The organism is Paenibacillus sp. GCM10023250 (genome assembly GCF_042653205.1).
Classification (GTDB): Bacteria; Bacillota; Bacilli; order Paenibacillales; family Paenibacillaceae; genus Paenibacillus_Z.
Map to the genome: position 1 here is coordinate 1 of NZ_JBHSHY010000021.1, position 103,884 is coordinate 103,884.

Below are 103,884 nucleotides of genomic sequence, written 5' to 3' on the forward strand. Positions count from 1 at the left end.
TGGGTAGCCAAGTGTGGACGGGATAAGCGCTGAAAGCATCTAAGCGTGAAGCCCCCCTCAAGATGAGATTTCCCAATTAGTAAGACCCCTTGAAGACGACGAGGTTGATAGGTTCGAGGTGGAAGCGCGGCAACGCGTGGAGCTGACGAATACTAATCGGTCGAGGGCTTATCCAATCTACATCGCATCAGCTAAGCAAGACCTTCGCAAGGGTTCGTATCCAGTTTTCAGGGTGGCAAGAAAAGAGGGCCGTTGAATAATCAACGGCCCTCTTTTTCTATATACGATCAAATGTATGCGGATCATGGACATGCCTGTCAGCATTTCTCGGCTATTGCGTCAGCATGCGGGAAGGAAAGGGATAACGCGTAATGCAGATTAATGAGTTCGTCGAGCTTTTGACTGATCTTCAATAAATCGGCATAGGCCATCGCGTGCGACGCGCTGGAATTGAGCAAACCGCGATAAAGTTCGATCCGTTCGTTGACGCTCGCAAGGTCCATTTGGATTACTTCCTTCTTGATGTATTTGATAAAATTTTACACCAACAAATAGCCAGTGTCCATGAAAGAAAAGTCCGAAACTTCGACAGCTTTCGCTGCAACGAAGGACGACTGGTCGATTGTGTTCATGGTATGATGGATGAAGTGCTATCCGAGGTTTTTTCGCATGGGGTCGATCAGGGTAAGCAGGATACGGGAGGGGATACGGATGACGCCAATTAAAGAACTTAGCGATGGCAGCGAGTTTATCGGGTTTTATCTGATCAAGGAAAGCGAGATCAAGCAGACGAATACGACGCCGCCGAAAGATTTTATGAATCTGACGCTGGCCGACGCCAGCGGGCAAGTGCCTGCCAAGCTCTGGGACGCCTCCGAAAGCGACAAGGAGCAGTTCAAGGCGCTGACGCTTGTGAAGGTGCAGGGACATGCGCATTTGTACCGCGAGAAATTGCAGGTGAAAATCAACCGGATTCGCAAGGCGACGGATGCGGACGGCGTGTCGCTGACGGACTTCGTGCGGGCGGCGCCGGCCGAGCCCGCCGCGCTCGTGGCGCGCATTCAGGAGACGAAGGACGGCATCGCGGACGCCGATATCCGCACGATCGTGGCGTACTGCCTCGACAAAGCGGGAGACCGGCTGCTGCATGCGCCGGCGGCGAAGTCGCATCATCACGCGTATTATGCCGGATTGGCCTACCATATCGTACGCATGCTGGAATTGGGCGAGTTTATTTGCCGGCAGCGGCCGTTTCTGAACGCGGATCTCGTAAAAGCGGGCATCATCCTTCACGACATCGCCAAACCGGAGGAAATGGTCTCGGAGCTCGGCATCGTGTCGGATTACAGTCAATCCGGCAAGCTGATCGGGCATATCTCGCTCGCATCGCTATGGATCGCGGAAGCCGCGTTCATGTCCGGCATTCCCGCGGATTCGGAGCGCGTCCTGGCCCTGCAGCATTTGGTCTTATCCCATCATAATCTCGGCGAGTGGGGAAGCCCCGTCCAACCGCAAATCGCGGAGGCGGTCGCGCTGCACTATATCGATTCGCTGGACGCTAAGCTGCAAATGATCGAGGACGCGCTCGACACGACCGCGAGCCACGAAGCGTGGACGCCGCAGGTGAGAGGCTTGGAAAACAAGGCATTTTACCGGATGAAGCTGTAGCCGCGGCCGTTAGGATTGATCGCAAGCCTTACATAGAGTACGGCTAAATCACGAGGCGTTGCATGCGAACGCCATGATACAGAACACAACGAAAGGGGATATTATCGACATGATGCGTTTTGGCATTATCGGCACGAACTGGATCACGGATCAATTCATCGAGGCGGCGCGGGTAACGGAAGGCTTTGCACTGACGGCGGTTTATTCGCGGACCGCGGACCGGGCGGCCGAGTTTGCCGCCAAGCACGCCATTCCTCATACCTTCACGGATATCGGGGAGATGGCGGCGAGTCCCGAAGTCGATGCGGTCTATATCGCCTCGCCGACGTCGTTCCATGCGGAGCAGGCAATGACCTGCGTGCGCGCGGGCAAGCATGTCCTGTGCGAGAAGCCGGCCGCCTCGAACGCGCGCGAGCTGGAGGCCGTCATCCGGACAGCCCGAGAGCAGAACGTGGTGTTCATGGAAGCGATGAAGAGCTCGTTCATGCCGGCCTTCCAAGCGATTCGTGAGCTGCTGCCGACGCTGGGGCCGATCCGCCGCTACACGGCGAGTTACTGCCAATATTCCTCGCGGTATAATGCGTACAAAGCGGGAGAGGTGCTGAACGCGTTCAAGCCGGAATTTTCGAACGGCGCGCTGATGGATCTCGGCGTGTACTGCATTTATCCGCTCGTGCTGCTGTTCGGCGAGCCGGAGCGCATCGCCGCCAGCGGCACACTGCTGGCTTCCGGCGTGGACGGGCAGGGGAGCCTGATCGCGAGCTACAAGGAGATGGAGGCGGTGATATCATACTCCAAGATATCCAATTCGGCGCTGCCGGCGGAAATTCAGGGCGAGGACGGCACGCTGACGATCGATGCCATCAATTTACCGCGCAAGCTGACGGTTCGCTACCGGGATGGCCGCACGCAGGAGATCGACGCGACGGAAGAAGGGCTCGTCATGAGCTACGAGACACGCGCGTTCCTGGAAGCCGTTCGCGAAGGCAGGACGGAATCGTCCGTCAATACGCACGCGCTGTCGCTTGCCGTCATGAACGTGCTGGACGAGGCTAGAAAGCAGCAAGGACTCGTATTCCCGGCGGATCTGAAGTAAAGGAGCCACTGCCTGGCGCGCTGAGCTAGTCGCGCGTACGGTACGGTACCTATCCGAATGTACATCGCAAGGGAAGTAGCGCCAGCCTAACTAACAAAAGCTGCCGTTCGCGGAACAGGATTCCGCAAGCGGCAGCTTTTTTGCGTTTGGTCGGGGCGGTGGGAGATAGCGGGAACAGGCGGCTCGGCCGCCGTTTGTCCGGCGGAGCTGGATGTACGGAAGTTCACGGGTGCCGGTCATGCGGCTATTGCTTCCGCTTGTAATGCGCCGGCGTATCGCCGGCGATTTTTTTGAACATGCGGTAAAAGTGCGGGAGGCTGTCGAAGCCGCAGGCCGCGGCGATTTCCGCGACGGTGCGGTCCGTGTCCGCGAGCAGCTCTTTCGCGCGCATGATGCGCTTGGCAATGACGTATTCGGTTACGTTCAGCCCGGTATGCTGCTTGAACAGGCGAGAAAAGTAGGAAGGGCTCATGGAAGCTTGGGACGCCAACGCAGGCAAGCTCATGTCCTCGCCTAGCCGGACGTCGATCTCGATCAAGGCGTTTTGCAGCCAGCTCGGCCTAGAGAAGTTCGCGGGCACGTTCGCGGCACCGGGGCTGATCTTGCGGTTCAGGTGCAGCAGGAGCGTTTGCAGCTGCAGCAGAACCGCTTGTCTGTAACCGGGCTCGCGGGCTGCGAGCTCCTGATGCATCTCGTCGAACATCCCTTCGAGCCGGGCCCGATCCTCCGGGAGCAGCGCGAGCCGGTAACTGCGCGTCGTTCTTGCGGAATCGAAGCATTGCAGGAAGGAATAAGCATCCAGGCCGATGGACGAAGCCTGGACATACTGCCCGCTGAAGAACACGACCGAAGACGTGAGGGGCTCGTCGGGATGCGGCAGCGTCTTATGGATCGTGTTGCCGGGAATGAGATACAAGTCGCCGGCTTGCATTTCGTAGAACGTGTGATGGATGAAGAACGAGCCGGTCCCGCCGTGCACGTAGATGATCTCGAGCCAGTCGTGCAAATGATCCGGCAATTCGGCCTGCAGGTGCTTCGTACGGCGCAGCGCGAGCTCGACCGGCAGCGCGTCATTCGCGGCGAACTGCTTGCGCATCGGATGCATGCCCGCCACTCTCCTCTCTATCGCAAGCGCTTTATTTTGTACAAGAAAAGGTATATATTCAGCGAATTTCGCAATTTTACTGCTGTTTCTTACGCTCTATAATGAGACTATACCGGACTGAACATCGGGAGTCCAGACGAGGATACGAAGGAAAGGTGAGCCAGGTGGAGCACGCAATTAGTGTCGGCGCGGACGCGCTGTACATGGACGAGCGCGATCACGTCGCGACGGCGCTTCGGGAGATTCAAACAGGAGAAACGATCAGCTACCGCAGCGCGGCGGGGCTACTAGAGGTGACGGCGGCAAGCGGCATCCCGTTCGGGCATAAAATCGCGGTGACGAGCATCGAAGCCGGCGCCGACGTGCGCAAATACGGGGAAGTCATCGGCCGCGCGGTCTTGCCGATCGCCATCGGACAGCACGTGCACGTACACAATATCGAGGGAATCCGCGGACGCGGCGACCTCGGCGCGAAGGGGACGAACTGACATGGCAAGCACGATCCTGGGTTACGAACGGCCGAACGGCGAGATCGGCATCCGCAATCATCTGCTGATCATCCCGACGGTCATCTGCTCCAACCAAGTGTGCAGCCGCATCATGGCCATGGTGCCGGGTTCGGTCGCCATCCCGCATCAGCACGGCTGCAGCCAGATCGGCGCGGACAAGACGCGAACGTTCGACGTGCTGGCCGGCACGGGCAAAAATCCGAACGTCGGCGCGGTGATCATCATCAGCCTCGGCTGCGAGGTCGTCGATCCGATCGCGCTCGCGGAGGAAATCCGCACGACCGGCAAGCCGGTCGAAGTGTTCGACATCCAGTCGGTCGGCGGCTCGGTGAAAGCGATCGCGCACGGCACGCAGCTCGCGAAACGAATGATGGCGGAGCTGGACAAGCAGGAAAAGGTACCGGTGCCGCTGAATAAATTGAAGGTCGGCGTTAAATGCGGCGGTTCCGACGCCACGTCCGGACTCGCGTCGAACCCGGCGCTCGGCGCGGCGGCGGATACGCTGATCGCGGAAGGCGGCTCTATCGTCATCGGGGAGACGACGGAAATCATCGGCGCGGAGCATCTGCTCGCGGAACGCTGCGTGACGCCGGAGGTATCCGGCAAGCTGTACCGTATCGTCGAACGCTTCGAGCAAGAAGTAGAACGGATGGGCGCGGACATGCGCGGCGGCAACCCGAGCCCGGGCAACATCGCCGGCGGTTTGTCCACCATCGAAGAGAAGTCGCTCGGCTGCATCAGCAAATGCGGCAAAGCACCGATCCGGGACGTCATCGAGTATGCGGAACGCATTCCGGAGCACGGGCTGTACTTCATGGACTCGCCGGGCAACGACATCGAATGCGTGTCCGGCATGGCGGCCGGCGGCGCGCATATCGTCTGCTTCACGACGGGCCGGGGCACGCCGACGGGCGCCGCGGTCGTACCGGTCATCAAAATCACGGGCAACAAAATGATGTTCCAGCGCATGGAAGACAACATGGACGTCGACGTCAGCGACATGCTGGACGGCAGCGCCGGCCTCGAGCAGGCGGGCGAGCGGATATGGCGGGAAATCGTGGAAGTGGCGGAAGGAAAACGGACGAAGGCGGAAGTGCTGGGCCATACGGAATTCAGCATTAACCGCATCGGGCCGAGCTTGTAATCACAGTCGGAGGGGCTGACCAACATGGGCGCGGAGAATTACAATTGGCTGGATTTAGACTATCGTCCGGCATTGCCGCAGCAAAAAGACATGGGCATCGCCATCGTCGGGGCCGGCGAAATCGTGGAAGCGTGCCATTTGCCGGCATATGCAATGGGCGGTCTGCGCGTCGCCGGGATCTATGACCTGAACCGGGAACGTGCGGAGAAGCTGGCCGCGAAATTCGGGATCGGCAAGGTGTACCGGGAAATGGACGAGCTGCTGGCGGATCCCGAGGCGCGCATCGTCGACCTGGCGGTACCCGCGAAGGTGCAGCCGGGCATCGCGGAACGCGCGGCGGCGGCGGGCAAGCACATGCTGTGCCAAAAGCCGCTGGCGGAATCGTATGCCGAAGCGGTACGCATCGCCGAAGCGTGCGAGAAGCATGGCGTCAAAGGGGCGGTAAACCAGCAGATGCGCTGGTCGCCGAGCATCCGGGCGAGCCATACGATCATCCGGCGCGGCTGGCTCGGCGAGCTGCTGCAGGCGACGATCCAGGTGAACGTCAAGCAGGACTTCGCCAATTGGGGCTGGCTGCGGGAGATGCCGACGCTGGAGTTCATGTACCACAGCATTCATTACATGGATGCGATCCGGTTCCTGTTCGGCACGCCGGAATATGTCTATGCGGACGGGGCGCGGTTCCCGGGCCAGCGCACGATCGGCGAGACGCGGACGCTGCTGCATGTCAAGTTCCCGGGTGAGGCGCGCGGCTTGATTCACGACAATCACAATCACATCGCAGGCGAAGACGATTGGTTCGCCACCTACCGGTTCGAAGGCACGGAAGGCATTATCAAGGGCACGAATGGCTCGCTGTACAACTACCCGGTCGGCCGGGAGGATACGCTGAGCTTCCACACCCGCGCGATCCACGAGGATTATTGGTTCAACCCGCGGCTGCACGGCAAATGGTTCCCGCATGCCTTCATGGGCACGATGGGCGAGCTGATGCGCGCTATCGAGGAAGAGCGCGAACCGGAGAACAGCGTGGCGGATAACCTGAAAACGATGCAAATGGTGTTCGGCGCGTACTTGTCGATGCAGGAAAATCGGCCCGTGACGCTCGCGGAAATCGCCGGCCAACGCTAAAACGCCGCCTGGACGGAAGGCGGGACATGGAAGGGAAGCGCAGATGCGCTTCCTTTTTTTTGGTATGGCATGGAGGTGTGCGCAGCCGGTCGCTGCCAAGCATTGAACGGTCATTCGGCCTCCGGTTCGTGCCGTGACACCTGAGTCGCGATTTCGGACATTTTTCCGAAATAACGTTAATAAATAACAAATAATTTAAATAAAATTAGGTCTAAATACCCTGTAATATCACGAAATACTAGGCCTAAAGCAATTAATTAATATTTATTAGCAAAGTTATTATTGATTTTATAATAACGATCACGTATTATCGATCTGAATTAATGTCGGAAAATTGTACATACGATAAATATTTAAATCTAACATGACGTGATAGAAGAAGTCAACTGGACACAAGAAGCGAAACGGACTATGAACCATTTTTAATGGAATGACCTTCTATGAAAATGGTTTCATATAAACAAACAAAAATTAGGAGGAACGTTATGCATCATCGCAAGGTTGTGACAAAAGTTTTATCCTTCATGCTCGCATTCGCTTTGCTCGCCGGTTCGTTATTCGGCAGCATGGCGAATGCGTCGCCGGGTACGGGTATCGGCATCGAGCCGGAACCAGGTGCCGGTCAACCGGCCGTTCAAGATGCCGCGTCTGCGCAGTTCGATGCGTTGACGCCAAGCGAATCGAACGTGACGATCGCCTTGCCGGATGCCAGCCATGCGATCACGGTCAAAGCAACTTACAAGGACGGATCATCGAAAGACGTGACGACGCAGGGCGTGTGGACGTCGACGAATCCCGCGATCGCTGTCGTCGACCGCGGCGTCATTACGGCGAAAGCCACCGGCACGGCGGAAGTGCGCCTGAATCTCGGCGACGCCGTCGTGAACGTGCCGGTCACCGTCACGCCGGACGCCTCGGCTGGTACGCCGGAACCTGCGGAGCCGACGCTCGTCACGTTCCTGTTGTCGACGCTGAACGTGTTCGTCGAAGCGGATACGAACTATCCGGTTCATCTGAGCGGAACGTTCTCGGACGGCGCCACGCGAGACATTACGGCCGATGCCGTCTGGAGCACGGACGACGCTGCGATCGCCACCGTGTCGCACGGCGTGATTAAAGGCGTCAAGGCCGGCGCATCGACGTTCATCCGCGTCAAATACGGCACGATGCCGACGCTATCGATCGCCGTCACCGTGCAGAAGGATCCAATCCCGCTGCCAATGTTCGGCCTCCTGCTCTCGGAGGACGTCCTGAAGCTGATGGAAACCGACGAGCCGCATAAGATACACGCGGATCTGGAATACCCCGATCAGGACCGGTACGAAGTGACGGATCTCGGCAAATGGTACTCGGAAAACGAGTCCGTGGCCACCGTCGACGCGAACGGCGTCATTACGCCGGTTGGCAAAGGGATGACTTACGTCTACTTCGAGTATAAATACACGGCGCCGACCGGCAATGAAGGCGAAGAAGGCTACGATGACGGCTTGCTCGTCACGTCCATTCAAGTATTCGTCGGCGGCCCGTTCAAGCTGGAACGCTTCACGCCGCAGCAGGAGCAGATTGACCTCAACACCCCTGTAACGCTCCCGCCGCGGAGCTATCAGGAAATCTCGATCATGGGCGTATACTCCGAGGACCCGCGGAGCGGCCAGAACTATAACGAGGACGACGTCACGGGCGATATCGAATGGACCGTCGGCGACAAATCGATCGCGACGATCAACGACACCGGACTCATTTTCGCGGGCGCGAAAGAAGGCACGACGACAATCACCGGCCGTTATTTAGCGTTCGAGCCGATTACGATCCAAGTGACGGTGACGAAGGAAGCGGCCACAACCCAGGTGCTGCATCTGGTAGCCGAGCCGGCCTATGTGGAGATTCAGGACGGCAAGCCCGTTCAAGCGCCGAGCATTAAGGCGATCAACAATGACGGCACGGTCGATGACGTCACGTCCCAAATCGCCGACGACGCTTGGCTCGCGTCCGACCCGTCGGTCGCTTACCGGGACAACGATGGCACCATCGTCGCGGAATCCGCGGGATCGGCCGTTATCGGGGCAGTTTATAACGAACAGGTTGTCATCATCCCGGTCATCGTAAAGCAGGCGGAACCGAAGACGGCGACTTCGTTAACCGTTACCCCGGGTTCCCTGAACCTGCAAATCGGAAAGCAGGCCGCCTTGTCGGTCGAAGCGGTCATGTCGGACGGCAAACAGGCGGACAAGACGCTCGTGGCTGCCTATCGCTCGGCTAACCCGCGGGTCGTCTCCGTCAACCGGAAGGGCGAGCTTTCGGCGGTCGGCAAAGGTACGGCAACTATTGAGGTCGTATACGGCGGCCAGGTGCAAAAGGTCGATATCGAGGTAGGCGCATCCGAAGGCATGCCATCCGAACCGGAAGCGGCACCGAAGCGCATCACGGGCGTCACGGTAAGCGAGCCGCAAGTGACGCTGGACGCGACGGGCGGTGCTCGCGCGGTCACCGTGCAAGCCGCTTATGAAGACGGCACGAACGCCGATGTCACCGCGAAAGGCAAGTGGACGACGCAGGATGCCGGCGTCGTGACGGTCAAGAACGGCGTCCTGACGCCGGTCGCGCCGGGCTCGACCCGCGTGCATTTGGCATTGGACGGCGCGGTCGTCGCGGTACGGGTTACGGTCAAGGACGGCGACTTCTCCTCCGACGTCCGGATGGCGGACCCAGGCGCCGCGGCGGAGCCGACGATCGACGCGCTGCTGCTGTCGACGACGAAGGTCTTGGTTGAGAAAGGCGCCGAATATCCCGTCCAACTGATCGCCATCAAGAGCGACGGCACGACGGAGGACGTGAGCAGCCAAGCGGACTGGTCGGTCTATGACACGGAAATTGCCGATGTGGTGAAGAAGGACAGCGCCGTCAGCATCCTTGGCAAATCGACGGGGAACGTTAACCCGGATGAAGCCTACCAGAAGTTCGGCCGCACGACGCTGACCGTCGGCTACGGCGATTTTACGCCGACCATTATTAACGTATCCGTATCCGAAAAGCCAGGTGAGCCCGACGTGCTCGACTTCGGTTTCCGGACGTCCGATTTCAATTGGTACTTCGACGGCGCTACGTTCAGGCTGTACAAGGGCCAATCTCCGTACGAGTTAATTCCGTTCGCTCTCGATACGACGGGCAATACCTACCCGGCGGAAGGCGGCCAATGGACCTTCTCGCAGCCGGGCATCGTGTCGGTTAACGACGACAGCGGCTTCGAGGCCTTGGCAACGGGCGAGACCGATGCCGTCTTCACGTACGAGCAATACGGCGTGACTTACACACGTACGCTTCACTTTGAGGTTGTTGATTTGCAAGGGCTCGAAGCCGACACGGATCAAGAAGACGGCGTCTATCGCGTCGAGGTACACCCGCAAGGATCGACGCTTGTCGGCTTGAACGAATCGGTTACGGATCAAGCCGGCCAGCCGCAAGTAGGACCGCTGCCCGGGTTCGTCGACTGGCAGATCGAGGATCCAGAGCTTGTCTTGGTAAATGACGAACAGCCGTACGTCCGCTTCGTAGCCGGCTCGAAAGAAGGCACGACGCGGGTCACCGGCACCTACTTCGGCCATACGATCGAATTTGACGTAACGGTTACGAAAAACCCGATCAAGCCGAAAATCATGACCCTTGTCGCGGACCCGACGTATTACATGTTCGATGACGCCGAGGACCAGCCGGTCGTGCCGGTCGTCAAAGCCATCTACAGCGACGCGACCGTGCAGACGCTGGACAATGCCGATCTGACGTGGTTCAGCGACGATTCGACGGTCGCCGACTTGACGGAAGACGGCAAGATTACGCGGACGAACCGTAAAGGCGGCACGAACGTCTACGGTGTGTACAAGGGCATCCCGGTAACCATTCCGGTGATCGCCAAGTATTCGGACTCGGCGCTCTTCGCAACGGGCTTGACCATCACGCCGGATCTGAAATCGATGACGGTCGGCGATACGCAGGCATTGAAAGCGACCGCGACGATGAGCGATATGAGCGAAGTCGACGCAACGGGCCTCGCGATGTTCGAATCGAAAAATCCGGACGTGGCTACGGTTAGCAAGGACGGCGTCGTCACTGCCGTCAAAGCGGGTACCGCGAAATTGCACGTATATTACTGGGGCTTCAACGAGTACTTGACGATTACGGTTTCTCCGGCAAGCTCGGGCGGCGGTCCCGGCACGATCATTACGCCGCCGGCGCCACCGGCAACGGACGATCCGGATCAGAATGTGAAGCCGACGCCGGAAACGCCGGTGCTGAATGACGCTGTTGACGGAGCATCCGTGAAGGAGCGCATCGGCAAAGCATTGGCCGACACGACGGCGGTCGCCTTCGGCGACGTGCCTGCTGCTTCTTGGAGCGCGCCGATGATCGCCTTGGCGGCGAAAGCCGGATTCGTGGAAGGCTTCAAGGACGGTTCGTTCCAGCCGAAGAAGAACGTAACGCGCGCGGAATTCGCCGCGATGCTGGCGAAAGCGCTGGGCCTCAGCGAAGCGGCGCCAGTCGCGTTCACCGACGTGAGCGGCGATCATTGGGCGCATGGCGCCATCAGCGCGCTGGAAGCGCTGGGCTTCATTAACGGGTACAGCGATGGCAGCTTCCGGCCGAACCAGCCGATCACGCGCGCCGAGATGATTACGATTCTGGCGCGGGTCATCGATTTCGGCAAGGCTGCCGGAGACAGCCCGTTCACGGACGTGAACGGCCACTGGGCGGCACCGGCGATCGCGGCCTTGACGGAAGCGGGCGTCGTTAAGGGCAAGGCTGAGCATACCTTCGCGCCGAACGCGAACGCGACGCGCGAAGAGTCGGTCGCGCTCATTCTGCGGGCGCTGGATGCTTGCTTGGACCTTGGGCTTGAAATGAAGTAAATCGAAGATTCGGCTTGGTGAACCACAGAAGCGGGAGGCGCAAATTGCGCTTCCCGTTTTTGCTTGCGCAAGGACCGGGCGCAGTCTTGGAATAGCCCGACATTTTCCGGCGCAAGTTAACGGTTGAAACAATTTCATGAACGAGCTCGTTTAGAGGGTGTAGTCCCTAATTCACGATTTACTGGAGATGAGCTGAATGAAGAAGAAACCAATCGTCAAGCGGCTGGCCGTCGCGATTCTGCTGACCGGCGCCATGCTGCTGTCCGCTTGTTCCCATGGCGGCAATGCGGCGAACGAGTCGAACAACGCCTCGCAAAACGACGTCACGCCTCCGGCGGATTCGCCGAATACGGATACGGGCACGGATACGGGCACGAATACGAACCAAGGGGATGCCGACAATACGGGCGATGTTTCGAATACCGGCGGCGACGCGGCCGGCAGCGGCTCGAATGCGCCGTCAGGCAATACGGGCGGCGGTACCTCGGGCAGCGAGCCGGAGCCGCCGAGCGCCGACAGCCAAACGAGCGCGACGATCAAAGCCATGCTGGAGCTGGCGAAGGCCGGTAAAGTGAAGGGCATCCCGTTCGCGGCGGACACGGGCTTGATCGACGACGTCGAGAAGGACTGGGGCAAGTCCGACAAGACCGATTTTGCCGGCAAAGGCTTCTACGCCACCTATGCGAAGAAGCATGCGGTCATCGGCTTCAACAAGGGCAGCCAAATTTTCGACGTCCGTTCCGACGCGCCGGAGCTGCGGACCATCACGCTGAAGCAGATCGAAGCCGCCCTCGGCAAGGCCGATGGGGTCACGAAGAACGGCACCGACACGATCTACACGTACGACGCGAATAAGACGTTCGAGCTGCGCTTCATCATCCCGGCCGGCACGGGCAAGGTGGACCATATCTCGGTGTACGCGCCGGCGGATACCATTAATAATATGGCAGGGTAAAACAGCAGGAGATTTCTTCGGGCATGGCGCGAGAAATCTCCTTTTTTGTCGGTTTTCGACGGCCGATCTTCCGGCAGCGATTTTCGTTTCCAGTCATTAGTCGGTCTGCTATAATGGTCGTACTTATTCAAGCGACAGACGACACGCGTGGACGAAGACGTTCCACGCCATGCCAGAGGAGGCACGCCATGGAGCCATTCGAAGGTTATCTCGCGGGCATTCAGTACCCGCAGCATCAGGCCCGGACGAGAGACGTGCTGGACTTCGCGGCGAAGAAATTTCCGCGGCTAGTCCCCCTCGTCAAGTGGAATCAGCCCATGTTCGCCGATCACGGCACTTTCATCATCGGGTTTAGCACCGCCAAGACCCATCTCGCGGTCGCGCCCGAGAATGCCGCAATGCTGGCGTTTGCCGATGAGATCGCGCAGGCCGGCTATGAAACGACCAAGGGGCTGATCCGAATCCGGTGGGACCAGCCGGTCGATTTCGCCTTGTTGGAGCAGATCATGGCCTTTAATATCCGCGATAAGGAAGACTGTTCGACGTTTTGGAGGAAATAAAGCGAGGACGGGGCGCCTTCGCCCGGTAACCGTACTGCGAGAAAGGAGGTTCGACCATGCCTTGGCCCATGGTTCACATGGCGATATCGAACGAACTCGCCGGCGGCGATCCGAGCCCGGAGCTCTTGCTGGGGTGCATCGCGCCCGATGCGATTCATGCGAGAGGGCAAGTTTCCCGGGAAGAGAAGGGCGTAACGCACCTCGTCCGGAACGGAAGCTTGCCGTCGCAGGAAAGGATTATGGAGGCGTACCTGGCCTATCTGCCGCTGCGTCCGGAGCCGTCGTGGAAGGATTTCGTGCTGGGCTATTTCTCGCATATTTATACGGATGTGCGTTGGACGGAGACGATGTACGCGGAGTTCGAGCGGCAATTCGCTGGCGGCCGGGACGAGATTCGCCGGCGCTATAACGAGGAAGTCAGCCAGACGGAATTCGGGCTGCTCCGGTCGCTGCCCGGCGCCGAGGCGCACTTGGCGAAACTCGCAGCCGCCCGGGGCTATGCCATCGCACCGTTTCTGACGCGGCAAGAAGTGACGCAATACCGCGAGATGAAGCTCGGCTGGCTCCGAAACGGCGATCATGAACCCCGCGTGCAGCCGGTCTACTTTCGGTTGGAGGCGGTGATGGCTTTTATCCGCGAGACGTCCCTGGCGTTCAGAGACCTCATGAGGGAGCGGGAGCATCATGCTTCCCATTCATAACCGGCGCTGCGATCAAGCGGCTTCAAGGAGGCTCCGATGAAATTTGCATTAAGGCGGTTAATCGCGTATTGGCTGGATTTTGTCGTGCTCGCCGGTGTGCTCGTCGGTTTGCAGGCGGTCATCTATCGGGCGACGGGCGGGTTCCCGTTCGATCGTCTGGACCGCGGCTATGAGATCGAAGCGTGGGTACTCGGGTCCATGTCGCTCCCGGTATGGGCGTATTTTATCGTATGCGAGACCTGGCAGCGGCGGACGCTGGGCAAACGGCTGCTTCGCCTGGAAGTCGTGACCGCCGAGCGCGGGGCGGCCGTCGGCTTCCTGCGGGCGCTCGGCAGGACGTGCATCCGGCTGCTGCCGTGGGAAGCGACGCATCTGATCATACTCGTGCCCGAGCCGTGGTGGGACGTGGAGCAGCCGGCTCACCCTTCCCTCATCTACATTCCGAATGCGGTGATGGTCATCTACGCCGCCGTCCTGTTCGCGACGAAGGGCCGGATGGCGATTCACGACTATGCGATGCGCACGAGAGTGAAGGAGCGGGCATGAACGGGGGGCGTGGTGCGTCATGTCGCGAAGCTGGATACCTGATGCAGCCGCGGCTAAGCGCGGGGGCAGCGCTTGCGCTGCCTCCGGCGCGGTTAACGTTTGCGCTGCAGCAGGATGTACCCGCTGATGCTGGACGTTCGCTTCCAGACAACGAGATTGAACCCGCTGTCGACGGCCAGCAGACAGATCAGCGCCGTACGCAGCGGCGTTCCGACGGTCAACCGATCGGAACACGGGAACGAGCTGCCGATGACGCGCAGCGCGGTAATCCGGCGCGGGGCACGCGAGACCAGCGGATTTTGGGACCAGCTGATGAGGACGAGATCCGTTTGGCGAACTGCTTTGGCACGGGCCATTTCGATCACCTCGTTTCGAACAAGCTTCCCTATTAGTAGATGATCGAACGAGAGATTTGGTGAAGCGGTGACGGAAAAGGAGGATAACGATGACGAGCGATATTCGCGTGAACCAAGCCGCGATCGGCGAGCTGGAGGAGCTGGCAGCCGTCTTCGATCAATACCGGGCGTTTTACGGGCAGCCCTCGGACGCCGGCGCGGCGCGCGCCTTTCTATTCGAACGGTTCGAGCACCGGGATTCGATCCTCTTCGCCGCCCGGGACGTCCGGACGGAGGAGCTCGTCGGCTTTGCCCAGCTCTACCCGGTATATTCGTCGATCTCGATGGCGAGATCCTTGATCTTGAACGACCTGTTCGTGGTGCCGGATGCCCGGAAACGGGGCATCGGCCAGCTGCTGCTAGACGCAGCGCTCCGGTACGCCAAGCAGACGAACGCGAAGGGGCTGGAGCTGTCGACCGCGGTCGATAACGCCGCGGCGCAGCGGCTGTACGAACGGAACGGGTACGTGCGGGACGAGGGCTTTTATCATTATTATTTGAACGCCCGGAAGTAACCGGCGGCAGCACGGCGTCCGAGTGATCCATGCGTGGTGCATGCCTTAGCGGAGGCAAACGGGGCGCTTTGCTTTGAATCGCAACGCGGGAGGTTAGGAATGGAAGAGATGTGGCATCGACATTTTGGCGTATACGGGGTCTGCGTACGGGATCAAAGGCTTTTGGTTATCCGGAAGACAAAAGGGCCGTACGCCGGACGTTTCGATCTCCCCGGCGGGACCGTAGAACCGAGCGAATCGCTGCTCGTTGCGCTAGTTCGGGAGTTCTCGGAAGAAACAGGCTCGGTCATTGAGCCCATTCGGACGATCGGCGCGAAAGATTTCGTCCTCCCTTGGAGAAGGGAGGGCTTCGACCATACACACTGCCATCATATCGCCGTGTTTTATGAAACGGCATGGGTCGGCGGCGAGCCGGAAGCGGCTGCGGGATTCGACGATTCGGGGGGTGCGGCTTGGGTGGAGCTTGCACGTTTGCACGACGATGAAGTATCGCCGCTTGTCATGACGGCGATCGATTGGCTCCGCGGCGGCGTGTGGGATATGCGAACCCGCATGTACGATACCTGGACGGTCGCGGGGACGTTATCTCAAGCGAACTGGAGATCAACCAACCAAAACGAGCCGAAATCGGTATGAACTCGCCCAGCGTATTGGCGGCAAGGCATGATGACCGAGGCGCTGGAACGCATGATTCCATACGGGTTCGGAGCGCTCGGGCTGAACCAGATCGAGGCGTTCATCGACCCTGATCACGACCGCTCCAGACGGATGCTGGAAAAAACGGGTTTGCGCATAGAGAGCAGATGCGCGATTATTAGTACGAGAAGGACGGTTCGTGGACGCCGTGCTCTTCGCCTGTCTTAAACGGTCGTATGCCGGCCGGGCAGGAATGGAACACCGTCGGAAGCCGGGTTGTGGATCGGATCCCATTCGATTAGCCGGAGGAGTGAGCCATCGTGATCATTCGCGAAACGGAACAAACTTTCGTCATGACGCACCAGCACGAGCATGCCAAACTGTCGGGCGATATTGCCAAACGGTTCCATGCCCGCCTGTTCCTGAATGAGGAGCGGCGGGACGACGCGCTGCATGCGGTCTATGAGCACGACCGCGCCTGGATTAGCATGGACGATACGCCGATCTGGAACGACGGTGCCGGCGCCCCGTATTCCTTCATCGATTACCCGCTGCTGCCGAAGCTGCTCTGCTACCGCAACGGCATCGACGAGACGGAACGCGGCAACGCCTACGCGGCGCTGCTGTGCAGCCTGCATTACGCGAACTTCGAGGCGATCCGGACGTCCGATCAACCGGAGATGGCGGCGTTCCGCCGGCATGAGCTCGAGCGGCAGGCGCGGATCCGCGCCGCGCTCGCCCCGCTGGACGAGGCGGCGGTACGGCGGCAGCAGCAGATCCTGAAGCTGTGCGACGGCTTGTCGCTGTATGTGTGCTTGAATGAGCCCGGAGCCGACAAGGCGCGCGAGCATCCGTGGTACCGGGCGGGATTCGATGCGCCGCTCGCCGCCGGCGAGCAATACGTCGCGCATTGGGCGAACCCGCGGGAGATCCGCGTCGCGCCATCGCCGTTCGCGGAGACGTTCACGGTCTCCGTGAGGCAGAAGCACGTGCCCAAGACGCTCATCGCGGAGGCCGGCCTGCATGCGGCCTTCGACCGGACGGCATGGACGGAGCAGCAGGCGACGTTTCTCGCGGAATCGAACTGAAGCGCCGAAGCGGCAGGCGCTCGTCCTGCCGAATGGAAATGGACTCCGCTTGCCAGCGGCTGCGATCGGATGCACAATGGCAGTAGCAGGAAGGCTAACCATGACAACAATGAATCTAGAGGTGACGTACATGAATGCAAAACAGTTGGCAGCCGTGGAAGCGGTCACGCATATCGAAGACGGCATGACGGTAGGGCTCGGAACGGGATCGACGTCGTTCTTCGCCATCCATCGCATCGCGGAGCGGGTCAAGGAAGGACTGCGCATCCGAGCGGTCTCGAGCTCGAAGGGCTCCGAGTCGCTGGCAAGGGAACTGGGGATTCCGATCGTCCCGTTCGCGGATATCGACGCGATCGACGTGACGATCGACGGCGCGGACGAGGTGGACGACGCGTTCAATCTGATCAAAGGCGGCGGCGGCGCGCTGCTGCGGGAGAAGATTTTGGCCGCGAACAGCCGGAGGTTCATCGTGATCGTCGACGAATCGAAGCTCGTGCGCACGCTGGGCACGTTTCCGCTGCCGGTCGAGGTCGTGCCGTTCGCGCATGAACTGACGGTGCGGAAGCTGGAAGCGCTGGGCTGCAAGCCGGCGATCCGCCAGGCCGACGGCCGGCCGTTCGTCTCGGACAACGGCAACTATATCGTCGATTGCCGATTCGACGCCATTCCGGATCCCGCGGCGCTGAGCGGGCGGCTGCACGCCATTCCCGGCGTCGTGGAGCACGGCCTGTTCGTGCGCATGACCGAAACCGTCGTGGTCGGCAGCAGCGAGGGAACGACGCGATATCTGTAAATAAGGCCGAAGGCGCGGGCAGGGACGATCGTTCCGGCGCCGGCGTCTATGCCAGGCGTGAGAGAGAGTGAGCCGCCGCCGATCATCGGCGAGCGGCTTTCGTCATTTCGACAACCGCCGCCAGCGCTAACATCCTTTCGCGTACAGGCACTTCTAGGCCCGCGCCCACATAGAATGTAGAACAGTCCGGAATCGTCGGGGAAGGGCTCAGAATCTTGCCCGCCCATTACATCACGGGGGTGGCCGTAGTATGCCTGGATTTTTTGCCGCTATCGCGCTGTTCATCAAGCAGCTGACGCTTCTAGTCTCCTATGTCAAAAACAATGCGTTTCCCCAGCCGCTGACCGAAGAAGAGGAACTGCGGCATCTGCAATTAATGGCGGAGGGGGACCAGCGTTCCCGCAACTTGCTGATCGAGCATAACTTAAGGTTAGTCGCGCACATCGTGAAAAAATTCGATAACACAGGCGAAGGTCTCGAAGATCTAATCTCCATCGGTACGATCGGATTGATAAAAGCCATCGAGAGCTTCCAGACGGGAAAAGGCACGAAGCTTGCGACGTTCGCGGCGCGCTGCATCGAGAACGAGATCCTGATGCATCTCCGGTCGCTCAAGAAAACGCGCAAGGACGTGTCCCTGCACGATCCGATCGGCACGGATAAGGAAGGCAATGAAATCACGCTCATCGATATTCTCGGCACCGAGGCCGACGACGTGGCGGATCGCGTGCAGCTGAAGATCGAGAAGAGCAAAATATACAAAAACCTCGACATCTTGGACGAACGGGAGAAGGAAGTCGTCGTCGGCCGGTTCGGCCTCATTACCGGCGGGGAAGAGCGGACGCAGCGGGAAATCGCCAAGGAGCTCGGCATCTCGCGCTCGTACGTGTCGCGCATCGAGAAGCGGGCGCTCATGAAGCTGTATCACGAGTTTTATAAGGCGAAGAAGTGATACGGATTGTTTAACCCATCGCTGGCATCGATGGGTTTTTTGTTGTTCAAATCATAAAACGGGTTGTCCCACAGGGTCATTCAATGACCCGAGAGACAACCTTTTTAGTTGCTCGGAAAACAAATAGAACGGGTTGGAATGGTTAAAAAAGAGCTTGTTAATCATATCCAGGTCTGATAATATGACTTTGTGTTTAAGTGAAAATTCACTTAAATTATTAAAAATATTAAGGAGGTATTCGATTGAGCAGAAGATTCATCTGTTGTGCTGTAACGATCGTTTTGGCGATGGCGAGCGTCTTGTTTCAAGCTCAAGCATTTGCGAAAGCGCCTACATTGACGCCGTCTGCGGAAACGGTCGAGGCGGGCGAGAGTTACATGTATGAAGCAGAGTCGCCTGATAATACGCTAACGGGCAATTCTGCCGTTCGCGATTGTAAGCCCGAAACGGGGTGCTCGGGCGGGAAGAAGATAGGTGATTTCGGAAAAAACGGATCATCCGTGCAATTTAACCAAGTAAACGTACCGGCATCTGGGATTTATAAGATGAAGCTGTCCTATATTACACAAAATCATGACCCGATCAGGCTGACGGTCAATGGTGGAGAACCAGAGATCTTTACCCTCCCGACCACGGCGAATTGGGATACGCTCGGCACTTACGAGATGGAAGTTTTGCTGACGGCAGGGAGCAACACGATTAAATTCGATGATAACGGGGGATGGGGCCCCGACCTCGATAAGATCGAGTTTGTTCTCTCGGATAATCAGGGTGATATTCCCGACAATCCGGGCGAGAGTTACATGTATGAAGCAGAGTCGCCTGATAATACGCTAACGGGCAATTCTGCCGTTCGCGATTGTAAGCCCGAAACGGGATGCTCGGGCGGGAAGAAGATAGGCGATTTCGGAAAAAACGGATCATCCGTGCAATTCAACCAAGTAAACGTGCCGGCATCTGGGATTTATAAGATGAAGCTGTCCTATATTACACAAAATAATGACCCGATCAGGCTGACGGTCAATGGTGGAGAACCGGAGATCTTTACCCTCCCGACCACGGCGAATTGGGATACGCTCGGCACCTACGAGATGGAAGTTTCGCTGACGGCAGGGAGCAACACGATTAAATTCGATGATAACGGGGGATGGGGCCCCGACCTCGACAAGATCGAGCTTGTTTTCTCGGATAATCAGGGTGAAATCCCCGACAATGGGGGCGAGATAGGCGATATTGGCGCTCCTGTCAGCTCCAAAAAATTCGGACCCATCCTTGTTACGCAGCATAAGAACGGGGTAACGATCACCAATGCTGCATACAAAGTGATTTACAATACGAACACCGGCCTAGCGGCCTACGAGTGGAACGGCAAGGTGGTTGCAACCGGCATTTACAGCAGCGCGGAGCTGGATCAGTCCGTATCCAGCACGGATTACTCCGAGCATAGCTTCTCCATGAGCTGCATTGAGAAGATCAAAGACAACCATGGCAAGGGGATAAAGGTTGTATTTGATAACAAGCAGGCCGGTTTGCCGTCGATGAAGCAAATCTATCATATTTATGAGCGTCAGCCGTATTTCGTCACCAGCCAGGAAATACAAAGCGAGACCCCAATAAGCACGAATAATATGGCTCCGATTGTCATCCATGCGAAGGGCGGCGTCGACATCGGCAGCTATGCGGATAACCGAGTGCTGGTCGTTCCTTATGATAACGATATGTGGTCCAGATATCAGTCGCGGACGATTAACACGTTTTTAAACACGAGCAGTTATATCAGTTCTGAACTAACGGCCATTTATGATAATGAGAGCAGGAATGGACTCCTTATCGGATCGATTACGCATGATACATGGAAAACCGGCATCTCCTGGAGCGGATCCGATGATCGGCTCAATCAGCTGAAGGTATTCGGAGGGTTTACGTCGACGAAAGTAACCCATGATACACTGCCGCATGGGACAATAACAGGAGCGAAGCTTACCTCTCCGCAAATCTTCGTCGGTTATTATGACGATTACCGGGACGGCCTGGAAGGCTTCGGTCAGGCTAATGCGGCAGTGGCGCCTCCGCTTGACTTTGGCCGCAACATCCCGAAAGGCGTGCCTGTCGGTTGGAACAGCTGGGGGGCGTACGGCGGTACCCTGAGCTACGACAAGGTGGTCGATGTGTCGAATTTCTTCAAGGCTAATTTGCAAAACAACAGCTTTACCAACAAGGGCAATATCTATATCAATCTCGATTCCTATTGGGATTGGCTGACGCCGCAACAGCTGCAGGATGTCGTGTCGATCATCCGCAAGAACGGGCAGAAGCCTGGTATTTATGATGGACCGTTCGTCTATTGGGGGGACAATATGAATCAAGTTGTTCCTGGCACCGATGGCCAATATACGTATGGCGACATTGTGCTCAGAGACGATGATGGACATATTCTTCCTAAAGTAGATGGCGGTTACGCAATCGATCCTACCCACCCAGGCACCAAGCAATACATTAGGCAGCATTATAAATATTTTCTTGATCTGGGGTTCGAATATATTAAGATCGATTTTCTGACCCACGCTTCGTTAGAAGGAAAACATTATGATCCGAATGTGAAGACGGGGATTCAAGCCTACAATCAAGGGTTGGCGCTGATCAATGAAGTGCTGGATGGCAAAATGTTTATCAGCGAATCCATCTCTCCCCTCTTCCCGAGCCAATATGCTCATTCGAGGCGGATCTCGTGCGACATCGACGGTTCGCTTGGCTCAACGGAATTCCAGCTCAATAATTTAACGTACGGCTGGTGGCAAAACGGCACGATTTACCCTTATACGGATCCCGATTACATGACGCTGGCCAAGGGCGGTTCCATGGCTGCCGCGCAGACACGCGTGAATGCTGCGGCTATTTCAGGGACGGTGTTCTTGAACTCCGACGATGTCAATGATCCGACTGCCCAGCAATATATGAAGACGCTGCTAACCAATCCGCAAGTGAATGCGGTAGCCCTGAAAGGGAAGGCTTTCCGGCCGGTAGAAGGCAATACGGGAACGGCTGCGGCGGATCTATTCATTCTTCAGGATAAACATGATTATTATTTAGCCGTATTTAATTACAGTACGAATCCTGCGACCAAAACAATCGATCTGTCGCGAGCCGGCATTACGGGCGCCGCGGCTTATACCGTAACCGATCTATGGACCAATACCTCGTATAAGAATGAAGGGCTGTTAGCGGTAAATTTGGACGGTGCGCAATCCAAGTTATTGAAAATTACCGTTAAGCCGCATGGCGGAAAAGGGTAAACCCAAAGCGAAAGCCTCCGTATTGCCGGAGGCTTCCTTTATTGCAATCACGCCCATGCACTGCTACTATAGTTCATAAGTATGATTTTAGTAAATAATTGAATGGGGAATGAAAGTGGCGACCATACGTGATATAGCGACTAAAGCGAAAGTGTCCAGTGTTACCGTTTCCCGCGTGTTAAACCGTGATCAAAGCTTCTCCGTATCCGAGGAGACGCGTCAGCGTGTATTGGCGATTGCCGAGGAGCTTAATTATAAAACGCCGCGAGAGCGCAAAGGGAAAAATACGATCGCGGTTAGCAACGATGCCAGTATTGGGACGATCATCTTTCTTACGGAGCAGCAAGAAGAAGGCGATGTTTACTTCAGCTCGATAAGGGAAGGCATTGAAAAAGAGTGCATCGCGGCCGGGATCACGACAACGAAGGTGCTGCGCTTATCGCAATACGGCAATCCCGATCTCGTCATTAACGATGTTGACGGGGCCATCGTCATTGGCGGCAACCTCGATAATATTACGCCTATCATTCATCAGGTCGATCATCTTGTATTCGTCGATTACTCTCCGGATTATGAAACCTACGATTCGGTGGTCGTCGATTTCGAAAGAGCGACGAAGCTCGCCTTGGATCACCTGATCAAACTGGGCCATAAAGAAATCGGCTACATGGGCGGCAGGCAGTCCTACGGCAAGGATGAGCGTCATCATTATTATGAGCGCATCATGAAGGAGCACGGACTCTTCGATCCAAAGCATATCTACATCGGAGACTGGTATACGACGGCGGGCTACAATACGATGCAGCAAATGATCGCCAAGGGGAGTCTTCCGACCGCTTTTTTCTTTGGCAGTGACTCGTTAGCCATCGGAGCGCTCCGGGCTTTGCAGGAAGAGGGAATCCGCGTGCCTGAGAATATGGCGGTGGTGAGCTTCAATGATATTCCGATGTCCGCCTACGTGAATCCGCCTCTTACTACGGTAAAGGTACAGTCGGAAATGATGGGCAAAATGGCCGTCAAGTTATTATTGGATCAAATTAATGGCAGAGAAATCCCCGTGCAAGTGACGATTCCGGAGAAGCTGATCATCCGTGAGAGCTGCGGATTTCATTTATCCTAAATGGATGACGATCGACTTTAAAAGCAGGGTGCAGATGGTTCTGTACCCTGCTTTTTTGTGCGTCCGAAAGGCGGAATAGCCCAAGCCAAAAAAGTAAAAAAGTGGTTGATATTATTTGGGCTGTCTGATATTATGAAGCAGTAGTAAAAATACAGTAAATATTAACCTAATAAAATTCACTGAAAGCAAGATGTTCGAAATGATTCGGTATTTTGTTTTAGTGAAATTAATTTATCAAAATGAAAATCCAATCATCTTGATCTACATCAGTCGTTTTCTCTGAACGTGTTTCCGGTAACCAAAGAGGAGGTGAGTTCCATGTAGTCGAGTTTGATTTTTTTAAAGAAATGAAATGTAAGCGCTATACTCATCTCAATTTTGATAAAACAGGGGTGTATATCCATGAAGAGGACGAAACATTTAGCCATCATTTCTACCTTATTCGTACTTATTTTTGCTTTGGCGGCATGCTCGAGCGGTAATGGAAATTCTCAGCCTTCACCAAGCCCGGCTGCCAGTAACGAAAGCACTGAACCGGCAACTGCCGAAACGGAACAGCCAAGTGAAGAACCCGCGCCTGTCGAAGAGGAGAAATACGATTTGGGCGGTAGAGAGATTTTATTCTCGGCCTGGTGGGATGGTACCCCGAATGCCGATACGCCTGAAGGCGAACGGGCTCTGGAGCGGCAGAAGGAAGTGGAAGCAAAGTACAACGTCAAAATCAAATATGTCAATCAGGACTATCACCAGACGGCGGAAAAGCTTTCTTCTACCGTCATGGCCGGCAAGCCTTTTGCGGATGTCGTGTTAGTGCCTGATTATCTGATAGCAGGATTATTGCAAGGCGGTTATTTTACGGCTTTGGATGATTTCATGGACGTTCGAACGGAAAGCAAGATGCCGGACGAGGTTATTGATGCGGGCAGCTATCAAACCTCGAAGGCCTACGGGTTTAATAAATCTTTAGCGTTATTTGATAATACAGGAATGTACTATAATAAACGTATTTTCGAGGAAGCGGGCGTGCCGACTCCTGCGGAAGCGCAAGATCAAGGCACTTGGAACTGGGATACCTTTATTGATTACGCCAAGAAGTTAACGGTGGATACGAACGGCGACGGGAAACCCGATCAGTGGGGAATCGCAGCAGCACCGAATGTTTTAGGACTTTCCTTGATTTATTCGAACGATACGATGGCCTTTGACGAAAAAACGAAAAAATTTCTTCTGGATTCGCCTAATGCGATTGAAGGTCTAGATATGATGAGCAAGCTTTATAACGAGTATAAAGTGGTTAAACGCAATGAGGGCAATGACTGGGAAGACCCAGCCAAATATTTCAAGGAAGGTCAAGCCGCGATGTATCCTGGCGGAATATGGGAAGCGGGTTCGCGCCTCCAGAATCAAATGAAAGATGAATACGTTTTCGTACATTTCCCTCAAGGACCTAAAGCGAAAGGATTTAAGGTGGGCATGTCGCAATTCCATATGAACTTTATTCCGAAGGGTGTAGAGAATCCGAAGGCGGTCTATAAGATTTGGGAGGATCTGCAGGATTGGAACATTGAACAAAGCGACCGGGAATGGGCCGAAACGTATTTCCTGAACGAGGAATCCATTAACAATGCTTTGGCTACGTTATCCATCATGGAGTTTGGACGTTACAATGCCTATAACTTCGAAGAGAACTATAACCCGCTTGCTAACGATATTGCCGCAGGCAAAATAACCGCTGCAACAGGCGTTGCGCAAATCATGCCGGTGCTGCAGGCGAAAGTGGATAAATTCGGGCAGGATTCCAAGTAGGGGCACGATCAGCTTCATATCACAAACTGGGGTCCCTATTCTTCGTGATGAGGATAGGGATCTCTTCATATGCCGAACACTCTAAGGATCAGGGCAGGGGATGTTATTGATGTCAACTAAGGTATTCCGCAGCTTGTTCGTATTGGGGTTGCTGTGCACGATTACCTTAACTTCGGTGAGCGGGACGAATATCATACACGGGACAGAGGCTGTCAAGCCTACGGATGACGATAACCCTCCCATCGAAAGCGCTGCTGACGGAAGCTACGACCGTTATTTGCAGCCATATCGGAATGCGAATCGACCGGAAGCTCAGCTGGTGGTGAATGGGAGCGACTATACCCGTGCCGAGGGGATGAGTCCGAGGCTTCTGTCGGAGGCCGGCGGAGAACAGGGCCGTTTCGTGTACACAGAAGAGACGGGAACCCTAACATGGGAAGTTACGATACCCGAGGACGGTTTATATCAGATGTCCCTGCGTTATTTTACACCAGAAGGCAAAGGGGCTTCCGTCGAAAGGCAATTGCTTGTTGATGGCGACACTCCTTTTACAGGGGCCGGCAGTCTGCTGTTTCCGCGAACCTGGATCAATGAGAAGGAACATATCGAGCAGGATAACCGCGGCAATGATATTCGGCCCCGCCAAATCGAATCGGCGAGATGGCAGGAGATGGCCTTCAAGGATGCGGACGGATATTATACAGAGCCATACTCCTTTTATTTCTCGGCAGGTCATCACCAAATCTCTCTCGTATCGCGCAGAGAGCCGATGGTGATCGATTCGATTCGAATCTCTCAAATTGAGCCATCCCCATCTTACAAAGAGCTGCTTCAGAGCTACCGGGAGAAGGGTTATCAGGAGACAAGCGGCCTCATGGTCAAGGTGCAGGGGGAGGCAGCAGCCTATAAATCTTCGCCGACCTTGTATCCGATCACGGATCGGACCAGCCCGACAACGGAGCCGCAATCCATATCGGAAGTCAAAATGAATTCGATTGGCGGCTTCAATTGGAGAATGCCAGGGGAATCGATCACCTGGCAATTCGAGGTGCCGCAGGACGGACTGTACAAAATCGGCCTGAAAAGCAGACAAGAATATTTGCGTGGACTCTATTCCACAAGGATGCTGACGATTGATGGCAAGATTCCTTTTCAAGAGATGAACGCGGTTCCTTTCTATTATTCGAGTGATTGGAAGATGACGGTTCTTGGGGATGGGAAGGAGCCGTATCTCTATTACTTAACGAAAGGCAAACACGAGCTTAAGCTGGAAGCCGGACTTGGTCCGCTGGCGGAATCCATCCGCGAGGTACAGTCGAGTATATTGGAGATCAATGCGATGTACCGGAAAATCCTGATGATCACAAGCGCGGTTCCCGATCCATTCCGGGATTACAATTTGGAGCAGCGATTGCCGGACATGGTGAATGTGTTTCAGGAACAAAGCGCTAAATTATATGCGCTATCGGATCAATTGGTTGAGCTCACGGGGGAAAACAGCGATCAGATTTCCATTTTAAGCAAGGTTGCCTATCAACTGAAAAATTTGGCGGAACGGCCGGAAACGGTACAGAAGCGGATGGATTCGTTGAAAATTAATGTGGGCAGCTTAGGGGCATGGATACTGAAGGTTAGGGAGCAGCCGCTCGAAATCGACTATTTCATTGTCGCTTCGCCTGAACAGCATATGCCGAAAGCGAAGGGGTCCTTCCTCGCGAAGGCCAACTACGAGCTGAAGTCCTTATATCATTCGTTCTTCGAGGATTATTCAAGTATAGGGAATACGAGCGAGAAGCAGCGTTCGGTTACCGTATGGATCGGTACGGGGCGTGACCAGGCACAAGTTCTAAAGGCGCTGGCCGATGAATCGTTCACGAAGGAAACGGGAATCAACGTCGACCTCAAGCTAGTCAACAACAATATTCTCTTGCAGGCCACGTTGGCTGGGCAGGGGCCGGATGTCGCGATGCAAATCGCAAATGACATTCCGGTCAATTACGGGATGCGCAATGCGATTGTGGATTTAACCCAATTCAGCGACTTCAACGAAGTGAGCAAGCGATTCCGTGACAGCGCGACGGTTCCCTATCAATTTAATGATGCCGTCTATGCGCTGCCGGAGCAGCAAGTGTTCGAGATGCTGTTCTATCGCAAGGACATCATGAAGCAGCTCGGGGTTCAAGTGCCGCAGACCTGGGATGAAGTATACAAGTTGATTCCGGTCCTGCAAAAAAATCATATGGAATTTACGCTGCCCATCGCGCAAACAACAGGCGTATCCGGCATGGAGCCAAGCAAAGCCTTCGCCATGCTGCTCTACCAGATGGGAGGACAGTTCTATACGGACAACGGGGCGGCAAGCAGCCTGGATTCGGAAATCGCCATGAACGCCTTCGACCAATGGACGGACTTCTATACCAATTATAAACTTCCGCTGCAATTCGATTTGCCAAGCCGCTTCCGTACCGGGGAAACCCCGATGGGGATTGCGGATTATACCCTATACAATACGTTAAGCGTCTCCGCCCCGGAAATTAGGGGACTGTGGGACTTTGCCCCGATTCCCGGCATTAGGCAGGAGGACGGGACGATCTCGCGCGAGGTGGCTAGCGGCGGCACAGCCGTCATGATGCTGAAGCAAGCGAGGGACCAGGATGCGGCATGGGAATTCATGAAGTGGTGGACAAGCAAGGAAACGCAGGTGCGGTTCGGACGAGAGATGGAAGGATTAATGGGGGCTGCCGCAAGGTATCCGACTGCGAATATCGAGGCGTTGAAGGAGCTTCCTTGGCCTATGCAGGACTATCTGAACCTGGAGAAGCAATGGCAATGGGTGAGAGGCGTTCCGGAGGTGGCGGGCGGCTATTATACCGGCCGGAACCTGGATAATGCCTTCCGGGAGGTCATCAACAACGGGACTAACACACGGGATGCTCTATATGACTACGTGCAGGAGATTAATCGTGAAATCCTGCTCAAAAGAAATGAAATGAAATTGAACTAAAGAGGTGGCCACATTGCAGCAATCGGAGTTTATTCCCGGACAAGTAGAGGTTCAACCTTTCCGCCACACGTCCAAGCCGTCTAAGCCGTCCAAGCTTCTGCAGCTGCGACTGGATCTGAAGCGCGATAAACATCTATATGTGCTGATTGCTCCCTATATAGTGCTGTTCATGATCTTTACCGTGTTGCCGGTAGCGATGTCCCTGCTGATCAGCCTGACGAGCTTTAACATGCTGGAGTTCCCAACCTGGGTCGGCTGGGCGAACTATGAACGATTGCTCCTTGAGGATGATATCTTCCTTATTGCGTTGAAAAATACATTCGTATTTGCCGTTATTACGGGACCGGTCAGCTATATCGCCTGTTTTTTGTTTGCTTGGCTGATCAATGAGCTGCGTCCGAAGGCGAGGGCGCTCATGACGCTTGTCTTTTATGCGCCATCGATCTCCGGCAATGTGTATTTCATTTGGCAAATTATGTTTTCTGGCGACTCTTACGGCATCGTCAACGGGTTTCTGCTTAAAGTCGGCATCATTAATGAAGCGGTGCTGTGGTTCCAGAATCCGAAATACGCGCTTACCATCATTATGATTGTGCAATTATGGTTAAGTCTCGGAACAAGCTTTCTTGCTTTTATCGCCGGATTGCAATCGACGGATAAATCGCTATTCGAAGCCGGTGCCGTAGATGGCGTCCGCAACCGTTGGCAGGAGCTATGGTATATTACGTTGCCCTCGATGCGTCCGCAATTAATGTTCGGGGCGGTCATCCAGATTACGTCTTCATTAGCGGTGGCTGACGTGGCGATGAACTTAGCCGGCTTTCCAAGTGTTCAATATTCGGCACACACGATCGTGACGCACTTGATCGATTACGGCACGATCCGCTTCGAGATGGGGTATGCGTCTGCGATTGCGACGGTCCTGTTCGCGATTATGCTAGGGTCCAACCTCATTATCCAGAAGCTGCTCAAGAGAGTAGGTGAATAATCGGATGAAAATCTCGATGCGGCTGCTTGGCCCCAAACGAATAAACCGTTCTTGGTTTGTCGACCTGTTATTGTTTCTCCTGCTGGCGGTAGCCGGGGCCTTTATGGCGATTCCGCTGGTGTACCTGGTCAACAATGCATTCAAGCCGTTGGATGAGCTGTTTCTGTTTCCGCCGAAAATATTTGTCCGCAACCCAACGCTGTCTAATTTTCCGGATTTATTCCATTTGATGGCGAAATCGTGGGTTCCTTTCTCGCGGTATATCCTCAATACCGTGTTTATTACGCTGATTGGGACGATTGGTCACGTCATTCTAGCTTCGGCTGCGGCTTATCCGCTGGCGAAGTACAAATTTCGCGGCTCGAAAACCTTGTTTTCGATGATTGTCTTATCTCTGATGTTCTCCGGGCAGGTGACCGCCATCCCGAACTATATGACGATGTCTTGGTTAGGGTGGATCGACACCTACTGGGCGGTTATCGTACCTGCTTTCGCATTTCCGCTAGGACTTTATCTCATGAAACAATTTATCGAGCAAATTCCGATGCCGTTAATCGAAGCGGCCAAAATAGACGGAGCAAGCGAGTACCGTATATTCTGGACGATCGTGATGCCTTTAGTGAAGCCGGCATGGTATACGCTCATCATTCTGGTGTTTCAAATATTGTGGGGGACGGACGGGAACGGCTTCATTTATAGCGAAGAGCTCAAGACGATGCACTACGCGATGGGGCAAATCATACAAGGAGGAATCGCTCGCGCCGGGGTTGCAGCGGCCGTAGCCTTTATTCTGATGATCGTACCGCTTGTTATTTTCGTCATTACCCAAAGTCAAATTATCCAAACGATGGCCACTTCCGGGATCAAGGAATAGGGTAGGGGGTATAACGGTTGAAGTCTAAATTGGCCATTCTTCTGGTTGCATTATTTGTCGTTGCAGGCAGTGCCGGATCTGCCGTCAAGGCTGCTCCCTACGAGAGTTATATGTGGACGTATTGGGGAGAGACCAGACCCTCTCCAATCCCTTACCTGCCTGGCGATACGATCGATGGCCGACAACAAGGCATCGGAAGCTTTCAAGCGCCGTCCGATTTATTTGTCACGAACGACGGCGATATCTATGTGTTGGATTCGGGAAACGGAAGGATCGTTGTATTTAATCGGCAATGGGACGTGATTCGGCAAATACAGGCATTCGACCATGAGGGAAAGCAGGATCAGTTGTCCAACCCTCAAGGTATATTCGTAACGGACGGCGGCCGAATTTATATTGCGGATACGGGTAACAAAAGAGTCGTTGAATTAACGGAAGAAGGACAATTTGTCAGAGAGATCGGCGCGCCTCAATCGGACATTATCCGTACAGGCTTTGAATATTTGCCGATCAAGCTTGCCGTCGACCAGGCGGACCGGATCTACGTGGTTGGCAAAGGCGTGTTCGATGGCTTGATGGAATTCGATGCGGATGGCGATTTTTCCGGATTTATGGGGACGAATCGGGTGAAATTCAACGCATGGGATTATTTCTGGAAAAGCATTTCCACCCGCGAGCAGCGGAGCAAACTGGCACAGTTCGTGCCGCTGGAGTTCAATAACCTGGACATGGACAAGGAAGGGTTTCTCTATACGACAAACACCGAGATCAACTCCGGGGATCCGATTAAGAAGCTGAACTCCACCGGGATCGACGTCCTGCGCCGCGAAGGGTATTTTCCGCCTCGAGGGGATCTGTTCTCCGAGCAAGGATCGCTGCTAACGGATATTACGGTCCGGGAACATGGCGTGTATAGCGTGCTCGACGCGAAGCGCGGCCGCATATTTACGTATAACGAAGACGGCGTACTGATGTACATCTTTGGTCAAATCGGCCAACAAGTCGGCACGTTTGCCAATCCGGTGGCGATCGAAAGCATAGGCGACGAAATCCTTGTGCTGGATCAGAATATGAACCGGATTACCCGATTCCAGCCCACCCGATTCGGCAGCCTCACCAACGCCGCGAACGCTTTTTATACAGCTGGCAAAAGCGACGAGGCCGTAGCGGCTTGGCAGGAACTGCTTAAGCTGGACGCCAACAATGACGCCGCCTACGTGGGAATCGGCAAAGCGCTGTTAAGGCAGGGCAACAATAAAGAAGCGATGGAGTACCTCGAATTAGGCTATAACAGAGCGTACTATTCGAAAGCTTTTGGCAAATACCGGAAAGACCTGCTGCGCGGAAACTTCGGGGCCATCATGACGAGCGTTGTTGTTCTTCTCGTGGCGTGCTTCGTAGGGCGTAAGGTGAAAAGGCGCTTAAAGAAAAGGGTGGAAATCCATGTATCTTGAACAAATTCGATACTCCTTTTACGTGTTGCTTCATCCTTTCGACGGCTTTTGGGACATCAAATACGATAACAAAGGCAAGGTTCGCCTGGCATTGGCGATTCTCGTTCTGCTGACGGTCTCTACGATTCTGCAGCGTCAATGGTCCGGGTTCGTCGTGAACTTTAATAATCCGAGCGAATTAAATAGCGTCAATGAATTGAAGTATATCGTGCTCCCCTTCCTATTATGGTGCGTATCGAATTGGTCCTTGACGACGCTGATGGATGGCGAAGGCAAGTTTCGGGAAATTGTGATGGTTACCGGATATGCCCTTCTGCCTCTGGCGATGACTCATTTCCTGAGCACCATTCTGAGCAATCTAATCACGCTTCAAGAGGCCGCCTTTTATTACTTTTTGGAATCGTTCGCTTTTTTCTGGTTTGTATGGCTGTTATTCATCGGCACGATGACCGTTCATCAATATACCGTGTTGAAGACGATTGTAACGATGGCGCTTACGCTGCTTGTGATGGGCATCATCATGTTTCTTGGGCTATTGTTCTTTAGTCTCATCCAGCAAGTGCTCGGGTTCGTACTCACGGTATACAATGAGCTTTCATTACGCATGTAGAGAAGGAGGTCATCCCGTTGAAGGGGATCGCGAATCGGACCGTAATTACATTACTATTGATAAGCCTGATGGTCATGACTTCCGGAACTGCAGCCGTTGAATCGGCAGGGCAGCAAGCCGAGCAAGCGAGTCTGTCCGAGCATGATTCGGCCCAGGTTCAACCGGCGGCGGAGCATGCAGCCATGAAGCTGGCAGCGGAAAATGAAGAGTTAGCCCTATACGTCGACGAGGAGACGACGGAGATCGCCGTCAAACACAAAAAACAGGGCACCATGTGGTATTCGAATCCCATTCATCGCGAGCAAGATAACCGGGCCTCCGGATATAACAAGTCGATTCTGGGCAGCCAGCTGCTGCTCCAATATTCGGATTCGACCGGAAAGCCGCAGCAATACGATAATTTCAATCACAGCATACAGAACAAACAGTACGAGATTCAAAGACTAGATGACGGGATTCAAATTACATATACGGTCGGCATGAAAACAAAAGGGCTAGATGAGATCCCGCCATTTATTAGCGAAGAGCGGTTTCAAACGCTGATTCTCGATCATATCGAGGACGAAGGGAAACGCAGGGATCTGGAAAAACGATTTAAGTACAACGAGGAGAAGAAGGGGTACGAGCGTAGAGATGCCGCGTTTCAAGGGATCGGCTTGTCACGGGTCTTGGACTTGTTCGCCGAGATCGGGTATGACGAGCAGGAGCGGGATATCGACCGGGCGGCCTCTGGAGACGGCATGTTAAATCAACAAGCGGAATTCGTGCTTCCCGTAACCTACCGCTTGGACAAGGATCAATTGGTGGTGAACGTGTCGACGGAGCAGATTGACTCGAACTCGTTCCATCTGCAAAAGCTTTCGGTCCTTCCTTTCTTCGGTGCGGCCGATGAAGAGCAGGACGGATACATGGTCGTTCCGGACGGCTCCGGTTCGCTTATTCATTTGAACAGCGGAAAGCTGGATGCGGCTCCATATTTGACCCCCTTGTATGGGAGGGATGCAGCTCGCATCACGCCGCTGAATCTGCTCCGGAGCAGTGAAGCCAGACTGCCCGTATTCGGCATGAAGCAGGAGGACAAAGGCTTCGTGGCGATGATTGAGAATGGGGACGCCATAGCGAATGTCGAAGCGGATATCAGCGGACGGACCAACGCTTACAATTACGTATATAGCAGCTACGGGATCAGCGCCAGCGAGCAGCTTACGCTGTCAGGCAACTGGAGCTCCCAGACGGTGCCTAGATTTCAGCAGCAATCGTATCAGGGAGATATTACGATCCGTTACGGCTTTTTGCAGGGGGATGATGCGTCCTACTCCGGCATGGCAGCCTATTACCGGAATTATTTAATCGGCAAATACGGCTTGACCAAGCTGGAGGAGACAGCGGATACCCCGTTTTATCTCGAGCTGATCGGCGGCATGACGAAGAAGAAGTTTTTCCTTGGCATTCCCTACGAATCGTATGAAGCGTTAACGACCTTTGAGGAGGCGCAGCAGATTCTTCGGCAATTAGCGGAGAAAGGCATTCATTCGATTAGGCTGCGGTATACCGGTTGGTTTAACGGAGGTATCGCTCATCGTATTCCGAGCTCGGTGTCTGCGGACAAGAAGCTTGGCGGCCGGGAGGACCTGGCGGACCTGATCCAGTATGCATCCAGTCAGGGGATCGAGGTGTACCCGGATGCCGGGTTCATGGAAGTGTATCGGGATAGCTGGGGATTCCGGCCGAAGAAGGACGGGGCGCGATATATGACCGGCAAAGTAGCCAAAGTGTATCCCTATTACGCTGCCAATTATAAGGAAGATACAGATGAATCGCCTGCGTATGTATTATCGCCTTCAAGGCTATCCGGTGTCGTTGGAGGCTTTCTGAACGATTACAAGAAGCTGAATGTGGCTCAGTTATCCTTAAGGGATTTAGGGGATGAGCTGAATTCCGACTTTAATGAGAAACGGCTCATGACGAGAGAGGAAGCAAAGCGGGCTGCACAAGAGCAGCTGTCGAAGATCAACGATGCTGTGGGCAGCCTTATGATTCATGGCGGCAATGCCTATTCGCTGCCGTATGCCGAGAGCGTCGTGAACGCACCGCTGTCGAATAGCGGCTTTAATCTGACGGATGAAGCGATTCCGTTCTATGAAATCGTGCTTCACGGTTATATCGATTATGCGGGCTCCGCGCTCAATATGGCCGATGATCAAGCGATACAAGGCCATATTTTGAAGGCGCTGGAGACCGGTTCGAACCTGAATTATTCGTGGTTCTACGCGAAGTCTTCGGCCGTGAAGGATACGGCATATAACGACTTGTATGCGGCGAACTATGCGAACTGGATTGACGAGGCCGCGGCTGCTTATAAGGAAGTGAATGCCGTGCTTCGCCAAGTAAGAACCAGGACCATTGCGGATCATACCAAGCTGGACAATGGCGTGTATGCAACCACTTATGAAGGCGGAACACAAGTCATCGTCAATTACAACGACCACCGTGTGAAGATGGAGGGAGAATGGATTGACGCGATGGGATACCGATTGAGAGGTGAACGGTCTTGAGAGTGCCAAAGCTGCGGATGACCCTCTATCAGAAGCAGAAGTATGGCGGATTATGGTTCATTCTGCCCTGGATGATCGGATTTCTGTTTCTATTTCTCCTCCCGCTGATTTCTTCGTTGCGTTACAGCTTCAGCAAGCTGGATATCGACGATACCGGTTTCTCGATCACGTATATCGCTTGGAATAATTATAAAAATACGCTATTGGAGCATGAGTCGTACGTCAGAACATTAACCGAATCGATGCTCAACATGTTTATTAATGTGCCTCTGATCGTCATTTTCAGTTTATTCGCGGCTGTTCTGCTGAATCAGAGGTTTAAAGGAAGAACAATCGCCCGGGCTATCTTTTTCTTGCCCGTTATTCTGGCCTCGGGTGTACTGGCCTCGATCGAAGGCGGGGACTACATGCAGGCGGTGATGCGTGGTGCAAGCCAGCAGACGAGCGGTGAATTTACCTTGTTCAAAAATCTGGACCTGGCTAAAATGCTCGTGGAATCGGGCGTGAATCGAAGCATTGTGAGTTACTTGGTGAGTGCCGTGAATCGAATCTACCAAATCATTACGTCTTCCGGCGTGCAAATCTTAATTTTCTTGGCGGGCTTGCAGTCGATTTCCGGCTCTTTGTATGAGGCGGCCAAAATCGAAGGCGCAACGCCGTATGAATCGTTCTGGAAAATTACATTTCCGATGATCAGCCCGTTAATTCTGACGAACGTCATTTATTCCATCGTCGACAACCTGACAACGAGCCAGACGAGCAGACAAATTCACGAGACGGCCTTTCGGGCCTTTGATTTTGGACTAAGCTCCGCGATGGCCTGGATTTACTTTGTCATGATCTCGCTTGTGCTCTGGATTGTGACCCTGCTGATGAATCGCAAAGTATTCTATTACGATTAAATGAGGAGGCGGCTGGGGATGAAGTCGTTAGCAGGAAGAATGGCTACCTGGCATTTTTGGGAGCAGAAATTGAAAGTATGGGTCTGGACTTTGATTCGAACCGTACTGATCGGCGGGATCTCATTCGTCATTTTATACCCCATCATGACCAAGATTTCCATCGCGTTCAAGGACCCGGTGGATATGTACGACTCTACGGTAGTGTGGGTGCCGAAGCATTTTACCTTCGATAACTTCAAGCTAGTCTTAAGCGCGTTGAACTATTCCGAGGTTCTGATCAACACCATCGTGCTGTCGGCAGGCGTGATGCTCCTTCAGACCTTTTCCTGCATGCTGGCCGGTTATGGCTTCTCCCGAATCAAATTCCGCGGCAGCGGGTTGTTATTTTCATTTGTTATTTTTACGATTCTCGTACCGCCGCAGACGATCATGATTCCGACGTATTTGCAGTATAAGAGCTTCGACGTATTGGGCATCATTACCCTGCTAAGCGGCGACTCCTGGAATTTGATCAATACGTATTGGCCGTTTCTGCTCTCTTCGGCTCTTGGCATGGGACTCAAAACGGGCTTGTTCGTTTTTATGTTCCGGCAGTTTTTTCGCGGGCTGCCAAGAGAGATGGAAGAGGCGGCTTTTGTGGACGGGGCGGGCTCGTTGATGACCTTTATGCGAATCATTGTCCCTAATGCGGTTCCCGCGCTTGTATCCGTCATGCTGTTTTCGTTTGTCTGGCAATGGAACGATTCCTTTTTTACGAGCTTGTTCTTGACGGGTCCTAAAGTGATGTCGTCGATGATGGCATCGGCAGCGGCTCAGATTTTGAATTATGTCGGCCTACAGAACGGCGGGGCGCAAGCGGATCCGCTCTATCTGTCGATGATTCAAAATACGAGCGTGCTCCTGGCGATCCTTCCGCTCATCCTCATGTACTTGTTTGTCCAACGGCATTTCGTAGAAAGCATGGAGCGAAGCGGTATCGTAGGTTAACGGGAAAGAAAAAAGAGCCTTTAGAAGCTTGAAGTGCACCCCTTATCGTGGACATTGGAAAACACCCTCGTGTTTATGCCGATGAAAACGATAGGGGGTGCTTTTTATGCCGACAAAGGGTCGGGGCCGCATGAAGTATAGCCTGGAAACGAAGAAGAAAGCGAATGTTAAGCAAATAAACAGGGGATGATCTCGTCGAGGATCTGATCTCGATCGGAACGATTGGATTGATCAAAGCGATTGAAAGCTCCCAGACCGGTAAGGGAACGAAGCTCGCTACTTTTGCCGCCCGTTGTATTGAGAATGAAATACTTCTGCATCTCCGGTCGCTGAAGAAGATTCGCAAGGACGTGTCGCTTCACGATCCGATCGGCATGGAGTGATTTAGGCTGCAGTTGATTATACTGCTTATAGGAGAAGACCCAAAAATTGCATACGGAGCGATTAATCGGCTACGCTGCCGTCAAACGCAACCCTTCCGCGGATGGAGGCCCCAGGTGTTTGTAGTCATCGTGTATCTCGGCGTGCTAGCCCCGATCCTAAGCGTGGCCATCCTGTTGATGCTCCGTTTGCTGGATCACGAGCTGGATATCTTGGAGCTGGAGAACGTAAGGATCCGACTTGAAAAAGAGCTGCATGTCAGCAAATACAATCAATTAAACGAACAAATTCAACCGCATTTCCTATTCAATACGCTGAATGCGCTGCTGTCGCTCAGCCGTTTGAACCGGCACCGGGATTTGACCGCCGGCTTGGAGCGGTTCTCGCTATTTCTGCGCTACCGTTACCGGGACAGCGAACAGAAGCAGCTCGTCTCCTTCCGGTCGGAGCTGGAGCATACCAATAACTACTTAATGATCCAGCAGCTTCGCTTCGGACCCCGATTGAAGATCGACTATGAGATTGACAGCGAGCTGCTGCACTGCCAGGTGCCGCCGTACACCTTGCAAACGCTCGTGGAAAATGCCTTCAAGCATGGATTGGAACAACGAGTCGGCGAGAAATATTGCTTTATCGGCTTCAAGCGGGAGGGGAATTGGGTGGAATTATCCGTTGTCGATAACGGAACCGGCGATATTGGCGAGGCACCGGGCGACGGTATCGGACTATCCAACGTCCGGCAGCGGCTCGAGCTCATCTTCGACCTGCCAACCTCGCTGACCTTGCGGAAGAATAAATGGAATCAAACAGCAGCAATGGCCAGATGGCCCTATGTTCCGGGAGATGAAGGCAATGAATATTCTAATCGTTGACGATGAGTACTTGGAGCTGGAGCAGGTCGAATATTTAATTCGGCGCAAATACCCGCATTTTCAATGCTTTTGCCGGGAAGATTCGGTCACGGCGATGCGGGTGCTGGATTCGCATGCGATCCAGTTGGCGTTCGTTGACATTCTCCTGCCGAACGAAGACGGACTTAAGCTGTCCGCGCGATTGGTTGAACGGCAGCCCGATATGGACATCGTGATCGTGTCGGCCCATCAAGACTTCCACTATGCGAAGAAGGCCGTTCAACTGGAGGTGCTCGATTATCTGGTGAAGCCGTTCATGGAGAGCGAGCTGTACGACACGATCGACAAGTGGCTACGAAAGCATCATTACAAGGTGGGCAGGTCGCCTCACGTCCAGCACGTATTAAAGCGGATCCAGGAAAGCTACTCCCAAAAGCTGAGCTTAAATGACATTGCCAAGGAAATTCCGGTGAATCCCTCGTACCTGAGCCATTGCTTCTCGGACGAGATCGGGGAGACCTTCCAGGAGTATCTGCTCGCCTATCGCATTAACCAGTCCAAGCTGCTGCTGGAACGGCACCCGGAGTGGACCATGACGGTCGTGGCGGACCGGACGGGCTTCTCCAGCCAGCATCACTTTAGCGCCGCCTTTAAAAAAATTACGGGCGTGACGCCGACCAAATTCAAGGGGCGGGGTCAGTGATGGACTGGTACGTCGTTTTATTTTTGGCCATCGTCCTGCTCATCGTACATATGAAGGAGTTTGCCGAGCATCGGCATGTTTTCCGCTATTTTCTCCCCCATCGGGAGCTTCGCTTGTCTCATGGCATCTTCCTGCTTCTCGTTCACTTCGTCAGCGGACTGTCGCTGTTCGTCCCGATGGCCGTTACCTACCGGTATCACTATGCGGGCGGGGCGGTTCTGGCACTGGCCGGCGCGATCGTGACGGTGGCGGTTGCCGGCAAGCTGGAGCCAAGACGCAGCGGGATCGCAAGCAGCGATAATCTTGCGGCATACGTAAGACGGCTATTTCGCGGGAACAGCCATGTTCCGATGCTCGTCGTTCTCATCGCCGCGGCCAGCGAAGGACTGGTGCTCAATACATGGTTCGCCGGTTATTTGCTGAACAGCATGTTCGGCATTCCGCCGTTGCTTACGGCGGCGCTGCTTCTCGCCTTCACCGCGGTCTATGCGGGCTTGGGAGGCATTGGCGGCTTCCACCGGGTCGGGCTGTGGCTGTTCGGGATATTCTTTGCGGCGTTGACGTTTATCCCCGTCTCCGTATACCTGTTCAAGGGCATTGACCCGATTTGGCTGCAGCTTCAAGAGCGGCATCTATTGCAAGCGGATCCCAAGTACCTGCTTGCCGGAACGCTGGCCTACTCGGTGTTGTTCGCAGGACGGCTGATGCTGCATATGCTGGTCTACCCCGAGTACTCCCTGATCAAAAAAGAACGGAGCCGCCTGACCTTCCGGCTCACGACGATTTGCGGCGGCGCGCTGCCCTTATCGGGCTCTATCATCCTGCTGTATCTATTGTCCTTGTCGCAGCCTGCCGGTACGTACCCGATGCCGCTGCCAGACGTGCTGGCCGTCATTCCAAGCGGGCTTTCTCTGCCGGTCTTGTATCTGCTCATGCTGCTGGCGTTATCGTCGTTCGCGATTGGAGCCGGCGTATCCTTGCTCGGGATGCTCCATGCGCTGCACGGCGCATGCGCCGCCTTATCGAGCACCCGGCGGGTCTACGCCGCAGGCATGCTTCTGTGCGCCGTGCCGCTGGCCGCCATCCCGTTTGCGGAGCAGGCCGTACGCGCGGGCGTCGTCTTTTACGCGCATTTGTTCCTATCCGCCGCCTATCCGCTATTCAAGCTGCGAAGCCGTGAAAGTCTAAACGGGTATGCGGTCGCCGGGGCTATCCTGCTGTCGACCTGTGCCGGCTGCGCCGTGACAGGGTACGTGCAATGGATATGGGGATCCGCCGTCAGTGTCACAATAGCTTACATAAGCATCCGTGTTTATGGCCGAAAACCAATAAAAATATAATATACGTGCAAAACTATCTAAAATGGATGCAAATCATGCCCGTTTTTTTTAATATACTTAATCCAAGACATTTTACAGGAGGTCGTCCGATGCTAAACGTCTCTAGAGAGCAATTCTTTTACTCGTTCAGTAAGGATAATTCACATGCGCTCAAGGTTCCGTCCGGTTCAACAATCGTCTTGGATACCTGGGACTGTTTTCAGGATCAGATTCAGTCGGAACAGACGACCGTATCCTCCATCGATTGGAACCGGATCAATCCGGCAACCGGACCGATCTACGTTGAAGGCGCTAAGCCCGGCGACGTGCTGAAGGTCCGTATCGATGCCATTGAGCTGGGCGCGCAAGGCCTTATGGCCGCCGGCCCGGGGCTCGGCGTCATGGGTCACCGGCTCGATGCGATGCGGTTCAAGGTGATTCCGGTCCAGGACGGCCATGCGGTGTTCGACGATAAGCTGCGCCTGCCTCTGAACCCGATGATTGGCGTCATCGGCGTTGCTCCCGAAGGCGAGGCGGTTTCGTGCGGAACTCCGGGTCCGCACGGCGGCAATATGGATACCAAGCTCATTACGACCGGTGCAACGCTGTATTTGCCCGTTTTCCAGGAAGGCGCATTGTTCGGGTTAGGCGACGTGCATGCCGCCATGGGGGATGGGGAGGTCGGTGTAACCGGCATTGAAATTCCGGCGAAAGTGACCGTGACGCTGGAGGTTCTAAGCGGACGGGCCATTCCTTATCCATTCGTGGAAAACGAGGAGGGCATCGCGGCCATCGTCTCCAAAGAAACGCTCGACGAAGCGGCGAAAAGCGCCGTGGAAGTCATGATCGACGCCCTGCTGCCTCACATGGAGATGTCGTTGCCGGAGCTCATCATGCTGTGCAGCGCGGCCGGTCAATCGCAAATATCGCAAATCGTAGACCCGCTGATGACCGCCCGGTTCTTCATGCCGAAGAGCGTGCTGGACGCGTACGGCGTACATCTGTTTTAACCTGTCCGTATCTAATTACAGAAGTGAGGGATCATCATGAGTTCCACGAATAGGACAAGCGCTCCGTCGGTCGGCGCGGAGGGCTCCGCGAACATCGAGCAATTTGGTTATAAGCAGGAGCTCAAGCGTTCGTTGTCGTTTTGGGATTTGCTGATTTACGGATTGATATTCATGGTTCCGATTGCGCCGTTCGGCATCTACGGCTATGTGGCGCAGGGCTCGTACGGGATGGTGGCGCTGGCTTATCTGATCGGGATGGTCGGGATGATTTTTACGGCGCTTAGCTACGCAAGAATGTCGGAGGCGTTCCCGATCGCGGGCTCGGTGTATTCGTACGCTCAGCGGGGGATTAACGAGCATGTCGGATTCTTCTCCGGCTGGGTGATCCTGCTGGATTACATCATGATCCCGTCGTTGCTGTACTTGATCAGCTCGTCGGCGCTGCATGATGTGCTGCCGGGTGTCCCGGTCTATGTGTGGCTGGTTGTTTTCATCGCGATTAATACGATCATTAATATTTTCGGGATTGAAATTACCGCGAAGGCCAATAAGATCATTCTCGTGCTGGAGCTCCTCGTCCTGGTCGTCTTCGTGGTCGCGGCCGTCATCACGGTGGCCAAAGGCGTGAACGGCGCTTCGTTTACGCTCAAACCGTTGTACGACAAAGCCCACTTTAATCTAACCACGGTCATGGGGGCCGTGTCGGTGGCCGTGCTGAGCTTCCTGGGCTTTGACGCGATCTCCACGCTCGCGGAAGAGACCAAGGGCGGCAAAAAAGTAGTTGGACGAGCGGTGATTTTCTCGTTGCTGATCGTCGGCATCATCTTTATTATTCAGACTTGGGTGGCCGCGCTGGTCTGGCCGGATTATACGACTTTCGAGAATGCCGACGTCGCGTTTTATCAAATCGCGGAAGTCGCCGGCGGCCCATGGCTGAAATGGACGACGATCATCGCCACGGCATTCGCCTGGGGGATTGCCAACGCGCTCGTCGCGCAGGCGGCGATATCACGGATCTTGTACAGCATGGCGCGCGATAAGAAGCTGCCCGGCGTATTGGGCAAAATCCATCCGACCTTCAAAACGCCTTACATCAGCATTTTGCTCGTCGGCGCGATTTCGCTGGTCGTGACGGTCATCTTCACCAAGCAAATCGCGACGCTGACCTCGCTGGTCAATTTCGGAGCCTTGACGGCGTTCTTGTTCCTGCATCTGTCGGTCATCAATTATTTCATCCGGAAGCAGAAGAGCAAGAACTACCTCAAGCATCTGATCTTCCCGTTAATCGGCTTTGTCATTATCGGGTATGTGTGGTACAGCCTGGACGCCGCGTCCAAGAAATTCGGCTTCGTCTGGATGGGCATCGGGATTGCGTACATGATCTATCTGAAGCTGACGAAAAAGGATTCCTCGCTTGCCGGCGAGATCTAAACCGGCGAGATCTACGCTGCAAAACCAAAACAATCCTCCTTCCCGGTTAGGGTAGAGGATTGTTTTTTTGTCGTCTCGCCGAAACGATCGTTCCGGCATGGTTCGGAGCGTAAGTTTAACGGACAACCGGTGAAAATGGCGGAATCTCGCGCATTCGGGCGGCGGACGAATCGCGCGGGCGGCCGAGAAGTGGGACAATCCGCCTATTTTCGCGCCCAAAAGCCGTGACAAGCGGTCCGCAGCCGTTTTCGCGCCTGGCGATTTGGAACGATTTTAATGGTTTTGTCACACAATGAGGTAAATAAAGGCAAATTTTGAGAGGGGAGGGGTCGATATAGGAAGAGAGGAGGTTTGATCGGATGGAAAAACAGGCAATGGTTGTCAAAATGGTGTTGGCGTTTTTAGTGGCTTTGGCATCGACGGCGGTATTCAGTCCGACCGATAAAGTCCGAGGTGAGGGGAAAGTGCTGAGAACGGGCAATTATGCGCTCAGCCCCGCTACGAACGGAGGCAATTCTCCGGATCTGGGAGCGACCGGGCTGATCGCCGCATCAAGAGGCGTGCTGTACGACGGGACCGCGGCTTACGCCGGCTGGATGGGCGACGCGGGGTCCGCGGGGACCGTTCATGTCATGATCGATCTGTTAAAGGATTATTCGCTCGATCAAATTCGCATCGTCTTGAACGCCCCCAACAAGTATTGGGGCTTCAAGGACATTACCGTCAAATACCGGCCGGAGGCCGCGACGGGGTATTACATCGCAACACGTCACGTCAAGCAGGGGACCGACCTGAACTACGCGGTCACCGTGCCGATGGCGAATCAGACGGCGCGCTTCATCGTGCTCGACATCCGCCGCACCCAGGCGTATCAGCACATTCCGCTGACGGAGCTGGAAATTACGGAAGGCACGGGCGCGCCCGGGCAAAATCCGGCTCCGCCATACACGTTCGCGCAATTGAAGGCCGAATTGAACAAAGACGCGCTGATCGCGGATCGCTACGGGCAGTGGATCAACGATCCATGGCCGGGCAAGGTCACGTCCGACGCCCAGCTTCAGCAGGAATACGCGGCCGAAGCCGCCGCATTGGCGAACGTCAGGCTCGACCCGGCCAAATACGACGCTTACGGCGGCATCAAGAGCATGGGGCAATTCGACGCGACGGGCTATTTCCGGCTGCAGCAGATCAGCGGGAAATGGTGGTTCATTACGCCCGACGGGTATCCGTTCATCATGAAAGGCGTCGACGCGACCAGCCTGTGGGATCCCGGCTACAAGACGCCGACGCTGAGGGCGGACGGCACGCCGCGGCAAATTTTCGAATCGCTGCCGGACCGGACCGCTTTCGCGCCCGCGTATTCGAAGGACGCGAGCGGAGAGTACGTCAACTTCATCGTGGCGAACGTGATGAAGAAGTACGGCGATAATTTCGAGGCGAAGTGGGAGGACATCACGAAGAAACGCTTGATCCAATGGGGCTTCAACGCGTTCAGCAAGTGGACCAAGCCGAAGAACGTGACGTTCCCGTACGTGCAGGTGCTGCAGGATCCCCCTACGCTGCGAAGGATTCAGTGGACGTACGACGTGTTCGATCCGCAGGCCGCCCCGACCATCGAGAACGCGCTGAAGGCGCAGCTGACGACCGGGAAGGCGAGCAAGTGGCTGATCGGGTACACGTACGACAACGAAGCGGGATGGACCGCGGACATCGTGAAGCAGGTGCTCCTGTACAAGTCGGATTCGCCGGCGAAAAGCGCGTTCGTGGACTTCCTGGCGCCAAGGCACAACAACGACCTGGCAGCCGTCAACCACTTGCTCGGCACGAACGCTTCGTCGTTCGGCGCGCTCAAGGATACGGCGATCGACCTCGCCAAGGTGCCCGCCGCGGACGTGTCGGCCTATCTCAAGCTGGCGTCGGCGACGTATTTCTCGACGGTCCGGAACATCATTCAGAAGTACGACCCCTATCATCTGTTCATGGGCGCCAACATCGTACCGACCTGGCGGAATAGCCTGGAGTGGGACCAAGGCGCTATGCCGTACGTCGACGCCTTCTCCGTGGACAGCTATACGCGGGACGCCGCCTGGATGGACCGGTACGAGCCGTACGGCAAGCCGCTGCTGAACCTGGAGCATTCCTTCGGCTCCTCCGACCGCGGGCTGTCCTACATCAGCGCGCCGACGAAGACGACCAGCATCGCGGAGCGGGGCGAAGCGTATCAGGCGTTCGCGGAGAGCCAGGCCGTGAATCCGCTGTTCGTCGGCTCCGGCTGGTACGCCTACTACGACCAGCCCGTAACGGGGCGCGCGGATGCCGAGAATTACAACATCGGGCTCGTCAACCAGCAGGACCAGCCGTACACCGAGATGGTCGAACGGATGAAGTCCGCGCACGTCGTGCTGGAAGCGCTCCATCAATACGGCCCGAACCTCGCGTCGGGCGCCGCCGCGACGGCCAGCTCGTCCTTCGCCGCCACGCTCGCGGCCGCGCACGCGACCGACGGCAGCGGCTCGACCCGATGGGGCTCGAAGTACAACGACAACGAGTGGATCCGGGCGGATCTCGGCGAGATCAAGACGGTGAACCGGGTCCGGCTGAGCTGGGAGAACGCGTACGGGAAGGCGTACAAAATTCAGGTCTCGACCGACGGCACGACCTGGCGGGACGTCTATGCGACCAGCACGGGGAACGGGGGCGTGGACGACATTGCGTTCGCGGCGACGAGCGCCAGGTACGTCCGCATGCTCGGCGTCCAGCGCGGCTCCGCGTACGGCTACTCGCTCTGGCGCTTCGAAGTGTACGCCCCGTAACGACGCCGCGAGCGGTGCGGGTGTTGACCTCGAACGCGGACCGCGAAAAAAATTTACGCGTGCCCTGTATACTTTGGTTTGATTTGGTGACATTAACATCAATCCCAAATCAAAGGAGGCTTTACTAATGGCAAAGAACACATTGGTGGTACCGCAAGCATCGCACGCGCTCGACATGCTCAAATTCGAGGTGGCTCAAGAACTCGGCATTCAGCTTTCTCCGGATGGGTACAACGGAAACCTGTCGACGTACAACGCTGGCAAAATCGGCGGCTCGATCACGCGCAGACTGGTTCAAATCGCCGAACAAAGCCTTGGCGGCACGCAATTCCGTTAAGCTCGGCAAACGCAAACAAGCAGGCCCTTCCTTTGGGAAGCGCCTGCTTGTTTGCGTTTGCCGCTCCAAGCTCGCGGGGGAGGGCTGACGGAGGCGGCTCCGTCCGTTATAATGAGGTCCGTAACGGTCGGCGGCAGGCAAGCGGCCGGCCGAAGGACATCGACGCGGGAGGATGACGGGCATGGACAAGACGGTAGAGGAGAGCAAGGGCGAGGGCACCGCCGTAAATACGGCGGTCGTGCCGGTGCCGAAGCTGGAGGAAGACAGCTACGACTGGTGGGCGCGCCATGAACGGGTGCTGCGGACGAAGGACGAGGTCCGTCCGGATATCGTGCTGATCGGGGATTCGCTGACGCATTTCTGGGGCGGTCCGGCGGAGCCGGAATCGCGGCACGGCAGCGGGGAGGCATGGGCGGCGCTGTTCGGCGGCCGCCGGGTGCTTAATTTGGGCTTCGGCTGGGACCGCACGCAGAATGTGCTGTGGCGCTTGGACCAGGGCCAGCTGGACGGGCTGTCGCCCGAATGGGTCGTGCTCAACATCGGCACGAACAATACGAGCGAGACGGTCAATGCCCGCGCCAATACGGCGGACGAGATCGCTGACGGCGTACGGGCGATCATCGCGCGCGTCCGGGCGAAGGCGCCGGCGGCGCGCATCGTCCTGATGGCCGTGTTCCCGCGCGAGGAAGCGCCGGACCATCCGCGGCGCGCGCTCATCCGCGAGATCAACGCGCGGTACGCCGGGCTGGCCAGGGAGCTCGGCGCCGTCTTCGTCGACATCGGGCCGGAGCTGCTGGCCGCGGACGGCACGCTGCCGCAGGAGATCGCGTTCGACGGCTGCCACTTGACGGAGCGGGGCTATGAGCGCTGGGCCGCCGCACTGGGCCGGACGTTCGGGTTCGAAGAAGCCTAAGTAAGCGCCGCGGGCATGAAATCCGCTTTCCGACGCCCCATGCGGCGGAAGGCGGGTTTCTTTGCGCTTTGCGGCTGTTCCGTCCCGTGCTCGACCGCCGGGCCGAGCCGTTTCCGGTCGCGAAGCGCGACGTGCAGCCGGGAACGAGGCGGCGCGCCATTCCAATTTTCGCCATTCACCGCGGCCGGGACGGGTGGTACAATGAATCGGTATTGAAGGGCAGGGAAGGATGGAAACGCCATGATGCGGCTCGCGCGGTTCGTTCAAAATTGGAGCGTCGTTTCGAAATTCGTCGCCATTTACGTGTCGATCTTGTTGGTATCGCTTTCCGTAACCGGATACATGCTGTACAGGCAGGCGTCGGAGTCAGCGATTGCCCAGGCGCAGACGGTCATGGAGCAGAACCTGCTGCAGACCAAGGCGAGCATCGAGGAGAAGGTGAAGCTGACCGAGAACCTCGCGCAGCTCATCGCGTTCGACTCCCGCATCCAGACGTTTCTGGACAGCGATTTCATCAATGAGAGCTTCCAGCTGCAGGATTATCGCGACAACATCGCGCCGATCATCGACAACATCATGCGGCAGAACCCGAATATTCATTCGATCCACGTGTATATGCGCAATCCGACCATTCCGGAGCTGTACGGCGGTTACGACGGCTTCTACGCCATGGACCGGATCCGCGGGGACGCCGCCTACCAATCGCTGCTGACGAACGCCGCGCCGCAGTCGGAATGGCAGGGCACGCACAAGGAGATGCTGCTGCTCGTACGGCCGGGGCTGACCCCGAAGGCGGACGTGTTCTCGTATAACCGGAAAATCTTCTCCGTCCGCGATTACGGGATATCCGGCCTGGTGGAGATCGAGATGACGCAGGCGGAGCTGTTCAAGTCGCTCAAGGTCTCCATCTCGGGCCACTTGGGAAGCGTCTTCATCGTGGACGCCGGGGACCGGATCGTGTCGGACAACATCGCCGGGACGTACGGGCAGCGGATCGGGACCGTTGGTCTATCGGGCCTGCCGGATGACGCGAGGTCGAACGAGATCGTCTCCGTGCGCGGGGAACGGTCGATCGTCATCTCGATTCCGGTCGGCGGCCCGGACCTGCGGGTCGTCGGGATCTTCCCCGTGAAGGGCGTCGTCGAGAAGGTGACGCATTCGATCCGCACGATGCTGGTCGTCCTCTCCGCGGCGCTGCTGCTGCTCAGCCTGCTCGTTTATTTCGTGACCGTGAAGCTGCTCTCCCGCATGAAGCCGCTCCTGAAGGCCATGAAGCAGGTGCGGGAAGGCTCGCTCGACGTCTCCGTGCCGGTCGTCTGGAACGACGAGTTTTCGCAGATGGCGCTGACGTTCAACCATATGACCGGGCGCATCCACGATCTCGTGGAGAAGGTGTACAAGTCCGAGCTGCTGGAGAAGGAAGCGGAGCTGAAGGCGCTGGAAGCGCAGATTAACCCGCACTTCCTGTACAACACGCTGGCGACGATCTCCTGGGTGTCGCGCAAGGCGAAGGCGCCGGAGGTCGCCCGCATCTCGGATTCGCTCGCGAAGTTTTACCGGCTCGTGCTGAACAAGGGCAGCTCGGAGACGACGATCGCGAGCGAGCTCGACATGGTGAAGGCGTACCTGGCCATCCAGAAGTTCCGTTTCGAGGACCGCTTCGACGCCGTGTTCGAGGTCGACGACCGGGTGCGGGAGTTCGCGACGGTCAAAAACATTTTGCAGCCGCTCGTCGAGAACGCGCTCGTCCACGGCATCGAGCCGAAGCGGGCGCACGGCACGATTATTATTAGGGCTTATCTGGAAGGCGACAGGGTCGCGCTGCAGGTCGTCGACGACGGCGTCGGGATGGCCGCGCCCCGGATCCGCGACGTTATGGAAGGCCGGCGCCTCGACTCGCGCGGCAGCGGATATGCCGTCGCCAACATCACGAAACGGCTGCAGGCGTATTACGGGGCAGACCATGCGCTGGCGCTGTTCAGCCGGCCGGGCATCGGCACGGTGGTGACCATTACGTTTGCGGCAAGGAGGAGAACGGATCATGTTTAAACTGCTCATCGTCGAGGACGAACGGTGGGAACGCGAAGGCCTGGTCGAATTCGTGGACTGGGCTGCGATGGGCATCGGCGCCGTGGACACCGCCTGCGACGGCATCGAAGGGCTGGAGAGGGCGATCGAGCTGGAGCCGGACATCGTCATCACCGATATCCAGATGCCGGGCCGGAACGGCATCGAGATGGCGCGGCTGATCAAGGATCGGCAGCCGGACGCGAGCATCGTCGTACTGACGGGCTACGACGATTTTCAATTCGCCCGCGACGCGCTGCGGTTCCGCGCGGTCGATTATCTGCTGAAGCCGATCGAGGAAGAGGAGCTGCTCGCGACGATGAAGCGGGTGATCCGGTACTGCGAGGAGACGCGCCGGGTACGGCTCGAGGAGGCGCGGAAGGCGCGGACGTACGAGACGGGCCGCCGGGCCGCCCTGCAGCAGACGTTCGCGGCGCTGCTCGCGGGCCGGGAGGCCGGACCCGAGGCGGAAGCGGATGTCTGCGCGGCGCTGGCGGCGGGCGCGGGGCTTCCCGGCGCGGCGGATGGGCCGTACGTCGTCTGGTCGTTTCGGGCGCCGGCCGCGGCAGGCGCGCCGGACCCGGACGCGCTGGAGGATTGGGCGGAGGAGGCGCTCGGACGCCCGGTGCTGGTCCGCGCCGCTGGCGAGGCGGGCAGCGCCGAGTACGCGCTGCTGTTCGCACTCGCCGCGGGCGAAGCGGACCGGCAGCGCGAGCTGGCGGAGCCGCTGCTGCGCAAGCTGGCCGCCGCGGCGCCGGCCGGTTCCGACGTGGACGGCCCCGACGAGGACGGCGGCGCATGGGCGGTCGGGCAAGGCCCGGCGGCGGAGACGCTGGCCGCGGCAGGCGCGTCCTTCGGCAGCGCGGTTCTGGCGCTGAAGCACGCGCTGTGGACCGGCGCGGCCGAAGCTGTCGGCTGCGCGGAAGCGGAGGCGGCGGCGCGCGCGTTCGAGCCGCAGGCGGAAGCGTTCGCCGGCGCGTGCCGGGAGCTGTGCAAGCGCATACGGAACAAGCTCGGCGCGGGCGACGACCGCGGGACGGAAGCGGCGGTGGACGAGCTGTTCGCTTGCGTCGCCGCGCATCCCGGCGCCGGCCGGACGTACGCCGGCGGCTTGCTCGGCGGTCTGCTCGACGGCCTGTGGACGCTCGCCGCGCCGACCGGCCAAGGCGCGGCGGCGGGCAGCGCGGGCGACCTGGCCGAGGTGCTCGCCTGCGAGCGCCAGGCGGACATGAAGCGCCGCGTCCTCGCGGCCGTGCGCCGAATCGCCGCGCGGCTGCACGAGAAGCGGGACAGCAAGGACGAATACATCGTCGGCCGCGCGCAGCGGCTGATCGAGGAGCGGTTCGGCCTGACGGAGCTGAACCTGGCGTATCTGGCCGCCGAGGTGTTCGTCTCTCCGAACCACCTCGGCATGCTGTTCAAGCGGCAGACCGGCCGGACGCCGCTGGCCTTCATCCAGGAATACCGGCTCGCGCGGGCGGAGGAGCTGCTGCGGACGACGAAGCGGCGCGTCTCGGCGATCGCCGAGGAGGTCGGCATTCCGAACACGTCGTATTTCGGCACGCTGTTCAAGCAGGCGTACGGCATGACGCCGGGCGAGTACCAGGAGACGACGCAGCGTTGACGCGGCATCACATCGATAGGAAAGGCGCGCCCGGCGACGGGCGGCGCGGCGAATGTCCCGGCGGCCTGATCGGCTGCCGGGACATTCGTCCGTTCGGCGGCTGACGGGGGACAATGCGCGAGAGCGTTTACAAGAATCGTTGGTTTCTGATAGCCGCGTTCGTTTTTTGCATATCCGCGCGGACGCGCGGTTTTTATAATTAACTATGCCGACAAACGAAGCGACAACGAAAGGAAGTCGACCATGAACCGTGTTTCCCCCTCAAGCAGCCTAGCGAAAAGGCTCTGGCTGCAGCGCTACCTGATGCTGCTGACGCTGCCCGCCGTCCTCTGGATGATCGTGTTCAACTACGTCCCGATGTACGGCGTGATCATCGCGTTTCAAGAGTATACGCCGTTCCAGGGCTTCATCCACAGCCCCTGGCTCGGGCTCGGCAACTTCCGCGAGCTGTTCGCCGATCCGACGTTCCGGCAATCGCTGACCAACACGTTCACGATCAGCGTCGCGAAGCTGGCGTTCGGATTTCCCGCGCCGATCATCCTCTCGCTGCTGTTGAACGAACTCGTGTTCAAACGGTTCAAGCGCATCGTGCAAAGCTTGACGTACCTGCCCTACTTCGTGTCCTGGGTGCTCGTGGTCGGATTCATGTACACGCTGCTCGATCCGGAGACGGGGGTGATCAGCAAGCTGCTGGTCAAGCTGCATCTGATTGGAAGCGATGTCATGCTGATGGGCAGCGCGCACTCCTTCCTGACGCTGGTCGTCGTGACCGAGATCTGGAAGAACATCGGATGGAACTCCATCATCTACCTGGCGGCCATCGCGGGCATCGACCCGCAGCTGTACGAAGCAGCCGTCGTGGACGGCGCGAACCGCTTCCAGCGCGTCTGGCACATTACGCTGCCGGCGCTCAAGCCGACGATCATCATCCTGCTGATCCTCTCGATCGGGGGGCTGGTGAATTCGAACTTCGACCAGATGTTCCTGATGCAGAACTCCATGACGCAGGATGCCGCGAACGTGCTGGCCGTTTATTCCTATAAGACGGGCCTCGTCTCCGGACGGTTCTCGTACGGCACGGCTATCGGCCTGTTCCAGTCGCTCGTCGCGTTCGTGCTGATGTACATCGCCAACTACTCGTCGCGGAAGCTGACGAAAGAAAGCTTGTTCTAGGAGGAGAAACCGCATGATGACCTCATCGCGAAGCTGGAGCGGAAGAACCTTCGACGCGCTCAACGTGCTGCTGATGCTCGCGCTCTGCATCGTTACGCTCTACCCGTTCTACAACATCGTCATCACGTCGTTCAACGACCCGACCGACGCCGCCCGCGGCGGCATCACACTGTGGCCGCGCGTGTTCTCGGTCGACAATTACCGCATCGTGTTCCGGGACGAGAACATGCTGCACGCCTTCCTCGTCACGATCGCCCGCACAGTCGCCGGCACGGCGGCGGCCGTGCTGTTCACCGGCGCGTTCGCGTACGGCATCTCGAAGAGCGAGCTGATCGGCCGCAGGTTCTTCCTGATGATGGCGATCGTCACGATGTATTTCAGCGGCGGCATCATTCCGTATTACCTCGTCGTCGCGAAATACCTGCATCTGAAAGGGCATTTTCTCGTCTATATCGTCCCGAACCTCTTCAATGTCTTCAACGCGATCATCATGCTGACGTTCTTCCGCGCCCTGCCGAAGGAGATCGAGGAATCGGCCAAGATCGACGGCGCCAACGACCTGCGGATCTTCTTCCAGCTCGTGCTGCCGGTCTCGAAGCCCGTGCTGGCGACGATCGCGCTGTACAACGCGGTGTTCCACTGGAACTCCTGGTACGACGCGATGCTGTTCGGCGGCGACAAGCTGCCGACGCTGCAGCAGATTCTGATGCAGATCATCAGCTCCAACAGCAACGTCAGCCAATTGGCGAGCCAGCTCGGCTTCGGCGCGGTGTCGGCCGCTTCGCTCAAGCTGGCGACGATGGTCATCACGACGCTGCCGATCGTGTTCACGTATCCGTTCGTGCAGAAATATTTCGTGCAGGGCGTCATGATCGGTTCGGTCAAAGGCTGATCCGTTCCACAGGCTTTACCGGCTTCAGGCCGCTTAAAGTATACAGATTGAGTCATGCCAGACATTATTCGAGGAGGTCGCATCATGAAAAAGAAAGGCATCTCGGCCCTGGCCGCCGCCGCGCTCGTGCTGACGGCGCTGACGGGCTGCGGCTCGAACGACGGCGCAAGCGGCGCGGCGAACGCCGGCAACGCGGGCGGCAGCGCGCAGCAAACGGCGGACGGTCCGTCGTGGAAGCAGGATACGTCGCCGTTCACGTTCACGCAGTATTTCTACGGCAACTGGGCGTCCAATTATCTGTGGAAGGACCAGTACGCGATGAAGCTGGCGACGGAGAAGACCGGCGTCACGGTCGACCGGAAGCTCGCGACCGGCAGCGACGACGATTACCTCAACACGATGATCGCATCCGGCGACCTGCCCGACACGATCATGCTCGATTGGAACAACCCGGCCGTCTCGAAGCTGATCAAGAACGGCATGGTCTATTCCATGGACGAACTGATGGACAAGTACGCGCCGGAGTTCAAGGCGCAGCTCGATCCCGACATGGTCAAGTACCATTCGTTCGACGGCAAGCTGTGGTACTTGCCGAATCTGTACGAGACGAAGGACCGGCTGACGAGCGGCGTGCCGATCGTGGCGGTGCGGCCGTGGTTCATCCGCTCCGATATTTACAAGGCGATCGGCAGCCCGGCGATCGCGACGACCGACGATCTGTTGAACGCGCTTAAACTGGCGAAGGAGAAGTTCCCGAAGGTCAGCCCGGTCGGCGTGGAGTTCTTCGACGTCAACAAGAACGGCTTCGGCGGCAGTAATTCCATGGAGTACCTCATCGATTCGTTCTCGCCGCATCTGCTCGAGGAGCGCGTCAAGGACGACCGGCAGCTCGTGGAATACCCGATGCGCAACAAAGGCTTCATCGACGCCTTCCGCTTCATGAGCCAGCTGAGCCGCAACGGCCTGCTCGATCCGCAGCTGCTCATCTACAAGCAGGAGCAGTACGAGGAGAAGCTGTACGGCGCTCAGTATGCGGTCGCGTCCCAGTACATGAACAATATGTACACGATGTACAATCCGAAGATCGAGAGCACGCTCGGCAAGGATCAGACGTACACCGTCCTGGACGGCTTGAAGGCGAATGGCCAGGAGCCGCGCTATCCGGCGTCCCGCTTGATGGGCTGGCAGGGCTTCTTCGTGACGAAGAACGCGAAACATCCGGAGCGGATCATCCGGTTCGCCGAGTACGCCTGGTCGGACGAAGGCCAGATGGACATGCGCTATGGCAAGGAAGGCGAGACGTACGACATGGTCGACGGCCTGCCGAAATTCAAGCAGGACATTCTTGACCTGTCCATCAAGGATAACGCCGCGTTCAACGCGAAGTATGGCTTCAGCGACTCGACGCTCCTCTTCCGGGCCGGCAAGGCGTGGGACGACGCGGCGGCGCGCGATCTGAAGGAGAGCCAGCCGGATCAATACGCGGCGAGCAAGCTGCTCGAGAAATACAACTTCGACGACTATTCGCTCGGCATGGAGAACCTCGAGCCGGACGGCTCCACGCCGGAAGGCACGATCAACGCGAAGGTCAAGGATCTGTGGAACAAGACGATTCCGAAGCTGATCCTCTCCAAGACCGACGCCGAATTCGACGCGGCCTACAACGGCTTCCTGAAGCAGATGGATCAAGTCGGCGCAGAGAAGGTCGAGAAAGTGATGTACCAGCGCCACCTGGACGATCTGAAGAAGAAGGGCCTTCAATAATCGGACACGGCCACGGGGACGGGCCGCCGCATGCCGGCGGCCCGTTCGGCGCTGCTGACCGTACGAGCAAGAGCAAGAGCAAGAACGAATGGCAAGAAGGAGGAGAGGCGCGCATGACCGATAGGCAGACGCTGTTGTTCATCGGCGATTCCATCACGGACGGTGCCCGCGGCCGAACGAGCGATCCCAATCATCTATTGGGCCACGGCTACGTCTTCCAGATCGCGGGCAAGCTGGGGCTGGAATATGGCGCGGACGCGCCGGAGGTCGTGAACCGCGGCGTCAGCGGCGACCGCGCGTCCGACTTGTACGCGCGCTGGAACGAAGACGCGATCGCCGTGCGGCCGGATCTCATCAGCATCCTGGTCGGCGTCAACGATGCGTACCATATCGTGAACGGAGATCCCCGCGGCGCGAGCGACCGGTTCCGGCGGGCGTACGGCCATCTGCTGGAGGAGACGCGGGCGGCGCTGCCGGACGCGCGGCTCGTGCTGCTCGAGCCGTTCGCGCTGCGGACCGGCGGCGTTGCGGAGCGGTGGGACGCCTGGTCGGCGAAGCTGGCGGAGTACCGGCGCGCGGTCGGGGAGCTCGCCCGCGAGCACGGGGCGACGTTCGTGCCGCTCCAGGCGTTGTTCGACGACGCGTGCCGGCGGGCGCCCGCGGCGCATTGGATCTGGGACGGCATTCACCCGACGGCGGCCGGCCACGAGCTGATCGCGCGCCAATGGCTGGATGTCACGGCATTCCGTCCGCGGGAGCGGGGCGGGGCTTAGCAGGGCGGAGCTTAGCGTGAGCTAGCCCCCCCCCGCGCGGCCGCGCGGCCATGCGGGGGAACGGCGGAACGATACGAACCTGGCAGTTCGGCGAGACGGCGGGACGCTATCCGGGCATTCCGCAATGAGGGCAGTAAGCGCATAGTAACGGAATCGAACACGGCATATTCGTACAAGGCACGGTTCGAACAAAGCATGATTCAGGAAGGCCGCCCGACGGGGCGGCCTTTTACGCATGCTCGGCCTTGACTTGGGCGCTATGCACGGCGGCTATCGGCGCATTCGCCAGGAGGCCGCCCGCCGCGCCGCTTTTACCTGACATCTCATATTCCCTTCGCCTCGAAGTCATGTTATGGTAGGAGATGCGAAACCGCTTACACCTGTCCGATCGGGACAAGCCCGAAAGCGACGGGCCATTGGCGCGGGAAGTAGAAAGGATGGTTGGCGCGCATGTGGCCGAGGCTGTCGAAACTGAATACGCTGCGCAATCAGATGCTGCTCGGCTTCTTGTTCATCATGCTCATCATCCTGGCGTTCGTCGGCGGCATTACGTTTAATGCGGTATCGGAGCTGCTGAAGAATAACGCCGAGAAGCATATCCGGCAGACCGCGGTGCAGGCGAACGGCCGGCTGGAAAGCGTGCTCGACCAGATCGATTCGCTGACGACGCTCGTCTCGACGAACGGCTACGTCCAGCAGCTGCTCCTGAAGGAAATGCACGGCAAGCCGTCTACATTCGCCGAGCGGCAGGCGCTGCCGCCGATCATCAACCTCGTTCAGATGTACACGGACGGCATCAAATCCGTGGAGCTGTACAACAAGGACGGAGAACGGCTGTACCCGCTCGACGGCGGCAATCTCGGCGACAAGGTAAGCGAGGATTGGATCGCGCAGACGACGGCGAAGAAGGGCGGCATCGTCTGGTTCGGCATCGATCCGTCCGACCCGTCGTCGCTGCTTGCGATGCGGCGCATCAGCCTCGTGGACCAATATTTCTCCACGGGCGGCTACCTGCTCATCCGCACCGACCGCGGCAAGTTCGCGCTGAAGGATCCGCTGTCGGGAGATGCGCAGGCGGAGACGATGCTGCTGATCGCCGGCGACGGGCAGCTGATCGCGTCGAACGACGATGCGGTCTCGCAGGCGGAGGCCGCGGGGCTGACGGCCTCGAACGATCAGACGGTCGCGATCGGCAGCCGGTCGTTCGTGCTCGTCAAGCAGCGGTCGTCCGTCACCGGCTGGACGCTGCTGATTCTGACGCCGGTCGATACGATCACGAAGGGGATCTCGGTCGTGCGGACGACGCTCGTCGTCTCGGCGTGCGCCGGCACGCTCCTGTTCGCGCTGTTCTCTTTCTTCCTCTCGACGATGATCACCCGGCCGGTGTTCCGGCTGATCAAGACGATGCGGGGCACGCGCCTCGGGGTGCTGAAGCCGACGGAATCCGTGTCGTCGACGATCGAAATCAAGGAGCTGAACCATTCGTACAACCAGATGGTCGGCAACATCAACGAGCTGATCCAGCTCGTGTACGAGAAGGAGCTGTCGCAAAGCCGCACGGAGCTGAAGGCGCTGCAGGCGCAGATCCATCCGCACTTCCTGTTCAACACGCTCGACGCGCTGTACTGGTCGCTGCTGGACAAGGACGAGGACAAGCTGGCGTCGTACGTCGTCGCGATGTCGGACTTGTTCCGGTACACGATCACCGGGCCGAACAAGGACGAATGGGTCGCGCTGCGCGACGAGCTCGACCATATCGAGCGGTACCTGCTGATCATGAAGATGCGGTTCGAGGACCGGCTCGCCTGGCGGATCGACGCCCCGCCGGAGCTCGCGGACGCGCAGCTGCCGAAGCTGCTGCTGCAGCCGCTCGTGGAGAACGCCATCCTGCACGGCCTCGAGAGCCGCATCGGCCCCGGGCGCGTCGACGTGTCGGTCGCGCGCGACGGGGATGAGATCGTCATCGCGGTGGAGGACGACGGCGCCGGCATGGACGAGACGCAGCTGCGGCGCGTCATCGACGGCTTGGCGCGCGGGACCGTGCCCTCGTCCAAGAACTCGGGGGTCGGCATCGCCAACGTGCAGCGCCGGCTGAAGCTGTACTTCGGCGGCGAGGACGAGCGGATGCCGCGGCTCGTTATCCGCAGCCATAAGGGAGCCGGCACGCGCGTCAGCGTCCGGATTCCTGCGAATAGGGGGAGCGCGTCATGAAAATCCGGACCATTCTAATCGTCGACGACGAGCCGCGGTCGCGGGAAGGGATGAAAAAAATGCTGGGCCGCTGGGCGGCGGGGCAGTGCGAGCTGCTGACCGCGGATAACGGCGCGGCCGCGCTTCGCCTGCTGGAGGAGCAGGCCGTGGATCTGATGATCACGGACATCCGCATGCCGGAAATCGGCGGCCTCGGCCTCGTCGAGCGGATGAACGCGTCGCCGCTGCCGCGCCGCCCGCCGGTCATCCTCGTCTCTGGCCATGCCGAGTTCGAATACGCCCAGCAGGCGATCCAGCTGTCGGTCGTCAATTATTTGCTGAAGCCGGTCAGCCGGGAGAAGCTGATCGCGGCGGTGGAGGAGGCGCTGAAGGCGGGCGAGGAGCGCAACCGGCTCGGGCTGATGCGGAAGCTGGCCGATCCGCGGCTCCTGGACGTGGCGGACGGGGAGGCTGTCTTAAGCGAACCGGTCCGCGCCGCCATGCGGTACGTCGACGCGCATATCGGCGATGCCGTCGGCCTGAAGGAGGTCGCCGACACCATCCACCTGAACGGGAGCTATTTCAGCGCGCTCTTCAAAGAGCAGAGCGGCATGACGTTCAGCGAATACGTCGCCCGCCGGAGGCTGCACAAGGCGAAGGAGCTGCTGCTCGCGACGAGCCTGCCCGTCGCCGAAATCGCCGAGCGCGTCGGCTACCAGACGGCGAAATACTTCAACAAGGTGTTCAAGGAATACGAGAACGTGAGCCCGGGGCAATTCCGGAGCGGGATGCAGCAAGCGGAGCCGGACAGCGGACCTTAAGGCAGATTCGGACGGAACATCCAAAAAAAGTGGAAGTTTAGCCAAACGCCGTGCCCTTATCCCTCTTGGGCGCCGATGATACACTTTAGTTAGAAGGAAAGCGCATACATCCTTCGCAACCGTTTAAGGGGGAATTCGTTCATGAAGCGCAATATCATTTCACTCGGCACCTTGATGACCGCGCTGCTGCTTGTTGCAACCGCTTGCGGCAGCGGCTCGGGCGGCAACGCCGGCAACCAATCCGCGAACGGCGGCAATGACGCGAACGCGGCGAGCGCCGGAGCCGCTAACGCCGGCACAGACGAGAAAATCACGCTCAAAATGATGCATCTGTGGCCGGACGGCAGCAACTCCGCGCAAAACAAGATGGTCACCGCAATCATCAAGGAATACGAGGAAGCGAACCCGAACGTGACGATCACGACGGAGGTGCTCGAGAACGAGCAGTACAAGAGCAAGCTGAAGGTGCTGTCCGCCTCGAACGACCTGCCCGACGTCGGCTTCACGTGGGCGGCCGGCTTCATGGATCCGTACGTGAACGGCAACATGTTCGCGCCCGTGGACGATCTCCTGCAGGGCGAGCTGAAGGATAAATTCGTCGCTGGCACGACGGAAGCCTATGCCTTCGGCGGCAAGACGTACGCGCTTCCGGTCGAGCTGAACATCGTGCCGGTGTATTACAACAAGGACATTTTCGCCAAATACGACCTTAAGCCGCCAAAGACGCTGGACGAGCTGAAGACGATCATCAAGACGCTGAGCGACAACAAAGTGACGCCGATCACGCTCGGCGGCAAGGACGCCTGGCCGTCCTCGTTCTGGTACATGTACCTGGCGGACCGCATCGGCGGACCGGATGTGATGGACAAGGCCGTCGCGGGCAATGACTTCACCGATCCGTCCCTGCTCGAAGCGGCCAAGCAGGCGCAGGAGCTCGTGAACATGAACGCGTTCGTGAAGGGCTATAACGGCCTGTCCAACGACGAAGCGAAGTCGCTCTTCATGAACGAGCAGGCGGCGATGTTCGCGATGGGCACCTGGGAAGTGCCGAACTACACGACCTCGGCGGACGTGCCGCAGGCGTTCAAGGATAAGATCGGCTACTTCAAGTTCCCGACGGTCGACGGCGGCAAAGGCAGCGTGGACGATTGGGTCGGCGGACCGGGCGTGGGCCTGTTCGTGTCCCAGAATTCCAAGCACGTCGACGAAGCGAAGAAATTCGTCAGCTTCTTCGTGCAGAAGTGGGGCGAGCATTCCGTTACGGACGCGGGCGTCATCCCAGCCACGAAGGTCGACACGTCGACGGTCAAGCTGCCGCAGATGTTCATCGACCTGCTGAACGAATTGAACCAAGCGAGCAAGGTGACGCTGTACCTCGACACGCAGATGAAGCCGGGCGCTTCCGACGCGCATCATAACCTCGTGCAGGCGCTGCTAGGCAAGGCCGTGACGCCGCAGGAATTCATCCAGAAGCAGGACGACGCCCTTAAGGCGGGCAAATAATCGCATCCGGGCCCTCGGCCGGAAGACGGGCGCGCCGCATGCCGCGGCGATGCCCGTCCGTCCGGCTGGCCCTGCGGGGAGGCTATGACGAACCATGAATACGGTCATGTCCAACAAACGCATCATCGCCTTGTACGTCCTGCCGTCCTTGTTCCTGCTGCTCGCGATCATCTACGTGCCGATCGTGCTGACCGGCTATTACGGCTTGATGGCGTGGAACGGCATCGGCAAGCCGGACTTTATCGGCTTGGACAACTACAAGACGCTCATGCGCGATAGCGTGTTCTGGCACAGCACGTACCATTCGCTGCTGTTCGCGCTGCTCTCGACGCTCTGCTTGGCCCTGTACCTGGCGGTCGCGCTGCTGCTCTCCGGCAAGATCCGGGGCGCCAACCTGCTCCGCAAAATTTACCTGCTCCCGATGCTGCTGTCCTCGGTCGCCATCGCCCAGCTGTGGCAGAAGGTATACCATCCGACGAACGGCATCCTGAACGGCATCCTCGAGAAGCTCGGCGTGGAGAACACGCCCAGCTGGCTGGCTGACCCGCGTCTCGTGCTGTACGCGATCTTCATTCCGATTCTGTGGCAGTTCGCGGGCTTCTACATTCTCATCTACTACGCGGCGTTGAAAAACATCCCCGCTTCGCTCGAGGAAGCGGCCAGAATCGACGGGGCGACCTCGCTGCAGGTCACGCTGCGGATCAAGCTTCCGCTGATCGCCGAGGTCCTCAAGGTGACCGTCGTGCTGGCTGTCGTCGGCTCGCTGAAATATTTCGACCTGATCTACGTCATGACGGACGGCGGACCAAACCAGGCGAGCGAAGTGATGGCCTCCTATATGTACCACAAAGCGTTCAAGGAATTCGACTTCGGTTACGGCAGTGCGATCGGCTTCTTCCTGCTCGTCATCTGCCTGGCGGCCACCTGGGTCATCCGGCGCGCGACGGCGGCCAAAGACACGATTCAATATTCTTGAGCAGGAGGCGATTCCCTTGACCGGCATCACGACCGCAATTCGACCCCGTCCCGAGGCGGGCGTCCCATCGAGACCGATCGGCAGGACGATCGGCTACGGCATCCTGTACGCCGCGCTTGCCGTCACGGCGGTGCTGCAGCTGCTGCCCCTGCTCTGGCTGCTGCTGTTCTCGCTGAAGAACAACCAGGAGATCTTCAACCGGGCGCCGTTCGCCGTACCGAAGCAGCTGCACTGGAGCAATTACGCCACGGTATGGGAGCAGGGCAAGATCGGGCGCTATTTTCTGAACAGCATCTGGATCACGGCGGCGTCCGTCGTCTGCACGATCCTGCTCGCCAACTTCGTCACGTTTGCGATGACGCGGATGAAGTGGAAGCTGCATAAGGCGGTGCTCGGGCTGTTCATGGTCGGCATGATGATTCCGGTCCATTCGACGCTCATTCCGCTGTTCAGCCTGTTCAAGTCGATTCACCTGAAAGACTCGCAGCTTAGCATCGTGCTGTCGTACGTCGCGTTCAACTTGCCGCTGACGATCATGATCCTGATCGGTTTCTACTACGCGCTTCCGCGCGAGGTGGAGGAAGCGGCGGTCATGGACGGCTGCAGCGTGAACCGGATGTTCTTCCGGATCATCCTGCCGATGACCGTATCTGTCAGCGTGACGGCCGCCATCATCAACATGATCTACAACTGGAACGAGTTCATCTTCGTCAACACCTTTCTAAGCTCGGACGGCAAAAAGACGCTGACCGTCGGCATCCAGAATTTCGTCGGGCAATATTCGACGAACTGGGGCGCGATCGGCGCGACGCTCATGATCAGCGTTTTGCCGATCCTGGTCCTGTTCTTCCTGCTCAGCAACCGGATCGTCGAAGGCATTGCCGCCGGATCCGTGAAAGGCTGAGGCAGGTTCCATTTCACGCATAGAGGAGAGAGAGCCGCATGTCCGATTCGCGCAAGCCGATCGTGCCGAACGAACCGATCGTCACGCATCTCTACACGGCGGATCCGTCCGCGCACGTCTTCGAAGGCAAGCTGTACGTCTATCCGTCGCACGATATCGACCACGACGGCCCGACCAACGACAACGGCGACCAGTACGCGATGGAGGACTACCACGTGCTGTCCTTCGACGAAGCGTTGACCGTCTGCACCGACCATGGCGAGGCGCTTCACGTCCGCGACGTCCCGTGGGCGTCGAAGCAAATGTGGGCGCCGGACGCGGCGTTCAAGAACGGCCGTTATTACCTCTTCTTCCCGGCGCGGGACCATGACGGAATCTTCCGCATCGGCGTCGCGACGGGCGATTCGCCGGACGGTCCGTTCTGCGCGGAGCCGGCATACATCCCGGGCAGCTTCAGCATCGATCCCGCCGTATTCGTCGACGACGACGGCCGGGCGTACATGTACTTTGGCGGCCTGTGGGGCGGCCAACTGGAGAAATGGCAGACGGGCGAATACGTCCCGGACGCCGCCGGCCCAGACGCGGCGGCGCCCGCCCTCGGCCCGCGGGCCGCGGAGCTGAACGGCGACCTGCTGTCGTTCCGCTCGGCCCCGGCCGAGATTCGCATCTCGGACGAGGACGGGACGCCGATCAAGGCCGGCGACGAAGAGCGCCGCTACTTCGAAGGACCGTGGATGCACAAGCACGAGGGGCGGTACTACCTATCCTACTCGACGGGGACGACGCATAAGATCGTGTACGCAGTGAGCGACAACCCGCTCGGACCGTTCGTGTTCAAGGGCACGATCCTGACGCCGGTCCTCGGCTGGACCACGCACCATTCGATCGTGCAGTACCGGGACAAGTGGTACCTGTTCTATCACGACGCCTCCTTGTCCGGCGGCGTCGACCACAAGCGCAGCGTCAAGTTCGTGGAGCTTCATTATATCGACGACGGCACGATCGCGACGATCGATCCTTACGCCTGACGCGCCACGGCGCGGTCTCGCGCCAAGCCTATGAAACGCAGCCCCGGCGGCTGCGTTTTTTTTCGTGTCACAGCCAACGAACGCGGTGATTTAAAAGTTTGACAAGTACTATATATTGATATAAATTATAGTTCTACACCCTATATATTGATTCTACTAGCGAATATCGATCGAAAAGGAGCTGCCAGCCATGATCATCGCCTATGATTCCCGAACGGGCAACGTGAAGCGATTCATCCAGAAGACCGACCTTCCCGCCGTGCAGATCGAGGCGTCCACCATGCTCGACGGCCCGTTCGTTCTCGTTACCTACACGACGGGGTTCGGCGGCGCGCCGGACAAGGTCATGACCTTCCTCGAGCGCAACCACCGGCACCTGGTCGGCGTCTCGGCGAGCGGCAACCGCAACTGGGGGGACCGGTTCGCCAAGAGCGCGGACGAGATATCGCGGAAGTATGGCGTGCCCGTGGTAAGCAAGTTCGAGCTGGCGGGCACGGCGAAGGACGTCGAATGCTTCGTACGGGAGGTGAGCGCGCTTGCGGCACATTGAGCTGAACAATTTGTTGATGCAGCGCGGCGAGGACGGATTCTTCCGGCTGGATAAAGACCGCGAGGCCGTCGACGCGTTCATGGCGGAAGCACGGAGCCGCAGCCTGAGCTTCGCGTCCACGGCGGACAAGCTGCGCTATATGATCGATCACGATTATTACGAGGACGTCTACCGGGATTATTCGGCGCAGGCCGTCGACGAGGTGTTCGCGCTGACGCACGGGTATCCGTTCCGCTTCGAATCGTACATGGCCGCTTCGAAGTTCTATACCGATTACGCGATGAAGAGCGACGACAAGTCGCTGTACCTCGAGCATTACCCGGACCGCGTCGCGATCGTCGCGCTGCATCTGGGCCGCGGGGACGCCGAGGCCGCGCGGAAACTGGCGCTCGCGATGATGGAGCAGCGCGTCCAGCCGGCGACGCCGACGTTCCTGAATGCGGGCAAGAGCCGCCGCGGCGAGCTGGTCTCGTGCTTCCTGCTCGAGATGGACGATTCGCTCAATTCCATCAACTACGTGCTCGCCACGTGCATGCAGCTGTCCAAGATCGGCGGCGGCGTCGCCGTCAATCTGTCGAAGCTGCGCGGCCGCGGCGAACCGATCAAGGGCGTCGAGGGCGCAGCCAAGGGCATCATGCCGGTGCTGAAGCTGATGGAGGACGCGTTCTCGTACGCCGACCAGATGGGGCAGCGCAAAGGCTCGGGCGCGGGCTACTACAACATTTTCGGCTGGGACGTCATGGAGTTTCTGGACAGCAAGAAGATCAACGCGGACGAGAAGACGCGGCTGAAGACGCTGTCGATCGGCCTCATCGTGCCGAACAAATTCTACGAGCTCGCCGAGCGCAACGAGAAGCTGCACGTGTTCGGGCCGCATTCGGTGCTGAAGGCGTACGGGACGCATCTCGACGACATGGACATGGACGAGATATACGAGACGCTGCTCGCCGACGACCGCGTGAAGAAGAAGGCGGTGCTGAGCGCGCGGGACATGCTGACCAAGATCGCCACGATCCAGCTGGAATCCGGCTATCCGTACATCATGAACCGGTCCAATGCGAACCGGGCGCACGCGCTGCGCGGCATCGGCATGATCAAGATGTCGAACCTGTGCACGGAAATTTTCCAACTCCAGGAGACGTCCGAGATCGGCGATTACGGGCAAGCGGACGTCATCCGCCGCGACATCAGCTGCAATCTCGCGTCGCTCAACATCGCGAACGTGATGGCGCTCGGCAAGATCCGCGAGTCGGTGCACGAAGGCATGCTCGCGCTGACGGCCGTCACGGACATGACGCGGATCGAGAACGCACCGGGCGTGGCGAAGGCGAACGGCGAGCTGCACTCGGTCGGCCTCGGCGCGATGAACCTGCACGGCTACCTGGCCAAGAACCGCATCGCCTACGAGAGCCCGGAAGCGCTCGATTTCGCGCGGACATTCTTCATGACGGTGAACTATCATTCGCTGGAATGCAGCATGGAGATCGCCCGCCGGACGGGCCGAACGTTCGCCGGCTTCGATCAGTCGGATTACGCCAGCGGCGCGTACTTCGAGCGCTACCTGAAGACGGACTACCGGCCGGAGACGGAGAAGGTGCGGGCGCTCTTCGCGGACATCGCGATTCCGTCCCCCGCGGACTGGGAGCGGCTGAAGGCGGACGTGGCGCGGCACGGCCTCTACCACGCGTACCGGCTCGCGATTGCGCCGACGCAGAGCATCTCGTACGTGCAGAACGCGACGAGCAGCGTCATGCCGATCGTCGAGCCGATCGAGACGCGGGCGTACGCGAATGCCACGACGTATTACCCGATGCCGTTCCTCAGCAAGGTCAATCTGTTCTACTATAAGTCGGCCTATCAGATGAATCAGTTCAAGGTGATCGACCTGATCGCCGAAATTCAAACGCACGTCGACCAAGGCATCTCGACGATCCTGCACGTCAACAGCGACGTCTCCACGCGGGAGCTGTCCCGGTACTACGTCTATGCCGCCAAGAAGGGGCTGAAGTCGCTCTACTATACGCGGACGAACATGCTGTCCGTCGAGAATTGCATCAGCTGCGCCGTCTGACCGGTGAAGCCATACGCGCGTAATAAGGGAGAAGAGCCGCCATGTGTGCCATGAAAGCCGTGAATTGGAATCGCCCGGACGACGATTTCACGAGCCAGTTTTGGAATCAAAATATTATGCAGTTTTGGACCGACGACGAAATTCCGCTGTCCGACGACAAAATGTCCTGGATCGAGCTGAGCGCGGCGGAGCGCGAGGCGTACATGAAGGCGCTCGGCGGCCTGACGCTGCTCGACACCGTGCAGGGCGGCGTCGGCATGCCGAAGATTCTCGAGCATGTCGAAGGCCTGCAGCGCAAAGCCGTGCTCGGGTTCATGGGGATGATGGAGCAGATTCACGCCAAGTCGTACAGCAGCATCTTCACGACGCTCGCTTCGACGGAGGAGATCGATGCCGTGTTCCGCTGGGTGGAAGAGAATCCGCGCCTTCAGGCGAAGGCGGAGCGGATTGCCGGGTATTACCGCGCGATCGCGCCGGGCAAGAGCCTCTATCTCGCGATGGCGGCTTCCGTGCTGCTGGAAAGCTACTTGTTCTACAGCGGCTTCTTCTATCCCCTCTACCTCGCGGGTCAGGGGAAGATGACGAGCAGCGGCGAGATCATCGACCTGATCCTGCGGGACGAGAGCATCCACGGCGTCTACGTCGGCGTGCTCGCGCAGGAGACGTTCGCAGCGCTCCGCGAGGAGGAGCGGCAGCAAGCGCAGGATGAGCTGCTCGGCCTGCTGCGGGAGCTGCACGACAACGAAATGCGCTATACCGAGGAATTGTACGGCGGAATCGGCCTGGTCGACGAGGTGAAGACGTTCGTGCGCTACAACGCCAACAAGGCGCTGATGAACCTCGGCCTCGAGCCCGTTTTCCCGGACGAGGAGATTAACCCGATCGTCTTCAACGGCATCAGCACGAAGACGAAGCAGCACGATTTCTTCTCCAAGAAGGGGAACGGCTACGTCCGGACGATTCACGTCGAGCCCTTGGGCGATGCGGATTTCGTGTTTGAATGAAGAGCGTTGGAAGGGGAACGGAACGGTGATGGACTCCCGCGGCGGCCGCGGGAGTTTTTCGCCGAGGGCGCGCGAAGTTTCATCCGATCTTCATGATGCGGACGACTTGGCGTGGTAAGATAGATGGACAACGAATATTTAAACTAAATCTAAATATAATGGTTGCAGAGGCAGCGAATAAGGAGGACGATTCGAATGTCGCATTATTTTTCCGACGAGGCGTACGTGTTCTGGGACGATGTGCTGGAGGCGGTCGTCATTCGCTGGCATGCCGCAGCGGAGATGGGCCGGCAGCGCGCCGTGTTGACGAATGCGATAGCGCTTGCGAAGGCGAAGCACGCGAGGAAGGTGCTCGTCGATACCCGCCATCTGGCCGGGCTGTTGCCGCAGGACGCGCGTTGGCTGGCCGAGGAATGGAGCGCCCGGCTCGCGGAAGCGGGCATCCGATACGCGGCGGCCGCGCTGCCGGAGCTTGCGCTCGCGCAGCCCCCGTCCGACCGAAGCGCGGCGGCGAAGGAGCAAGACGAGCTGCTGCATCCGTTTCCGGAGCTCAATCAAGCGATCGCGTGGCTGTCGGGCATTCCCGCCTGACCTGCGGCGATGGCGGCGCGCCGCATGCTCGCTGCCGGAGCAGCGAGTCGCCCCTGACACGAGGTTATGGCGCCCCAAGCGCTACGAGAGAGCAGCCGATGCCGGCTGCTCCTTTTTGATTTGGGCAGCTTCGCGTTCGAAGTGCGTGCGCGTTACCGGCCCGCCGCGAGATAATCGCTGAGCGCCGACACGATCAGCCGGTGATCGCCGTCCCCGGGCAGGCCGGAGACGGCGATCGTGCCGATCGCGCCCGCGCCGCGAACGCGGATCGGAAAAGCGCCGTTATAAGGCGCATACAAGGACGGATCGAGCAGATAGCGCTCGGCGATCGTCCGGCCCGCCGCGCGCAGCTCGATTTCCATCCGGTAGGAGCTGCATAGGAAGCGTTCGGCGACCCGCGCTTTCCGGGCCGCCCAGTCGTCGTTATCGGCCGAGGTTCCCGGACAGGCGTAATGGAAGAGCTGCTGGGGACCCCGCCGGATGTCGATCGTCACGGCTTGCCCCGCCGCCATCGCCCGGTTGGCGAGTTCGAGTCCGAGCCGCAGGGCGGTTTCGTTCGTGAACGCTTCAAATTGCAGCTCGTCCTCTTCCCGCGCCAGCGCGTCGAGCAATTCCGCGTCCTTCATCGTCCCGCTCATAGCGCGATTCCGAGTTCCGCGGCGACGCCGGAGAGATAGGCCGCCGCTTCGCGGTAGTCTTCGTTCGTCGCCAGATGCTCGATCACGAGCGGCGTATCGGGATGCAGCCGGTTCAGCTCGGCCAGGAATGTCCGGTAATCGAGCCGGCCGAGTCCCGGCCGCACTTCGTCCAGCCGCACGGTCAAGGTTCCGCGCAGCAGGATGTCTTTGGCGTGGCAGTTGCGAATGTACGGTCCGAGCTTGGCGAAGAAGTCGCGGATGATGTCGCCGTTGCTGTAATAGGCGCGGGGGCTGCTGATGATGTTGACCGGATCGAAATGCACGCCGAAGCCCGGCCGGTCGATCGATCGCACCAACGACAGGTAGGCGTCCGCGGAATCCGGCAAAGCCCACGGCATCATCTCCAGCGCGAAGACCGTTCGTACCGGCTTGACGGCGTCGATGATCTCGCGGACCGTATCCACGATGAGCGCGTAGGTGTCCTCGGAGAAATTATCGGGGTCCGGACCGTCCCATTGTTCGCCGCGCGAGCCCGAGATATTGACGCAGCAGCGCGCGCCGATGCGATCGGCCAGCGCGAGCCGCCGTTGGCAATAATCGACGGCCTGCCGTCTCGTCTCGTCGTCCCGGCTGATCGGATTGCTCCAGGCGCCGACTTCGGCGATCAGGATGTCGTGCCGCCGCGCCATCGCCATGTACGCGTCGAGCTCGGAATCGTCTTCATCGCCGCCGATCGGGCAGGTTGCCGCGCGGAAGCCCGCTTCCTTCAAAGCCGCTGCCCAATTTTCCGGATTTTTGTGCTGCAAGAACACTTGACCGCCAAGGCGCATTGTGATCCCGTCCTTTGTTAAGAGTATCGGCTGGAAGGAGCCTTCAAACTGTGTTTAGCATATCATAAACACGCGTTTATGCAACATTTTTCGTGGTAATAATGGTTAAAATGCCAGCCTTTATGCGAAAAATATTGACAATCGAGAAACCGGATGTGTATCATTACTGCGTAAACACGCGTTCATGGTAAAGGATGGTTGAATGAAAAAGACGGACATCAACAGCACGGAGATTGCTCGGCTAGCCGGGGTTTCCAGAAGCACGGTAAGCCGGGTCATCAACAATTACGCCAATGTGCCTCCGGAAACGCGTGACAAGGTCCTGAAAGTAATCGAAGAGCATAATTATTTCCCGAACGCCTCCGCCCAAGTGCTCGCCGGCAAGCGTTCCCGCACGATCGGGCTCTTCATGATCGAGCAAGGCAGGGTATCCGGCGACATCTTGACCAATATGCTCATCGTAAGCGTCATCGAGTGCGCCTCCGAATACGGCTATTACGTATTGACCCATATTCTCCGCGATGCGAAGGATGCCGAGCTGATCAAGGGGGTCCGGGAGATCTTCTACCAGCGCCGGATCGACGGCGGCATCTTCATCGGGGCGGATAATCCCGAGCCGTTCATCGAGGAATTGATCGCGGAAGGATTCGCGATCGGCGTCGTCGACCAGGAGCTGCCGGAGCATCCGGAGCCGAACCGGATCGTGCTTAATTTCAACAACGACTCGGGGATGAAGCAGGCCGTGGCCTACTTGGCCGGGCTCGGGCATACGAATATCGGCATCATTAACGGCGACATGAAGCGGCTGTCGGGCGTGACCAAGTTCGAGGGCTTCAAGATGGCGATGCGCATGTGCGGCCTGCAGGTGAACCCGAGATGGGTGCTCGACGGCGATTTTAACGAAACGGGCGGCTATGAAGCGATCCAAACGCTGCTGGACCGGCGGGAGGAGTTGCCCACCGCCATCGTGGCGGCCAACGACAGCGTGGCCTTCGGCGCCATCCGGGCGCTCAAGGAACGGGGCCTGCGCGTCCCGGACGACATCTCGATCATCGGCTTCGACGATCACGCGCTGAGCGAGAAGCATCACCCGGCGCTGACGACGATTCGCGTCGACCTCGGCGACATGCTGAAGCGCATGACGGCATACTTGATTACGAAGATCGAGGAGAAATCGCCCGGCGCGAAAGAAATCACGCTCGACTGCAGCCTGGTCGTCCGGGATTCGTGCCGACGAATTTAATCTGCCGGATCCGTTCGATCCCATCCGAATCTTTTGCGTCAAGCGCGTCGTCCCTGCCTGGAATCGACGCGCCTTAAAGACCCGCGGCATCGCCGCGGGTCTTTTCGCGCTGCGGGCAAGGCGCGTCGCAAACGGTTCAAAGCCGGCGCGAAGCCCGCGCGAAGCCTCAACTCGCGGCGCGAAGCCTCGCGAAGCCCGCGCCAACCCCGCGCGACAAGCGCCGCAACATGCGGGCGCGATACAACCGGCCGCGTGCCACACGCCGTACCGGCCGCGGACCTACAGCTCCCGAATCCGGATGCCGCGCCATCTGCAGGCCGCGTTCGGCGCCCAGCGGGCAGCGCCCATGCCGGGATCGTTGTCATGGATTTCGAAGGCGATATGGCCTTTGGCGCCGAGCAGCCCCCGGACCGCGGCGGCGTCGTAAGACGGATGCTGCACGGCGGCCGTGTCCATCTCGGCGATCTTCAGGCCGTTCACGTGAACGGTGATCCGCGGCGACGCTCCTTCCACGCGGATGCGGAACGTATTCCAATCGTCCCACTTCCAGATGGACAGAAATGCCTCGCCCGAGGCGGCATAGTCAAGCAGCGCCGGTTTGTCGGGGGTGAGCGGCTCGATGGAAGCCGCGGGATCCTCCAATCGCAGCCCGGCCGGCCTGCCTAGCTCGTCGTATACGGCGTCCAAGGTAAACGCGATGCCGTGAAAGCCGCCGATGCCGTTGCCGTATAAGCCGCCGATATTGCCGGACCGCCGATGATCGAGCAAAATTTGAAAGCCTTGCGAGCCAAGCGCGGAAGCGCGCACGAGAATGCCGGTATCCGCGGGCCAGTCGGGCCGGGCTTCGACTTCCAATTCGAAATCGCCGTACAAGCCGTCGCTGACCAAATAACCGCCGTATCCGCATCCGGGCGGATCCTGCCGGCCCGCGATCGCGCCGTCCTCGACCGTCCATTTGCCCGACGTCGCCGCCGCCTTCCCGTAAGCGACGCCGTCGATGTCCGGGCTGGGTCCGCCCGGATAGCGGGGGACGGGCAGGCGCGGGACGGCATGCCAGCCCGTAAGCGTGTGTCCGTCGAACAAGGGGCGGAACCCTTCGCCGTTCGTCATCGGTATGACCTCCTTGACGCATGGTGTCTCCCCGGAACGACGCGCGGGCACGAACGGCGACCGCGGACAGCGCTCAATCTGGGAGAAGTTTCAAGTTATTATAACATAAACACGTGTTTATACAATTCAAATTTCGCAACGCGGCCGATTCTTTTGGAAAAACCTTATAATTTAGAGATTGACAGCGCTTTTACGTGTTGTGTATGATGGGTCCGTGGACACGTGTTTATGCCAAGTGAGCAGATTGCTGCCAGTTCATATCGTCTGTCCCGGCCTGTGCCAGACGTCTGGACGGCCGCGGAGCGAAGGGCGGGAATGCGGCAGAATAGCTTGTTTTCGGCATATTTCCGACATTCTGCTTAGTTTGGCAGCAAGCTCGATCGCAGAACAGGGCATGGTTTTCGCGTAAACAGGGGGTCCTGTATCACCAAAAATAAACGCGTGTTTATTGCAAAGATGATAAGGAGGAGTTGTACGTGAAGAAGAGGAAACCCGGAGGCGTCTTACCGCATGTTCTGGCAGGCATGCTCATGGTGTTGGCTCTCTCCGCTTGTTCCGACAATGCGGGCTCGGGGACGGATGGAGCGCAAGAGAACGCGGGGAGTGCCAACGCCGGCATGGATCCTGCGAATCCGCTCGCCCCTTACGACCAGCCGGTCGACATGTCGTGGGCCGTGCAGACGGCGGCCGCTTCCAAGCTGCTGGACGGCGATACGTGGGAGAACAACCGGTGGAGCCAATTGATCAAGGAGAAGCTCAACATCGATCTGAAGGTGGCATTCTCCGCCGACAGCAGCACCGACGCGTACAAAAACAAGCTCAACGCCATCATCGCTTCCGGCGATCTGCCCGATGTGTTCAAGACACAGGACGCGAACGTCTTCCTGCAGCTGGCGCAGAACGGGCAGCTGGCCGATCTGACCGAGGTATTCGACAAGTACGCGTCGGACTCGCTGAAGGCGTACAAGGAACGGTTCGCCGATTCGTTCGCCGGTGCCACCATCGACGGCAAGCTGTACGCCATCCCGCGCATGAACGACAACTTCCATGAAGCGCCGTTCCTGTGGATCCGGGAGGATTGGCTGAAGAACACCAATTCGGAGCCGCCGAAGACGGTCGAGGAGATGGTCGCGCTCGCCGAGAAGTTCGCGACCGGCGACCCGGACGGCAACGGCATCAACGGCGACACGTACGGGCTCGCGCTCAACAAGGATCTGATCCGCCAGAACCATGGCAGCATCCTCGGCCTCGTATCCGCGTTCGGCGTTCCGGGCAGAGACGAGAGCATTTTTTATCGCGACGAGAACGGCAAGATGACGTTCAGCTGGATTCAGCCGGACGTGAAGAAGGCGCTCGCCGTGCTTGCCGACATGTATAAGAAGGGCCTGATCAATAAAGAATTCACGTCCAAGAACGAATCGGCGCTCGTCGAGGACATTACCAGCGGCAAGATCGGGATGGCGTACGGCGCCAACTGGGGCACCTGGTATCCCTACAACAACGTGTACAAGAAGGACGGCGTCATCGTGCACCCGTACGCGATTCCGGCGGAACCGGGCTACGACTACAAAATCGGCATCGAAAGCAACGCCGTCGGCCAGATGACGATGGTCAGCGCGGACTACAAGCATCCCGAAGCGGCGATCAAAATTCTCGACCTGTACGATCAGACCGTCAATTACTCGTCGAAGGAAGATTACCTCAAGTATTGGGCCGACGAGCAGTACCGCCTGTCCCCGCTCTATATCGACCAGCCGGGCGAGGTGTACGCGGCCGACCTGCTGAAGGCGTTCGACAAAGGCTCCCCCGACGGCCTCGCGCCCGCCGCGAAGCCGCTGTACGACTATATCAAGGGCTTCGAGGACGGCTCGCTCGCCAAGGACGACAACGCCTTCGGCACTTGGGGCCAAATGTCCAAGTCGGGCTCGCTGCCCATCGTCCTGAACAAATACATGCCCGATAACGCGATCGTCCAGAGCATCTTGGGCATTCAGCGGCCGGAAGCGTGGCTGACGAACGTGGCGTCGCTCGACACGCTGACGATTACGGCCTTTACCGACATCATCACCGGCGCCAAGCCCGTCGATTCCTTCGACAACTTCGTGCAGCAGTGGCTGAAGGCGGGCGGCCAGCAGACGCTCGACGAGCTGGATGCCATGTATCCGGCGAAATAGCTGCACCCGATGACGAAGCGCGGCCTCGGCCGGACGTTCGGCCGGCACCGCGGCGTCCGCGCTTCGCTTACCATATTAGAAGGCGGTGGCAAAGATGTTCGCGAGCCTGAAACGAAAAGACAAGCTGATGCGGGAGCTGCCGCTCTACGCCATGCTGCTTCCCGCCGTCGTGCTGGTAGCCGTCTACAGCTACGGTTCCATGGCCGGCGTCGTGATCGCATTCCAGAAATTCATCCCGGCGAAGGGGCTGTTCGGCCCTCAGCAATGGGTGGGCTTCAAAAACTTCGATACGCTGTTCTCCATGCCCAACATCGGGCCGGTCATCCGCAATACGGTCGTGATCGCCCTCTCCAAGATGATCGCGGGCGTCATCGTGCCGGTCACGTTCGCGCTGCTGCTGAATGAGGTCCGGAGCCTGCTCGCCAAGCGCGTCTTCCAGACGCTGGTCTATCTGCCGCATTTCTTGTCGTGGGTCATTCTATCCGGCATCCTGATCAACCTGCTCTCGCCGAGCGAAGGGTTCGTCAATGTCCTGCTGACCAAGCTCGGCATGGAGCCGATCTTCTTCCTCGGCGATCCGGACGCGTTCCCGGCCACGATGGTCGTCGCGGACATCTGGAAGAGCTTCGGCTTCGGCTCGGTCATTTACCTCGCGGCGCTGACGGGCATCGATCCCGCGCTGTACGAGGCCGCGGTCATCGACGGCGCGAACCGCTGGCGGCAAACCTGGCACATTACCCTGCCCGGGATCGCCTCGATCGTCGTCCTGATGAGCGTGCTCGGCCTCGCCAACATTCTGAACGGCGGCTTCGACCAGATTTATAACATGTACAGCCCCGTGGTGTATTCCACCGGCGATATTTTGGACACCTTTGTGTTCCGGCTCGGCATCGAGCAGGCGCAGTATTCGCTGTCCACGGCAGCGGGCTTGTTCAAGTCCGGCGTCTCGCTCGTCTTCATCGTGGCATCCTACTACTTGGCCGACAAATTCACCGGCTACAAAGTCTTCTGACGGAGGACAGGACTATGACAATTAAGGCTTCGCTGCCCCGCAGGCTGTTTCTTGCGGCCAACCTGGTATTTTTGCTCCTCGTCGCGCTGCTCTGCGTCGCACCGTTCATTAATCTGCTCGCGGTGTCGTTCTCCGACAAAACCGCGGTCGCGGCGGGCGAGGTGACGTTCTTTCCGGTCGGGTTCACGACGGTCTCGTACGAATTCATCACGAATACGTCGAAGTTCTTCATGTCGCTGCTGATCTCGCTGCATCGTACGGCGCTCGGCGTGCCGATCAATCTCCTGCTGATCATCCTGACCGCGTACCCGCTTTCCAAGTCGAAGACGGATTTCAGGGCGCGCAGCGTGTTCTCCTGGTTCTTCGTCGTGACCATCCTGTTCAACGCCGGCTTGATCCCGACTTACATGGTCGTGAAGAGCACCGGGCTGATCGATTCCATATGGTCGCTCGTGCTGCCCGGAGCGCTGCCCGTGTTCAGCATGCTGGTCGTCATGAACTACATGCGCAGCCTGCCGAAGGAATTGCTGGAGGCGGCCTACATCGACGGCGCGGGCCATGTGCAGACGCTGCTCAGGGTCGTGCTGCCGGTCTCGGCGCCGACGATCGCGACCGTCACGCTGTTCGCCTTCGTCGATCATTGGAACAGCTGGTTCGACGGGATGATCTATATGAACCAGATCGAGAAGTATCCGCTCCAGACGTACTTGCAAACCGTCGTCGTGAATCCGGAGGAATTCATTCGCAACAACACCGACCTGAGCGGCAATCTGTCCAAATACCTGTCGCTCGTCAGCGCGCGGACGACCGGCGCGGCGCAAATGTTTCTCGCGATGATCCCGATTCTGTGCATCTATCCGTACCTGCAGAAGTATTTCACGACCGGGCTTGTGATGGGCAGCGTCAAAGAATAAGCGAAGGGAGCAAGACGATGAAAGTATTCGTAACGGGAGGAACCGGCTTTATCGGCTCGTACGTCGTCAAGGAGCTGCTGGCGCACGGCCACGAGCTGACGCTGCTGGCCCGCAATGTCGGGAAGGTACCGGGCTTCGTCGGTCACGACCGCATCCGGCTGATCGCCGGTTCCATGGAAGATGCCGACGTCATCGCGTCGGCGCTCGCCGGGCAGGACGCCTGCGTGCATGTCGCGCTCGCGTGGCTGGAGGGGACGGCCATGGACAATTTGACGCGCGAAACGGTGCCTTCCGTGCGGCTGTTCCAGCTTGCTGCGGAAGCCGGCGTGCGCAAAATCATCTTCACTTCGTCCATCGCCAGCTTCGGCTCGGCGCCTCACGACGACAGGGGCTATATCAAGCCGGCGTCTTATTACGGCGCCGCCAAAGCCGCTGCGGAAGCGTATCTCCTCGCGATCGCCGCGCAGTACGGGATACAGGCGAATATCGTCCGGCCGGGGTATACGTTCGGCAATCCTTGCGTGGAAGGCGGGCCGCTCTACCCCGACCAGAAGCTGGTCCGGATGGTCCGGAGCGCGCTGGCCGGCGAGGACATGACCTTCGTCAAGAACGACGGCACGCAGTTCATCTGGGCGGGCGACCTCGCGAAGGTATACGCCGAGCTGCTGCATGCGGATACGCTGAACCGCGGCTATTACACGTCCGTCAGCACCGAATTCCGCACGTGGGCGCAGATCGCCGGCATGGCGGTCGAGCTGCTCGGTTCCGGCAGCCGGATTACGCTGGAGGACAAGGGACGTCCCGATCCGGGCGAGCGGCCGATCGACGTGTCCCGGATCGAGGAAACGTTCGGGTTCGCGTTCACGGCGGACGAACGGATGCGAGAGCATTTGCGGTACTTGAGCGAATTGGAAGCGAAGGCGGGCGCGCAAGCCCGCGGGTAAACGAAAGGACGGGATAGCCATGGAAAACAAGATCGGCTTTGAAGGATTCATCCAAATCGCGATCGTCGTGCACGATATTCAGAAGGCCGCCGAGACCTGGGCGGAACTGTTCGGCGTGCCGGTGCCGGAGATTCGCGTGCAGACGCCGTCCCCTAATCCGGACTTGACGTATCGCGGACAGCAGGCACTATACGGCCTCAAGCTGGCGGTGATCCGGGCCGGCGGCTTCGTCATCGAGCTTCACGAGCCGGACGACAACCCCAGCACGTTCCGCGAATTTTTGGACAAACACGGCAACGGCGTGCACCACCTCGGCTTTCAAGTCGGGGAGCGGCGGGACGCAATCGTCGGCGAGCTGGAGCAAATGGGCTACGCGCTGCGGACGGTCGGCTATTATCCCGGCAGCAGCTGGACGATCGTCGATTGCGAGGACGACTTGGGCGTGAATTTGAATATCAAGCCCCGCGCATAGCGGGCTAACAAGCGGGAAGACGAAACCGAAGGAGACGGAACAATGAAACGATCGAACGAGCCGCAACGCGTAGTCAGCATTCTGGAAACGGTCGACGTTCGGACCGGAGAGCGTGTCGCGCACGCCGAATTCGACGAACGGATCGAAGCGCCGAACTGGACGCGGGACGGCAAGCTTCTCTATAACAGCCAAGGCCGCCTCTTCGCGTACGACCTCGACGCGGGCGCCGTGCTGCCGATCGACTCCGGCTTTGCGGACCGGTGCAACAACGACCATGTGCTTTCGCCCGATCACGAGCGATTGGCGGTCAGCCATCATACCCGCGAGGACGGCAAGTCCCGCATCTACATCCTGTCGCTGCGGGGAGGCGAGCCGGTGCTCGTCACGCCGATGGCGCCCAGCTATCTCCATGGCTGGTCGCCGGACGGACGCGCGCTCGCCTACTGCGGGGAGCGGAACGGTGAGTTCGATATTTACGTGATTCCGGCAAGCGGCGGCGTGGAAACGCGGCTGACAAACGCGCCGGGCTTGAACGACGGGCCCGAATATTCCCCGGATGGCCGGCACATCTGGTTCAATTCGGTGCGGACGGGGCTGATGCAGCTGTGGCGCATGAACGCGGACGGAAGCAGCCAAACGCAAATGACGTTCGACGACGACAGCAACAGCTGGTTCCCGCACGTATCCCCGGACGGCCGGACGATCGCGTATCTTGCTTACCGCAAGGGCGACGTCGCCCCGGGCGATCATCCCGCGAACAAGGACGTCGAAATCCGGCTCATGCCGAGCGAAGGCGGCGCGCATCGCACGCTGGCGAGCTTGTTCGGCGGTCAAGGCACGCTTAACGTCCATTCCTGGTCGCCCGACGGCAGCCGGCTGGCGTTCGTCAGCTACCGGCTCGTGGATTAGCACAAGCCCGGTGCCGGGCAGCCCGATCATGAACAGGAGGAGTACACATGGAAAAGGGTATATTGGGAGCGCCGTTCGTCTGTCAGATCGCGATGATCGTGCGCGACGCGCAGAAGGCGGCGAGCCGCTTCGCGGAACTGCTGAACGTTCCGGTCCCGCAGGTCGTGACGGCCAACGCGGACGGCAGCGATACGGTCACGTACAAGGGGCAGCCGACGGACGGAAGGGTGAAGCTGGCTTTCTTCCATCTGGAGAACGTGGTCGTGGAATTCATCGAGCCGACCGAGGATCCGACGACCTGGAAGGACTTCTTGGACGAGAAAGGACCGGGCGTCCACCATATCGCCTTCAAGGCCAAGGACCGGATGCTCGAAACCGCGGCCGAGCTGGAGCGGTTCGGCTATCCGCTCATTCAGCACGGCAAGAAATACGCCTACCTGGAAAGCACGGAAGAGCTCGGCGTCATCCTCGAGCTGCTCGACATCGATTAAAGCGACGAATGAACAAGGGACAAGGCTGCTCCAACCGGAGCGGCCTTTTTGCGTATGTCATTTTTGATGACATGAGAAAATCGCTTACATGCTCCAATTCGACGTCCGTGTAAGCTTTGTGTTCGTCATATCCTCGTCTGTCTGCGATAGGCCAAACTTGTTTTCCCTGGCCGGACGGCCGCAAACCAGAGCAAAAACGACATATTCCGTATTGTCGCGTCCGATTGTCAATCGCTTTCGGGGCTTGGCGTACAGCGTTTTCAAGGAAATGGCGGAAACTACATATTTACAGCCGTGTCCGCAAGCGGCTATCGTGGAGGATGTCAAGGTCAGCTAAGCTTCCATCAACCTCTAAGGAATCGCGGCTAGCGACACCACAATCCAAGAAGGGAGTGATTCCATGCAGAACACGGAAGCGGTTCCCGCAAGCGCTCCGGCGCCCAGGACGCGGGCGGCGGGACGGCGGTGGCGAAGCATCGCCCGCAACTGGGAGCTGTACGTCTTCGTGGCGCCGGCGTTCTTCTACTTTCTTATTTTCTCGTACGGCCCGATGTACGGCATCCAGATCGCGTTCAAGAATTACGTGCCGACCAAGGGCATCTTCGGCAGCGCATGGACCGGCTTCGATCATTTCGTCCGCTTCTTCCATTCCTATTATTTCTGGGATTTGATCTGGAACACGCTGAGCATTAGCCTGTATGAGCTGGCCGTCGGCTTCCCGATTCCGATCCTCCTGGCGCTCGCCTTTAACGAGGTGCGGACGGGCTTCTTTAAGAAGCTGGCCCAGACGGTGACGTACGCGCCGCATTTCATATCGGTCGTCGTCATGGCCGGGATGATCATCACCTTCCTGTCCCCGTCGACCGGCATGGTCGTCCGCTTGATCGAAGCGCTCGGGTTCGGCAGTCCCGATTTTCTAACCGACCCGCGCTGGTTCAAGACGATGTACGTCTTGTCGGGTGTCTGGCAGAGCGCCGGCTGGGGGACGATCATCTATCTCGCGGCGCTGTCGGGCGTCGATCCGGGGCTGCACGAAGCGGCCGTCATCGACGGGGCCTCGCGCTTCCAGCGCGTGCGCCACATCAACATCCCGACGCTCGTCCCGACGATGACCATCCTGCTCATTCTGAACATGGGAAGCCTGTTCGGCGTCGGCTTCGAGAAGATTCTGCTGCTGCAAAACCCGCTGAACATGGATTCGTCCGACGTCATCTCGACGTTCGTTTACCGCTCGGGCCTCGTGGACGCCCAGTACAGCTTCTCGACGGCGATCGGCCTCTTCAATTCGATCGTTAACGCCGCGCTGCTCGTCCTCGTGAATCAGATCGTCCGCCGGACGAGCGAGAACAGTTTGTGGTAGGAGGAGGTTGCCCATGTTAACGGGCGTGAAAGAAACCGGGCGCGACAAGGCGTTCCTCGTGTTCAATTACTTGTATGTCTTCCTGGCGTTCCTCATCGTGCTGTACCCCGTGGTGTATATCATCAGCGCGTCCGTCAGCGATCCTAAGCTCGTCGCTTCCGGCGCCATGTGGCTGTGGCCGAGGGGCTTTACGTTCGACGGGTACGAACGGGTGTTCCAAAATACGAACATCTGGATCGGCTACGGCAACACGATTCTGTATACGGTCGTGGGCACGACGATCAACCTGGCGGTCACGCTGCCGGCCGCCTACGCGCTGAGCCGCAAAGATTTCGTCGGCCGCCATTTCTTTACCGGCATGTTCATGGTGACGATGTTTTTCGGCGGCGGTCTCGTGCCGACCTACCTGCTCGTGAAGGAGCTCGGCATGGTCGACACGATGTGGGCGATCGTCGTGCCGTCGGCCGCATCGATCTGGAACATTATCGTCTCCCGCACCTTCTTCCAGAGCTCCATCCCGCGGGAGCTGCAGGAAGCGGCCCAAATCGACGGCGCCTCGAACTGGCGGCTGTTCCTCACCATCGTGCTGCCCTTGTCGATGCCGATTATCGCGGTCATGGCGCTGTTCTACGGCGTCGGCAATTGGAATAGCTACTTCTCGGCGCTGATCTATCTGAACGACAACGCCAAATACCCGCTTCAGCTCGTGCTGCGCCAAATTCTCGTGCTGCAGGAGATGAGCGCCCAGGGCGGCGCCGCGCTCGACGCGTCGACGGCTTCGGCGCTAAACAGCAAGGCGGAAATCGCGGCCCTCGTCAGATACGCCGTTATCATCGTGGCGACCGTGCCGGTCGTTCTGGTGTACCCGTTTTTACAGCGGTATTTCGTGCAGGGTGTTATGATTGGCTCTATCAAGGGTTGATCTGGCCATAATCAATTTGAAGGGGGATGTTCGAATGAAAAAACTGCGCAAGGCTTCATCCGTCCTGGTCGGTTTGACCTTGACGGCATCCGTGCTGGCGGCTTGCGGCTCGGCGAACGACAACGAGGGGGCCGCTTCCGATTCGGGCGGCGCGGCGAATGGAAACGGCGCTGCAGCCACGAACGGCGCGGCGGACGCGGAGGGCGTGAAGAAGGACGGCTTTCCGATCGTCGGCAAACCGCTGACGCTGACGATGATGTCCCAGGACGCGGGCGTCGCGGACTGGAAGCAGATGCCCGTCCTGCAGGAGATGGAGAAGCTGACCGGCATTACGTTTACCTACCAGCTGGCGCCCATCGACAGCTTCGCCGCCAAGAAGAACCTGGTGTTCGCGAGCGGCGATCTGCCGGACGTGTTCTACGGCGCCGATCTGAAGCCCGCCGAGCAGGTGACGTACGGCTCGCAAGGCGTGCTGATTCCGCTGGAGAAGTACATCGACGAGGGCTACGCGCCGAACCTGAAAAAGATTTTCGACGAGCATCCGGACATCCGCAAATCGTTCACGACGCCGGACGGCCATATGTACGCGCTGCCGAACATCGATCTCTCCGCGGTCTGGTACCGCAGCCCGATGTGGTACAACGGCAAATTCCTGAAGGCGCTGAACGTGACCGAGCTGCCGAAGACGACGGACGAGCTGTACGACTTCCTGAAGCGCGTCAAGAACGAGGATCCGAACGGCAACGGCAAGCCGGACGAAGTGCCGCTCACGTCGGTCAAGCTGGACGATCTGCGGATGTTCTTCCTCGGCTTCTGGGGCATCTACGACGAGGCCGTCTACGTCGACAAAGCGGGCAAGGTGCATTACACGCCGCAGGAGGAAGGCTATAAAGGCTATCTGACGTTCATGAACCGCCTGTGGAAGGACGATCTGCTCGATCACGAGACGTTCTCCCAGACGCCCGAGCAGAAGAAGGCGAAGGGCCAGAACAACCAGATCGCGCTGTTCAACGACTGGTTCCCGTACTTCACGCTCGGCGGCGAGGCGAGCGGCGACAATCCGATGATGCAGCCGGTCAAGAGCGAAGTGCCGGATTCCCCGGTATACGGCATGCACCCGGGCATTTCCTCCAACGGCACGTTCGCGATCACGAGCAAGAACCCCGCGCCGGAAGCGACGATGCGCTGGATCGACTACCAGTATGGCTACGACGGGGCGACGCTGTTCAGCCAAGGACCGGAGAACACGCTCTGGAAGTATAAGGACCAGGCAACTCACGAGAAGGAGTGGCTGCCGGTTCCGGGCGGCGGAGACCGCGAGGAATACCGCGGCAAGCTGACGCCGAACTACGGCATCCTGACGCCGGGCATGAGCTCGAGCGAGCTGACGAAGGGGCTGCGGAGCGAGTTCGACGACTGGATCGACAAGGAGAACGAGGCAAAGCTGAAGCCGATCGGCAAGGCGCCGTTTCCGAACGTCTACCTGACGAACGACGAGCAGACGGAAGCGACGACGCTGCTGTCCGATCTCGACACGTACGTGCAGCAGATGGAAGCGAAGTTCGTCACGGGGCAGGAGCCGCTCTCCAACTGGGACAAGTATATCGCCCAGATCAAGAAGATGGGCGGCGACCGGATCGCGGAGCTCTATCAAGGCGCTTACGACCGCTGGAACACGGGGAAATAATCCCCGTCCGGCGGCGCGCGAACGCAATACACGCCCGGCCGAAGCGGCCGGGCGTTCGTATCTTCGGAAACGGGCGGGCGTTTACGCCTCCTCCAGCTCCGCGGCCGCTTCCGCCGCGCTTGCGGCGGCGAACAGCTTGCGGTACTGGCCGGGGGTATGGCCGGTTTCCTTCTTGAACTTGCGGATAAAGTTCGGCGCGTCCACGTACCCGACCCGCTGAATGATGTCCTTGAGCGGATCGCCCGTCGTCGCGAGCTCGCGCATGACCTGCTCCAGCCGCCGCTGCCACACGTATTGGACGAAGTTAAGCCCCGTCTTCTCCTTGAAGGAGCGGCTGAGGTGGGACGGCGAGATGCCGAACTCGAAGGCGACCGTCTCGAGGCTCAGGCTCGCGTCGGCGTACTGAACGTCCAGATGCGCGGCGATCCGTTCGATGACGCATTGCTCTTCCTTCCGGTTGCTCTGTTCGACCAGCCGGCACAGCTGGGAACACAGGCCCAGCAGGCCGCGTTCCAGCTCGTCCATGGACTTGCCGTACAGCATGTTCGGCGAGACGTCCTGCAGCAGGCGATGATGGCCGAGCTCGGAGGCGGTCTTCAGAATCGTATTCAGCACGTCGAGGCACATGCACCGCGTGAGCAGCGCCGACTGCTCCGACGTCTGCATGCTCCGGAGCGCGTCCCCGATCATCTGGGCGGCGACGCCGTCATTGCCCTGCTTCAAGCTCTGGGCGAGTTTCATCAGCGTGTTGGAAGGAATCCAGACCGCTTGCTCCGAAGGGTAAGAGAGCTTCTCGAAGTACGTGACGGTGCCGCTGCCGGACGAGACCCGCAGCTCGAACGCCGAGCAGGCTTCGATGAACGACTGGTTCAGCTGATCGGGTCCGGCGTAGCACGTGCCGACGCCGACGACGGGAATGAAGTCGAGCGCTTCCAGCATCGTGCTCCGCACGGCTTCGACGATGCGCCGGACGTGCTCGAACGCTTCCGTCCCGCCGACGGGATCGAAACCGATGATCAGGCCGAATTGATCGAGCTGCGACAGCTCGACGCCATAGCCCTCGGCGTTCAGCGCCGGGAATTCCAGCTGCGCGAGCAGCTCGGCCATCTCCTGGCGCTCCGCTCTGCCAAGCTCGCCGCTCTCCTCCCAGCCGGCCACGATGACGAAGTGCCGGGCCCGGTCGAACGAGAGGCCGAACGCTTCCTGCAGCTCCGGCGCGAGGCTCCGGGCATGGCCGTGCTTCAGCAGCAGGGAGAGGAAATGATTGCGGGCGAACGGCTCCTGCAGGTCGGCGCGCGAGCTGTAGTCCTGCAGCGCGGACCGGATCCGGTCCAGCTCGTTGCGCGATGCCGGCGGCCCGCCTGCCGGCCCGTCCGATTCGGTCTTCGCCGCCGCGAACGCGACGAGCGACGAGATCGGCCGGTATTGCGCCCGGGCGAGCAGCAGCGCGATAGCAGCGCCGGCGGCGACGACGATCGCGAAGAGCATGATGACGAAGCTGCGCACATGAAAGACGCTGCTGAAGAATTGCGCGCTCGGCATGACGGTCACGTACGTCCAGCCGTTCGTGGCCGAGCGTATGGCGACGATCGAATGCGCCTTGCCGTTCAGGTCGCGGGCGGAAATGCCCGGCGTCAGCGTGTCGAACAGGGATTGCGCTTCGGCGTCCGTCAGCGCTTCGCCCTGCCGGTTATCCACCAGCGGGCGGCCCCGGTTGTCGAGAATATATGTTAAGCCCTTGTAATTGCCGAGGGTTGAATCGATCAGGCTCGTCAGCTCCGATTCCTTGATCAGGTACATGACGGTCCCGTGCGGATGCGGATTATTCGGCGTAATCGGATTGAGATAGGCGAGCATCGTTTCCTGCAGCCCGTTCGGCTTGGCCACGCTGTCGGCGGGGCGCATCGTCGGGTACCGGACGTCGTTCAGATCCCGAAGTAGAGTATCCTTGTCCCACTGCCGGAAACGGACGTTCTCGGCGAACACATCGTAATCGTTCAGGCCTTTGCTGGAGTAGATCCGATCGTCGCCGTGGAAGTACAAGTAGAGTTCTCCGATGATGGAGCTGGTCGCCTTGTACTGGTCCAAGGCCGCGATGGCTTCGCCCGCGTAGATCGGATCGTGCACCCGGTAAGCGGTCAGCCGTTTGTCGTAGGAGATGCGGGAGGCGATCTCGCCGAGTTCCTTCATCCGGCCGTCGACGATGACTTTGGCCTGCGTGAGCTGAGCGAGCCGGGCTTGCTCGATTTCGGAGCGAAGGTTGTCGACGGCGTTGCGGTAGACGAACACCGTCAAGCAGACGAGCGGGAGGAGCAAAATGAACAAATACGACCAAATGTAGTTCATGAACAACCGGGATTTAAAGTAGGTCATGCTTCTATTTGCCTGCCTCCTTGCCGAATGGCCTTGCGCCAAGTTGTTTACATGATAGCAACAAAAACGCGGTTTGAACATAGCCCGCACGGAGGGATCGACATGAAACTCGGCGAAGTGCCGGAACCGAAGATCGACTATAACCCCAAACATTATATCTGCAAACGCGCCGCTGGGGCCTTGGTCCTGGACGGCCGCGTCGACAAGCCGTTCTGGGAGGCGGCGGACTGGACGGACGATTTCGTCGACATCGAAGGCGATCTTCGTCCGAAGCCCGCCAAGCGGACCCGGGCCAAGATGCTGTGGGACGACGACTATTTCTATTTCGCGGCGGAGCTGGAGGAAGACCAGATTTGGGCGACGCTGACGGAGCGCGACTCGGTCATTTTCCACGACAACGATTTCGAAATCTTCATCGATCCGGACGGCGACACGCACGGCTATTACGAGTTCGAGATCAACGCGCTGAACACGGTATGGGACCTGCTGCTCCCGAAGCCGTACCGCGACGGGGGACCGGCCGTGAACGGCTGGGATATCGCCGGCTTGAAGACGGCGGTGCATATCGAAGGCGAGCTGAACCGTCCGGGCGCGGACAACCGGAAGTGGAGCGTGGAAGTCGCCATGCCGTGGGACAGCCTGAAGGAATACGCCGCCGAGGGGCGGCCGCCGGTCGCGGGCGACTATTGGCGGGTCAACTTCTCTCGCGTCGAGTGGCGGGCGGAGGTCCGGGACGGCGAGTACCGCAAGACGCTGAATCCCGAGACGGGCCGGCCGTATCCGGAGGACAATTGGGTGTGGTCGCCGATGGGGCTGGTCAACATGCATTATCCGGAGCTGTGGGGCTTCGTCGTGTTCGCGGACGCGAACGGGCCGTCCTCGTTCGCGCTGCCGGCGGACGAACGGATCAAGTGGGCGCTGCGCCGGCTCTATTACAAGGCGCGCAATTACCGCGCGGTTCACGGCGTATATCCGGACGGCGCGGCGCTGCTCGCGGGCGAGACGCGGGAGACCGGGCCGGCCGCGGAGGCCGCCGCGTGCGAGCCCGTCATCGAGACGACGCGCAGCTTGTTCCAGATCACGGCGCCGTCCGCGGACGGGAGCGCGGTTTATTGCATTCGCGAGGACGGAAAATTATGGAAGGAGTCGATTTGAATGGCTATGACGCAGCCCGCCGCGTTTTCGTTGGACGACGCGGCCATGGCGCGCATTGAGCGCAAATTCCAGGAGAAGCGGGCGATCGCGCAGGCCCGGGAGGACGCGCTGTTCGGGGTGTTCCAGGACGCGCTGACGGACGAGGAACGCTGGGCGCTGAAGTATCTGTACGCCTATATGCCGGTCATCGATCTGGCTGATTATGACGGGACGCTGTTTCTGAACCACGTGCGCACGACGCTCGAGATCCGCCGGCGGATGCCTTGGGGCGCGCGGGTGCCGGACCACTTGTTCCTGGCGTTCGTGCTGCCGTACCGGGTGAACACGGAGAACATCGAGGATTCCCGCGGCATGCTGCACGCCGAATTGGCCGGCCGCACGTTGGCGCTGTCGATGGCGGACGCGATTCTGGAGACGAATTATTGGTGCCACGAGAAAGCGACGTACGTCGGCAGCGACCTGCGGACGCTCTCGCCGCTCGGCATGATCCGGAACGCGCGCGGGCGCTGCGGCGAGGAGTCGACGCTGGCCGTCGCCGCGCTGCGGAGCATCGGCATTCCCGCCCGGCAGGTGTACACGCCGCGCTGGGCGCATTGCGACGACAATCACGCATGGGTGGAGGCGTGGGCCGACGGAGCGTGGCATTATTTCGGGGCGTGCGAGCCGGAAGCCCGGCTCGACCAAGGCTGGTTCAGCCCGCCCGCGCGCCGGGCGATGCTGGTCAATACCCGCATCGCCGGGGATTACCCGGGGCCCGAGGACGTGACGCTGGCCGACGCGTGGTACACGGAAATCAATCTGCTGCCGAACTACGCGCCAACGCGGACGCTCACGGTCGTTGCAAGGGACGGGCAGGGTGATGCCGTGCGCGGCGCGCAAGTCAGGTTCGAGCTGTACAATATGGCGGAGTTCTTCCCGATCGCGGCGCTGCCGACGGACGAGCATGGCGAGGCCCGCTTGACGACCGGTTACGGCGACCTGCTCGTTCGGGCGGTGAAGGATGAGTTGTGGGGCGAAGCGTTTGCCTCCGCCGGCGACGGCCGCATCGAGCTCGTGCTCGGCCGCCGGGAGCAGCCCGCCGGCGCGGTCGACGCGGACTTGACGCCGCCGCCCGAGCTTGAGGGCGAGGCCCAGGCGCCGCTGTCCGAAGAAGCGGCCGAGCGGCACCGGCGCCGCCTCGAGGAGGGGACGCGGATTCGCGCCGCGTACGAGGCGTCGTTCCTAAGCGAAGCCGAAGCGGCGGAGCTGGCCGCGGCGGGCGGGCTGCCGGCGGAGCGGGTCTGGGACGTGCTGCGCAAGGCGCGGGGCAACGCCCGGGAGATCGCGGCGTTCCTTCGCGAGCAGGCCGCGGTTCACGGCGAGTGGCCGCTGCGGCTGCTTGAGAGCTTGAACGAGAAGGATCTGACGGATACGCTCTCGTCTTCGCTGACGGATCACCTATTGGGCGCGATGCCGCACCGCAAGGCGTTTCCGGAGGACATCTTTGTCCGCTACGTCCTCTGCCCCCGCGTGCTGCACGAGATGATCGTGCCCTGCCGCGGCTTGTTCGCCGGCGCCTTCGGCGATGAGGAGGCCGCCGTGTTCCGGGCAGCGCCGGACGCGCTGGCGCGCTGGCTGGGCGAGCGCTTCGGCTTGTGGGAGGCGGATGTGCCGAACCTGCAAGGACGGGGCAATCCGGCCGGCAGCTTCCGGCTGATGCGCGGCGACCGGGTCAGCCGGGATATTCTGTTCGCGGCGCTGTGCCGCGCGCTCGGCATTCCCGCCCGGCTTCACCCGAGCGAGCTGAAGCCGCAGTATTGGACGGCCGGTCATTGGGCAGATGCGCTGTACGGCGGCGGGACTGCCGAAGGAGCGGCGAATGGCGAGGCGGCGGGCGTCCGCGGAACGGTGCGCCTCCAGCGGGATCCGGCCGCGGCGCCCGACGCGCCGGAGGCGGCCTACGCCGAGAACTTCACGGTCGCCCGGCTCGCGAACGGCGCGTATGTCACGCTGCTCGATCCGTTCGGCGCCGCCGGCGTCTATGATGCCCCGTTCGAGGCGGGGCCGGGCGAGTACCGGCTGACGACGGGCGTGCGCGCGAAGGACGGCGCCGTGAAAGCGAGGTTATCGTACTTCGCGGTGCGGGCGGGCGAAGAGTCGCAAGTGACGCTGTCCTACCGCAGCGCGGCGGAGGCGCTTCCCGTCTTGGGCACGCTTCCGGCCGACCGCCCGTTCGCGCTCGCGGACGGAACAGCCCGGCGTCTCGGCGAGCTGGCCGGCCGCAAGGGCGCGCTCGTCGCCTGGCTCGAGCCGGAGCGCGAGCCGACGAAGCATTTGCTGCGCGAGCTCGCCGAGCTGGCCGCGCCGTACGCGGCGCTCGGCGCGCCGATCGTGCTCGCCGCCGGCGGCGCAGAGCGGGACGCGGCGTTCGACGCCGCCGCGTATCCGGACTTGCCGGCCTGCGCGGCGTTCGTACGGGACGCGCGGTCGGCGAACTGGGCGGGCGTGAACCCGCAGCCTTCCCGCGAAGCGGGGTACCCGCATCTCTTCGTGGTCGACGAGCAGCTGCGCGTGCGGTACGCGTCTTCGGGTTATCGGATCGGAACGGGGAGGGAAGCGCTGCGGCTCTTGCACGCCATCGCATCCTTCGACATATCTAACGGAGGTGAGAACGCATGACCAAGCAACCATATATCAAGGCCGGCTACGTCGTGGACGGGAAGCTCCCGTCGCTGCGGCCGGAAGATTTGGCAAAGCTGACCCATCTGAACATCGCCTTCGGCCACGTGCGCGAAGACGAGATTCGGACGGATCACTTGAAGCATCTGGACCGATTGCGCGTGATCAAGCGGGATTATCCGGAGCTTCGCCTCCTGCTGTCCGTCGGCGGCTGGGGCGCGGGCGGGTTCTCGGAAGCCGCGTCGACGGAGGCAGGGCGGGCGAGCATGGCCGCCTCGGCAGTGCGCGCGCTGGCGGAGCATCCCTTCGACGGTATCGATCTCGACTGGGAGTATCCGTGCTACGGCGTAGCGGGCATCGCCTCGAGTCCGGAGGATAAGGGGAATTTCACCCTGCTGCTTCGGGCGATCAGGGAAGCACTGGATCTGAAGGGCGCGGAGGACGGGAAGCGGTACCTGCTGACGATTGCCGCGGGAGCCGACGCGTATTACGTGGACGGAACGGAGATGCGCGAAGCGCAGCACGTGCTGGACTTCATCCAGCTGATGACCTATGACATGCGCGGCGGCTTCCAAATCTCGACCGGACATCACACGAATCTGTATACGCCGGACGGGGATTTGTTCCGCATCAGCGCGGATGCGTCGGTACGGCTGTTCGCGGAGGCGGGCGTGCCGAAGGAGAAACTGGTGATCGGCGCGGCGTTCTACTCCCGCATCTGGAACGGCGTGCCCAACCGGGCGAACGGGCTTCATCAGATGGCGGCCGGCACCGGCGGCTATGGCCCCGACTTCACAGTGCTGGCCGCGGACTATATCGGCAAGAACGGCTACGTCCGCCATTGGGACGGACAGGCTTGCGCGCCGTATCTGTTCGACGGAAGCCGGTTCATCTCGTACGACGACGAGCAATCGATCGCGTGCAAGTGCGATTACGTGATCGCGAACGGTTTGGCCGGCATCATGTTCTGGGAATACAGCTGCGACGACACGGGCCGGCTGATCGACGCGATGCACCGCGGGCTTCGTTGAACGGCGCCGCGGGAAGGGCGCGATAGGCGCACCCGGCTCGCGGGCGAGACGCAGTGACGGGCGATGAGTATGCGAGGACGGGACTGTTCCATAGCCGTGAGGCTTGGCGCAGTCCTTTTTCAAATTCGTATTGGTGGAAAATGGCGTTATTATTTGGCAAGCGTTTACAGTTACTGGGACCTTGACGCTAGGTATTCGGATTTGCCATACTAATGGGATGGAAAATCGAAAATCACAAATCATCCGGTATACGGAATCGCTTATTCAACACAAAGGCTACGCCGCTTTCAGTTATGACGACCTGGCCAAGCATTTCGGCGTCACGAAAGCGAGCATTCACTATCATTTCGAGAAGAAGGAGGATCTGGGGCTTTCCGTATTGGAACGGCTCTATCAGCGGCTGGCCGAGTTTTCGTCGCGAGTGGCGGTCTCGCAGGAGCCGGTCGAGGAGAAGCTGGTGCGGTTCACCAAGCTGCAAATGGAGGAGTTCGCGGACAATGTCATTTGCCCGATTTCCTCGCTGCAGGCCGATTTCGAGCTGCTGCCCGATAGCATGAAGGAGAAGCTCCAGGCAATCAGCCGTCTGGAGCTGAGCGTGATGCAAGACATCATCTCCGATAGAACGTCCTGCCTCAAGACCGATTCGCGCGCGGTCGCGCTTGCCGTGCTGGCTGCCATCAAAGGCTCGCTGCAATATCGGCGTGTCATATCGGAAAATTTTCTGCCCGACATTTTAAACGGCATTTGCCGGATTTTGACGAAACCATAGCGGCGCAATGCCGCGCCCGCGTAACGGACTGCCCCGAAGGGGCGGTCTTTTTTTTTACAGGTTTTTCCGGATACGCGTGCGCATGTATAGACCGTTGGCGGCGGAACCGGCTCCAGCCGCCGACACCATTGTGATTAAATGTAACACATCTTTCGGGATTACAGGCTTGCTTTTCACAGATGTTTAAAAACAGATGTTTAAAAAAATAAATTTATTGACTCTCATAAATGGATTTATATATAATTTTCTCAGAATTTGGACGGATTTTGTCATAATATCTGACACCATATTCGATCTTCAGACGCAAGCCTTGTGAACTTCGGGGGAGGTCAATCGCTCGATAGGGACCGTAGGCACGCACATCCGAGACTAAGGGGGGATCGCATTCCCAATTCGAGCTGATGATTTTTAGCGTCCTGCGCGGCAGGCTGCGTCCGTAGCCCTCGTTTTTTCTCCTTATTTACAAGATGGTCACATTTTCACCGCGCCTTTCCACGAATCGCGCGAATCTTGTCGTGACGTCCATCATCCTAGCAATCTATTTAGATCCTGATTGATAGTTTGAACCGGCGTCTGATCCGCTATTTAGTTTGGCGAACTATGTATTTCTTGTTTGCCCCGGAGTCCCGCGCTGCATGTTCTTCATCCTGACCGGCCATTACCGCGAGTGGGACGGGCACCGGCAGCGTCATGGTTTCCATTCGTCCACAATTCAGTCATGACAGCATGACAGAAGGAGCGAAAATCTTGAAAAGAAAAGCAACGAAACGTTCTTTCGCGATGATGCTTTCCGCGTCGCTGGCGTTTGGCCTGTTTCCGTCCGCCTTGCACGCCGAGGCGATTGCGGACATGCCGTTGAAGTCCGCACCGCCGATGGCGCCGAACGGCATCCCGAAGCTGGACCGGCCGTTCGAAGCGCCCGGCGGACAGCGAGTCATCGTGAAATACAAGGATAGCGCCGATCGGACCCGCGTCCGCGCGGCATCCGCGGCGGAGCGGGTTGAGCCGCTGTCGAGATTCAACATGGAAGTTCTGGACCTCGCCCCCGGCACGGATGCCGGAAGCGTTGCCGCGAGCCTGAGCGCGAACCCGGACGTGCTGTACGCCGAGCCGGATGTCAGGATTCGCAAACACGAGTCCTTGAAACCGAAGCCGAACGGCGCTTCGCCGGGCGCAAGCGCCTCGGATTCCGCGAGCGGCAAGCCGCCCGCTGCGTCCCCGGACTCGGCTGCAGCGCTGCCGAAGGCGGCTTCGGAAGCAGCCGTCTCGGCCGTCGTTCCGTCTTATCCGAACGATCCGCTGTTCTCGTCCCAGTGGGGCTTGCACAACGAAGGCCAAGACATCGAAGGCTCGACACCCAGTAACGACGTCGACGTCGACGCGCCGGAGGCGTGGGGCGTTACCAAGGGCTCGCCGGATACGATCGTCGCGATCCTGGATACCGGCGTGGACATTAATCATCCGGATTTGGCCGCCAATGTCTGGCATAACGCCAAAGAGATCCCGGGCAACGGCGTCGATGACGACGGCGACGGATTCATCGACGATTATTACGGCTGGAACTTCTACGGGAACGACAACCAGCCTTACAGCATTTACGACGATGACTTCTACGGCACGCAGATCGCCGGCGTCCTTGCGGCGAAGGACGAGAATTCAACCGGGATCTCCGGCGTTGCGCCGAACATCCGTTACATGCCGCTCAAAGTCATGGGCAGCGGCGGCGGTTACGTATCGGACGCCCTGCGCGCGATCGACTACGCCGAGCGGATGGGCGCGAAAATCGCGAATATCAGCTGGTCGACGGAAACGTACAGCAACGCGCTCAAGGATGCAATCAACGCCTCCGATATGCTGTTCGTCACGAGCGCTGGCGAGGATTACGTGAATACGAACAAGGACGATTTTCCGGAATACCCGGCGGCTTATGACAGCGATAACATTCTATCGGTTGCCGGTCTCGGCATGGACGGACATTTTTACAATGTTTATGGCATGAAATCCGTCGATATCGCAGCGCCGATCCTCAAGATTATGACGACCCTCCCGACCCGCGATCCCGGCGTCGGAGCGGAGATCGACAACGGCACGTATAAAGTAATTTACAACGAAATGGGCTTTGAAGGCATGTGGACGGGCAAGGCCGACAAGATCGAGAATCGCCAGGAAAGCTTCGACCGCTCGCTGGCGTACCTGGGCAAGCCGGACGGCAGCGCCTCGTCGATCCTGTTGGTCGACGACGAAGAGATTCCCGAAGAAGATGACTTCAGCATCCTCTGGAGGTACAAGAGCCATCTTGATGCCGCAGGCGCCGATTACGATATCGTCAAGGTCCCGTCTGGCGCGGACGGCCCTTCCCTCGAGAAGATGAGCCAGTACGACATCGTCATCTGGTTCACCGGCTTCGGATTCGGCTCCTCGCCGGACGGTCGGCCGACGACGGTACTGCGCGGCGCGGACCAGACCAATTTGACTTCGTACTTGAACGGCGGCGGCCATCTGATGCTTACCGGCGCAGGGGCGCTTACCAACATCGAGACGAGCGATTTCGTGAAGAACGTGCTGCATCTGGACTTCGTGCGCTACGACTTCTTCCGAGGCTACAGCGACATCAGCCGCTGGAGAACGGCCGAAGGGCAGCCCGGCACGATCTATGACGGCCAGCGCTACGATATTACTGGGATCACCTTCGCGGATTACAAGTCCTATGACGAATCCATCGCCCACATCAATTTGGCGGTGCCGATGCCCGATTACGATTACGATACCGGCTCGTATTTGGCTCCCGCTTACGCGTCCGGCGCCGCAGCGCTCGTGCTTAGCCAGGATCCGACGCTAGACGCGAAGGAGGTCAAAGAGCGGGTCCTTCTCTCGGGCAAGCATCTCGAGAGTCTGTGGAACGATGACAGGCAGGGTTACATGGACAACGGCCGCATGGTCGACGCGTTCCGGGCCGTGAGCGACGATGACGTTCCCGGCAAGCCGCTTAAGCCGCTGCAGACGGATTCGATTGATTCAGGCGATATGCAGGACATGTACTACGTCCATTTGAACGCCGGCGATAAGTTGAATCTGTCGTTGTCGGCAGAAACCGGCTCGAACTTCATGCTGGCGCTTTATAATCCGGATTTGAAGTCGCACATGGACTGGGATGCACAAGATAAAGTGCTTGGATCGTCCGTGGCGGCGGGCGAGCCGGCGACAATCGCCTATCAAGCCGACAGGACAGGCTACTATTACGTGGGCGTTTTCTTCATGGGCAGCTCCGGTACCTATACGCTCGGCATGAATGCGGATCCCGCGAATACGGCGGGCACATACGAGGATAACGCCGGCGCGGTTGCGTTCGAGGGCCCGTGGGCCGAGAAGGCGGACGACGGCTATTCCGGCGGCACGATCAAGACCGTCGATTCCGCCGGCCGCGCGAAGTTCGCGTTCACCGGCAGCCGAATCGAGCTGACGGCGCTCAAGGACGACACGATGGGCATCGCGGACGTCTACATCGACGGCGTCAAGACCGCCTCGCCGTCCTTGTACGGCAAGACGCCGCAACCGAAGCAGACAATCTATGAGCAATCGCTGCCTTACGGCTACCATATTATCGAAGTGGCCTGGACGGGCAAGGCGGACCCGGCCGCGAAGCGGACCGTGCATGCGATCAACGTGGACGCGTTCGTCGTCGGCGACGGGGGCGGCACGTATACGTCGGTCGCGGAAGAGTCGGACAACGCGTTTCAATACGAAGGACTCTGGTCCCTGCAGACGAACGCCGGCTACTCCGGCGGCGGCGCGCGGGAGACCGATAGCGCGGGTGCGTACGCGGTATTTTCGTTCACCGGCACGAACGCGGTACTGAAAGCCGCGACGACGCCGAAGAGCGGCAAGGTCACGATTCTGGTCGACGATCGGCCCGAGACGGCGAAGACGGTCGATCTGTACAGCGAGGCGACGCGTTACCAGGTGCCGGTCTTCGATACGGACACGCTGTCTTACGGTCCGCACACGCTGCGCATCGTCAACATCCATGCGAAGAACGAGAAGTCCGGCGGGTACAGCATGAACGTCGACGCCGTCGTCGTGAAGAAGCCGGCGGGCGGCGAAAGCTTGAAAATTTATCAGGACATGAGCCCGTTCGTGAGCTTTACCGGCGTTTGGACTACGCACCTGTCCGCCAAGAATTCCGGCGGCAGCGCCAAATACTCCGATGCGACCGGCAATGCCGCGAAGCTGGCCTTCTTGGGGACGAAGGTCACGGTGTTGGCTCAAACCGGGGCGAGCCGGGGCATGGTCGATATTTATATCGACGGCGCGAAAGCGAACGAAGAACCGGTCGATTTGTACAGCGAAGACTTCCAATACCAGGTGCCGGTATTCGAATCAGCCGTTCTGCCTTCCGGAAGCCACGAGATCAAGGTCGTCAACACGGGCGGGAAGAACGACCGGTCCTCCGGCCATACCGTCAGCATCGACGCGTTTTACGTTATCAAATAGATCCGGCTTGCACTAGCATCGGCGCTTCTTAACATTCATGGGAAATGGGGAACCGAGACTTGAAAAACGTACTCTTGAAAAAGTCGGCCGCTCTGACGGCGGCCGCGCTGCTGCTCCTGAACGTGCCTGCGCACGTGTTCGCCGCGGATAACGCGGCGGCCGGCGCGATGAGCGGCATGCCGAAACTCGACTACCAGCAGCTGAAAGCGGCTCTTGCGAAAGCGTCGTCGGCCGAAACATCGTCGGCGCCGATTATCTCGCCGAACTTGAACACGAAATCGACCGGCAGCGTGAACGTCATCGTGCGGTTCAGCAAGGAACCGGTAACGCTCGGCCGCTATGCTGCCCAGTTGCGCAGACAGGCGTTCTCGGCGCAAGCGGCGACGCAGGCGATCCAGCAAGAGCAGGCCGCTTTCGTCAGCGCCTCCAAGGCGAAAGGCGTGTCGCTGAAGGTGAACCGCAAATTCAATACCGTTCTGAACGGCATGGAAATCACGGTGCGCGCGGACCAGATTCCGACGCTGGCGAAGCTTCCGGGCGTTGTCGGCATCAGCGAAAACCTGACGTATTATCCGCTTGCCGCGGACGGCGGCGGCGCGGCCGTCGCGGCCGGTCCGGTCTACGACGATGCCCCGCTTAAGCAAATCGGCGTCGATAAAGCCTGGGCGGAAGGCTACACGGGCAAGGGCATGAAGGTAGCCGTCCTGGATACGGGCGTCGATTACAGTCACCCGGATTTGACCATCGCCGGCGGCTACGACTCCTTTAATCAAGACATCGATCCGTATGAGGATACGCCGCTGACGCCGAATCAGGATCCGCTCGGCATTGGCTTCGAGGGCACCCAGCACGGCACGCACGTCTCGGGCACGATCGTGGGCCGGGCGCTCAACACGTCGGCGTCGCAGGTTCAGAAGGGCGTCGCGTACGACGCGGATTTGTACGTCTACAAGGTGCTCGGCAGATTGTCGAACGGGCTTGTGCGAGGTGACTCGGCCTCGATCATCGACGGCATCGAGCGGGCGGTCCGTGACGGCGTGGACGTTATCAACATGTCGCTCGGCGCAGACGTGAACAAGAACCCGAACTCGCCGGATTCGATCGCGGTTAACAACGCGGTGCTGGCGGGGGTCACCGTCGTCGTCGCGAACGGCAACGCCGCGATGGATGGTCCGTATTATTACTCGATGGGCGAGCCTGCGGCGGCGCAGCTGGCTTTCGCCGTCGGCGCGGCAACGAGCCCGAGCGGCATTCCGATCTACAGCGCGAGCGTTACGCACCAAATCTCGGGCGGCGCCCCGTCCGAAGCGAAGCCGCTGAAGCTGGCCCAATGGAAGACCGGCCAAGAGGACTTCGAAGCCTTGTTCGGCAGCGATCCGATCGAAGCCGTGTACGTGGGGCTCGGCAAGGATACCGATTACAAGAACGTGAACGTGACGGGCAAGATCGCGTTCGTGTCGCGCGGCGACCTCACCTTCGTCGATAAAATCGCCAACGCGAAGAAGCACGGCGCGCTTGCCGTCATCATGTTCAACGGCAACGCGAAGGTCGTCGGCGGCGTGACGGTTCCCGATCTGACCGAGGACCAGGCCGGACGCAACGGCTTGATCGGCCTTGATTCGGGCTCGGGTCCGGACAATATTCCGACGTTCGACATGGCCGGCGCCGATGGCCGGGCGCTCGCGCGCCAGCTGACGGCCGCCGCGGGCAAGACGCTCAGCTTTACGTTCCAAGCCATTCACAAGCAGATCGACAAAGGCGATCATATGGCGGATTTCAGCTCCCGTGGACCGAATTCGGACGGCAATTACAGCATTAAGCCGGACCTTGTCGCGCCGGGCGTCAATATCTATTCAACGTGGCCGATGTACGGCAAGGACCATCCGGGCACGGATTACAGCCAGGCTTACATGCGCGAATCGGGCACGAGCATGGCGACGCCTCACGTCGCGGGACTCGCGCTGCTCGTGAAACAAGCGCACCGGGACTGGAGTCCGCTCGATATCCGCGCCGCGCTCGACAACACGTCGGAAGGCATCCAAGACGAATTCGGAACGCGCTATGATGTCTACTCTCAAGGCTCGGGCCGGGCGAATGTAGCAAACGCCATCGCGACGCCTGCTCTGCTGAAATCGATGGACCCCATCACGATTTACGACAGCAACATGAACGCGATGCAGATGGCGAGCGAAGCGGGCAGCGTCAGCTTCGGCATGATCGAAGCCGGGTCGCAGGTAGCGAAGCCGCTGGAACTGGAAAACAAGTCGGACGAAGCCCTGACCTATAAGGCGCGCGTGGAAATGCACCCCGAGGTCACGTCGGATCCCGATCCGCTTCGCGCCGTGCCGACGCCGGACGTCTCCAAGATCGGCATGACCCTGGAAGGACTGAACGAGGACGGCACGCTGACGGTTGCGCCCGGCGGCGATGCGGACTTCGCGCTGAAGGCCGAAGCGCAAGCGGACGCGGCGGACGGCGTGTATGAAGGTGAAGTGGTGCTGGAGAGCGAAGGCGTGCCGACGCTGCACCTGCCGTTCGTCCTTCACATCGGCGAAGATTCCGATCCGACGGAATGGGGCATCACGGATGTGAAGACGTCGGATATGGTGGCCGCTCCTAATCATCCGATCGATTTGACGGCGAAGCTGAACGCCAAGGACATTCAGGAGCTTGCGCTGGTGGCCGAGCCGTTGGATCCATTCACGCCGGGATGTCTCGTATCAGAGATGTACGACACGGAGCTGTCGACCATTCCGACCGGGCCGGTCAAATTCGAGCAGATTGACGGCAGCTGCATCAATACCGACGATCTGCGGCTAGACGACGAGGGGAATTACCTTCTCAGCGTGATGGAAGGGGTCTATGAGCTCAAACTGGTCGCGCTGCACATCGATAAAAAGACGGGCGAAGCCGATTACGACCACATGCAAGTCGCATACACGACCGTCAAGTTCAGTAGTAACGCGATACCTGGCGACGGTAACCCGGGCGATGGTAACCCGGGCGACGGTAACCCGGGCGACGGTAATCCGGGCAATGGTAATCCGGGCAATGGTAATCCGGGCAATGGCAATCCGGGCAATGGCAATCCGGGCAACGGCGTTCCGGGCGGATTACCTGGCGGTACGACGGGCAACGGGGGCGTGACGCCTTCGGCAGGCGCCATTGTGCCGACCGTCCTCGAGCAAGGCCAAACGGCTATAGCCGCCGAAACGTCAACCGCGCTTCAAGGCGACCAGTTGGTCGTGACCGTGACGGACGAAGCGCTGCGGCAGGCAATCGCGGCCGCGAAGCAATCCCCGGCGGCCATTACGCTGAGCGCGGCGGACAAGAACGCGGCGCAAGCGCAGCTGCAGCTGACGCCTGCGCAAGTCGGCTTGCTGCGCGAGGCGCCGGCGAACAGTTCGGTCGTCTTCACGTGGAACGATACATCCTCCGTCGCCTTCCCGCTGTCGGCGCTCAAGGGCGCAGCGGACGGCGCGGGATTGAACGTGCTCGTTGCGAAGAATGAAGCGTCCAAAGCGAAGTTCCGAGCCGCGTATCCGGAAGCCGAGCTTCTCGGCGACGCCTACGCGTTCGAAGCGGAATTCGCGCTGAACGGCAAGTCGACGCCGGCTGTCTTCAAGCCGGAGCAATCGTTCAAGCGTTCCTTTGTCATCGGAACGTCCGCAGATACGGCAACGACGGGCGTCCTCTATGAAGAAGACGGCAGCGTAAGTCCGGTAGCCGCAACGTTCAAAACGGCCGCCGGCTCGACGATCGCCACGATCGACCGTCCGGGCTTGTCGACCTACGTGGCGGCCAAGCGCAGCGTCGCGTTTACCGATATCGGCGCTTCCTGGGCAAAAGAAGACATCCAATCGCTGGCAGGCAAGTTCCTGCTGAACGGCACGACGGCAGGCAAGTTCGAGCCTAAGGCGAATGTCACGCGCGCGCAATTCGCGTCGATGCTCGTCCGCGGACTCGGCTTGCAGAAGACGGCGGAGCCGGCTCCGTTCGGCGACGTGACGACGAAAGACTGGTTCGCGCAGGATGTCGCCTCCGCGTACGCGGCGGGCCTCATCGAAGGCGCGGACGGCCAATTCCGTCCGAACGCCCAGATCAGCCGTCAAGATCTGACGGTCATGCTGGCCAGAGCGGCCGAACTGCTTAAGCTGGCGAAGCCGTCCGGCACGCATAAGCCTTACGCGGATGCGGCACAGATCAGTTCGTACGCGCAAGCGAGCGTACAGACGGTGAGCGACCTCGGCCTGATGGAGGGGTACGACACGAAGAACGGCATCGCGTTCGATCCGCGCGGCGCGACGAGCCGCGAAGCCGTGGCGAAGGTGCTCCGCAGCTTGCTTCAAGCCGCCGGCCTGATTTAATATAATCCGTTTGTAATCGTTCGAGAGGATGGAGTACGAGGGGAAGCCGCGCGCCGGCTTCCTCCGCCGTCCTCCTCATGGTTGCGCGGCAGCCTATTATCTGTGACAGAAGGAGCCATTACCTTGAAAAGACAAGTACGCAAGCAAGCGCTCGTCGCGGCGCTTTCGTTGTCGACGGCGTTCGGTCTGACGGTTCCGGCATTCGCGGCCGACGCGGGATCGCCGGGCGGACGGGAGCCGGCCGCGCATACGAGCGCGGCGAAAGAACGTAAAAGCCAGTGGCCTTCGGCCGTTCCGTCCGCAAGTGCGGACGCCCTGACGGCGGGCGAACAATCGCCGCCGCCCGCGATTCCGTCCAACGGGCAGGATAAGTTTCTCGCGAGCCTGAAGAAGCGGGCGGATGCGGGTGCGAGTGCGCTTCCGGAGGAAAGCCGAATCATCGTGAAATACAAAGCGGGCTCGGGCAAAGAAGCGTTTAGCGCCCAATCCGCGGCGATCGCGGATGGTTGGACGCTGCCCGGCACGGACCTTGCCGTGCTGGAGACGCCGTCCGCCGTTGCCGGGGACTTGCTGGACGAACTCCGGAAGGATCCGAACGTTCTGTATGCCGAACCGGACGTCAAAATTAAAATGGCTTCCATGCCGAACGATCCATTGTTTCCCGACCAATGGGGGCTTCGCAACGTCGGGCAAATCATCAACGGCCCGATCAAAGGTCTTCCCGGCTTCGATATTAATGCCGTCAATGCATGGGAGATTGGTCAAGGCGGCGCTGATGTCGTCGTCGCGGTGCTCGACACGGGCGTGGACGTTGCCCACCCGGACCTGCAGGCCAATATTTGGCGGAACGCGGGCGAAATTCCCGGCAACGGCATCGACGACGATGGCGACGGATTCGTGGACGACGTGAACGGCTGGGACTTCTATAACGGCGACGGCACGGTATACGATGCCACCCAAGGCGATTACCACGGCACCGCGGTCGCGGGCGTCATCGCGGCCTCGGCGAACAACGGCGTCGGCATAACCGGCGTCGCGCCGAACGTGAAGATCCTGCCTTTGAAAGTGCTGGGACCGGACGGAACCGGCTATGCTTCGGATGTCATCCGGGCGATTCAATACGCCGAGCGCGCCGGCGCGCGCATCGCGAACTTGAGCTGGACGACGGATACGTACAGCAAGGCGCTCAAGGACGCGATCGAAGCATCGCCGATGCTCTTCACCGTTGCGGCGGGGAACGATCCGAAGGAAGATTACTTGAAGACGCCGAAAAATCTGGACGAGTCTCCGGTTTATCCGGCATCGTACGGCAGCCCGAACATCGTGACGGTCGGGTCGGTCGGTCCTGATGGCTTGTTCTCGTATTTCAGCAATTACGGGCCGGGAACCGTCGACTTGGCCGCCCCGGGCATCGCGGTGCTCAGCACGGCGCCGTCGAGGAATATCGGGCTCGGCGCGCAGATCGACAACGGCAATTTCAAAGCGATTTATAACATGTTCGGCTTTGAATCGATGCCGGTAAGCGACCAGCGGCGCGCGGCTTTCGACAACGCCATGCGTTTCTTGAGCGAAAGCGGCGGCGAGAAGCCGTCCGTTCTGCTCGTGCAGGACGACATGCACGACGCCGACTATCCGGACTTTCTCTCCGTGTATGCCGAGTTGCTGACTGGCGCCGGCTACGCGTACGACTTGCAGACGGTACCTTACGGCGCCGCCGGCCCATCGCTCGAGAAGATGAGCGGCTACGACGCGGTCATCTGGTTCACGGGCTACGGCAACGATTCGTTGAACCCGGCCGACGTCGACCACGTCACCGCTTATCTGAACGGCGGCGGGCGCTTGCTCTTGACGGGACCGGGTACGCTGCTCCGTTTGGCCGATAAGCCGTTCATGCGCGATACGCTCCATCTGGACTTCGTCCGTTTCGAAGATTCCGCTAACGAGAGCTGGAACTCTGCGTCGGGGGTCTCGGGCACGGTTTACGATGGCGCCCAGTACAACCTGACGGATCTGGGGGTATTCAGCGATGTCGAAACGAATGATCCGGCCGTCACCCGCATCAATCTGGAAATCCCGGTGGACGATTACGACATGAGCTCGGGGACATCGATGTCCGCTCCGTACGCCGCGGGGGTGGCTGCGCTGCTGCTCGGCCAAGATCCGGCGCAGGATGCCGAAACGGTCAAGGCGCGTCTCAAGCTGAGCGGCAAGCCGCTCGCCTCGCTGCAAGGCAAGACGGCGAACGGCAAGATGCTGGATGCCTATGGTGCGCTGACCGACGACGAGCTGCCGGGCAAACCGCTTGCGGAAGGCGATACAAGCGGGGAGCTGGACCTCGCCGGGAATCCGGATGACGTGTACTTCGTCCGCCTGCTTGCCGGCGATACGCTGTCGCTGTCGCTGACGGGAAGCGCGGATACGGATTACGACTTGTACGTCTACGCTCCAAGCTCGGAGACGATCCAGTCCAGCAGCGGCATGGCGGCACGATCGGAGACGGAAGGAAGTTCCACGGAATCCATTGACTATCGGGCGCCGGAGACCGGTTATTACTACGTCGACGTGCACGCGTTCGCCGGCAAGGGAACGTACGAGCTGAAGACGTCCCGCGGAGCAGCGGCCGTGAACGGAGAGGGCGTTTACGAGGATAACGATCCGGCGCTCACGTTCGACGGCGCGTGGACAATAGCTTCCGACGTTGGCTATTCGGGCGGAACGGTCAAGCGCGTCAATTCCGAAGGCAGCGTGAGCTTCCCGTTCGGCGGCGGCGAGATCACGTGGACCGCCATGAAGGGACCGGATCAAGGCATCGCGGATGTGTACATTGACGGCGTCAAGGTTGCGTCTCCGTCCTTATACAATAATTGGCGGCAGATGCGGCAGGTCATCCTGAAGAAGTCGGTGCCGAAGGGATCCCACATGCTGACCATCAAGTGGACCGGTAATCAGGAAGCCTACTCGGCCGGCTCGGCCATTAACGTGGACTCGCTCCGCGTGACAGCCCCTTCCGAAGCGTATACGGTGCGTCTGGAAGAGAATGACGTGAACTTCTCATTCAAGGGCGCTTGGAAGAAGGTGGAGAACGACAAGTTCTCGAACGGGCACGCTATGGGGTCGTACGCGACGGGAGACGAAGCCGTGCTTTCGTTTACCGGCACGCGCGCGGTGCTGCTCTCCAACCGGCTGAACGGCATCTTTCCGAAGATCGCCGTGACTGTCGACGAGCGCCCCGAGTCGGAGGTCATCATCGATTTGAACGGGGACAAGGACCGTAATGACACCTATCAGGTGCCGGTCTTCGACACGGGCGAACTGCCGAACGGGAAGCACTCCATCCGGATCGTCAACTTAACGATTTTCGACGCGATCGGGATGGCGCCGATCGTCGTCGATGCCCTCGTGGTGACCAAGGCGACGAAGGATGAAACGGCCAATTCGACGACGACGTCGATCGAGGACATGAACGCGGCCGTTAAGTTCTCGGGACTCTGGCAGATGCACCTGTCTCCGCGTGACAGCGGCAACAGCGCCAAGAATTCGAACCAGAAGGGAAGCACGGTCGAGGTGAAGTTCCGAGGGAATCAAATCATCGTCATGGGGACCAAAGGGCCGGATCGGGGCAAAGCCGACGTGTACCTCGACGGAAAGCTGGTGACGCCGAATCACATCGATCTGTACAGCCCGTCCTATCAATTTCAATCGCGCTTGTTCGAGCTTTCGGATCTGGACGATAAGCAGCACATCATCAAAATTGTCAACGTTGGTGAGAAAAACGCGAAATCGTCAGGCAATTACATCTCGTTCGACTTGCTGAAAGTGATCGGGGATCAGTTCGAAATCGATTGATCCGGCAACGGCGCCAACCCCCGAAACCGTATGGTGCGGGGGTTGCGCCCTTGTAATACGCTTGTTAATTATTTTTCAATAATTCTTCATTTATTCAACGCTCTACTCTACTAAAGTTAATTTTTTAAAGAAATCTATTTACAAAATACTAGGTTCGGCTTTAGAATGTAATTGTCCTGTTAGAAAACATGACATTAATAAATGAATGGAACTTTCGACAGGGGAGCCAGAAAAAAGTAGCGAAAAATAACAACGGGGAAGTGTGAAGATGAGCAAAAGGAAACGATTAACGGTCTTACTATCCATCATGGCATTGGCGGGTTCGATGGCTGCGGGCTGCAGCAACAATGCGAATTCCGGTTCGGATGAAACGAATACGGCGAACAACACGCAGAACAAGCCGGCGGACGGGACGTCCGCGAACTCGGGTACAAACGAGACGGCGACGCCTTCGGCGGACACGCCGGTGGACGGAGGATCGCTAACAGTCGGCACGTTCTCGGATATTGTTTCCGTTAATCCGCTTTACGTAACGGACACCGCATCCGGTGACCTTGCCTCGTTCCTTAACGCGAATCTGTACGATCTCGACCGTTCCAACAATTTGGTCGTCCAGCCGTGGTCGCTCGCGGCCGAGCTGCCGACGATCAGCGCGGACGGTCTGACCTACACGGTAAAGCTGAAGCCGGAAGCGAAGTGGAGCGACGGTCAGCCGGTGACGGCCGACGACGTCAAATTCACGTTCGATACGATCAAGAACCCTAAAGCGGGCGCTCCAGGCATCAGTACGTTCGACAAAGTCGACACGGTTACGAAAGTCGACGATCACACGGTCGAAATCAAATTGAAGCATCTCTACGCGCCTTTCCTGTACGCTTTGAATTCTTCTGTTGTACCTTATCATATTCTGAAGGACGTGCCTCCTGCGGAGCTGGAGAAGAATCCGTACGGTACCGACCCGGCCAAGACGATTACGAACGGTCCGTGGGTTTGGACGAAGTGGGCACAAGGCCAGTACACTACGGTGGAAGCCAACTCGAACTACTGGGCTAGCGTGAAGCCGCACATCAAGACGGTCACGTTGAAAATTTACGCCGACCAAAACACGCAGACGCAAGCGTTGCTGAAAGGCGACGTCGATCTCGTAGCGTCCGTGCCGCTGACGATCGTGGACACGGTGAAAGCGAAGGACAACCTCACCGTCGTGTCGGAGCCAGGCCCGTCGTACGAATTCATCCAATTCAACTTCAAAGAAGACAACTTCCCGGACAAGTATGTCCTGTTCCAAAGCCAAAAAACGCGTCAAGCGATCGCGACCGCGGTCAACCGCCAAGGCATGGTCGACAACATCCTGAAAGGCACGGGCAAGCTGCTGAACGCGCCGTTCCTGCCGACCTCGTGGGCGTATGACGAAAGTTCGACCGTTAACTACGCGTACGACACGGAGAAGGCGAAAACGATGCTGGCGGAAGACGGCTGGAAGCCGGGCAAGGACGGCATTCTCGAGAAGGACGGCCACCGCTTCTCGTTCGAGCTGCAGTACAACGCCGGCAACGCGCGCCGCGAGCAAGTCGCCGCCGTCGTGCAGCAGAACCTGAAGGACGTCGGCATCGAAGTCGTGCCGAAGGCCATCGATTTCTCCGCGTGGATCGATCAGAACGTTACACCGGGTAAATTCGAAGCCATTCTCCTCGGCTGGTCGCTCAGCAACCCGGATCCGGACGGCGAAAGCATCTTCTCGTCCAAGTACTTCCCGCCGGGTCAAAACTCCGGCTGGTACAAGAACACGAAGCTTGACGAGCTGTGGGTGAAGGGCTACTCCACCGTCGACCAGAACGAGCGCAAAGCGGCCTACGCCGAAGTAGCGAAAGAAATCTCGACTGACCTGCCGTACGTGTTCCTGTATCAATACGGCGCACCGGAAGCCTACGACAAGAACAAGATTCATTTTGCCGAAGACGACAAGCCGGTTCCGACAAATGCTTACGGGTACTTCTACAACGTCATCAACTGGTGGACCACGAAATAACTCGGAGGCGCCACGCTTCTACAACTTGAAAACGACAGCTTAAGGGTAATGAAGGGAAGGGAAGGTCCATCCGGTCCTTCTCTTCTTCCTTGAGAAGGGGGGAAATGACGTGACGGAATATTTCGTGCGGCGCGTGCTGCAATCGCTGCTCGTGCTGCTGCTTATCGCGATCTTGAGCTTTCTGCTCATCCACGCCGCTCCGGGCGGCCCGAAGACGATCTACTTGTCGCCGGGCTTGTCGTCGGAAGCGGCAGCGATTCAAGCGCATAATCTCGGGCTGGACCGGCCGCTGCCGATGCAATTCGTCAGCTGGCTGGGAAATCTGCTGAAGGGTGACCTCGGCTTTACGTTCAAAAACCATGTTCCCGTCGGCAAGATCGTATGGCCGACGATCGGTCACACGATGATTCTGATGGGCACGGCGTGGGTGCTGTCGCTGCTCATCGCCATTCCGTGGGGGATCTACAACAGCACGGTGGAAT

General features: G+C 58.9%; 76 protein-coding genes, 1 rRNA gene and 3 pseudogenes. 73 read left to right on the top strand and 7 right to left on the bottom strand.

The genetic code is table 11. The features are described from left to right. A 23S ribosomal RNA gene (locus ACFPB1_RS16660) occupies window positions 1–176 on the top strand; the annotation flags it as partial. A gap of 141 nt (window positions 177–317) precedes the next feature. On the opposite strand, the gene ACFPB1_RS16665 is transcribed toward ACFPB1_RS16660, so the two are convergent. Further along, window positions 318–503 carry a Spo0E family sporulation regulatory protein-aspartic acid phosphatase gene (locus ACFPB1_RS16665; RefSeq protein ID WP_379227238.1) on the bottom strand — a complete coding sequence of 62 codons (186 nt, stop codon included), beginning with the start codon at window positions 501–503 and terminating at the stop codon, window positions 318–320. A gap of 208 nt (window positions 504–711) precedes the next feature. On the opposite strand from ACFPB1_RS16665, the gene ACFPB1_RS16670 reads away from it, so the two are divergent. Together ACFPB1_RS16670 and ACFPB1_RS16675 are read left to right on the top strand one after the other, a co-directional pair. Further along, window positions 712–1,668, top strand: a complete 957-nt coding sequence (locus ACFPB1_RS16670; protein WP_379227239.1) for a 3'-5' exoribonuclease YhaM family protein — start codon at window positions 712–714, stop codon at window positions 1,666–1,668. 109 nt (window positions 1,669–1,777) lie between these two features. Next, window positions 1,778–2,764 (top strand): Gfo/Idh/MocA family protein, encoded by a 987-nt coding sequence (locus ACFPB1_RS16675; RefSeq protein WP_379227240.1) that lies wholly within the window; start codon window positions 1,778–1,780, stop codon window positions 2,762–2,764. A gap of 244 nt (window positions 2,765–3,008) precedes the next feature. Here the strand turns inward: ACFPB1_RS16675 and ACFPB1_RS16680 are convergent, their stop codons facing one another. Continuing rightward, entirely contained in the window at window positions 3,009–3,869 is an 861-nt protein-coding gene (locus ACFPB1_RS16680) for a helix-turn-helix domain-containing protein (RefSeq protein WP_379227241.1), read from the bottom strand. Between the two features lie 164 nt (window positions 3,870–4,033). On the opposite strand from ACFPB1_RS16680, the gene ACFPB1_RS16685 reads away from it, so the two are divergent. The 8 genes from ACFPB1_RS16685 (at window position 4,034) to ACFPB1_RS16720 (ending at window position 14,316) form a co-directional block, all read left to right on the top strand. Continuing rightward, window positions 4,034–4,357: a UxaA family hydrolase gene (locus ACFPB1_RS16685; protein ID WP_379227242.1), complete on the top strand. Its 324-nt coding sequence runs from the start codon at window positions 4,034–4,036 to the stop codon at window positions 4,355–4,357. A 1-nt stretch (window position 4,358) separates the two neighbouring features. Next, complete coding sequence (locus tag ACFPB1_RS16690; protein ID WP_379227243.1) at window positions 4,359–5,522, top strand: UxaA family hydrolase; 1,164 nt, start codon at window positions 4,359–4,361, stop codon at window positions 5,520–5,522. Between the two features lie 24 nt (window positions 5,523–5,546). After that, the gene (locus ACFPB1_RS16695; protein ID WP_379227244.1) at window positions 5,547–6,653 is read left to right on the top strand and encodes a Gfo/Idh/MocA family protein; all 1,107 of its coding nucleotides are present in this window, start codon (window positions 5,547–5,549) and stop codon (window positions 6,651–6,653) included. A gap of 485 nt (window positions 6,654–7,138) precedes the next feature. Next, a complete protein-coding gene (locus ACFPB1_RS16700; protein WP_379227245.1) occupies window positions 7,139–11,554 on the top strand; it encodes an S-layer homology domain-containing protein in 4,416 nt (1,471 codons plus the stop codon). A 196-nt stretch (window positions 11,555–11,750) separates the two neighbouring features. Next, a complete protein-coding gene (locus ACFPB1_RS16705) occupies window positions 11,751–12,509 on the top strand; it encodes a YjgB family protein (protein WP_379227246.1) in 759 nt (252 codons plus the stop codon). Between the two features lie 188 nt (window positions 12,510–12,697). Further along, window positions 12,698–13,069 (top strand): iron chaperone, encoded by a 372-nt coding sequence (locus ACFPB1_RS16710; RefSeq protein ID WP_379227247.1) that lies wholly within the window; start codon window positions 12,698–12,700, stop codon window positions 13,067–13,069. A gap of 56 nt (window positions 13,070–13,125) precedes the next feature. Continuing rightward, window positions 13,126–13,770 carry a hypothetical protein gene (locus ACFPB1_RS16715; RefSeq protein WP_379227248.1) on the top strand — a complete coding sequence of 215 codons (645 nt, stop codon included), beginning with the start codon at window positions 13,126–13,128 and terminating at the stop codon, window positions 13,768–13,770. 36 nt (window positions 13,771–13,806) lie between these two features. Beyond that, window positions 13,807–14,316, top strand: a complete 510-nt coding sequence (locus ACFPB1_RS16720) for an RDD family protein (RefSeq protein WP_379227249.1) — start codon at window positions 13,807–13,809, stop codon at window positions 14,314–14,316. Between the two features lie 92 nt (window positions 14,317–14,408). On the opposite strand, the gene ACFPB1_RS16725 is transcribed toward ACFPB1_RS16720, so the two are convergent. Beyond that, window positions 14,409–14,672 (bottom strand): hypothetical protein, encoded by a 264-nt coding sequence (locus tag ACFPB1_RS16725; protein WP_379227250.1) that lies wholly within the window; start codon window positions 14,670–14,672, stop codon window positions 14,409–14,411. Between the two features lie 89 nt (window positions 14,673–14,761). Between ACFPB1_RS16725 and ACFPB1_RS16730 the strand changes: the two genes are divergently transcribed. The 42 genes and pseudogenes from ACFPB1_RS16730 (at window position 14,762) to ACFPB1_RS16935 (ending at window position 65,977) form a co-directional block, all read left to right on the top strand. Then, window positions 14,762–15,226 (top strand): GNAT family N-acetyltransferase, encoded by a 465-nt coding sequence (locus tag ACFPB1_RS16730; protein WP_379227251.1) that lies wholly within the window; start codon window positions 14,762–14,764, stop codon window positions 15,224–15,226. A gap of 99 nt (window positions 15,227–15,325) precedes the next feature. Then, window positions 15,326–15,862: an NUDIX hydrolase gene (locus ACFPB1_RS16735; protein WP_379227252.1), complete on the top strand. Its 537-nt coding sequence runs from the start codon at window positions 15,326–15,328 to the stop codon at window positions 15,860–15,862. Between the two features lie 15 nt (window positions 15,863–15,877). Continuing rightward, window positions 15,878–16,090: pseudogene (locus tag ACFPB1_RS16740) on the top strand (GNAT family N-acetyltransferase); the annotation flags it as partial. 92 nt (window positions 16,091–16,182) lie between these two features. Continuing rightward, entirely contained in the window at window positions 16,183–16,950 is a 768-nt protein-coding gene (locus ACFPB1_RS16745; protein WP_379227253.1) for a DUF3891 family protein, read from the top strand. A gap of 130 nt (window positions 16,951–17,080) precedes the next feature. After that, a complete protein-coding gene (gene rpiA / locus ACFPB1_RS16750; RefSeq protein WP_379227308.1) occupies window positions 17,081–17,743 on the top strand; it encodes a ribose-5-phosphate isomerase RpiA in 663 nt (220 codons plus the stop codon). A 250-nt stretch (window positions 17,744–17,993) separates the two neighbouring features. Further along, on the top strand, window positions 17,994–18,695 hold the full coding sequence (sigK, locus tag ACFPB1_RS16755) for an RNA polymerase sporulation sigma factor SigK (RefSeq protein ID WP_379227254.1): 702 nt from the start codon (window positions 17,994–17,996) through the stop codon (window positions 18,693–18,695). A gap of 242 nt (window positions 18,696–18,937) precedes the next feature. Then, entirely contained in the window at window positions 18,938–21,988 is a 3,051-nt protein-coding gene (locus ACFPB1_RS16760) for a CBM35 domain-containing protein (protein ID WP_379227255.1), read from the top strand. 109 nt (window positions 21,989–22,097) lie between these two features. Beyond that, window positions 22,098–23,108 (top strand): LacI family DNA-binding transcriptional regulator, encoded by a 1,011-nt coding sequence (locus ACFPB1_RS16765; protein WP_379227256.1) that lies wholly within the window; start codon window positions 22,098–22,100, stop codon window positions 23,106–23,108. Window positions 23,109–23,510: 402 nt separating this feature from the next. Next, window positions 23,511–24,914, top strand: coding sequence for an extracellular solute-binding protein (locus ACFPB1_RS16770; RefSeq protein WP_379227257.1), 1,404 nt, complete (start codon window positions 23,511–23,513; stop codon window positions 24,912–24,914). Window positions 24,915–25,023: 109 nt separating this feature from the next. Next, window positions 25,024–27,918 (top strand): extracellular solute-binding protein, encoded by a 2,895-nt coding sequence (locus ACFPB1_RS16775; RefSeq protein WP_379227258.1) that lies wholly within the window; start codon window positions 25,024–25,026, stop codon window positions 27,916–27,918. 31 nt (window positions 27,919–27,949) lie between these two features. Beyond that, window positions 27,950–28,906, top strand: a complete 957-nt coding sequence (locus tag ACFPB1_RS16780) for a carbohydrate ABC transporter permease (RefSeq protein ID WP_379227309.1) — start codon at window positions 27,950–27,952, stop codon at window positions 28,904–28,906. Between the two features lie 4 nt (window positions 28,907–28,910). After that, the gene (locus tag ACFPB1_RS16785; protein ID WP_379227259.1) at window positions 28,911–29,780 is read left to right on the top strand and encodes a carbohydrate ABC transporter permease; all 870 of its coding nucleotides are present in this window, start codon (window positions 28,911–28,913) and stop codon (window positions 29,778–29,780) included. A 17-nt stretch (window positions 29,781–29,797) separates the two neighbouring features. Further along, entirely contained in the window at window positions 29,798–31,234 is a 1,437-nt protein-coding gene (locus tag ACFPB1_RS16790) for a tetratricopeptide repeat protein (protein ID WP_379227260.1), read from the top strand. Continuing rightward, window positions 31,224–31,844 carry a Yip1 family protein gene (locus ACFPB1_RS16795; RefSeq protein ID WP_379227261.1) on the top strand — a complete coding sequence of 207 codons (621 nt, stop codon included), beginning with the start codon at window positions 31,224–31,226 and terminating at the stop codon, window positions 31,842–31,844. The genes ACFPB1_RS16790 and ACFPB1_RS16795 overlap by 11 nt, the downstream gene beginning before the upstream one ends. Before the next feature lie 17 nt (window positions 31,845–31,861). Then, on the top strand, window positions 31,862–34,399 hold the full coding sequence (locus tag ACFPB1_RS16800) for a DUF5696 domain-containing protein (protein ID WP_379227262.1): 2,538 nt from the start codon (window positions 31,862–31,864) through the stop codon (window positions 34,397–34,399). A gap of 2 nt (window positions 34,400–34,401) precedes the next feature. Beyond that, window positions 34,402–35,301: a carbohydrate ABC transporter permease gene (locus tag ACFPB1_RS16805; RefSeq protein WP_379227310.1), complete on the top strand. Its 900-nt coding sequence runs from the start codon at window positions 34,402–34,404 to the stop codon at window positions 35,299–35,301. Window positions 35,302–35,319: 18 nt separating this feature from the next. Further along, on the top strand, window positions 35,320–36,288 hold the full coding sequence (locus ACFPB1_RS16810) for a carbohydrate ABC transporter permease (RefSeq protein WP_379227263.1): 969 nt from the start codon (window positions 35,320–35,322) through the stop codon (window positions 36,286–36,288). A 179-nt stretch (window positions 36,289–36,467) separates the two neighbouring features. After that, window positions 36,468–36,668: pseudogene (locus tag ACFPB1_RS16815) on the top strand (sigma factor); the annotation flags it as partial. 117 nt (window positions 36,669–36,785) lie between these two features. After that, window positions 36,786–37,541, top strand: coding sequence for a sensor histidine kinase (locus tag ACFPB1_RS16820; protein ID WP_379227264.1), 756 nt, complete (start codon window positions 36,786–36,788; stop codon window positions 37,539–37,541). Beyond that, on the top strand, window positions 37,522–38,223 hold the full coding sequence (locus ACFPB1_RS16825; RefSeq protein ID WP_379227265.1) for a response regulator transcription factor: 702 nt from the start codon (window positions 37,522–37,524) through the stop codon (window positions 38,221–38,223). Before ACFPB1_RS16820 ends, ACFPB1_RS16825 begins: the two co-directional genes overlap by 20 nt. Further along, window positions 38,220–39,563, top strand: coding sequence for a hypothetical protein (locus ACFPB1_RS16830; protein ID WP_379227266.1), 1,344 nt, complete (start codon window positions 38,220–38,222; stop codon window positions 39,561–39,563). Before ACFPB1_RS16825 ends, ACFPB1_RS16830 begins: the two co-directional genes overlap by 4 nt. A gap of 89 nt (window positions 39,564–39,652) precedes the next feature. Continuing rightward, window positions 39,653–40,552, top strand: a complete 900-nt coding sequence (locus tag ACFPB1_RS16835) for an acetamidase/formamidase family protein (protein ID WP_379227311.1) — start codon at window positions 39,653–39,655, stop codon at window positions 40,550–40,552. 36 nt (window positions 40,553–40,588) lie between these two features. Beyond that, a complete protein-coding gene (locus ACFPB1_RS16840) occupies window positions 40,589–41,983 on the top strand; it encodes an APC family permease (protein ID WP_379227267.1) in 1,395 nt (464 codons plus the stop codon). Window positions 41,984–42,342: 359 nt separating this feature from the next. Then, the gene (locus ACFPB1_RS16845; RefSeq protein WP_379227268.1) at window positions 42,343–44,796 is read left to right on the top strand and encodes a discoidin domain-containing protein; all 2,454 of its coding nucleotides are present in this window, start codon (window positions 42,343–42,345) and stop codon (window positions 44,794–44,796) included. Between the two features lie 127 nt (window positions 44,797–44,923). Continuing rightward, window positions 44,924–45,133, top strand: a complete 210-nt coding sequence (locus tag ACFPB1_RS16850) for a small, acid-soluble spore protein, alpha/beta type (RefSeq protein WP_379227269.1) — start codon at window positions 44,924–44,926, stop codon at window positions 45,131–45,133. A gap of 181 nt (window positions 45,134–45,314) precedes the next feature. Next, entirely contained in the window at window positions 45,315–46,046 is a 732-nt protein-coding gene (locus ACFPB1_RS16855) for a GDSL-type esterase/lipase family protein (protein WP_379227270.1), read from the top strand. Between the two features lie 240 nt (window positions 46,047–46,286). Beyond that, complete coding sequence (locus ACFPB1_RS16860; protein WP_379227271.1) at window positions 46,287–48,095, top strand: cache domain-containing sensor histidine kinase; 1,809 nt, start codon at window positions 46,287–46,289, stop codon at window positions 48,093–48,095. Then, window positions 48,088–49,737, top strand: coding sequence for a response regulator (locus ACFPB1_RS16865; protein ID WP_379227272.1), 1,650 nt, complete (start codon window positions 48,088–48,090; stop codon window positions 49,735–49,737). Before ACFPB1_RS16860 ends, ACFPB1_RS16865 begins: the two co-directional genes overlap by 8 nt. A 243-nt stretch (window positions 49,738–49,980) precedes the next feature. Next, window positions 49,981–50,910, top strand: coding sequence for an ABC transporter permease (locus tag ACFPB1_RS16870; RefSeq protein WP_379227273.1), 930 nt, complete (start codon window positions 49,981–49,983; stop codon window positions 50,908–50,910). A 13-nt stretch (window positions 50,911–50,923) separates the two neighbouring features. Then, the gene (locus ACFPB1_RS16875) at window positions 50,924–51,802 is read left to right on the top strand and encodes a carbohydrate ABC transporter permease (protein WP_379227274.1); all 879 of its coding nucleotides are present in this window, start codon (window positions 50,924–50,926) and stop codon (window positions 51,800–51,802) included. 84 nt (window positions 51,803–51,886) lie between these two features. Continuing rightward, a complete protein-coding gene (locus ACFPB1_RS16880) occupies window positions 51,887–53,566 on the top strand; it encodes a hypothetical protein (RefSeq protein ID WP_379227275.1) in 1,680 nt (559 codons plus the stop codon). A gap of 113 nt (window positions 53,567–53,679) precedes the next feature. Next, complete coding sequence (locus ACFPB1_RS16885; protein ID WP_379227276.1) at window positions 53,680–54,339, top strand: SGNH/GDSL hydrolase family protein; 660 nt, start codon at window positions 53,680–53,682, stop codon at window positions 54,337–54,339. Between the two features lie 450 nt (window positions 54,340–54,789). Next, the gene (locus tag ACFPB1_RS16890) at window positions 54,790–56,550 is read left to right on the top strand and encodes a sensor histidine kinase (RefSeq protein ID WP_379227277.1); all 1,761 of its coding nucleotides are present in this window, start codon (window positions 54,790–54,792) and stop codon (window positions 56,548–56,550) included. Further along, window positions 56,547–57,350: a response regulator transcription factor gene (locus tag ACFPB1_RS16895; RefSeq protein ID WP_379227278.1), complete on the top strand. Its 804-nt coding sequence runs from the start codon at window positions 56,547–56,549 to the stop codon at window positions 57,348–57,350. Before ACFPB1_RS16890 ends, ACFPB1_RS16895 begins: the two co-directional genes overlap by 4 nt. 141 nt (window positions 57,351–57,491) lie before the next feature. Then, on the top strand, window positions 57,492–58,853 hold the full coding sequence (locus tag ACFPB1_RS16900; protein WP_379227279.1) for an extracellular solute-binding protein: 1,362 nt from the start codon (window positions 57,492–57,494) through the stop codon (window positions 58,851–58,853). Window positions 58,854–58,947: 94 nt separating this feature from the next. Then, window positions 58,948–59,829, top strand: a complete 882-nt coding sequence (locus ACFPB1_RS16905; RefSeq protein WP_379227280.1) for a carbohydrate ABC transporter permease — start codon at window positions 58,948–58,950, stop codon at window positions 59,827–59,829. 37 nt (window positions 59,830–59,866) lie between these two features. Beyond that, window positions 59,867–60,733 carry a carbohydrate ABC transporter permease gene (locus ACFPB1_RS16910; RefSeq protein WP_379227312.1) on the top strand — a complete coding sequence of 289 codons (867 nt, stop codon included), beginning with the start codon at window positions 59,867–59,869 and terminating at the stop codon, window positions 60,731–60,733. A gap of 38 nt (window positions 60,734–60,771) precedes the next feature. Then, entirely contained in the window at window positions 60,772–61,761 is a 990-nt protein-coding gene (locus tag ACFPB1_RS16915; protein ID WP_379227281.1) for a glycoside hydrolase family 43 protein, read from the top strand. 190 nt (window positions 61,762–61,951) lie between these two features. Beyond that, window positions 61,952–62,311, top strand: coding sequence for a class Ib ribonucleoside-diphosphate reductase assembly flavoprotein NrdI (gene nrdI / locus ACFPB1_RS16920; RefSeq protein ID WP_379227282.1), 360 nt, complete (start codon window positions 61,952–61,954; stop codon window positions 62,309–62,311). Beyond that, a complete protein-coding gene (gene nrdE / locus ACFPB1_RS16925; protein WP_379227283.1) occupies window positions 62,298–64,382 on the top strand; it encodes a class 1b ribonucleoside-diphosphate reductase subunit alpha in 2,085 nt (694 codons plus the stop codon). The genes nrdI and nrdE overlap by 14 nt, the downstream gene beginning before the upstream one ends. A 41-nt stretch (window positions 64,383–64,423) precedes the next feature. Then, window positions 64,424–65,386 carry a class 1b ribonucleoside-diphosphate reductase subunit beta gene (nrdF, locus tag ACFPB1_RS16930; protein ID WP_379227284.1) on the top strand — a complete coding sequence of 321 codons (963 nt, stop codon included), beginning with the start codon at window positions 64,424–64,426 and terminating at the stop codon, window positions 65,384–65,386. A gap of 195 nt (window positions 65,387–65,581) precedes the next feature. Next, the gene (locus tag ACFPB1_RS16935; protein WP_379227285.1) at window positions 65,582–65,977 is read left to right on the top strand and encodes a hypothetical protein; all 396 of its coding nucleotides are present in this window, start codon (window positions 65,582–65,584) and stop codon (window positions 65,975–65,977) included. A 152-nt stretch (window positions 65,978–66,129) separates the two neighbouring features. Here the strand turns inward: ACFPB1_RS16935 and ACFPB1_RS16940 are convergent, their stop codons facing one another. Further along, the gene (locus ACFPB1_RS16940; protein ID WP_379227286.1) at window positions 66,130–66,615 is read right to left on the bottom strand and encodes a heme-degrading domain-containing protein; all 486 of its coding nucleotides are present in this window, start codon (window positions 66,613–66,615) and stop codon (window positions 66,130–66,132) included. Further along, window positions 66,612–67,427, bottom strand: a complete 816-nt coding sequence (locus tag ACFPB1_RS16945; RefSeq protein WP_379227313.1) for a sugar phosphate isomerase/epimerase family protein — start codon at window positions 67,425–67,427, stop codon at window positions 66,612–66,614. Before ACFPB1_RS16945 ends, ACFPB1_RS16940 begins: the two co-directional genes overlap by 4 nt. 220 nt (window positions 67,428–67,647) lie before the next feature. On the opposite strand from ACFPB1_RS16945, the gene ACFPB1_RS16950 reads away from it, so the two are divergent. Continuing rightward, window positions 67,648–68,688 carry a LacI family DNA-binding transcriptional regulator gene (locus tag ACFPB1_RS16950; protein WP_379227287.1) on the top strand — a complete coding sequence of 347 codons (1,041 nt, stop codon included), beginning with the start codon at window positions 67,648–67,650 and terminating at the stop codon, window positions 68,686–68,688. A 279-nt stretch (window positions 68,689–68,967) separates the two neighbouring features. On the opposite strand, the gene ACFPB1_RS16955 is transcribed toward ACFPB1_RS16950, so the two are convergent. After that, the gene (locus ACFPB1_RS16955; protein WP_379227288.1) at window positions 68,968–69,798 is read right to left on the bottom strand and encodes a 3-keto-disaccharide hydrolase; all 831 of its coding nucleotides are present in this window, start codon (window positions 69,796–69,798) and stop codon (window positions 68,968–68,970) included. 617 nt (window positions 69,799–70,415) lie between these two features. On the opposite strand from ACFPB1_RS16955, the gene ACFPB1_RS16960 reads away from it, so the two are divergent. The 10 genes from ACFPB1_RS16960 to ACFPB1_RS17005 all read left to right on the top strand — a co-directional run bounded on the left by ACFPB1_RS16960 (window position 70,416) and on the right by ACFPB1_RS17005 (window position 80,683). Continuing rightward, window positions 70,416–71,972: an extracellular solute-binding protein gene (locus ACFPB1_RS16960; RefSeq protein ID WP_379227289.1), complete on the top strand. Its 1,557-nt coding sequence runs from the start codon at window positions 70,416–70,418 to the stop codon at window positions 71,970–71,972. A gap of 94 nt (window positions 71,973–72,066) precedes the next feature. After that, entirely contained in the window at window positions 72,067–72,984 is a 918-nt protein-coding gene (locus ACFPB1_RS16965) for an ABC transporter permease (protein WP_379227290.1), read from the top strand. Window positions 72,985–72,998: 14 nt separating this feature from the next. Continuing rightward, window positions 72,999–73,898, top strand: a complete 900-nt coding sequence (locus ACFPB1_RS16970) for a carbohydrate ABC transporter permease (RefSeq protein WP_379227291.1) — start codon at window positions 72,999–73,001, stop codon at window positions 73,896–73,898. 17 nt (window positions 73,899–73,915) lie between these two features. After that, entirely contained in the window at window positions 73,916–74,842 is a 927-nt protein-coding gene (locus ACFPB1_RS16975) for an NAD-dependent epimerase/dehydratase family protein (RefSeq protein WP_379227292.1), read from the top strand. A 19-nt stretch (window positions 74,843–74,861) separates the two neighbouring features. Next, window positions 74,862–75,314, top strand: a complete 453-nt coding sequence (locus tag ACFPB1_RS16980) for a VOC family protein (RefSeq protein ID WP_379227293.1) — start codon at window positions 74,862–74,864, stop codon at window positions 75,312–75,314. Window positions 75,315–75,356: 42 nt separating this feature from the next. Further along, window positions 75,357–76,223, top strand: coding sequence for a TolB family protein (locus ACFPB1_RS16985; protein ID WP_379227294.1), 867 nt, complete (start codon window positions 75,357–75,359; stop codon window positions 76,221–76,223). A 47-nt stretch (window positions 76,224–76,270) separates the two neighbouring features. Continuing rightward, the gene (locus ACFPB1_RS16990; RefSeq protein ID WP_379227295.1) at window positions 76,271–76,714 is read left to right on the top strand and encodes a VOC family protein; all 444 of its coding nucleotides are present in this window, start codon (window positions 76,271–76,273) and stop codon (window positions 76,712–76,714) included. Window positions 76,715–77,114: 400 nt separating this feature from the next. Then, window positions 77,115–78,074, top strand: coding sequence for an ABC transporter permease (locus ACFPB1_RS16995; RefSeq protein ID WP_379227296.1), 960 nt, complete (start codon window positions 77,115–77,117; stop codon window positions 78,072–78,074). A gap of 13 nt (window positions 78,075–78,087) precedes the next feature. After that, window positions 78,088–78,996, top strand: coding sequence for a carbohydrate ABC transporter permease (locus tag ACFPB1_RS17000; RefSeq protein ID WP_379227297.1), 909 nt, complete (start codon window positions 78,088–78,090; stop codon window positions 78,994–78,996). 34 nt (window positions 78,997–79,030) lie between these two features. Next, on the top strand, window positions 79,031–80,683 hold the full coding sequence (locus tag ACFPB1_RS17005) for an ABC transporter substrate-binding protein (RefSeq protein WP_379227298.1): 1,653 nt from the start codon (window positions 79,031–79,033) through the stop codon (window positions 80,681–80,683). Window positions 80,684–80,764: 81 nt separating this feature from the next. Here the strand turns inward: ACFPB1_RS17005 and ACFPB1_RS17010 are convergent, their stop codons facing one another. Then, a complete protein-coding gene (locus tag ACFPB1_RS17010; protein ID WP_379227299.1) occupies window positions 80,765–83,056 on the bottom strand; it encodes a helix-turn-helix domain-containing protein in 2,292 nt (763 codons plus the stop codon). Between the two features lie 102 nt (window positions 83,057–83,158). Here ACFPB1_RS17010 and ACFPB1_RS17015 point away from each other — a divergent pair, with 102 nt between their 5' ends. The 9 genes and pseudogenes from ACFPB1_RS17015 to ACFPB1_RS17055 all read left to right on the top strand — a co-directional run. Then, window positions 83,159–84,211 carry a carbohydrate-binding family 9-like protein gene (locus tag ACFPB1_RS17015; RefSeq protein WP_379227300.1) on the top strand — a complete coding sequence of 351 codons (1,053 nt, stop codon included), beginning with the start codon at window positions 83,159–83,161 and terminating at the stop codon, window positions 84,209–84,211. Next, window positions 84,212–86,869, top strand: a complete 2,658-nt coding sequence (locus ACFPB1_RS17020; protein WP_379227301.1) for a transglutaminase domain-containing protein — start codon at window positions 84,212–84,214, stop codon at window positions 86,867–86,869. Beyond that, window positions 86,866–87,900 carry a glycoside hydrolase family 18 protein gene (locus ACFPB1_RS17025; RefSeq protein WP_379227302.1) on the top strand — a complete coding sequence of 345 codons (1,035 nt, stop codon included), beginning with the start codon at window positions 86,866–86,868 and terminating at the stop codon, window positions 87,898–87,900. The genes ACFPB1_RS17020 and ACFPB1_RS17025 overlap by 4 nt, the downstream gene beginning before the upstream one ends. A 103-nt stretch (window positions 87,901–88,003) precedes the next feature. Next, window positions 88,004–88,669 (top strand): TetR/AcrR family transcriptional regulator, encoded by a 666-nt coding sequence (locus tag ACFPB1_RS17030; RefSeq protein ID WP_379227303.1) that lies wholly within the window; start codon window positions 88,004–88,006, stop codon window positions 88,667–88,669. 747 nt (window positions 88,670–89,416) lie between these two features. Further along, a complete protein-coding gene (locus ACFPB1_RS17035) occupies window positions 89,417–93,160 on the top strand; it encodes a S8 family serine peptidase (protein WP_379227304.1) in 3,744 nt (1,247 codons plus the stop codon). A 59-nt stretch (window positions 93,161–93,219) separates the two neighbouring features. Further along, window positions 93,220–97,527, top strand: a complete 4,308-nt coding sequence (locus ACFPB1_RS17040; protein ID WP_379227305.1) for a S8 family serine peptidase — start codon at window positions 93,220–93,222, stop codon at window positions 97,525–97,527. Between the two features lie 123 nt (window positions 97,528–97,650). Continuing rightward, window positions 97,651–101,373 carry a S8 family serine peptidase gene (locus ACFPB1_RS17045; RefSeq protein ID WP_379227306.1) on the top strand — a complete coding sequence of 1,241 codons (3,723 nt, stop codon included), beginning with the start codon at window positions 97,651–97,653 and terminating at the stop codon, window positions 101,371–101,373. Between the two features lie 268 nt (window positions 101,374–101,641). Further along, window positions 101,642–103,402, top strand: a complete 1,761-nt coding sequence (locus tag ACFPB1_RS17050) for an ABC transporter substrate-binding protein (RefSeq protein WP_379227307.1) — start codon at window positions 101,642–101,644, stop codon at window positions 103,400–103,402. A gap of 109 nt (window positions 103,403–103,511) precedes the next feature. Then, window positions 103,512–103,884: pseudogene (locus ACFPB1_RS17055) on the top strand (diguanylate cyclase); the annotation flags it as partial.

What these genes read in the sequence shown, in the direction of transcription:
- ACFPB1_RS16665 (WP_379227238.1), bottom strand. Translation starts at nt 503, where the DNA reads ATGGACCTTGCGAGCGTCAACGAACGGATCGAACTTTATCGCGGTTTG.
- ACFPB1_RS16670 (WP_379227239.1), top strand. Translation starts at nt 712, where the DNA reads ATGACGCCAATTAAAGAACTTAGCGATGGCAGCGAGTTTATCGGGTTT.
- ACFPB1_RS16675 (WP_379227240.1), top strand. Translation starts at nt 1,778, where the DNA reads ATGATGCGTTTTGGCATTATCGGCACGAACTGGATCACGGATCAATTC.
- ACFPB1_RS16680 (WP_379227241.1), bottom strand. Translation starts at nt 3,869, where the DNA reads ATGCATCCGATGCGCAAGCAGTTCGCCGCGAATGACGCGCTGCCGGTC.
- ACFPB1_RS16690 (WP_379227243.1), top strand. Translation starts at nt 4,359, where the DNA reads ATGGCAAGCACGATCCTGGGTTACGAACGGCCGAACGGCGAGATCGGC.
- ACFPB1_RS16695 (WP_379227244.1), top strand. Translation starts at nt 5,547, where the DNA reads ATGGGCGCGGAGAATTACAATTGGCTGGATTTAGACTATCGTCCGGCA.
- ACFPB1_RS16700 (WP_379227245.1), top strand. Translation starts at nt 7,139, where the DNA reads ATGCATCATCGCAAGGTTGTGACAAAAGTTTTATCCTTCATGCTCGCA.
- ACFPB1_RS16705 (WP_379227246.1), top strand. Translation starts at nt 11,751, where the DNA reads ATGAAGAAGAAACCAATCGTCAAGCGGCTGGCCGTCGCGATTCTGCTG.
- ACFPB1_RS16710 (WP_379227247.1), top strand. Translation starts at nt 12,698, where the DNA reads ATGGAGCCATTCGAAGGTTATCTCGCGGGCATTCAGTACCCGCAGCAT.
- ACFPB1_RS16715 (WP_379227248.1), top strand. Translation starts at nt 13,126, where the DNA reads ATGCCTTGGCCCATGGTTCACATGGCGATATCGAACGAACTCGCCGGC.
- ACFPB1_RS16720 (WP_379227249.1), top strand. Translation starts at nt 13,807, where the DNA reads ATGAAATTTGCATTAAGGCGGTTAATCGCGTATTGGCTGGATTTTGTC.
- ACFPB1_RS16725 (WP_379227250.1), bottom strand. Translation starts at nt 14,672, where the DNA reads ATGGCCCGTGCCAAAGCAGTTCGCCAAACGGATCTCGTCCTCATCAGC.
- ACFPB1_RS16730 (WP_379227251.1), top strand. Translation starts at nt 14,762, where the DNA reads ATGACGAGCGATATTCGCGTGAACCAAGCCGCGATCGGCGAGCTGGAG.
- ACFPB1_RS16735 (WP_379227252.1), top strand. Translation starts at nt 15,326, where the DNA reads ATGGAAGAGATGTGGCATCGACATTTTGGCGTATACGGGGTCTGCGTA.
- rpiA (WP_379227308.1), top strand. Translation starts at nt 17,081, where the DNA reads ATGAATGCAAAACAGTTGGCAGCCGTGGAAGCGGTCACGCATATCGAA.
- sigK (WP_379227254.1), top strand. Translation starts at nt 17,994, where the DNA reads ATGCCTGGATTTTTTGCCGCTATCGCGCTGTTCATCAAGCAGCTGACG.
- ACFPB1_RS16765 (WP_379227256.1), top strand. Translation starts at nt 22,098, where the DNA reads ATGAAAGTGGCGACCATACGTGATATAGCGACTAAAGCGAAAGTGTCC.
- ACFPB1_RS16770 (WP_379227257.1), top strand. Translation starts at nt 23,511, where the DNA reads ATGAAGAGGACGAAACATTTAGCCATCATTTCTACCTTATTCGTACTT.
- ACFPB1_RS16775 (WP_379227258.1), top strand. Translation starts at nt 25,024, where the DNA reads ATGTCAACTAAGGTATTCCGCAGCTTGTTCGTATTGGGGTTGCTGTGC.
- ACFPB1_RS16785 (WP_379227259.1), top strand. Translation starts at nt 28,911, where the DNA reads ATGAAAATCTCGATGCGGCTGCTTGGCCCCAAACGAATAAACCGTTCT.
- ACFPB1_RS16795 (WP_379227261.1), top strand. Translation starts at nt 31,224, where the DNA reads ATGTATCTTGAACAAATTCGATACTCCTTTTACGTGTTGCTTCATCCT.
- ACFPB1_RS16810 (WP_379227263.1), top strand. Translation starts at nt 35,320, where the DNA reads ATGAAGTCGTTAGCAGGAAGAATGGCTACCTGGCATTTTTGGGAGCAG.
- ACFPB1_RS16825 (WP_379227265.1), top strand. Translation starts at nt 37,522, where the DNA reads ATGAATATTCTAATCGTTGACGATGAGTACTTGGAGCTGGAGCAGGTC.
- ACFPB1_RS16835 (WP_379227311.1), top strand. Translation starts at nt 39,653, where the DNA reads ATGCTAAACGTCTCTAGAGAGCAATTCTTTTACTCGTTCAGTAAGGAT.
- ACFPB1_RS16840 (WP_379227267.1), top strand. Translation starts at nt 40,589, where the DNA reads ATGAGTTCCACGAATAGGACAAGCGCTCCGTCGGTCGGCGCGGAGGGC.
- ACFPB1_RS16845 (WP_379227268.1), top strand. Translation starts at nt 42,343, where the DNA reads ATGGAAAAACAGGCAATGGTTGTCAAAATGGTGTTGGCGTTTTTAGTG.
- ACFPB1_RS16850 (WP_379227269.1), top strand. Translation starts at nt 44,924, where the DNA reads ATGGCAAAGAACACATTGGTGGTACCGCAAGCATCGCACGCGCTCGAC.
- ACFPB1_RS16855 (WP_379227270.1), top strand. Translation starts at nt 45,315, where the DNA reads ATGGACAAGACGGTAGAGGAGAGCAAGGGCGAGGGCACCGCCGTAAAT.
- ACFPB1_RS16860 (WP_379227271.1), top strand. Translation starts at nt 46,287, where the DNA reads ATGATGCGGCTCGCGCGGTTCGTTCAAAATTGGAGCGTCGTTTCGAAA.
- ACFPB1_RS16865 (WP_379227272.1), top strand. Translation starts at nt 48,088, where the DNA reads ATGTTTAAACTGCTCATCGTCGAGGACGAACGGTGGGAACGCGAAGGC.
- ACFPB1_RS16870 (WP_379227273.1), top strand. Translation starts at nt 49,981, where the DNA reads ATGAACCGTGTTTCCCCCTCAAGCAGCCTAGCGAAAAGGCTCTGGCTG.
- ACFPB1_RS16875 (WP_379227274.1), top strand. Translation starts at nt 50,924, where the DNA reads ATGATGACCTCATCGCGAAGCTGGAGCGGAAGAACCTTCGACGCGCTC.
- ACFPB1_RS16880 (WP_379227275.1), top strand. Translation starts at nt 51,887, where the DNA reads ATGAAAAAGAAAGGCATCTCGGCCCTGGCCGCCGCCGCGCTCGTGCTG.
- ACFPB1_RS16885 (WP_379227276.1), top strand. Translation starts at nt 53,680, where the DNA reads ATGACCGATAGGCAGACGCTGTTGTTCATCGGCGATTCCATCACGGAC.
- ACFPB1_RS16890 (WP_379227277.1), top strand. Translation starts at nt 54,790, where the DNA reads ATGTGGCCGAGGCTGTCGAAACTGAATACGCTGCGCAATCAGATGCTG.
- ACFPB1_RS16895 (WP_379227278.1), top strand. Translation starts at nt 56,547, where the DNA reads ATGAAAATCCGGACCATTCTAATCGTCGACGACGAGCCGCGGTCGCGG.
- ACFPB1_RS16900 (WP_379227279.1), top strand. Translation starts at nt 57,492, where the DNA reads ATGAAGCGCAATATCATTTCACTCGGCACCTTGATGACCGCGCTGCTG.
- ACFPB1_RS16905 (WP_379227280.1), top strand. Translation starts at nt 58,948, where the DNA reads ATGAATACGGTCATGTCCAACAAACGCATCATCGCCTTGTACGTCCTG.
- ACFPB1_RS16915 (WP_379227281.1), top strand. Translation starts at nt 60,772, where the DNA reads ATGTCCGATTCGCGCAAGCCGATCGTGCCGAACGAACCGATCGTCACG.
- nrdI (WP_379227282.1), top strand. Translation starts at nt 61,952, where the DNA reads ATGATCATCGCCTATGATTCCCGAACGGGCAACGTGAAGCGATTCATC.
- nrdF (WP_379227284.1), top strand. Translation starts at nt 64,424, where the DNA reads ATGTGTGCCATGAAAGCCGTGAATTGGAATCGCCCGGACGACGATTTC.
- ACFPB1_RS16935 (WP_379227285.1), top strand. Translation starts at nt 65,582, where the DNA reads ATGTCGCATTATTTTTCCGACGAGGCGTACGTGTTCTGGGACGATGTG.
- ACFPB1_RS16940 (WP_379227286.1), bottom strand. Translation starts at nt 66,615, where the DNA reads ATGAGCGGGACGATGAAGGACGCGGAATTGCTCGACGCGCTGGCGCGG.
- ACFPB1_RS16950 (WP_379227287.1), top strand. Translation starts at nt 67,648, where the DNA reads ATGAAAAAGACGGACATCAACAGCACGGAGATTGCTCGGCTAGCCGGG.
- ACFPB1_RS16955 (WP_379227288.1), bottom strand. Translation starts at nt 69,798, where the DNA reads ATGACGAACGGCGAAGGGTTCCGCCCCTTGTTCGACGGACACACGCTT.
- ACFPB1_RS16960 (WP_379227289.1), top strand. Translation starts at nt 70,416, where the DNA reads ATGGATCCTGCGAATCCGCTCGCCCCTTACGACCAGCCGGTCGACATG.
- ACFPB1_RS16965 (WP_379227290.1), top strand. Translation starts at nt 72,067, where the DNA reads ATGTTCGCGAGCCTGAAACGAAAAGACAAGCTGATGCGGGAGCTGCCG.
- ACFPB1_RS16970 (WP_379227291.1), top strand. Translation starts at nt 72,999, where the DNA reads ATGACAATTAAGGCTTCGCTGCCCCGCAGGCTGTTTCTTGCGGCCAAC.
- ACFPB1_RS16975 (WP_379227292.1), top strand. Translation starts at nt 73,916, where the DNA reads ATGAAAGTATTCGTAACGGGAGGAACCGGCTTTATCGGCTCGTACGTC.
- ACFPB1_RS16980 (WP_379227293.1), top strand. Translation starts at nt 74,862, where the DNA reads ATGGAAAACAAGATCGGCTTTGAAGGATTCATCCAAATCGCGATCGTC.
- ACFPB1_RS16985 (WP_379227294.1), top strand. Translation starts at nt 75,357, where the DNA reads ATGAAACGATCGAACGAGCCGCAACGCGTAGTCAGCATTCTGGAAACG.
- ACFPB1_RS16990 (WP_379227295.1), top strand. Translation starts at nt 76,271, where the DNA reads ATGGAAAAGGGTATATTGGGAGCGCCGTTCGTCTGTCAGATCGCGATG.
- ACFPB1_RS16995 (WP_379227296.1), top strand. Translation starts at nt 77,115, where the DNA reads ATGCAGAACACGGAAGCGGTTCCCGCAAGCGCTCCGGCGCCCAGGACG.
- ACFPB1_RS17000 (WP_379227297.1), top strand. Translation starts at nt 78,088, where the DNA reads ATGTTAACGGGCGTGAAAGAAACCGGGCGCGACAAGGCGTTCCTCGTG.
- ACFPB1_RS17005 (WP_379227298.1), top strand. Translation starts at nt 79,031, where the DNA reads ATGAAAAAACTGCGCAAGGCTTCATCCGTCCTGGTCGGTTTGACCTTG.
- ACFPB1_RS17010 (WP_379227299.1), bottom strand. Translation starts at nt 83,056, where the DNA reads ATGACCTACTTTAAATCCCGGTTGTTCATGAACTACATTTGGTCGTAT.
- ACFPB1_RS17015 (WP_379227300.1), top strand. Translation starts at nt 83,159, where the DNA reads ATGAAACTCGGCGAAGTGCCGGAACCGAAGATCGACTATAACCCCAAA.
- ACFPB1_RS17020 (WP_379227301.1), top strand. Translation starts at nt 84,212, where the DNA reads ATGGCTATGACGCAGCCCGCCGCGTTTTCGTTGGACGACGCGGCCATG.
- ACFPB1_RS17025 (WP_379227302.1), top strand. Translation starts at nt 86,866, where the DNA reads ATGACCAAGCAACCATATATCAAGGCCGGCTACGTCGTGGACGGGAAG.
- ACFPB1_RS17050 (WP_379227307.1), top strand. Translation starts at nt 101,642, where the DNA reads ATGAGCAAAAGGAAACGATTAACGGTCTTACTATCCATCATGGCATTG.